The organism is Streptomyces sp. NRRL F-5126, assembly GCF_000721265.1.
GTDB lineage: Bacteria > Actinomycetota > Actinomycetes > Streptomycetales > Streptomycetaceae > Streptomyces.
Genome location: NZ_JOFZ01000002.1, coordinates 339,967 through 454,466, shown reverse-complemented (window position 1 = coordinate 454,466; position 114,500 = coordinate 339,967). Strand labels below are relative to the sequence as shown.

Here is a 114,500-nt window from a genome sequence, read left to right as displayed (position 1 = left end):
CGCGAGCTGGCGCTCGTCCAGCACGCCGAGCACATACGACTGGTCCTTGGCCGGGTCGCTGGCGCGGTGCAGCTCGCGTGCGCCGTCCTCGCGCGTGATGACCGTGGCGTAATGGCCCGTGCACACCGCGTCGAAGCCGAGCGCGAGCGCCTTGTCGAGCAGCGCGGCGAACTTGATCTTCTCGTTGCAGCGCAGGCACGGATTGGGCGTGCGGCCTGCCTCGTACTCCGCGACGAAGTCCTCCACGACGTCCTCGCGGAACCGCTCGGCGAGGTCCCACACGTAGAAGGGGATGCCGATGACGTCGGCCGCGCGGCGGGCGTCGCGGGAGTCCTCCAGCGTGCAGCAGCCGCGCGCCCCGGTGCGGAACGACTGCGGGTTGGCGGAGAGGGCGAGGTGCACACCGGTGACGTCGTGCCCGGCCTCGGCGGCGCGTGCGGCGGCGACGGCGGAGTCCACGCCGCCCGACATGGCGGCGAGTACGCGGAGGGGGCGGCGCTGCGAGTTGTCAGTCATAGCGCTCCCCAGGGTACGTGCCGCCGGGAACAGCGGTCGCGCGGATATGCGTTGACCGGTACATGGGACACGAGCTCCCGCCCGCCTGGGGCGGCAGGGGCGCCACACCGGGCCGCCGCGCGATGCTGATCGGCGGCGGTGCGGCGCTGCTCGGCGGCGCCTTCGCGCTGGCCGAGGGGCTGTCCGGCCGGGGTACTCCGGGGGCCGGCCCGGGCGCGCCCGGCCACCCCGACTACGCGCACGCACGCTGGGTCGCGGCGTCCACGGGGAACTACCGGCCGGCGGACCGCCCGCACGACTTCCGGATAGAGATGGTGGTCGTCCACGTCACCCAGGCCGACTACGCCACGACCCTGCGGCTCTTCGAGGACCCGGGCCACGAGGCGGCGTCACACTACGTGGTCGGACAGGACGGTGGGGTGACGCAGTTGGTCCGCGAGCCGGACGTGGCGTTCCACGCGGGCAACCGCTGGTACAACAACCACAGCGTCGGCATCGAGCACGAGGGGTTCGTCACGCGGCCGCGCGACTTCACGGACGCCATGTACGCGGCGTCCGCGCGGCTGACCGCCGACGTCTGCCGCCGCTACGGCATCCCGGTGGACCGCAGGCACGTGATCGGCCATGCAGAGGTGCCGGGCACGGACCACACGGACCCCGGCAGGTTCTGGGACTGGCCCCGGTACATGCGGCTGGTCGCACGGGCACGGGAAAGGGACGCGTAGGGCGCGGCATGTGCGCAGGGCGCGGAGGCCGCATCCGGCGGACGGCGCACGGGCGGCGCCGCGCCGGTCAGCTCAGGCCCGCGCCCCGCGCGCGCTCCACCGCCGGGCCGATGGCCCGCGCCACGGCGGCCACGTCCTCACGCGTCGAGGTGTGACCGAGGGAGAAGCGCAGCGTGCCGCGCGCCAGGTCGGCGTCGCGGCCCGTGGCGAGTACGACGTGGCTCGGCTGGGCGACACCGGCCGTGCAGGCGGAGCCGGTGGAGCACTCGATGCCCTGGGCGTCGAGGAGCAGGAGCAGCGAGTCGCCCTCGCAGCCGGGGAACGCGAAGTGCGCGTTGGCGGGCAGCCTGCGCTCGGGGTCGCCGCCGAGCACCGCGTCGGGGACCGCCTTGAGCACGGCCTCGACGAGCTCGTCGCGCAGGGCGCCGATCTCCCTGGCGAAGGCCTCGCGCCGTTCGGCGGCGAGACGGGCGGCGACGGCGAAGGACGCGATGGCGGGCACGTCGAGCGTGCCGGAGCGCACCTGGCGCTCCTGGCCGCCGCCGTGCAGGACGGGCACGGGGGCGTGTTCCCTGCCGAGCAGCAGCGCTCCGATGCCGTACGGGCCGCCGATCTTGTGCCCCGAGACGGTCATGGCGGCACAGCCGGACGCGCCGAAGTCCAGCTCGGTCTGGCCGAAGGCCTGGACGGCGTCGGTGTGCAGCGGGATGCCGTGGGCGCGGGCGACCTCGGCGAGCTCCGGCACGGGCAGCAGCGTGCCGATCTCGTTGTTGGCCCACATCACGGTGGCCAGCGCCACATCGGCGGGGTCGCGCTCGACGGCCTCGCGCAGCGCCTCGGGCTCGACCCTGCCGTAGCGGTCGACGGGCAGGTACTCGACGGTGGCGCCCTCGTGCTCCCCGAGCCAGTCGACGGTGTCGAGGACGGCGTGGTGCTCCACCGGGCTGGCCAGGATGCGCGTCCTGTTCGGGTCGGCGGCCCTGCGCGACCAGTACAGGCCCTTGACGGCGAGGTTGTCGGCCTCGGTGCCGCCGGAGGTGAAGACGACCTCGCTCGGCCGGGCGCCGAGCGCGGCGGCCACGCTCTCCCTGGCCTCCTCGACCGTGCGCCTGGCCCTGCGGCCCGCCGCATGGAGCGATGAGGCGTTGCCCGCGAGGCCGAACTCGGCGGTCATCGCCTCGATCGCCTCCGGCAGCATGGGAGTGGTCGCGGCGTGGTCGAGGTATGCCATGGTGCGCCTGATTCTACGAGCCGGAAAACGCTGCCTGCGCATCGGTACCCAGGCAACCGGCGGCACACTCCGGTTTTCGCCGGCCCGTTCGCGGCGGCCGGGAAGCGGCGCTCAGGCGAGGTCCTTCGCGCGCGGCGCGCGGGCGAGCTGGCGCGACTGGGCCACCAGGCGGTCCGCGCTGTCCCAGACCTCGGCGTCCTCCTCCAGGAAGCCGCCCGCGAGGTTGCGGGTGGCGATGGCGACCCTGAGTGGTCCTGGCGCCGGCCTCGCCCGCACGTGCACGGTCAGTTCGACGGTCGGCGTCCAGCCGCTGACGCCCAGGTCGAAGACGGCCGGCGGCAGCGCGTCCACCGCGAGCAGCAGCGAAAGCGGGTCGGGGTCCCGGCCGTCCGACAGGCCGAACCAGCCGCGCAGCTCGCCCGTGCCCGTGGGCTTGCCGACGGCCCAGCCGCTGGTGGCCGGGTCCATCCTGACGTCGAGCCGGCCCAGCAGCGTGGAGTCTCCGAAGACGTCCGTCGGTCCGTCCGAACTGCCGAAGCACTCCTCGAGCGGCGGCATGGCCGGCGGCTTGGCGTTGGTGCGCACCTCGTCGGTGAGGGCGCCGAGGTCGCCGTACGTGGCGAGGACCCTGACCCGCTCGACCTCGCTGCCGTCCACGGCGAACTGGGTCAGGGCCGCCTGCCCGGTGGAGACGGTCCTTCCGGTGCGGACGGTCTCGGTGCGGATCACGGCGGGGCCCGGCGCGGACGGGGTGAGGAAGTGGGCGGAGACGGTGAACGGGTCCGGGTGCGGCAGGGCCCGGCCGAGCGCGCGCCCGACGGTGGCGAGCACGTAGCCGCCGTTGAGCGCCTTGAGGATGGACCAGCCAGGTGACAGGTCCGCCTCGTATACCCCGGGTGCGCGTGAGGTGACGGCCGTGTCGCGGTCGAACTCGCTCTCAGCGGTGGGTGCCTGTGCCATGGCCTCAGACTACCGCCACCTACTGACCAGTCGCTTAGCCCGCTGCCCGCCGGATCGCCGCCGGGCCTGTGACGCTCGCTACACCTCCTCCGTCGCCTCCGACCTGCGGTGCCACGCGCGCGGCGCGCGCCAGTGGTAGCGCATCGCGAACAGCCGCAGGAGGAAGGCGAACAGGGCGGCGAGCGTGCCCGTCAGCGCGGAGAAGGCGCCGAATCGCACGCACAGCGCGGTCGTCGCGGCGCCCGCGATGGCCGGGACGGCGTACAGGTCGCGGTCCCAGCGCAGCAGCGAGGGGACCTCGTTGGCGAGCACGTCGCGCAGCACGCCGCCGCCGACGGCCGTCGCGGTGCCGAGCGCGGCGGACGCGGTGAGCCCGAGCCCGTACTCGTACGCCTTGGTGGTGCCGGTGACACAGAACAGGCCGAGCCCGGCCGCGTCGAACACGTACACCCCCGCCTGGATCCGCTCGACCTGCGGGTGGAGGAAGAAGACCAGCGCCGTGGCGATGAACGGCGTCACGAACGAGGCGAGGTCGGTGAAGGCGGCGGGCGGCACCGCGCCGATCACGAGGTCGCGGAAGAGGCCGCCGCCCAGCGCGGTGACCTCGGCGAGCACGGCCATGCCGAAGACGTCGAAGTTCTTGCGGACGGCGAGCAGGGCGCCGGAGATCGCGAAGACGAAGATCCCGACGAGGTCGAGCACGTGCTGTACGGAAGGCCTGAACAGTTCGACTACCACGCCGCAATTCTGCCGGTGGCCTCTCGCCGTGTCCGGCGAACGGCCTCTGGCCGGCGGCGCCTGGAACGCTTCCCGGTCCCCGGTCCCCGGTCACCTGCCCCCGGTCTCCGGGCAGCCGCGCGCATCGGGGCGGGCGGGCGAGGACGCGCCGGCCGGGGGCAGGCCCGGTCGCCGCCGGTACCCGCCCGCGGCCGGGCTCACTTCGCCGGCTTCGGCTCCTGAGTGCCCTCGCCGCCGTCCTTCTTCTGCGCCGGGACGGCCGGGGCAGACTTCCCGGGGGTCACCAGAACCTTCTCGGTGTCCTGCGGCTGCTGGTCCGGCGCGTTCTCCGGGTGGTGGCACGCCGTGCGGTGGCCGGGCGCGATCTCCAGCAGCGGCGGCTCCTTCGTCGCGCACACGTCGGTCGCCTTCCAGCACCGGGTGTGGAAGCGGCAGCCGCTGGGCGGCGAGATCGGCGACGGCACGTCGCCCTTGAGCAGGATGCGCTCGCTCTTGGCGCCGCGCCGCTTCGGGTCCGGCACGGGCACCGCGGAGAGCAGCGCCTTGGTGTACGGGTGCATCGGCGACGAGTAGAGCGCGTCGCGGTCGGCGAGCTCGACGATCTTGCCGAGGTACATCACGGCGATGCGGTCGGAGACGTGCCGGATGACCGACAGGTCGTGCGCGATGATCACGTAGGTGAGGCCGAGCTCGTCCTGGAGGTCGTCCAGCAGGTTGACCACCTGCGCCTGGATGGACACGTCGAGCGCGGAGACCGGTTCGTCCGCGACGACCAGCTTCGGCTTGAGCGCGAGCGCGCGGGCGATGCCGATGCGCTGGCGCTGGCCGCCGGAGAACTCGTGCGGGTACCGGTTGTAGTGCTCGGGGTTGAGGCCCACCAGCTCCAGCAGGCGCTGGACCTCCTTCTTCACGCCCCCGTCGGGCGTGACGCCCTGGAGCCTGAAGGGGGTGGCCACGATGCCGCCGACCGTGTGGCGCGGGTTCAGCGAGCCGAACGGGTCCTGGAAGATCATCTGGACGTCGCGCCGCATCGGGCGCATCTTGCCCGCTGACAGGTGCGTGATGTCCCGTCCCTCGAACTCGACCTTGCCGCCGGTCGGTTCGAGCAGCCGGGTGACCAGCCTGCCCATGGTGGACTTGCCGCAGCCGGACTCACCGACCACGCCAAGGGTCTCCCCGGGGCGCACGTCGAAGGAGAGGCCGTCGACCGCCTGGACCGCGCCGACCTTTCGCTTCAGCAGCCCCTTGGTGATCGGGAAGTGCTTGGCCAGGTCGGTGACCCTGAGCAGCGGCTCGGGTTGCGTGCCCGCCGCACCGGCGGCCGGCCCGGCGTTCGTTGCCTGCTTCGTCGGTTCACTCACAGCTTCGGCGCAATCTCTTCGGTCCAGATCTTCTCGCGCTGTTCGCGCGTCATGTGGCACGCGGAGAAGTGGCCACCGGTGGTCTCCACCAGCTCGGGCCGCTCGGTACGGGTGACGTTGTCGGGGGGCACGTCGGCGTACGGGCAGCGCGGGTGGAAGGCGCAGCCGGAGGGGACGTTGATCAGGCTGGGCGGCGCCCCCTTGACCGGCACGAGCCGGTCGGTCTGTTCCCGGTCGATGCGCGGCATCGAGCCGAGCAGGCCCCACGTGTAGGGGTGCTGGGGGTGTTCGAAGACCTGCTCCGAGGTGCCGCGCTCGATGCACCGGCCCGCGTACATCACGAGCAGCCGGTCCGCGATCTCGGCGACGACGCCGAGGTCGTGGGTGATCATGATGACCGCGGAGCCGAACTCCTTCTGCAGGTCGCGGATGAGGTCGAGGATCTGCGCCTGGACGGTGACGTCGAGGGCGGTCGTCGGCTCGTCGGCGATCAGGAGCTGCGGGTTGTTGATCAGGGCCATGGCGATCATGGCGCGCTGGCGCATACCGCCGGAGAACTGGTGCGGGTAGTCGTTGAAGCGGCGGGCGGGCTCGGGTATGCCGACGCGGTCGAGCATCTCGACGGCCCGCTTGCGCGCGGTCTTCTTGTCCGCCTTGTTGTGGACGCGATAGGCCTCCACGATCTGGGCGCCGACCGTGTAGTAGGGGTGCAGCGCGGACAGCGGGTCCTGGAAGATCATGGCCATCTTCTGGCCGCGCAGTTCCCGTACGCGCTGCTTGTCGGCGGCGATCAGCTCCTCGCCGTCGAGCCAGATCTCGCCGGAGATCCTGGCGCGGTCGGAGCTGTGCAGGCCCATGATGCCCAGCGACGTCACCGACTTGCCCGAGCCCGACTCGCCGACGATGCCGAGGGTCTGGCCGGCCTTGAGGTCGAAGCTGACGCCGTCGACGGACTTGACGAGGCCGTCGTCGGTGTCGAAGTGGATCCTGAGGTCGCGCACGGAGAGGAACTCCCGCGCGCCCTCCGTCTTTCCGCCCGCGTCCGGCGCCGCGTCCTTCGTCGCCGCGGGTGCGTCCTTGGCCGCCGCGTCCTTCGCTGCGGCGTCCTTCGCTGCGGCGTCCTTGTGCGTGTCGCTCATGAGAGCCTCACCCGGGGGTCGATCGCGGCGTACACGAGGTCCACCAGCAGATTGCAGACAACGATGAAGAAGGCGGTCAGCAGGGTCACACCCATGACGATCGGCAGGTCGTTGTCGGTGACGCCCTGGATCGCGTACGCGCCGAGGCCCTGGAAGGAGAACACCGACTCGGTGATGACCGCGCCGCCGAGCAGCAGCGCGAAGTCCATGCCGAAGATGGTGATCAGCGGGGTGAGCGCGGAGCGCAGGCCGTGCTTGACGACGACCTTCCGCTCCACGAGCCCCTTGGCCCGCGCCGTCCTGATGTAGTCCTCGCCCATGGTCTCCAGCATTCCGGCGCGTGTGAGCCGGGCGTAGAGAGCCGAATAGAGGAAGGCGAGCGACACCCACGGCAGGATCAGGTTCCAGGCCCATTGGGCCGGGTTGGCGGCGAACGACACGTAGTGCACGTTCCACACGTGCAGCCAGTTGAAGCTGAACAGGGCGAGCAGCACCATGCCGGTGAAGAACATCGGGAGCGAGACGCCCATGAGCGATACGCCCATGGCGAGGCGGTCCCAGATCGAGCCGCGCTTGAGCGCGGAGAGGATGCCGGTGGCGATGCCGGTGATCAGCCAGATCACGGCCGCGCCGATGGCGAGGGAGAACGTGATCGGGGCGCGCTGCTGGATCTGCGGCCACACGGCGGTGTGGGTCTTGAACGAGTAGCCGAAGCAGGGCGCCGAGCAGTGGGCCGGGTCGGGGCCGAAGGAGTAGTTGGCGCCGGCGACGAGGCCCTTGATGAAGTGCCAGTACTGCTCGTAGATCGGCTGGTCGAGGCCGAGGTTCTTGATGACGGCCTTGATCACGTCGGGGTCGGGCGCCTTCCCGACATACTGGGCGGCCATCGACTGGATGGACTGCCCGGCAGCGCGGGGAAGGAGATAGAAGATCGCGAAGGTGACTGCGCTGACCACCAGCAGCAGCAATACCGCGGCGAATACGCGTCGGATGATGTACGCAGCCACAGCCGTACGGCACCGGGCCGGCGGGGCCGGGTCAGGTCCCGGCCGGCCCGACGCCTTCACCTGCCTTTCAGGGAAAGCCTCGGAGACCTCCGGGGGCCGCGGCCCCCGGAGGAGGTTCCTACTTGGTCGAGGTCAGGGTCGTGTAGTCGTACATGCCGAGGTAGGCCGCCGCGACCTCCACGTTGGCCGCCGACTTCGGGCGGTACAGCAGGTTCTTCTTGTAGTAGAGCGGGACGATCGAGCCCTGCTTCATGATCATCTGGTCGATCTTGCCCCACTCGGCGTTGCGCGCCGTGTCGTCGACGGTGGCGATGGCCTTGTCGAACTCGTTGTTGATCGCGGGGTCGTTCAGCTCCGACAGGTTCGTGCCACCGGACGGCTTGATGGCCCGGCCGTCGGCGATCTGGTCGAGGAAGCCGTAGCCGGTCGGCCAGTCGGCGCCCCACGCCATCATCATCATGCCCGCGTTGTTCTTGTGGACCCAGTCGGGGACGCCGGCGAAGTCCGTGAAGTACTTGTCGGCCGGGAAGGTCTTGATGTTGGCGGTGATGCCGACCTTCTTCAGCGACTGCTGCAGCTGCGTGGCCGCCGTGATCTCGTCAGGACGGTCGGAGCGCGCCGTCAGCGTCGTGGAGAAGCCCTTCGGCTTGCCGCACTTGGCCAGGTACTCCTTGGCCTTCGCGACGCTGCCCTTGTTGCCGGCCGTCGGGTACAGGTCGAACTTCTTGTACCCGTTGACGGTGGGCGGGATGACCGTGGTGGCGGGCGTGCCCTTCACCGAGCCGCCGACCGCGTCGATCATGCCGGACTTGTCGACCGCGTACTGCACGGCGAGGCGGCAGTTGACGTTGTCGAACGGCTTGACCTTGTTGTCCAGGGCCAGGTACTGGAGGGCGCCGGCGAACGGGTTGTCCGTCTGCGCCTTCTCCTGCGGGTTGCTCAGGACCTTCGGCTGGGTCTTCGAGGCGACGCCCGTGCCGTCGATGGCGACGGTGGTCTCGTCGTTGATCAGGTGCTCGTCGATCGTCGTCTGGTTGACGTTGTACTTGAGGACGAGCTTGTCCGGCAGGGCCTTGCGGATCGGGTCCGTCTTCGGGTCCCACTCGGGGTTGCGCACGAAGGTGGCGCCCGTGGCCTCGTTGAACGACGAGAACTTGTAGGGGCCGGTCGACTGGATGTTCTTCTGGTAGGACGCGCCGGTGTCGAACTTCTTCTCCACCGGGGCGGTCTGCGAGAACGTCGCCAGGTAGTCCATGTCGGCGAACGGCTTGCTGAGGTGGAAGACGATCGTGTTCGCGTCGGGCGTCTCGATCGACTTCAGGCCGTCGGGGGACTTGTCCTTGTAGGGACCCTTGTAGCCCTTGTCGTCCGCGAGGTACGTCTTGAAGTACGTCGGGCCGTTGGACAGCGCCTCGGGAGCGAAGTTGCTGCGCTCGATCGCGTACTTGACGTCCTTCGAGGTCACCTCGGTGCCGTCCTGGAACTTCACGCCCTTGCGGATGTGGTACGTCCAGGTCTTGGCGTCCGGGCTCGACTTGCCGGGACCCGTCGCGAGGTCGGGGACGACCTTCAGGTTGCCGGAGCCGGGCACGGGCTTGAAGGTCAGCAGCGTACGCGCGTAAAGGCGCGAGAAGTTCTGCACCCAGCCGTAGTACGTGTTGCCCGGGTCGAGGGAGTCGGCGCCGCTGGAGTGCTCCGCGGTGACCGTCCCGCCCTTCTTCGTGGTCTTGTTGGCGATGCCGGTGACCGCGGTGTTGGCCTTGGCCGTGGCGCCGTTGCCGCCGTCGCTCGAGCCGCCGCCCCCGCAGGCGCTGGCGGCGAAGCCCAGCGCCAGCACCGCGGAGATCGCCGCGGCCGTCCTTCTGTTCATCATGGTGAGGAAGTCCCCCTCAGTTGTCAGGTGCGGCACGGCCGCTCTTACTTGCCACGGGGGTCGAGCGCGTCACGCAGCCCGTCACCCAGCAGATTGAAGGCCAGGACGGTGACGAAGATCGCAACACCGGGGATGACCATGAACATCGGGTCGACCTGGTAGAGGTCGGTCGCCTGCTTGAGCATGCCGCCCCAGGAGGACTGGGGCGGCTCGATACCGACGCCCAGGTAGCTCAGGGACGCCTCGAACAGGATGTTGGTGGGGATGAGCAGCGTCGCGTAGACGAGGATCGGCGCGACGAGGTTCGGCAGCAGCTCCCTGAACAGGATGAACACGCCCCTGGCACCGAGCGACCTGGACGCCTCGACGAACTCGCGCTCGCGCAGCGACAGCGTCTGCGCACGCACGATGCGGCCCATGTACGGCCAGTTGAAGAACCCGATCACGAAGACCAGCACGGCGATGCGGAGCGTCAGCCCGCTGAGGCCGAACGCCTTGCCCTGCAGCGTCGCGGAGATGGAGATCGCGAACAGCAGGAGCGGAAACGCCAGGAAGGTGTCCATCACGCGGCTGATGGTGCTGTCCACCCAGCCGCCGTAGAACCCCGCGACGACGCCCATGACGACGCCGATGCACACGGAGAGCATCGTCGCGCCGCCCGCGACGAGCAGCGACACCCAGGAGCCGTCGATGACGCGGGCGAAGATGTCACGGCCCGTCTGCGGCTCGACGCCGAACGGATGGTGCCAACTGATGCCGCCGAAGGCGCCCTTGGGGGCCAGCAGCGTCGGGTCGACGAGGCTCTGGTGGAAGCCGTTGGGGTCGAGGCCGAAGACGGCCTGGATCGGCTTGGACAGGATGGCGACGAGAATCAGGAGCACCACGACGACTCCGCCCGTCATCGCGACCTTGTCCCGCTTGAGGCGGGTCCAGGCGATCCGGCCGAGCGAGCGCCCCTCGATCTGCTTGGCCGACGCGCCGGCGAGGACCTCCTCCGGCTGCGCGGTCGCAGCGGACTTGGTGGTCTCTATTGGTGCCGTCATTGCGCTGGAGACCCCTCTTCTCGGCCGACGATGACCGGCCCACGACCGCCGACATGGCGGAACTGCGCCGCTGTGGCGGCCGATTCACTGATCAATTCCGATCAACATGGTGCATGTGTCCCGTCCCCGATACGACACCGGGGCCCGGTCCGTGCCACGTGAAGGCCGCCACCCGCAGGTTCGGGGCGCCCTCGTCACGGAACCACGTGCTGGGGGGAGTCTTCTGCGAGTCCGCGATCACCCGCCAGACCTGACGGGGAATGGTTGCTCAACCGTGATGCATCACATCAGGTTCCGTTATGCGGACGGCGGGTACTTCTGAGCGGATCTTCCGGACATCCCCGGCCGCCCCGGCTCGCCTCGCCGACCGGGCCGCACACCGCGCGCGCGGCGCCCGTGCACGGCTCTGATCAGCGGCCTTCGCGGTCAGTAGCGTTGCACTGTGGGCGGGTATCCGTACCCGGCGGGTGCGGCGGGCCCGTGCGCCTCACGGTCGAAGAACGGACGGGCGTTGGCGCGCAGCCACATCGCGACCGGGTCGTGGTCGTCCGACATCGAGACCGTCGACACCGGCAGCCCTTCGGGCACAGCCGCCACCGACTCGCGCATCATGGCACGTACGGCGTCGACGGCGGCGCCGCTCGTCTCGTAGAGGTCGAGCCCGACGGCGAGGTAGGCCGCGCCGAGCGCCGGCTGCACCCAGGCGCGGCGCAGCGACCTGACGGGGGGCGTGCGGTGCGCGTTCTGGGTGAGGAGCGCGTAGAAGCGCGGGATCCGCAGCGTCGGCTCGGTGATCCGCAGCGGGCCGGCGGGCATGCGGTCGAGGCCCGTGGCGATCCTGCGCAGGTCGGGCCAGGGGATGCCGACGCCGCCGCCGGGAGCGTGCGGGTTGAGCCAGATGCCCCAGCCGTCGGGGTAGAGGGCGCCGGCGATGTCGCGGCCGGTGACCACCTCGTGGGAGCGGTTCCAGCCGCTGGCGGCCAGTTCGCGCGCGGAGGTCACGCAGGGAGCGTAGCCGTGGCCGTCCACCCGCATGTTGCCGTACTGCGCGGAGGGTGATCCCGGGCTGCCCTGCCACAGCAGCATCCACAGGCGGCCGCCCGTCTCGTCGGCCAGGGCGTGCAGCAGTGCCTCGTAGGCGTCGTAGCGGCCCGGCGCCACCTGGCGCAGCGTCTGCTCGACCTGCCCCGCCTCCGCGGTGCCTGGCACACTCACTTAAGGTTCCCCGCCCCTCTGACTGACCCCGCAAGCCCGTGTCCTGCCGACCGGCCTGCTCCCCCGGCCGTGGCCGCCGGCCGTGACCGCCGGCCATCGGCCATCGGCCATCAAACCAGCTTAGGCGGCCGCGCCCCTACAGGTGCTGCGGCGGGGCGCGGCGTCACAGCGGGCGGCGAAGTGCGCGGTCAGGCCTGCGCGCGCTGGTAGAAGGGGCGCACCCGGCCGAGGATCCAGTCGGCGACCGGGTCCTCCTGCGCCACGTCGAGCAGGAGCAGATTGACCTGCCAGGGCACGTTCACCCGGCCGAGCGCCCTGCCCAGCGCGTCGAGGGCCGCGTTCCCGTCGAGGGGCCCCCAGGGCACCAGCTGCACGCCGACGAAGAGCTGGTCGGCGCCGCCCTCGACGGAGGCGAGGGCGCGGCGCGCGGTCGCGACCACCGCGGACGCCTCGAACTCGGCGGACGCGGCGGTGAGGAAGTCGAGCGGCTCGTCCTGCCAGTCCGGCTCGAACAGCCGGACCCGGCCGCCCGTCTCCGGCCCGTCGAGCGGAGTGCGGCCCGAGCGGCACAGCTCGGCGACGGCGGCGGGCGGCAGCGGAACGCCCACCACACCCCCGGGGTTGACGACGATGCCGAGCTGCGGCGGCAGGCCGCGGGCGAAGTCGCGCGCGGGCGCGACGGTGAACGACATGTGGGAGCCGACGCAGTGCAGGAACTGCTCCCGTGAGCTGAATACGGGGACGTAGGCCCCGCCCGCTATCTCCATCGTCGGCAGGTCGAGGTCCGCGCTGCCGGGCCCGCCCCCCTCCGGCAGCGGCACCCAGACCTCGCTGCGGCCGAGTACCTCGACCAGTCGGGCGCCCGCCGATTCGTTGCCGAGCGAGGCGGCGAGCACCTCTTCGAGCTCGTTGCCCGGCCATGCCGTGTCCACTGCGCGTCGTCCTCCGTCCCTGTGGTTTCGAAAGCAGCAGCACCCTAACGGCCCTGCTCGCCACCGCTGCCCGCGGCGGTGAAGGCGATACCCCCGAGCGCCCGGGCCGCCGCCCGGTCGAGGAGCACGGCGGAGTGGCAGCCGGCGGGCAGCCTTGCCGACTCGACGGCGGCCAGCAGCGCACGCACGGCCCTGCGGTGGCGTGCGAACGCGTACCGCGACACACCCCTGCCGCGTGCGCGCTGCCCGGCGCGTGCCACGTCGGGCGCCACGTCGATCAGGACGAGGTGCAGCGCACGGCCGCGGCCGCGTGCCTCCCGGGCGAGCCAGCCGCGCACCCACCGCTGCGTGCCGCAGTCGTGCACGACGGCGCTGCGGCCCGAGCGCAGCACGCGCCAAAGACCGGCGTAGTGGGCGAGGCGCACGAGCGGGCGGTAGAGGACGTAGGGGACGCGGGGCAGCCGGCCCGCCCAGCGCTCGCGGGCGTCCTGGGAGTCGACGCCACCTTGCGCGGCCCGCCTGATCAGCGTGGACTTGCCGCTGCCGGGCAGCCCGGAGACGACGACCAGGTCGCCTGGCGCGAAGACGAGACCGCCTCCGGGCACGGGCGGCCTGCCCCGCAGATCGTGCACGGCGGATGCTCCCCGCTCCGTCGCCGTCCCGTTCCGTAACGCCATGGCCGCCCCCGCAGTTCGGTAAAGAAAGGGTAATGCCAACCGAGGTTTCCGTGGCGGGGCCCGCATGCGATGATGGCGGCGCCAACTGCATACCGGCCGTTTGAATCCGCGCGGGAGAGTTCCGGCCACCTCGGGTGCGCCGGACGCCGAAGGAGCAAGTTCCTCCCTTGAATCTCTCAGGCACCGATACCGCGCGGGCGAGGCAGATCTGAAAAGCGGGCCGCGTCACGCGCCCCCACCCAAGGTGCAAGTCATGAGCCCCCACCGGGCGGTCATGACGAACCTCTCAGGTTCCGATGACAGATGGGGAGGACCGTCCTCGCCATCCACCCCGGGAGCCACCGATGAGCCCTGACACACGCCGCACCGCGCTGGACGCCGTGCACCGCGCGCTGGGCGCGACCATGACCGACTTCGCGGGCTGGGACATGCCGCTGCGGTACGGCAGCGAGCGCGACGAGCACAACGCCGTCCGCTCGGCCGCCGGCCTGTTCGACCTCTCCCACATGGGCGAGATCACCCTGACTGGCCCCGGCGCGGGCGCGGCCCTCGACTACGCGCTGGTCGGCAACATCGGAGCGCTGGCCGTGGGCCGGGCGCGCTACACGATGATCTGCCGCGAGGACGGCGGCATCCTCGACGACCTGATCGTCTACCGCCTCGGCGACGAGGAGTTCATGGTCGTCGCCAACGCGTCGAACGCGCAGGTCGTGCTCGACGAGCTGACGGCGCGCGCCGGCGGCTTCGAGGCGTCGGTGCGCGACGACCGCGACGCGTACGCGCTGCTCGCGGTGCAGGGCCCGAACTCACCGGCGATTCTGAAGTCGCTGACGGACGCCGACCTGGACGGCCTCAGGTACTACGCGGGGCTGCCCGGCACCGTGGCCGGGGTCGACGCGCTGATCGCGCGCACCGGCTACACGGGGGAGGACGGCTTCGAGCTGTTCGTCGCGCCGGCCGACGCGGAGCGGCTGTGGCAGGCGCTGACCGAGGCCGGCGCGGACGCGGGCCTCACGCCGTGCGGCCTGTCCTGCCGCGACACGCTGCGCCTTGAGGCGGGCATGCCGCTGTACGGGAACGAGCTGACCACCGGCCTCACCCCGTACGACGCCGGTCTCGGCCGGGTCGTCAAGTTCGAGAAGGAAGGCGACTTCGTCGGGCGGATGGCGCTGGCCACGGCGGCGGAGCTCGCCGCCGTGAAGGCGCCGCGCAAGCTGGTCGGCCTTGTCGCCGAGGGCCGCAGGGTGCCGCGCTCCGGCTACCACGTGGTCGCGGGCGACGCGGTCGTCGGCGAGGTGACGTCGGGCGCCCCCTCCCCCACCCTGGGCAAGCCGATCGCGATGGCGTACGTGGACGCGGCGCACGCGGAGCCCGGCGCCACGGGGGTCGGCGTCGACATCCGCGGCACGCACGAGCCCTTCGAGGTCGTGGCCCTGCCGTTCTACAAGCGCCGGAAGTGACAGGCGTACCGCTCCGGCGGCCGGACATGTGCCCGGTTTCGGATCCGGCCGCCCGCCGCACCACCACCCGGCCGCTCGCGGCCGCCCACCCGCGTACAGGAGAATGCACCTCATGAGCAACCCGCAGCAGCTGCGTTACAGCAAGGAACACGAGTGGCTGACGACCGCCGAGGACGGCGTGTCGACGGTCGGCATCACGGAGTTCGCGGCGAACGCCCTCGGCGACGTCGTGTACGTGCAGCTCCCCGACGTGGGGGACACGGTGTCCGCGGGTGCGACCTGCGGCGAGCTGGAGTCCACCAAGTCGGTCAGCGACCTCTACTCGCCGGTGAACGGCGAGGTCACGGCGGTGAACCAGGACGTCTCCGACGACCCGTCGCTGGTCAACACGGCCCCCTTCGAGGGCGGCTGGCTCTTCAAGGTCCGCGTCTCCGAGGAGCCGGAGGGCCTGCTCTCGGCCGACGAGTACACCGACTTCGCCGGCAACTGACCCGCCGACCCGCGCCCGGTCACGGACCGGCCGACACCAGGGACTGATCCGCTTTGTCTTCCCTCCTGAACACCCCGCTGCACGAGCTCGACCCCGACGTCGCCGCCGCCGTCGACGCCGAGCTGCACCGCCAGCAGTCCACGCTGGAGATGATCGCCTCGGAGAACTTCGCCCCGGTCGCCGTCATGGAGGCCCAGGGCTCGGTCCTCACCAACAAGTACGCGGAGGGCTACCCGGGCCGCCGCTACTACGGCGGCTGCGAGCACGTCGACGTGGTCGAGCGACTCGCCATCGACCGGGTGAAGGCGCTGTTCGGCGCCGAGCACGCCAACGTGCAGCCGCACTCGGGCGCGCAGGCCAACGCGGCCGCGATGTTCGCGCTGCTGAAGCCCGGCGACACGATCATGGGCCTGAACCTCGCCCACGGCGGGCACCTGACCCACGGCATGAAGATCAACTTCTCCGGCAAGCTGTACAACGTGGTCCCCTACCACGTGGACGGCGAGTCGGGCCAGGTCGACATGGCCGAGGTGGAGCGCCTCGCCAAGGAGTCGCGTCCGAAGCTCATCGTGGCCGGCTGGTCGGCGTACCCGCGGCAGCTGGATTTCGCCGCGTTCCGCCGGATCGCCGACGAGGTCGGCGCGTACCTGATGGTCGACATGGCGCACTTCGCGGGGCTCGTCGCCGCGGGGCTGCACCCGAACCCGGTGCCGCACGCGCACGTGGTGACCACGACGACGCACAAGACGCTGGGCGGCCCGCGCGGCGGTGTGATCCTCTCGACGGCCGAGCTGGCGAAGAAGATCAACTCCGCGGTCTTCCCCGGCCAGCAGGGCGGCCCGCTCGAGCACGTCATCGCGGGCAAGGCGGTCGCCTTCAAGGTCGCCGCGTCCGACGACTTCAAGGAGCGCCAGCAGCGCACGCTCGACGGCGCGCGCATCCTCGCCGAGCGGCTGGTGCGTGCCGACGTCGCCGAGCACGGCGTCTCCGTCCTCTCGGGCGGCACGGACGTCCACCTCGTCCTGGTCGATCTCAGGAACTCGCAGCTCGACGGGCAGCAGGCCGAGGACCGGCTGCACGAGGTCGGCATCACCGTCAACCGCAACGCGGTCCCGAACGACCCGCGGCCGCCCATGGTGACCTCGGGCCTGAGGATCGGCACCCCGGCGCTGGCCACCCGCGGCTTCGGGGAAGCGGACTTCGCCGAGGTGGCGGACGTCATCGCCGAGGCGCTGAAGCCCGAGTTCGACCGCGACGCGCTGGCGGCGAGGGTGGCGGCGCTCGCCGCGCGGCACCCGCTGTACGCCAGCCTGTAGCGGTCTCGTCACCGCACGTCCACGGGGGGCATCGCGCACACTGGAGTGTGGTGTGCGGTGCCCCGCCGTGCGCCTGTGCGTGTCCGCGGCCCGTGCGCCGCGGCGCCCGCACGCATGCCCCACATGGCAGACAACGGCGTCTACCGACCAGCAAGGAGTTACCCCGTGGCCATCTCGGTCTTCGACCTGTTCTCGATCGGCATCGGCCCGTCCAGTTCCCACACGGTCGGCCCGATGCGCGCGGCGCGCATGTTCGCCACCCGCCTCAAGAACGAGGGGCTGCTGGTCCACGTCGCGTCGGTGCATGCCGAGCTGTACGGGTCACTGGGCGCGACCGGCCACGGGCACGGCACGCCGAAGGCGGTGCTGCTCGGGCTTGAGGGCAACGCGCCGCGCACGGTCGACGTGGAGCACGCGGACGAGGAGGCGGAACGTATCTCCACAGGCCGCGCCCTGAACCTGCTCGGCGTGCACGAGGTCCCGTTCGATCCGGACACCGACCTGGTCCTGCACCGCCGCAAGCGGCTGCCGTACCACGCCAACGGCATGACGTGCACGGCGCGCGACGCGGCGGGCGAGGTGCTGCTGGAGAAGACGTACTACTCGGTCGGCGGCGGCTTCGTCGTGGACCAGGACGTCCTCGACGGGGAGAAGGCCGGCGACAACCCGATCAAGCTGGACGACACGGTGCTCAAGCACCCCTTCAGGACCGGCGACGAGCTGCTGCGGCTCTCCCGCGAGACCGGTCTCTCGATCTCCGCGATGATGATGGAGAACGAGCTGGCCTGGCGCACCGAGGACGAGGTCAGGGCGGGCCTGCTGGAGATCTGGCAGGTCATGCAGGCGTGCGTCAACCGGGGCATGACCCGCGAGGGCAACCTCCCCGGCGGCCTGAAGGTGCGCAGGCGCGCCGCGCACTCCGCGCGCCAGCTGCGCGCCGAGGGCGACCCGCACACACACGCCATGGAGTGGATCACCCTCTACGCGATGGCCGTGAACGAGGAGAACGCGGCGGGCGGCCGCGTCGTCACCGCGCCCACCAACGGCGCGGCGGGCATCATCCCGGCCGTCCTGCACTACTACATGAACTTCTGCGCGCACGGCGCGACGCAGCGGGAGCGCGACGACGACGTCGTCCGCTTCCTGCTCGCCGCGGGCGCCATCGGCATGCTGTTCAAGGAGAACGCGTCCATCTCGGGCGCCGAGGTCGGCTGCCAGGGGGAGGTCGGCTCGGCGTGCTCCATGGCGGCGGGCGCGCTCGCCGAGGTGCTCGGTGGCAGCCCCGAGCAGGTGGAGAACGCGGCCGAGATCGGCATGGAGCACAACCTCGGCCTGACGTGCGACCCGGTCGGCGGCCTGGTCCAGATCCCCTGCATCGAGCGCAACGGCATGGCGGCCGTGAAGGCCGTGACGGCCGCGAAGATGGCGCTGCGCGGCGACGGCAGCCACAAGGTCTCCCTCGACAAGGTCATCAAGACGATGAGGGACACGGGCCGTGACATGTCGGTCAAGTACAAGGAGACGGCGCGGGGCGGGCTCGCGGTGAACATCATCGAGTGCTGATGGCCGAGCCGGGGTGACGTTTCACCCGGCCGGCGGGCCCGAGACGAAGTGGCCGCTCTTGTCATAGGGCCAGGCGTTGGCCACGCATCCGTGCAGCCCCTTGATCTGCTGCATCATCACCGGCGCCAGGCGGCCCTTCCCCGGGCAGGTCTGGTGCTGGAAGCCCAGGAAGTGGCCCATCTCGTGGTTGATGATCAGTGCACGGTAGTCGTGGATCGGCCCGTCGAACGTGGGTGAGCCCTCGACCCAGCGTTTGAGGTTCACCACCACGCCGCCCGGCACCTCGCAGTCGTACTCGCCCTCGGTGTCCTGGTGGATCCCCGCCCAGCACAGGGCGTCCGTCGTGCCCGGTGTCGCGATCTTCACCACGAGGTCGAAGGGCGGCGAACTCACCAGCTCGAACGAGGAGGTCCCGTTGGCGGTCCAGCCACGGGGGGCCGCGAGTATGTCGGCTATCTCGTTCGCCGCCTGCGTCGGCGACACGTCGACGCCGTCCTCGACCTCGACCTTGTAGCGCAGCAGCTTCGCCCCGTGGCCGACCTTCGCACCGGACGCCCGGGCCGTTTCGAAGGTGCCCGGGCCGGTCGCCGGGACCTTGATCCGGGTGTCCGTCGGGCTCGGGGACGGGGAGTGCGGTGCCGGTGAGGATGCGGGGGCGTTCGGCCCGGACGCCGCGATGTGTGTCCGGCCCCCGGGGCGCGGCGACCCACTCGACGTGTCGGTGCGTACCCCGTTGACCAGCAACGAGGCTCCGCCGACCAGGACGACGGCCGCCAGCGCGCCGAGCAGGGGCCGCCGGCGCCCGGGGGCGCGCCGATGGGACGATCCCCTTCGGCGCGTCATGCGCTCACGCATTCGCCGAACTCACGGTCCCGTTCAGTTGTCGCTCTCACAGTGGTGCATCCCTCGTCGTCGGCGCAGGTCCCCCGGGCATCTCTTCTACGACGCCGGCGCGCCTGACGTTGCACGGCGAGAGCCCAGGGACTCAGCCGCCCGTGGGCTTCGCGTCGCCGGTGGCGGAGACCCCCTGCGCGAACCGGACGATCTGGGCGTCGGTCAGGCCCAGCTCGACGGGCACCTGGATCAGGACCTTCCGGCCCGCGGTGGACGGGAAGATCAGCCACTTGGCCGTCTTGTCCGCGGTGAGTCCCAGTCGGCCCGTCCTGCCCCGCACGCTCACCTTCTTCAAGGACTCGCCGGCGGAGAACCGGGAAGCGCCCTGCAACGACACGGCGATGCCGTCGGCGAGGTAGACGGCGCCCTGCGGCATCGTTCGCTCGGGCGTCCCCGGCGGCACGGCGACGAAGTCGTACTGGCTCACCGAACGCACCTTCCAGCCCGCCGGCAGCGTGGTGACCCTGAACCCGGCCGGCTGCGCGCCGGTGTAGGCCGCGAGCTGCAGGGAGCCGGACGGCACCGGCGACTGCGGAGCCCCGGACCGCGCGGCCCGCGACACCGGGGCCGGCGAGGTGTGCCGCGCCGCCACGCCGGGCGTCGACCCGCCGAAGGGCCCGCTCACGGCGGCGGTCAGACAGGCGGCCGCGACCGCGGCCGTGAGGCCCGCGCCCGCGATGCGCAGGCTGCGCCGGCGGTTCAGCGCGCGATGTCCGCGGGCGAGGTCCGCGGCGAGCTGTTCCGTGCCCGCGTCGGGCTGAACGCCCGTGGTGCGCAGCGTCGCGAGCGCGTCGATCACGTCCTGCATGGGAGATTCCTCCATGGTGTGGTCCTGTTCCCCTCAGACGTGGGCGGCTTCGAGACGGGTGAGGTTGGCGCGCAGCCGCTCCAGGCCGCGTGCGCTCTGGCTTCTGACGGTGCCCTCCCGGCACCCCAGCGCCTTGGCTGTGTCGGCCACATCGAGCCCTTCGACGTAGCGCAGCACGACCGCGGCCCGCATCCGGGCCGGCAGCGCGTCGAGCAGGGTCACGAGCCTCGCGTGGTCCACGACTTCGAGTTCGGCGGCGGCCACGTCGGGGACGTCCGCGTGGGTCTGCTCACGGCGGCGGAACACGCTGCGGCGATCGTCGATCGTCGCGTTCACCACACAACGGCGTATGTAGGCGTCCCGGGTGATGGGACGGATTCTGGGCCAGGCGACATACAGGCGGGTGAGCGCCACCTGCACCGCGTCCTCCGCCCTGTTCGGGTCGCCCGAGAGCAGAAGGGTCGCCAGGCGCACGAGTTCCGTGCGCCGCCTTCTCACGTACTCGCTGAACTCCCGGTCCTGTTCGCTGGTCGATCTCACAGATGTGCGCCCTCCGGCGTCGGCACGTGCCACATGGACACCTCTTGTACGTCGGCGGCCCCGCCCGCGTTGCACGACGGGCAAAATTTATGCGCCCGGCGGGATCGCGCGTGCGCGATCCCGCCGGGCGCAGGGGACTGCCGGCGCCGGAGCCCGGCGTCAGGCGGGCTTTCTGGCCTGTACGTCGAAGCCCATCTTCTCGAGTACGCGAACGGCACCCGCCTTGCCGCCTTCGAAGTCGCCGGGGTTCAGCCGCTCACCGGTGGCGTATTCGTAGGCGGTGCCCAGGATGGCCTTGTGCGGGTAGCGCCGGCCTTCGCTCACGAGCTCGTAGCTCCTCGAAGGACCGAATCCGTGGGCCGAGAAGAACTGCTCCGCTCCCAGGCGGTCGTACTCTTCGATGGCTCGCTGGACCTCACCGGGTGATACGTGACTCCACGTGACCATTGGGCCCACCTCTCGGGGCGATCGGGCTTCGGCTGTCGTTCGCCGGGTGCGCGAGCGCGCTCACTCCGGCGCAAGGGAAAACGTGAGTGTCACCGTGCCGCGCATGTCCAGATGGGCCGCGCCCGGCGTGCGGACGTAGCGCAGGACGACCTGGCCGCACTCCTGGCAGCGTGCGACAAGGCCGGGCGCGTCCCGGTACACGAGCAGCCGGGCCACCGGCCCCGTGGCGCCGCAATGGGTGCATTCGCTCCGCGCGATGGTGACGTCGGCCGTGAAGACCTCGGCCAGGGGCCCGGCCAGGGCGTTGCCGTCCACGTGGCCGTCGGGCAGGTGCTCTTCTGACGTCATGTCACTCTCCTGTGCCGCCGAATCGCTCCACACGCACACGCTCGGGGGAATGCCCCAGAAGGACGAGATAGGCGGACGCCTTCTCGGCGAAGGCCGTCGGCCCGCACACGTAGCACGTCGGCGCGAACTCCGCCGGCCAGCCGTGTTCGACGAGATCGGACGGGACGATACGGCCCGGCTCCCGCTTCGCGCCCTCCGGCGCCTCGCGGGTGTACAGGTACGTCACGTCCAGTCCCGGCAGGCCCTCTCGCAGTTCCTTCGCGTAGAGGCCGTGCGCAGGTGAACGGAGGGAGTACAGCAGCCGGAAGGGCGTACGCCCGCCGGAGGAGCCGCGGGCACGGATCATGGACATGAGCGGCACAAGGCCGGATCCGCCTGCCACGAGCAGGACGGGTTCCTCCTGTTCCGGGCGCCACACGAACCAGCCGCCGACCGGTCCCCTCAGTTCGAGAAGGTCGCCGACGGCCATGTCGTGGGCCAGATAGGGCGACACCTCGCCGTCGGGCAGTGACTGCACGGTGAGTTCGAGGTGTCCGGGCTCGGGCGTCGACGCCACCGAGTAGCTCCGCTGGGTCGAGTAGCCGTCCTCGGCCGTCAGCCGCACATCGACGTGCTGGCCCGCGAGGTGACCCGGCCAGTCGGGCACCTTCAGCATCAGCGTCGTGGCTTCGGCGTACTCGCTGCGGCGCCCGACGACCTCGGCCGTCCTCCAGCGGAGTCGCTCGCCTAGTCTCCCCTGTACCGTTGCTCGCGCCATGGGTCTCCGTAGTCGTGGTAGCCGGCGGTTTCCCAGAAGCCGGGTTCGTCTTCGTCACGGAGCTCAATGCTCCGCAGCCATTTCGCGGACTTCCACAGGTACAGGTGGGGGACGAGCAGCCTGAGGGGACCACCGTGCTCGGGCGCCAGCGGCTCGCCCTCGTAGGTGTGCACGATCCACGCCTTACCGTCGAGGAGGTCCTCCAGCGGGAGATTCGTGGTGTAGCCGCCGTGGGACGACACGAGCGTGTACTCGGCGTCCGTCTCCACGTCCGCGAGGAGGACGTCCAGGGAAATGCCCTCCCAGCTCGTTTCGAACTTGGACCACTTCGTCACGCAGTGCAGGTCCACCGTGGGGCGCTCCGAGGGCAGGGCCATCAGGTCCGCCCATCGCCACGTGTGGCGCCGGCCGGTTTCGGCCGTGACGCTCAGTTCTGTGTCAGCCGCCGAGAGACGCGGCGTCGGCCCGGCGGAGAGCACCGGGAATCCGGTGGTCTCGTACTGGCCGGGCGGCAGTTTCCTGCCGGCAGGCGGCCGCCTGCCGTGAAATCCGCGCGAAATGACCACTGCACCCACCATCCTCAGGGATCAGCGATATGGGAGCTTTTCCCATTATGTATGGATTCTTAACTCTGGCGGACGTCACCGTGAGCCGTACTGGTCCGGGTCGACGATGTGGACGGCCGACTCCTCCGCCGATGCCGCGCCGCCGTCCGTCCCCACATCCCTGGCCCAGTAGTCGTCACCGTCGTAGGCGACGCCCGTGACGTCCGTGTCCCACGCCACGAGGCGTCCGGAGCGCTCCGCGCCGACCTGGTCGTCGATGATCTCTCCGTCCGTGTCGGTGGTGTCCCCGGGGAAGTCGCCCTCGCCCTCCAGGCGGTCGACGGGCTTCTCCTCCCGGGCGAGGCGCCGCGACAAGGACTCGTGGCCGTGCGACTCCCGCTCGGTGATGCCCCACTCCCGTACGGCCAGGGGACGCTCGGCCGGCGAGTAGCCGGCGTCGAGGTAGTCGCCTATCTCGTCCTCGTCCAGTTCTTCCTGGGATCGCAGAAGTCCGTTCTCCTGCTCGCCGTCTCCCATGACGTCCTCCCGTTCTCGCTGACACCTCCGAGGAGAACGCACTCCTCGCACAGCTCACACCACATTCGTGTCGTGCGGGCAGGAGGTCTTACCGCGTTCCCGCGATCCGCTGCCGCCATGGTTGCCCTCCTGTCCGTGGATGCCGCGCGAGCATGCGGGTACCCAGGTGGGGCGCCGGGCGGGGCAATCGGCTCAGTCCTCGGATGTTCGGGCCCGGCTACCGGGGGGCACGGGCGGTAGCTCGTATCGTCGCCGTGCAGGCCACGCGGCACCGGCCGGCCGGTGCCCGGTGGCAATGGCCCGCGACCGACCTGCGAGGAGGCTGTTGTGCTGTACGTATACGGTCTGACGGCCGCCTGCCTGCTCGGCCTGGCGTTCGTACTCCAGCAGCACGCCGCCGAACGCGCCCCCGCGGCGGACGTCCTGTCCTTCCGCCTCCTCCTCGACCTGGTCAAGGTCCCGCTGTGGCTGGCGGGCATCGGCTGCATGGTCGCCGGGCAACTCGTCAGCGTCCTCGCGCTCGACCACGGAGAACTCAGCGCCGTCGAGCCGCTGCTGAGCACCAATCTGATCTTCGCGATGGCCCTCGCCCGCCGGCTCACCGGGCAGCGCCTCGGCATCACCGGATGGACGGGGGTCGTGCTCCTCAGCGGCGGCGTCGCCGCGTTCATGATCGCCGGCCGCCCCTCGGGGTCGACCCACGACGCGGGCGCGCTGCGCCACTGGCTCGTCGTCGGCAGTGTCCTGGCCGTGGTGCTCCTTCTGGTGGCATTCGCCCGCCGGGCCACGGCTCTGGAGCCGCCCCTGCTCGCCGCCGCCGCGGGCACGCTCTACGGGCTGCAGGACGCGCTCACCCGCGTCTCCACCCAGAACTTCGACGAAAAGGGAGTCAGCGGCCTGCTGCTCACCTGGCAGCCCTACGGCGTCATCGCGGCGGCCGTCACGGGCCTCATGCTCGTGCAGAGCGCCTTCGAGACCGGGCCCCTGCGCATGTCACTGCCGTCCCTCACCGCGAGCGAACCCCTCATCGGCATCGCCTGCGGCATCGGCTTCCTCGGCGACACCGTCCGCACCACCCCGGGCGCCCTCGCCGGGGAGGCCGCCGGGCTCGCCGCCGTCGTCGCGGGTGTCTTCCTGCTGGGACGCCACCCGATGCTGCCCGGGAGCCCGCAGCAGCAGGCCGATCCGCCGGCGCGCACCGGCAGGCCCCCCGCGGAGGACCGCGAATGAGCCCGGGACCGGAGTGGGCCCGGGGCCGACCCGGGCGAGCTCCCGGCCGGGCCCGGCCCGCAGTCAGGGCGCGGGCGCGTCCCAGTGCTCCGACAGGGTGCCCACCGCGAGGCCCGCTTCCCTGACGCCGCGCACCAGGCCTGGCAGGGCGTCCAGGGTGGCGTGCCAGGACCCCTGTGCCGACGTCCGGTCCGTGTCGTGCAGCAGCAGTGTTCCGCCGCCCGCGAGGTCGCGTTCCACCGTCCTCACGACCGATGCGGGTGTGCAGTCGGCCGTCCAGTCCCGCCCCCACGCGCTCCACAGCACGGGCCGCAGCCCGGCGCGCGCGGCGGCGTACCAGCGTCCGCCGGTGAGGATGCCGTAGGGCGGCCGGTACCAGCGAGGGTCCTCGCCGCTCACGTGCCTGACGGTCCGCGCGGCCCGCGCGACCTCGCGGGCATCGCGTGCGGGGGCCGGCATCCAGGGACGCGAGTGGGTCCAGCCGTGCACGGCCAGCTCGTGGCCACGGCGCACCGTCTCCCGGCCGAGCTCCGGGTAGTGGGCCAGACTCTCGCCGAGCACGAAGAAGGTGGCGCGCACCGAGAGGGCGTCAAGGGCGTCGAGGAAGAGCGGTGTGCTGGCGGGGTCGGGCCCGTCGTCGAAGGTGAGTGCCACGTGCCCGGGGTGCCCGATGCCCGCGAGCCCCGGCAGCAGCCTCCTGCGCGGCCCGTGCAGCCAGGTGCCGGCGGGCAGGACGTGGGCCGCGAGGGCGAGCAGCGACGCGGCCGCGGCCGGCCCTGCCAGGTCGCGGACCGTCGTGCGCCGTCGCGCGCGGACCACTGATGCGTGCGGCTCGCGGGCGCGGGCCGCCGTTGTCCTGGTCACTTCCGGCTCGTCTCCTCTCGTGTCGCGGCACCCTCGGCCGCGTCCTCGGTGGTGTCCCAGTTCCCCGCCACCGCGGGCGAGCGCGAGAGGCCGACAGCCCCGAGGACCATCAGGCAGACGCCGAGGACCTCGGGCAGGACGTCGAGGCCTCCCATGACGCGCTCCTGGAACAGGGCCCAGCCCAGGACGACGCTCGACATGGCGTCGCCCAGGGTGAGCGCCGGCTGCGACGCGGCCAGCGACCCCGCCCGCAGGGCGCTCTGCAGCAGCAGGAAACTCAACAGCCCGACCGCGCACCCCACGTAGAGGTAGCCGGTCGTCAGCAACTGGACCCAGCCCTCCCCCAGCCTGCCCGTGACCTCCTTCATGAACGCCGCCGTCGCGGAGAACGAGACGGCCGACGCGCAGCCGAGCAGCGCAGCCCGCGGTGAGCCGCCGAACCGGCTCGCGGCAAGGAGCAGCAGGGCGATGACCGCGGCCACGCAGGCGCCGGTCGGCAGCCACCGCCCGGCGTCGGAGGTGGCGGTCCCCGCCGTGGGCGAGGCCGAGATCAGGAACGTGCCGAGGCCCACGGCGAGCATCAGGAACGACAGCCACGTCCTGCGATCGGGTGTGTGGTGGAAGACGATGCTGCCGATGACCAGGGTGAACAGGAGCTCCGTGGCGAGCAGTGGCTGCACCACCGAGAGCCGTCCGACGGCCAGCGCACCGGCCTGGCACCCTCCGGACACCACGAGCGCGGCGGTGCCGGTCAGCCAGTAGGGGCGGTGCAGCAGGTCGACCAGGCGGGCGAGCCCGGAGCGTACGGGCGACGGCGACCTCCTGCGGTCTCGGCCTCCGTCTCCGCCCTCCTCCGCGACGCTGTCCCCGCCCCCGTCCGCGTCCCCCCTCCGTTGTCCGTCCCGGTTCTCCTGGTCCTTCTGCTCGATGGCGGCGCGGCGCTGCAGCACCGAGGCACCACCGTTGGTCATCGCGGCGATCAGCGCCAGCACGACGCTGAGGGCGTTCATCTTCCGGTCGTCCCCATCCTCATCCGAACCGGGCGGCGAGCCGCCGGTAGACGGTCGGGGCGACGCCTCGGACCCTGCGCGGCCACTGGAGCCAGGCGGGTACGTACACCTCGTCCCGTCCGTGCACCAGCGCGTCCCAGACCGCGTCGGCCACCTGTTCGGCCGGCACGGGGCGCGGGCGTGCGCGCGTGTACGGGCGGCCGCGCCGCTCGAAGAACCGGGTGTCGACCACGCCGGGCACGACGTGCGTCACCCGTACGCCCGTACCCCGCAGCTCGTACCTCAGGGCGTCGGCGAAGACGCAGATCGCGGCCTTGGCCGCGGAGTAGACGGCTTCCTCCCGCACCCCGAGCGTGCCCGCGACGGACCCGACGAGCACGATGTGGCCGCGCTTCTCCGCGAGCATGTGCGGCAGGACGAGCCGCACCAGGTGCAGTACGCACGTGAGGTCGACGGAGACCACCCGGTCGACGGCGGCGGCCGGCATGGCCGCGAAGGGTCCGGCCCAGCCGACGCCGGCCCCGGCCACGAGCAGGTCGATCCGGTCGGTGGTGGCGAACGCGCTCGACACCAGCGCGCGTGCGCCGTCGGGAGAGGACAGATCGGCGGGCAGCGCGACCCCGGATGTGGCGGCGGCGACCTCGTGCAGGCGCTCGGCGTCGCGGCCGGTGACCAGCAGGTCCCAGCCGCCCGCCGCCATGCGCCGTGAGACGGCGGCCCCGATGCCGGAGGAGGCACCGGTCACCAGGGCCACCCCCGTCGACGTGCGGCGGCCGGCAGCGGTCGGAGCGGCATCCCGGTAGTCGGGACCGGGCAGAGCTCGCGTCACGACGCCCTCCTCAGACGGGTTGGCCCGGCCGCGGCGCTCAGCCACCGCACGCCGGGGACACGACGGGACCGCCCGGCCGTCGCGCTGTGGCCACTCGATCCGCGGACGACGTCGAGTTGACCGTTTTCACCGGTCGCAAACCCGCCGGGAGGACGCATCCGCCCACGGGCGGCGACCGCGGGCGTGACGCGGGACGATCGGTTTGAAGCGCCGCCGGCGCGGATACACCGGCAGGACATCGAGGCCGGGGGTGACCATGCCGTTCCTCCTCGGATACGGAGACAGTGCTCCACGCGAAGACTCCCCCGTACCCCGGGCGGGCCAATGGGGATCGGACGGCAATACCGCGTACGAAGCAGCCCGCGACGGCCGACTGGCCGAAGGCGAGGGGGAAGGACGGAGGGAGAGGGCGGATGGGGCGACGCTTCCTGGTGCTGAGCGCGAGCATGGGCTCGGGGCACGACGCGGTGGCCGCGGAACTGTCCGGACGGCTGCGCGCGCGGGGGCACGGATGCGTGCGCGTCGATGTCCTCGACCTGCTCCCCGCGGGGGTCGGCGGCGCCGTACGCACGTTCTACCGCACGGTCATCCACCATGCTCCGGCCGTATACGCGGGCATCTACGCGACGTTCTTCCGGTCGGGGGAAGGGCCGAGACCGGGCAGCAGCCCGCTCGCCACCCTGGCCGACGCGCCCCTGCTCGACATCGTCGGGCAGGGCGCTTTCGACGTCGTCGTGCCCGTCTTCCACCTGGCGGCCCAGCTGACGGGCGGGCTCCGGGCCCGCGGCCGGCTGGGCGCCGGCAGCGCCGTCGTCATCACGGATTTCGCCGCGCACCGGCAGTGGCTCCACCCGGGCAACGACCTGCATCTGTGCCTGACCCCCGGCATCGCCGACGAGGTGCGGCGGGCCGTCGGGCGTCCCGCGGCCGTGTCGGGGCCGCTCGTCGCCCGCCGCTTCCTGCGCCCGGCGGCGCACCCGTGGGCCACCGCGGCGGACGGCCGCCACCGCGTGCTCATCGCGGCGGGCGCCTGGGGCGTCGGCACGCACATCGCGCGGACCGCACGGTGGGTGGCGGGCGCCGGGTACGAGCCGGTCGTCCTGTGCGGCAGGAACGAGGAGCTGCGCCGTGAGGTCGAGCGCGTGCCGGGCGCACGCGCCGTCGGCTGGACGGACGACATGCCGGGCCTACTGGCCGGTGCGCACGCGCTCGTGGACAACGCGGCGGGGCAGACGGCGCTCGAGGCACTCGCGGCGGGCGTGCCGGTCATCGGCTACCGGCCCATCCCCGGGCACGGGCGCGAGGGTGTCAGACGCATGGCGCAGGAGGGGTTCACCGACTACGCGCGTGACTCGTGGGCGCTGGTCCGCTCGCTCGACGCCCTCACGGCGCCGGGGCCCCTGCGTGCGCGGCGCACGGCGGCCGGCCGGTCGCTGTTCGACGCCGACCCGGTGGCCCCGCTGGAGGAACTGGCCGCCCGGCACGGCGCATCACCGCGGGACGAACGGAGCCCCGCATGAACGTTTCCGCGTCGATCCGCCCCGGCACAGGCGTGGCAGTCCGCCGAGCGGGCCCACGGGCTCCCCGCCGACCGCCGCGCGACCTTGAGGACCGCGCTGCGGGTGCTCGTGCCGGCCGCCGCCGCGTTCGCCGCCGGCGGCCACCTGCGGCCTCGCGTGCCTGGCCGTCCTCGGCCCGTGGAGCCATCCCCCGGTGGCCGTCACCCGGCACGGCACGTGGACGCAGGCCGGCGCGCAGGCCCTGAGCGTCGGCGTCACCCTCCTCCTGCCGACGCTGCTCGGCGCGGGTGCCGCGCTCCTGGCGTGGGGAGGACGTCTGGTTTGCGACCGCGCTCAGGGGTTACCCATGGAGCGACGTGCCGGGGCCGCGCCCCCGCCTTTGTTGCCGACGGAGGGTGTCACGATGGCTGAGACGGGTTCGAGCGGCGTGCCGGTCGTCCTCGGGTCGGGCGGTGCCACCCTGTACGGGCCGCAGCCGGACGTCAGCGGTGCCGCCGGATACACGGACCACGCGCCGCGCATGGGGTTCTTCACCGACACCTCGGTGTGCATCGGCTGCAAGGCGTGCGAGGTCGCGTGCAAGGAGTGGAACGCCGTTCCCGAGGACGGCCTGGAACTGACCGGCATGTCCTACGACAACACCCAGGGGCTGGGCGCCGACACCTGGCGCCACGTCGCGTTCATCGAGCAGCGCAAGGCGCTCGGCGGCCAGGAGCCCGGCGTCGACCACAGCGACGTCGACATCTTCGCGGCGGCCGGCAGCCTCGGCGTCTCCCCGGCCTCCCCAGGACCCGGGGCGACCACCCCGCCGCCGGACGCGGCGACCTCGGCCGCGCCGGCCGGCGAGATCTCGCCGATCGCCCCCGACGGGCGGACCGAGCTGCGCTGGCTGATGTCTTCGGACGTGTGCAAGCACTGCACCCACGCGGCCTGCCTCGACGTCTGCCCGACCGGATCCCTGTTCCGCACGGAGTTCGGCACGGTCGTGGTGCAGGAGGACATCTGCAACGGCTGCGGCTACTGCGTGCCCGCCTGCCCCTACGGCGTCATCGACCAGCGCAAGGACGACGGCCGCGTGTGGAAGTGCACGCTGTGCTACGACCGCCTGGGCGTCGGCATGGAGCCCGCCTGCGCGAAGGCGTGCCCCACGGACTCCATCCAGTTCGGGCCCCTCGACGACTTGCGCGAGCGCGCCGCCGCCCGCGTCGGCCGGTTGCACGACGCGGGCGTCGCCGACGCTCGGCTGTACGGCGAGGACCCGGGCGACGGCGTCGGCGGTGACGGCGCCTTCTTCCTCCTGCTCGACCGGCCCGAGGTGTACGGCCTGCCGCCCGACCCCGTCGTGACGACGCGTGACCTGCCTCGGATGTGGCGCTGTGCGGGCGCCGCGGCCCTGACCCTGGCCGCGGGCGCGGCCGCCTGCTTCCTCCGGAGGTCCCGATGAGCCGCTCGGACGTGACGCGCGAGGGCGTGAAGGGCGCGAGCCCGGGCAGGGAGGCGCTGACGGGCAAGGCCGCCGGGCGGCACAGGCGCCGCAGGCGCGGCGGCGAGGAACCCATGGTGCCGAAGGCGAAGTTCTCCTCGTACTACGGCAAGCCCGTGCTCAACAAGCCCACCTGGAAGCCGATGGACATCGCCGGCTACCTGTTCCTCGGCGGCCTGGCGGGCGGTTCGTCGGCGCTGGCGGCCGGCGCCCAGGCCACCGGGCGGCCGGGGCTCGCTCGCGCCGCCAAGGCCGGTGCCTTCGGGGCGATCTCCCTGTCGCTCGCGGCGCTCGTCCACGACCTGGGGCGGCCTGCCCGCTTCCTCAACATGCTCAGGGTGTTCAAGCCGACGTCCCCGATGAGCGTGGGTTCCTGGCTGCTCAGCGGCTATGCGCCGCTGGCCGCCGCCGCCACCGCCTCCGACCTGACGGGCAGGCTGCGGCCCGTGGGCACCGCGGCGACGGCGGGCGCGGCGGCGCTCGGCCCCGCGGTGGCCGCGTACACCGCGGTGCTGCTGGCGGACACGGCCGCGCCGTCGTGGCACGAGGGCTACCGCGAACTGCCGTTCGCCTTCGTCGGCTCGGGCGCGAGCGCCGCCGGCGGCCTCGGCATGCTGGCCGCGCGGGTCGGCGAGGCGGGCCCCGCACGGCGCATGGCCGCCTTCGGCACGGCCCTCGAACTGGCCGCGATTCAGGTGATGAAGCAGCGGATGGGGATCGCCTCCGAGACCTTCGAGCAGGGCAAGGCCGGCCGGCTGATGCACGCTTCGGAGGCGCTGAGCGGCGCCGGGGCCGTGCTGGCGCTGACGGCCGGACGCCGCAGCCGCGTCGCCGCGGCGGCCGCGGGCACGGCGCTGCTCTGCGGCTCGGCCGCGCTGCGCTTCGGCGTCTTCCACGCGGGGGTCGCTTCCACGGAGGACCCCAAGTACGTGGTGGTGCCGCAGCGCGAGCGCCTTGACGAGGCCGAAAGGCAGCGGGCCGAGCGGGCGGGAGGCGCCTGAGATGCCCACGCGCGAACAGGTCATGCGACTGCTGGACTCCCGGCTCGGCTACGAGGAGGCCGCCCGCCGTCTCGGGGTGCCCGCAGGGCAGGCGTACATGATCGCCACCGGGCTGCCCGCCGACGGCGGCGGCAGTCCCAGGCCGGCCGGGAACCCCGCTTCACCGACGGCGGCGGTGGTCGCGCGGTGGCTCAAGCAACGGGCCGCCGACGACAAGCCCATGCGCCGCGCGGCAGCGCGCAGGCAGAACGAGGAGCAGTGACATGGGAATCCGCACCTGGATCGACTCGTGGCCCACTTACCGGCAGCTGAGCGGCGACGACCCGCTGGGGCGCGGCGCGGCGGCCAAGAGCAGGCGCAGCGACACCCTGAAGCCCCGCGTGGCGACGGCCGACAAGGTCGTCAAGTCGATCTGTCCCTACTGCGCCGTGGGCTGCGGCCAGAACGTCTACGTGCAAGGCGGCAAGGTCACGCAGATCGAGGGCGATCCCGACTCGCCGGTCTCACGCGGCCGGCTGTGCCCCAAGGGCTCGGCCAGCCTGCAGCTGACGACCGGTTCCGCCCGCGAGCACCGGGTGCTCTACCGCAGGCCGTACGGGACCGAGTGGGAGAGCCTGCACCTGGACACGGCGATGGAGATGATCGCCGACCGCGTCGTCAAGGCGCGGCGGGAGGGCTGGCAGTGGGAGGCCGACGGGGTGCGCACCCGGCGGACGCTGGGCATCGCGAGCCTGGGCGGCGCCACGCTGGACAACGAGGAGAACTACCTCATCAAGAAGTTGTTCACGGCGATGGGCGCGGTGCAGATCGAGAACCAGGCGCGTGTTTGACACTCCTCCACCGTCCCCAGTCTGGGGACCTCGTTCGGCCGCGGCGGCGCGACCACCTTCCAGCAGGACCTGCAGAACTCCGACTGCATCGTCATCCAGGGCTCGAACATGGCGGAGTGCCATCCGGTCGGGTTCCAGTGGGTGATGGAGGCCAAGGCGCGCGGCGCCAAGGTCATCCACGTCGACCCGCGCTTCACGCGTACGAGCGCCCTGGCCGACGTGCACGTGCCGCTGCGCGCGGGAAGTGACATCGCGTTCCTCGGCGCGATCATCAACTACGTGCTGGAGCGGGACAAGTACTTCCGCGACTACGTCGTCGCGTACACCAACGCGCCGACGATCCTGGGCGAGGACTTCAAGGACACGGAGGACCTGGACGGCCTCTTCTCCGGTTTCGACCCGGACAGCGGCTCGTACGACAACGGCACGTGGCATTACGAGGGCGTGGAGGTGCAGGCGGCCTCCGGCCAGCGGGACCAGGAGTACGAGCGGCGCACGAGGTCGGGCAGCTCCGTGGCCGAGGCGGGCCTCGGGGAGGCCACCGGATCCGGCGGTGCGCCGATCGGCGAGGGCGAGCCGGAGCGCGACGAGACGCTCACCCACCCCCGGTGCGTGTTCCAGGTGCTCAAGCGCCACTTCGCGCGGTACACGCCGGAGATGGTGCGGCAGGTCTGCGGCGTGCCCGAGGAGCAGTTCCGCCAGGTGTGCGAGCTGGTGACGAGCAACTCCGGGCGCGACCGCACGACGGCGTTCGCCTACGCGGTGGGCTGGACGCAGCACACGGTCGGCGTCCAGTACATCCGGACGGCGGCCATCCTGCAGTCCCTGCTGGGCAACATCGGCCGGCCGGGCGGCGGCATCCTCGCCCTGCGCGGGCACGCCTCCATCCAGGGCTCCACCGACATCCCCACCCTGTTCAACCTGCTGCCCGGCTACATCCCGATGCCGCACGCCCACCGGCAGCAGGACCTGGACGCCTTCGTGCGGGCGGAGGCCGCGGAGAAGGGCTACTGGGGCAACATGCGGGCGTACGCGGTGAGCCTGCTCAAGGCCTACTACGGCGCGGCGGCGACGGAGGACAACGACTTCTGCTTCGACTACCTGCCGCGGCTGACGGGCTCGCACAGCACGTACGAGACCGTCATGGCGCAGATCGAGGGCACCTGCAAGGGGTACTTCCTCGTCGGGCAGAACCCGGCGGTCGGCTCGTCCAACGCCAAGATGCAGCGTCTGGGCATGGCGAACCTGGACTGGCTGGTGGTGCGCGACTTCTCGCTCATCGAATCCGCCACCTGGTGGAAGGACGGGCCGGAGATCGGGACGGGCGAGATGCGGACGGAGGACATCGCCACCGAGGTGTTCTTCATGCCCGCCGCCGCCCACACCGAGAAGGACGGCTCGTTCACCAACACCCAGCGCATGCTGCAGTGGCACCACCAGGCCGTCGAACCGCCCGGTGACGCCCGCAGCGACCTGTGGTTCACGTACCACCTCGGCCGCCTGATCAGAGAGAAGCTCGCGGGTTCCACCGACGGGATGGACCGCCCGCTGCTCGACGTGACGTGGGACTACCCGACGAGGGGCGAGATCGACGAGCCCGAGGCCGAGGCCGTGCTGGCCGAGATCAACGGCTACGACGCCGAGGGGAACCCGCTGTCGTCGTACGAGCAGCTGGAGGGCGACGGCTCGACGGCCTGCGGCTGCTGGATCTACTGCGGGGTGTACGCGGACGGCGTCAACCAGGCGTCCCGGCGCAGGCCGGGCAACGAGCAGAACTGGGTGGCGAACGAGTGGGGCTGGGCGTGGCCGGCCAACCGGCGCATCCTGTACAACCGCGCGTCCGCCGACCCGGACGGCAAGCCGTGGAGCGAGCGCAAGGCCCTGGTGTGGTGGGACGCGGAGCAGGAGCAGTGGGTGGGGCACGACGTGCCCGACTTCTCCGCGGGCAAGGCGCCCGACCACCGGCCGCCCGAGGGGGCGACGGGACCCGCGGCACTGTCCGGCACCGACGCGTTCGTCATGCAGGCGGACGGGAAGGCGTGGCTCTACGTGCCGGCCGGCCTGACCGACGGGCCGCTGCCCGCGCACTACGAGCCGCAGGACTCGCCGTTCCCGAACCTGCTGTACGGGCAGCAGCGCAACCCGGCACGCCAGTTGCTCTCGCACCCGGACAACCGCTACCAGCCGAGCGCCAACGAGCCGGGCTCCGAGGTGTTCCCGTACGTGATGACGACGTACCGGCTCACCGAGCACCACACGGCGGGCGGCATGTCACGCTGGCAGCCCTACCTGGCCGAGCTCCAGCCCGAGTTCTTCTGCGAGGTCTCCCCCGAGCTCGCCGCGGAGCGCGGGCTCGAGCACGCGGGATGGGCGACCGTGGTCACCGCCCGGGGTGTCGTGGAGGCGCGGGTCCTGGTCACCGACCGGATGGCGCCGCTCGTGGTGCAGGGCCGCACCATGCACCAGGTGGGCCTGCCGTACCACTGGGGGCCCAACGGCTACACGAAGGGCGACGCCGCCAACGAGCTGACGCACATGTCGCTCGACCCCAACACACACATCCAGGAGTCGAAGGCCCTGACCTGCGACATTCGCCCCGGCAGGCGGCCGCAGGGCGCGGCGGCGGCAGAGTTCGTCCGGGGCTACCGCAGGCGGGCCGGGATCACGGAGGAGACGGGCACGCAGTAGCTTGCTCAGCGGATCACCAGCGGGGCGCCCGACGCGGGCACCAGCTCGCCGATGACGGGCGCCCCCGGCACCTCGCCCGCCACGAGCAGGCCGCCGGATGTCTGCGCGTCGGCGAGCAGCAGCCGCGTCTCCTCGTCCGCCTGCCCGAAGTCGGTGTGCGGCGCGACCCAGGCCAGGTTGCGCCGGGTGCCGCCGCTGACGAAGCCGCCCCGCACCGCTTCCCGCGCGCCGTCGAGGTACGGCACGGCCGACGCGTCGATCACCGCTGTGACGCCCGAGGCGCGCGCCAGCTTGTAGGCGTGCCCCAGCAGCCCGAACCCCGTCACGTCCGTGGCGCACACGGCGCCCGTGCGCAGCGCGGCGGCCGACGCGTCCCCGTTGAGCGCCACCATGGTGGCGACCGCCTCGGGGAAGACCTCGCCCGTGGCCTTGTGACGGTTGTTCAGCACGCCGAGGCCGAGCGGCTTGGTCAAGGAGAGCGGCAGGCCCGGGCGTCCGCGGTCGTTGCGCAGCAGCCGCCCGGGGTCCGCGATGCCGGTGACGGCCATGCCGTACTTCGGTTCGGGGTCGTCGACGCTGTGGCCGCCCCCCACGTGGCAGCCGGCCTCGGCGGCGATGTCGAGCCCGCCGCGCAGCAACTCCCTTGCCAGGTCGAACGGCAGTACGTCGCGCGGCCAGGCGAGCAGGTTCACCGTCACCACCGGCTGCCCGCCCATGGCGTAGACGTCGGAGAAGGCGTTGGCGGCGGCGATCCTGCCCCAGTCGTAGGGATCGTCCACGACGGGTGTGAAGAAGTCCGCGGTGGCGAGGACGGCGGTGCCGCCACGCAGCCGCACGGCGGCGGCGTCGTCGCCGCTTTCGAGGCCGACGAGGAGTTCCGCGGCCGCCCCGGTCGCGGGCGCGCCGACGAGTCCGGCGACCATGTCCTCAAGCTCGCCCGGCGGGATCTTGCAGGCGCAGCCGCCGCCGTGCGCGTACTGCGTCAGGCGGACGGGGCCCGCCGCGGCCCCCGGCCCGGCCCCCGGTGCTGCCTGCCCTGCCTGCTCGACGGTGTCCATGGCGCTCCTCACATGTCGCGGGCGGCTGACTGAACACACCGCCGGGCGTACGTCGACATCGGTGTCCTGCTGCGGTTTGATGGACCGGTCCGCACCCGCCGGGTGATTCGGCGGGCGGGGGCGGGGAGGCGTAGGGGTGCCTGGTGGCCCTCCCGGTCTTCAAAACCGAGGTGTCCGAGGATCTCGGGCAGGCGGGTTCGATTCCCGTCCGTCTCCGCTGAAGCTTCCGCGGCGGTTCCAGCGGGAGGGAAGGCCTTCGCGCGCCCTCTCACCGCGGTTCCTGCCCGTCGGCCCCCGTCCCGGCGCAGCGCCTGCGGGTCTCGTCGACGCGGACGGTGTGCCCTTTCCTGTCGAGGTGTTCGAGCAGCGGGACGGCCACCCTGCGTGTCGTGTCGAGGGCGATGCGCGCCTGACTGAGCGTGAAGGGCTGTTCCAGCCCGGCGAGCAGGCGCGCCGCGCGCGCGTCGGCGCCGGGCAGCAGCACGATGCCGTCGGCGACCTTCAGCAGGACGCCGGCGGCGGCCGCTGCGGCCATCGCCTTCTGCGTCAGGCCCAGTTCGGCGAGGCGTTTGGCCTCGGGCGACCGGTAGGGCCGCTCGGCCAGTTCGGCGTGCACGGCGTCCACGGCCCGCCGCACGGCCTCGGGCAGCTCGGCGCGTGCCGCGCCGATGTGGAGGCGTCCGCCGCGGCGCCGCAGGGCGGGTTCAGCACGGGCGGCGACCAGCGCGTCGACGAGCAGCCGGTCCGGCAGGCCGAGTGCGCGCCTCGCGGCCTCCGCGGGCATCCCCGGTTCGAGGGGGTTTCGCCGTGCGTGGTCCTGTACGGCCGCCGCGAGCCGCCGCCGCAGCCGCGCCCAGTGCCCGGGGTCGGCGAGCCAGTCCCCGGCCACCGGCTCGGCGGCCATCGTTCGTGCGGTCACCGGCGCGCCCATGGCGGCCAGTTCGCCGCGCCGGAGCAGGCCCCGGCGGCGCAGCTCGTCCGCGGGGTCGGGCGTTCCCGTCATCGCGGCCAGCTCGGTGGCTCTGGCCCTGGCCGCCCCGCGCCGCGTGAACCGGGGCGGTCTCACGTCGAGGACGGTGATGCCGGCGGCGACCCGCCGCAGCCCCGGGTCGCGCAGCAGGCCCCGGTCGCCGATCCGCAGCGGCAGTTCGGCGGCGAGCGAAAGCCGTGCCGTGTCGTCGCCGATCGGGCGCACGCCTGCCTCGACGGCGGCCGAGCCGAAGTGGAACGTGAGGCGGCGGGGCAGCTCGGCCTCCGGATCGCCGTGCAGGCGCACGTCGGCCACGTCAGTGGTGAGCCAGCGCTCCGGGGTGAGCAGGGCGCTGCCACGGCCGAGGCCGCCGGTGTCCCCGTGCAGGTTGACGGCGACCCGGGCGACGGCGCCCGCCTCGGTCCTGTCCTCCTTCAGCGATTGCATGCCGCGCACCCGTACCTGGTGGCCGCCTGCGCCCGCGACGCTCAGGCGGTCCCCGACGCGCAGGGTCCCGGCCCCGAGCGTGCCGGTGACGACGGTGCCCCGGCCGCGGACGGTGAAGGCGCGGTCGATCCAGAAGCGGACGTCGGCTTCGGTGTCGGGCGCGGGCAGCGATGCCGTCAGCCGGTCGAGCGCCGACCGCAGTTCCGCCATGCCTCGGCCCGTAACGGCGCTCACCGGGACCGCCTCGACGTCGCCGAGCGAGGTGGCGGCGATGCGGGCCAGCGCGTCGCCCCGCACCGCCGCAGGGTCCGCGAGGTCGCTGCGCGAGACGGCGAGTACGCCGTGGCGCACGCCCAGCGCGTGCAGGACCGACAGGTGCTCCTCCGACTGGGGCTGCCACCCCTGGTCGGCCGCGACGACCAGCAGCACCGCCGGTACGGGGCCGACCCCGGCCAGCATGTTGCCGACAAGACGCTCGTGGCCGGGCACGTCGACGAAGGCGATGCGGTCGCCGTCCGCCGACCGCGTCCAGGCGAAGCCCAGGTCGATCGTCATGCCCCGCCTGCGCTCCTCCGCCCAGCGGTCGGGCTCCATCCCGGTGAGCGCGCGCACCAGCGCCGACTTGCCGTGGTCCACATGGCCGGCGGTGGCGATGACGTACATGGGGTTCACCGCGCCCGCGTGCCGGTGGTCGCGGCGGACGTGAGGGCCGTGCCGGCTGCCCTCACGGCGTCCGCCAGGGCCGTGTCGGCCTCCGGAGGGACGGTGCGCAGGTCCAGCAGGCACCGGCCGCTCTCCACGCGTCCCAGCACGGCGTACCGGCCGCCGCGCAGCGCCGCCGCATACGGTTCCGGCAGTGACACCGCCGCGCTCGGCAGGGTGACCCCCGGCGCGCCGCCACCGCCGACCGCGGCCTCGCAGTCGACCGCACGCGCGTCGATCCCCTCCGCCTTCAGCCCGTCCGCCAGTCGTCCGGCACGCTCCCGCAGGGTGCCTGGGGCGGCGTGCAGGGCCTGATGGGTGGGGGTGTGCGGGCCGCGCAGGGTGGCTTCGAGCGCGGCGAACGTCAGCTTGTCGACGCGCAGCGCACGGGCCAGCGGGTGGCGGGCGAGCGTACGCACCAGGTCGGTGCGGCCGAGTACGAGGCCGCACTGGGGTCCGCCGAGCAGCTTGTCGCCACTGGCGGTGACCACGTCGGCGCCCGCTTCCAGCCGGCCTTGTGCGTGCGGTTCGTCCGGCAGCAGCGGTTCCGCCCGCAGCAGCCCGGATCCGATGTCGGCGACGACGGGCACTCCGAGCCCGCGAAGCTCGCCGACGTCGGCGCCCCTGGTGAAGCCGGTGATGCGGAAGTTGGACGGGTGCACCTTGAGGATGAAGCCGGTCTCGGGACCCACGGCCGCCGCGTAGTCGGCGCGCGTGGTGCGGTTGGTGGTGCCCACCTCGCGAAGCCGGGCGCCCGTGGACACCAGCAGGTCGGGGATGCGGAAGCCGTCGCCGATCTCGACCATCTCCCCCCGGCTGACGATGATCTCCTTGCCCGCGGCGAGAGAGGTCGCGGCCAGCACGAGCGCCGCGGCCCCGTTGTTCACCACGTGCGCCGCCTCCGCTGCCGGTACCGCCGCCGTGAGGGCGGCGAGCGCCGAGCGGCCTCGCCCCGACCGCTGCCCGGTGGCCAGGTCGAGTTCGACGTCGGTGGTGCCCGAGGCAGCCGCCAGCGCCGCCATGGCGGCGCCGGACAGGGGGGCGCGTCCCAGGTTGGTGTGCAGCAGCACGCCGGTGGCGTTGACGACCGGACGCAGCCGCGCGGCCGTGTCCGGCAGGGCGGCGACGGCCGCGTCGGCCAGCGCGCCTGGCGCGATCTCCCCGCTGCGCACCCGCTGCTGGGCGTCGGCGACGACGGACTTCACCAGGTCCCGCCCGAGCCGCAGGGCGGCGCCGGCCAGCCGTGGATCGGCGAGTACCGCGTCGGTGCGTGCCACCAGGCGCCGCGGATCCGTGGCGACCGCGGATGCACGGTGCTCCATGACATGCCCTCCCTGACTCCACCGGCTCCGCGTACCCGTGCGAGTGGGCGGGACCGTGTACGTCCGCCCCGACGGGAAGCCGCCTGCGCGCCCCACACACTAGGCGCGCTGTCGGCGCCGCGGGCGGTGCCGCGTCGGACAGCGCACCGACTGCCCCGGGACGGCGGCGCCAACCCTCCCGCACGCCGGCGCCGCCACGGCCGGACTGCGGCCGTTTCGGTCGCCGGGACATGGGAACCCGGCGGCGCATGATCGGATCCATCCTGCGTGGCTGCGTCGCGGGGGCCGCGGGCACGACCGTGCTGAACGCCGTGACCTACGCCGACATGGCCGTGCGCGGAAGGCCGGCGAGCTCCACCCCCGAGGACACGGTGGAGAGGATCACCGAACGTGCGGGGCACCCCCTGCCGGACACGGACGGCCGGGACAACCGGCTCACGGGCCTCGGCGCCCTTTCGGGGATCGCCATCGGCACGGGGACCGGCGTCGCCGTGTCGCTGCTCCACCGGGCCGGGCTCCGGCCACCCCTCGTGCTCGGGGGCGTGATCACCGGGCTGCTGGCCATGGTGGCCGACGACCTGCCGATGACGCGTCTCGGCATCACCGACCCGCGCACCTGGTCGGGACGGGACTGGGCGTCCGACGTCGTACCGCACATCCTGTACGGCCTGGCCACCTACGGAGCTGTCGCCTCGTCGGCGCGCGCCGCGTGACCCGGGCGGCCCGTGGCACGGCATCCCGGGCCGGCTTTGCCGCTGGGCTCGTGCCGCCTCTCGTTTTCGGGGCGGCGACCGGCGCGGCCTTCGCGGGACGCGGGGGCGGTGGCGCTCGAAGATGTCGCCGCCACGTCCCTGGCGGGCCCGGTCTCGACGGTGACGGGCGCCGGCTCGGCGGGTCCGGGTCGGCGGCCGGGCAGCGGCGGGCACACGGCACCCGCACGGCCTACGCCGCACAGTGTCGCCGTACGGCGCCGCCGCGACGGAAGGAACGTCATGGACTGGCAGAACTACGTGACACGGCCGGCATCCTGGTGGTCCACGGGCAGCACGTCGAGACGCTCGCGCCCACCGACGCGGCGGTCGTCCAGTCGGACGAACTCCAGGAGGCCGACGGCGAGGGCCCGTGTTTCGACGCGGTCCGGCACATGGGGGACGAGCGCGTCCTCCGCATCTGCGACCTCGACGACCACCAGCCACGGCGGCCCCGCTACGTCCCCGACGCGCGGCAACCGGGCATCGGCAGCATGACGGGGCTTCCCCCCCTGCGCGCAGGAGCGTGCCTTCGGCGCGCTGAACATGTACTCGCGCAAGCCGGCTGCCTTCACCGAAGAGAGCGAGACGGCCGGCCGCCACACCATCGGCGCGGCGATGGGCATCATCATGGAGCGCTACGCCAAGATGCGCGACCTGGCCCGGCAGGTCTGCGAGACCGGCGCCCTCGACGTCTGACCCGGCAGGGAAAGCGAGGCGGTCATGGAAGACGGAGAAGACGAATACGACGTTGACGCGGCCCTCCAGGCCGCGCTCGACCGGCTGACGCTGCTCAACCAGGCGGCGGCGGTGCTCTCCAGCACCCTCGACGCGGTCGAGGGGCTGCGCCGCCTGTGCCGGGTGCTGGTCCCGGCGCTGGCCGACTGGTGTGTCGCCGACCTGATGGACGAGGAGGGCCGGCTGGACCGCGTCTGCGTGGCGCACCACGACCCCGCCGCCGTGCTGACCGGCCTGACGGGCGCGCTGCCGGTGGCGGCAGGCACCGCGTCCGGGCCGCTGTCGCGGGTGCTGCGCGGCGCGGGCCCGCTGCTGCTTTCCGCCGATCGGATGCCCGCGCCCGAGACGGTTCCCGACGCTCTGCACGCGATCGACATCGACCTGTTCGAACGGCTGGGCGGCGAGACGCTGATCGTGGCGCCGCTGCGGGCCCGCCGACGGGTGCTCGGGGCGCTGACCGTGGTCCGCGACGCGGGTCGTCCACCGCTCACCGAGAGCGACCTGGCGCTGGTGGACGACCTGACCCACCGGATCGCTCTGGCCGTGGACAACGCGCGGCTGCACACCGAGACGCAGGCGATCGCCGCGCGCATGCAGCGCTCGCTGCTGCCGCCCGTGCTGCCGGTCGTGGGCGGCCTCGGGATCGCGGCGCGCTACGCACCGGCCGCAGCCACCGCGCAGGTCGGCGGGGACTGGTACGACAGCTTCGTCCTCCCGCAGGGGGACACCACGCTGATCATCGGCGACGTGACGGGCCACGACCTGCGGGCGGCCGTGACGATGAGCCAGCTGCGGAACATGCTGCGCGGCATCGCGTGCGACCGGCAGGAGCCGCCGGGCAAGATCCTCGCCCGCCTGGACACCGCCGCCAGCGCCCTCTACCCGAACCAGACGGCGACGTGCGTCTACGGGCTGCTCAAGGGACCGGTGGGCGGCCCGTACGAGCTGGACTGGGCGCGCGCGGGGCACCCGCCGCCGCTCCTGATCACGCCCGACGGCGACACCTCCTACCTGGAGGACGCCCACGGCATGCTCCTCGGCGTCGACCCGCACGTCGAGCGGCAGAGCGCCAACACGCCGCTGCCCCCTGGCGGCACCCTGCTCCTGTACACGGACGGGCTGATCGAGCGCCGGGGCGAATCCCTGGACCAGAGCCTGACCCGGCTGCGCCAGCACGCCGCCGCGCTCGTCCACCACGACCTGGACGTGCTCTGCGACGAGCTGCTCACGGGCCTGGCCGCCGACTCCCACGACGACATCGCGCTGCTGGCCCTGCGCCTGCCTGCCGCTCAGGAGCCGGCATCGTAGGCGGCGAGCGCCTCGGCTCGGCTCGCGTGCACGGCGAACAGCTCGTGGCCACCGCCGCTGAGCGCGAGCAGGCGTTCCACCTGCACCGGCGGCGCGGCGAGCGCCAGCCGCCCGCCCGTCTCCCCCACGCGCCGCCGCACGCGCAGCAGCGCGTTGAAGCCGGAGGAGTCACAGAACCCCACCTCCGCCAGGTCGAGGATCAGGTCCTGGTGGGCGGCCAGCGCCGCGCTGACGCGTGTGTGCAGGTCACCGGCGGTGGCGATGTCGAGTTCCCCGGCCACCGCCGCCACCGCGAGGCGGCCGTGCTCCTCGACGATCTCCACCCGCAGTTCCTCAGTCATCACGCACTCCTCGGCTCGGGCCCGACGTGGGTACGGCGTACCCACAAGCGCGCCGTCCAGCACGCCGCGGGCCTCCTTTGTGCCCGCCCGACCCGGTGCGACGGGGCGGGGCCGGGACCGGACGTTCACCCAGTGGTCGTGTGTGCGGTCTTCCGTTTCCGGGTCTACGCGCGCAGAGTATCCCCGCAGAGCTCATTCCCCCGCCCCACACGGAGGTTGACGGATGCTCCGATCGCGCAGGTCCCGCCTGCTGATGGCCGCGGCGGCGACGTCGCTCGGCCTGCTCGCCGCGGGTTCGCTCACCACCGCCCAGGCCGCCACGGCTCCGGCCGCCCCCGCCCCCGCCGCGGCCGCCACGCACCGCGTGCTCTTCGACAACACCGAGGCCGAGACGGCGGGCAACGCCGACTGGGTCATCAGCACCAGCCAGCCGGACCCGCTCGGCGAGAACGCGTCGCCGTCCCGGGAGACGGACTGGACGGGCGCCCTGTCGTCCTGGGGGGTCGCGCTCCAGCGCGCGGGCGGCTACACGCTCGACACCCTCCCGTCCGGCTCGACCATCACCTACGGCGGCTCTGGCGCGCTCGACCTGAAGAACTTCGACACGTTCGTGCTGCCGGAGCCGAACATCCGCCTCACCAGCGCGGAGAAGTCCGCGATCATGAAGTTCGTGCAGAACGGCGGCGGCCTCTTCCTGATCTCCGACCACACGGGCAGCGACCGCAACAACGACGGGTACGACTCGCCCAAGGTCATCAACGACCTGATGACGGACAACGGCGTCGACGACACCGACCCGTTCGGCTTCTCCGTGGACTCCGTGGACATCGGCTCCGGCACCCCGCGCGCCATCAGCGACAGCTCGGACCCGGTGCTGAACGGCCCCTTCGGCAAGGTCACGGGCTCCACCATCGCCGACGGCACGACGTTCACGCTGAAGCCGGGCGACAACCCGGACGTCAAGGGCCTGGTGTGGAAGGCGGGCGCCGACACCTCGGGCACCACCGGCGCCTTCTTCGTGACCAGCACGTTCGGCAGCGGCCGTGTGGCTGTCTGGGGCGACAGCTCGCCGATCGACGACGGCACGGGCCACCCGGGCGACAACCTCTACGACGGCTGGAACGACACGGGCGGCACCAACGCGGCGCTCGCCCTCAACGCCACCGCCTGGCTCTCGGGCGACGGTTCCTCGGGCGGCACGAATCCGCCTCCCGGCGGCGGGCAGGGGTGCGACGCCGGCCAGCTCCTGGCCAACCCGGGCTTCGAGTCGGGCAGCACCGGCTGGTCCGCCTCCGACAAGGTGATCTCGTCCGATCCGGCCGAGGCGCCGCGCTCCGGCTCCGCCATGGCCTGGCTCGACGGGTACGGGCGGGCGACCACCAACACGCTGTCCCAGACGGTGTCGCTCCCCGCCGGCTGCACGGCGACGCTCGGCTACTGGCTGCACATCGACACGGCGGAGACCGGCACCACCCCCTACGACACCATGAAGGTGCAGGTGCTCGGCTCGTCCGGTGCTGTGCTCGCCACGGTGGGCAGCTGGTCCAACACGGACGCGATGAGCGGGTACCAGCAGCACACCGCCGACCTGAGCGCGTACGCGGGGCAGGACGTCACGCTGCGGTTCACCGCCACGGAGGGGTCGAAGCTGCAGACGTCCTTCGTCGTGGACGACACGTCGCTCACGGTCGGCTGAGGCCCTCCGCACGCTCCGCCGTGCCCACCGCCGCTTCGGACCGCGTTCGCGCGGTCCGAGGCGTTACGGTGAGGTCGGGTACGTAGCGCGGTGTACGAAGGAGGACGCCTCGTGCCGATGACCGACGCGCCCCCGCCGCTGCCCGGTGTGCTCGGCGACATCGCGCCCCTCCTCGACCACTGGGGCTACCTGGCCGTCGGCGGGCTGCTGTTCGTCGAGGACTTCGGGATCCCCGTGCCCGGCGAGACGATCCTCATCGCGGCCTCGGTGTACGCGGGCGCGGGCCGTCTGAGCTGGGCGCTCGTGATCGTGGTCGCGGTCCTCGCCGCGGTGCTCGGGGACAACGTCGGCTACGCGATCGGGCGCTTCGGCGGGCACCGGCTCGTCGACCGCTACGGGACGTACGTGCTGCTGACGCCGGCGCGGGTGCGCAAGGCCGAGGACTTCTTCAAGCGGCACGGCGGCAAGATCGTCACCATCGCGCGCTTCGTGGACGGCCTGCGCCAGGCCAACGGGATCATCGCCGGCATGACGCTGATGCCCTGGCCGCGGTTCCTGGCGTTCAACGTGCTCGGTGCGGCGCTGTGGGTGGGCGCGTGGTCCACGGTGGGCTACTTCGCCGGCCGGCACCTGGACACGCTCTACCCGCAGATCCAGCGCTACGAGCTGGTGCTCGCGGGGGTGGTCGTCGCCGTGATCGCCTTCATGGTCTTCCGCCACCTGCGCCGCCGCGGGCGCGCGCACCAGGAGGACACGGGACAACAGGAGGACACGGGGCAGAAGGACACGGGGACCGACGGCTGAACGGGCCCCCGTCCGCTCCGCCCCGGGCGCGACGCGACGCCGCGCCCGGGGCTGAGGTGACCGGCGGTCAGCCGACGGTCGTCGTGATCTGCCCCGCGCCGCTCTCGCCCAGCCAGTCCGACCACGACAGGTTGTAGTCGGCGTAGCCGTTGTCGCCCTTGGCCTTGCCGCGCGGCGAGCCCGTGACGGTGACCGGGTCGCCGGCCTTGACGTAGTTGTAGAACCACTTCGCGTCGGCCATCGACAGGTGGACGCAGCCGTGCGAACCGTAGCCGTGGCCGGGGTACGGGTCGCCGGTCGAGTAGTGGATGTACGTGCCCGACGTCGTGAGGTGCACATCCCACGGCAGCGTGATGTCGTAGTAGTTCGGCGACCCCTTCGTGCAGCTGATGCCGACGCTGCACGACGTCATGTGGACCTTCTTGGCCTTGTCGATCACGGCCATGGTGCCGTCCCACGTCGGGAACTTCGGGTTGCCCGCGTCGATCGCCAGCGTACGGACCTTCGCGCCGTTCTTCGTGACGGTCATCGTGTGGCCCTTGACCGACACCTTGGCCTCCACGTCGTCGCCGATCGTGAAGGAGTGCTGGTAGCCGTGGACGCCCACGCGGCCGTTGCCGTTCTTCACGCCCGTCATGTCGGCGTCGAGGCTGACCTTCGTGCCGCTCGGCCAGTAGTTCTCGGGCCTGAAGTCGACGCGCGTGTCGCTGAACCAGTGCCACGCCCCGGTGACCGCCGTGGACGTGGTGATCTTGAGGTGCTTCTCCACGTCGGCCCGCGCCGACTTCGCGACGGGGTTGCTGAAGACGACCGAGATCGGCTGCGCCACGCCCACCGTGCCGCCGCGCGGGACGATCGTGTCGAGCAGCATCGGCGGCGCCGCCGGCTTCGACGGGCTCGGCTTCGCGTCGGGCGTCGCCTTCGCGGTGCTCGCGGACCCCGCCTTGTTGTCGGAGGCCGAGGTCTTCGCGTCCGCGTTGCCTCCGCACGCGCTCACCCCGACCAGTACGGCACCGGTCAGCAGCGCCATTCCGATGCTGCTCCTGCGGCGGCCTATGCCCACGCCCATACCTCAGCTCCCGCTCACACCACGTGTGTTGTCACAAGTCCGACATCAGATTGGACGTGGTTGACCGCGCGGCAGTTCCCGCCTGCGGGCAAAGCGACGACAAAGACGGGCGCGAGGGGTGTGACATACGCGACTGTTGTGCTATCAGCGCGCGAGCGCGTGCCATCCGGGGTTGGGGACGACGGTCAGGACTGCGGAGACGAGGACGACGACGGCGAGGACGGTGACCTCCAGATACGCCTCACGGCCGGCCCTGCCGGTGCGCCGCAGCCTGCGGCGCGCGCCGAGCGCGAGGGCGCTCGCGGCGCCCACGAGCGCCAGTTTGACGAGCAGGACTCTCCCGTACGCGCTGGTGAGTGCCACCTCGAAGGGCAGCTTGCGCAGCGCGGACGCGGTGCCTGTCGCGGCAAGCGCGGCCGGCAGCCAGCCGGCACGCCGGGCGTAGCGGGACAGGACGGCCTTCGCGTACGGGCGGTCGCCGCGGGCGGTGAAAAGGACGCGCAGGACGTGGAGCAGGCCGCCCGCCCACAGGGAGGCCGCGGTGAGGTGCACGACGGTGAGGGCCGCGCCGATGAGGGGCGTCGACTGCTCGGGGTGGGCGCGCAGGGCCTCGGCGCCGAGGACGGCGGCGAGCGGGGCGAGCGCCCAGCCGGGTCGGCCGATTGCGGCGCATCCGGCGGCGAGCAGGAAGCCGTTGGCCATGACGAGCAGGAGCCGCCCCTGGACGGTGCTGTACGCGGAGGCCGCGTTCAGGCCGCTGACGCCGCACAGCAGCAGGAGTTGGCCCGCACAGGCGCCGGCGCCCACGAGCGAGGCGACGGCGGACAGGGGGCGCGGCGCCGGGCGCGGCCGGTCCGCGTGTGACGGGGCGCGGGCGAAGCGCGCGCCGGCGAGTTCGCCGAGGTGGACGGCGAGTGCGGCGAAGACGATCGCACGCAGCAGCGTCGTCGTGCCGGCCGCGTGGACGGGCAGTTCGCCCGTGCCGTGGGTGGCGGCCGCGACGCCGAGCAGGGCGATGAGCGCCGCCGCCACGACGGCGGGTGCGGCGAGCCACGCGGTACGGGTGGCGCCCCGGCGCTCGTCGGGCAGGGCCGCGTCTGCTGAGGGTCCCGGAAGGCTCACCGGCCGATCATCTCCGCGCACGGAGCGCGGCGCAGCGCGAGCGCGCCATCCGGCGGACCGGCATCCGGCGCGGTGGCGCGCCGGCGCCGCGCCGGATGCCGGGGAGGTCAGGCGTCCTTGCGGGAGGCGACGAACTCCTCGAAACTGAGCAGCCCGTCGCCGTTGGCGTCGTGGGCGTTGATGACCGTCTGGGCGATGGACTCGGTGACGTGGTGGTCGCCGAGCTGCGCCATGAGGCTCTTGTACTCCGCCGCGGTGATGAATCCGTCGCCGTTCGCGTCGAACCTGTCGAACGCCTTGCGCGTCTCGTCGATGTCCGCCACTGCTTCAGCCCCATTCTGGTCGGGTCGTTGACGCGCCCAGATTATCGGCCCGGACTCACCCGTTCGGCGGGGCGGGTCCGCGCATTCGGGGGTGCGTCCGCGCGTTCAGCGGTCCTGGAGACGCATCTCGAACCAGGTGCTCTTGCCGCGGGGCAGCAGGTCCACACCCCAGCGGTCGGCCAGCTTGTCGACGAGGAACAGGCCGCGGCCGCCCGCGTCCATCGGCTGCACGGGCATCAGGCAGGGCAGGCCGCGTGAGGGATCGCGCACCTCGATCCTGATCCAGCCTCTGCGGCGCAGCATCCGCAGGCCGAAGACCCGGGCGCCCGCGTGCTGCACGGCGTTGCCGACGAGTTCGGAGACGAGCAGCACGGCGTGCTCGGCCAACTGCGGGGACAGCGACCAGTGGCGCCGCACGACCGCGTGGGTGATGCGGCGGGCGACGGCCGCGGACTCGGGCAGGGATGACAGGCACACCTCGTCCTCCGCCGGATTGCCGAACAGTTCGAGCGCCTTGAGCGCGTGTTCGTCCTCGACGGCCGGCGCCGGCCGCACGGCGACCGCGCCGCCGAGTCGTCGTGGCCGCTCCACTTTCTCCAGACTCGCCATGCCCTCCATCATGGCCGTCCGCGGGGCGCCGTGGGGGCGTTCCGCGGGAATCCACCCCCGGAACGCGGGATTCCGTGCAATTGCATCGGCATATGCCAAAGGCAGGCTGTCAGTCATGACATCCCGGCTGACCTGGGCTTAGTAGCCGATTTATGCAATGGAACCACCCGATCAGATGATCGCCTTAAGTTCCGTTTAAGACGGCGAGGCCCCGCCCGGCAGGTGGTGCGAGCCGGAACGGGGCCTCGGGGAACGATGCCGGAAAACGGCCGTCAGATGGCTGTCAGACGGCTGTCAGACGGCCATCAGCGGAACTGCGCCTTGCCGGGCCCTTCCTCGACGAACGAGCGCATGCCGCGCTCTCTGTCCTCCGTCGCGAACAGTCCGGCGAACCAGGTGCGTTCGATCGCGAGCCCGGACTCGATATCCGTTTCGAGGCCCGCGTCCACCGCCTCCTTCGCCGCGCGGAGCGCGAGCGCCGGCCCCTTCGCCAGCCGCTCGGCCCACTTCTGCGCCTCGGTGTAGACGTCGGCCGCGGGGACCACCCGGTCGACGAGCCCGATCGCGAGCGCCTCGTCGGCCTTGACCGAGCGCCCCGTGAAGATCAGGTCCTTCGCCCTGGACGGGCCGACGAGGCGCGCGAGGCGCTGGGTGCCGCCCGCGCCGGGGATGAGCCCGAGCAGGATCTCCGGCTGGCCGAGCTTGGCGTCGTCCGCGGCGATGCGGTAGTCGGCGCAGAGCGTCAACTCGCAGCCGCCGCCGAGCGCATAGCCCGTGACGGCGGCGACGACGGGCTTGGGGATGCGCGCCACGGCGGTGAACGCCTCCTGGAGCGCGCGGGAACGCACGACCATGGCCGCATGGTCCATGTCGCGCATCTCCTTGATGTCGGCGCCCGCCGCGAAGGACTTGCCGCCGCCGTACAGGATGACCGCGCGCACGTCGTCGCGGTCGCCGGCCTCCTGCGCGAGGTCGCGGAGCAGGTCCTGCATGGAGACGTCGAGCGCGTTCATCGGGGGGCGGTCGAGCCGGATCGTACCGACGCCGCCTGACACTTCGAGGGATACGGTTGCCATACGAGGCAGGTTAACGCCCGCTAACGACACCGGGCCCGGTGCGCCGGTTCACAGCGCGCCGGGCCCCAGGTCTCGGTGTCAGTTCTTCCAGTCGGCCCAGGACATGTTCCAGCCGTTGAGGCCGTTGTCCGGCGCGACCGTCTTGTCGTGCGAGTTCTTCACGACCACGATGTCGCCGATCAGGGAGTGGTTGTAGAACCACGCCGCCGGGGTGCCGTTGTTCCCGCCGCCGCGCTGGTCGTGCAGGCCGACGCAGCCGTGGCTGGTGTTGGACGAGCCGAAGATGCCGGTCCCCGACCAGTAGTTGCCGTGGATGAACGTGCCCGACTGGGTCAGCCGCATCGCGTGCGGCACGTCCGGGATGTCGTACTCGCCGCCGAGGCCGACGGTCTGGCTGTTCATGCGGGTCACCGGGTCCTTCTCGCTGATGACCATCTGCCCCTCCCACGTGGTGTGGCCGGGGCCGCCCGCGCTGATCGGGATCTGGCGGATCTGCTTGCCGTCGCGCACGACCTTCATGGTGTGGGCGTCGGCGTCGACGGTGGAGACCTGGCTGCGGCCCACGGTGAACTTCACCGTCTTCGACTGCGTGCCGTACACGCCGGGCCTGCCCTCGACGCCGTCGAGGTTCAGCTTGACGGTCACCTTCGTGCCGGGCGCCCAGTACTTCTCGGGCCGGAAGTCCAGCCGGTCGTTGCCGAACCAGTGGCCCTCGACGGGCACCGCGGGGTCCGCCGTCACCGTGATCGCCTTCTCGACGGCGGCGGGGTCCGTGATGCCGCGCGTGAAGTTGAGCGAGACGGGCATGCCGACGCCGACCGTGGCGCCGTTCTCAGGCTTGTAGTAGCCGATGAAGGTGTTCTTCGGGGTCAGCGTGGCGAACGTGGTGTCCTTCGCGGAGACCCGGCCCTTGGCGTCCTTCGCCGTGACGTGCACCTTGTACTCGGTGGAGGACGCGAGGTGCTGCAGCGGCTGCCAGCCCGTGCCGTCCGCGGAGATCTTGCCGTCGACCGCGGCGCCCTGGTCGTCCTTCACCGTGACGGAGGTCAGCGTGCCCTTGGCGACGCCGACCCGCAGCGCGCCCGTCGTGGCCACCGACTTGGCGCCGTCGTCCGGCGTGACCTTGACGACGGCCTGCGACACGTCGTCCGCGGCCTTCGCCGCCGTGCTGCCCGCCTGCGCCTTGCCGTCGTCGCCCTTGCCCCCGCCCGAGCCGCCGCATGCCGCGACGGCGAACAGCAGCGCGCCCAGGATGAGCGCGAGCACTCCGGTGCCCGCCCTGCCCCGGGGGCGCGCGGTCCCCTTCTGTTCACCCGTCCGCAGTCCCAGCGGTATGAGTGGCTGCCTCACGTCGGTCGTCTCCCCTCGCACGGCCTGGCACCGCCACGGCCCGCAACCCCGCGTGACCAGCGCACGCGCTGTCGTTAGACAATCACACCGAAGGACGCACGACGTTCACACGAGTGTCACCGTTCGGTCCCAACCACGGGTGGCCGGGCCTCACGCCGACGGGGAGGTCTTCCCTCCGCTCACAGGGCCGAACCCTTCCGCCACGCGGCCCAGTCCATGTTCCAGCCGCCGAGCCCGTTGTCGGGCGCGACCGTGCGGTCGTCGGAGTTGACGACCTTCACCACGTCGCCGATGAGGGACCGGTCGAAGAACCACCCCGCGGGGGTGGAGGAGCTGCCGCCCTTGACGTCCCGCAGGCCGATGCAGCCGTGGCTGGTGTTCCGCGATCCGAACGTGTCGGGGGACGTCCAGTAGTTGCCGTGGATGAACGTGCCCGACCGGGTCAGCCGCATCGCGTGCGGCACGTCCTTGATGTCGTACTCGCCGCCGAAGCCGACGGTGGAGCCGTTCATGCGGGTCACGTCGTACATCTGCGAGATGACCATCTCACCGTTGTACGTCGTCCTGTTCGGGGCGCCCGTCGTGACGGGGAGGGTGGCGAGCAGCCTGCCGCCCTCGCCGCGGACCTTCATGGTGTGCGCCGCCGCGTCGACCGTGGAGACCTGGGAGCGGCCGATCGTGAAGGCGACCGTCTTCTGCTGGGTCCCGTACACGCCGGGCGCCGCCTGGACGTCCCGCAGGTGCATGCCGAGCGTGACCTTGGTGCCCGGCTTCCAGTACGAGCGCGGCCTGAAGTCGAGGCGCCGGTCGCCGAACCAGTGTCCCGCGATGTCGACCGCCGGGTCCGAGGTGACGGAGATGGCGCGCTGCACTGCTGCCCGGTCCTTGATCCGCCGGTTGAAGTCGATGGAGACGATCATGCCGGTGCCGACGGTGGCACGGTTCTCCGGCGTGAAGTACCCGATGAAGCGGTGGGCGGGCACGGTGGTGGTGAAGGTGGTGTGCCGGGCGGCTCGCCTGCCGCTGTCGTCGACGGTGACGGCGTCGACGCCGTACTTGGCCGCGAGTGCCGGGTGCGCGCCCGGCAATGGCGTCCAGCTGCGCCCGTCGGCCGAGACCCTGCCGGGCAGGTCGACCGGGTCGGCGGCCTCGATCTGCCGGACGGTGACGCGTTCGAGCCGCCCCTCGGGGACCGTGACGCGGACGCGGTCGAAGCGGCCCACGTCCTTGGCGCCGTCGCGTGGGGTGACACGGATGGAGTCGGCGGAGGCCTCGCCCGGCGCCTGGTCCTTGCCCGCACTGTCGGTGTGCCCGCCGTCGCACCCCGTGAGGCCGGCGAGGAGGGCGGCCGAGGCGAGTACCAGGATGGCGGCGCGGGCTGCGGCCCGCTGCGTTAGCTGTCTCACGCCCCGCCCAACGACGCCGGGGGCCCGGGGAAACGTACCGTGACCCGGAGGGGCGTGAGGGTGGGTCCCGTAGAGGGAAGGAACAGGGGGAAGACCACGCGGGCAGGGGTGCGGCGCGGGGACGCCGCGCGCCGCCGCCCGCGGGGGCCGACGAGCCGCGGGAGGCCGACAGGTGGCGGGCGCAGCCGAGCAGGAGGAGTTGCGGGACCCGGCCGATGGGCCGGTGCGTGGCCTCGTGGCCGGGTGGCCCCCGTACCGGGACGGCGCGACGCCGGCCGGGGACGGTGGGCCGTTCGGTGGTCGCCTTCCGTACCGGCGCGGCCACCCCGGGTCGGTGTGGCCGGGCTCGCCGGCGCCGCTCGGCGCCGAGTTCCGCACCGGCCCGGGCGGCGCGGCGGGCACCAACTTCGCCCTGTGGGCGGGTGGCGCCGAGGCCGTCGAGGTCTGCCTGTTCGAGGGCGAGGGCGACGGCACACGCGAGACCAGGTACGAGCTGGTGGAGCTGACGCACAGCGTGTGGCACGGCTTCCTGCCGGGCGTCGCGCCGGGTACGCGCTACGGCTACCGCGTGCACGGGCGCTGGGACCCGTGGACGGGTGCCCGCTGGAACCCGGCGAAACTGCTGCTCGACCCGTACGCGCGCGCCGTCGACGGCGACTTCCGGCTGCCGCCCGAGGTGTACGGCCATGTGCGCGACTGGCCGCAGCAGCACGTCGCGGACACCGTGCGCGACGAGCGCGACTCGGCGCCCCACGTGCCGAAGGGCGTCGTCGTGGCCGGCCCTGCGCAGGGCGGCGCGCGAGAGGACCACCTGCGCCCGAGGACGCCGTGGGCCGACACGGTGCTGTACGAAGTGCACGTGCGGGGGTTCACCGCACGGCATCCGGGTGTGCCGGCCGAGCTGCGCGGCACGTACGCGGGCCTGGCCCACCCCGCGGCGGTCGAGCACCTGCGGGGGCTCGGCGTGACGGCCGTCGAGCTGCTGCCCGTGCATCAGTTCGCGCACGAGGACCACCTGCTGCGGCGCGGACTCACCAACTACTGGGGCTACAACTCGATCGGCTACTTCGCGCCCCACGCGGCGTACGCGGCGCACGGCACGCGCGGCGAGCAGGTCGCCGAGTTCAGGGACATGGTGCGCGCGCTGCACGCGGCGGGCATCGAGGTCATACTCGACGTCGTCTACAACCACACGGCCGAGGGCGGCGAGCTGGGGCCGACGCTGTCGCTGCGCGGCGTGGGCAACCGCGGCTACTACCGGCTGCAGCAGGACGCGCGCCGCTACGCCGACTTCACGGGGTGCGGCAACACCCTCGACGTGATGCGGCCGCAGGCACTGCGGCTGATCACGGACTCGCTCAGGTACTGGGTCACCGAGATGGGCGTGGACGGCTTCCGCTTCGACCTGGCGTCCGCGCTCGCCCGCGGCCGGGACGACGTGGACATGGCCTCGCCGTTCCTCACGGTGCTCGCGCAGGACCCCGTGCTCAGCGGCGTGAAGCTGATCGCGGAGCCGTGGGACGTGGGCGCGGGCGGCTACCAGGTCGGCGCGTTCCCGCCGCCGTGGGCGGAGTGGAACGACCGCTACCGTGACGCGGTGCGTGACTTCTGGCGCGGCGCCGCTTCGGACGTGCGCGACCTGGGCACCCGGATCTCGGGCTCCAGCGACCTGTACGAGTGGGGCGGGCGGCAGCCGTACGCGTCGATCAACTTCGTCACGGCGCACGACGGGTTCACGCTGCGCGACCTCGTCTCGTACGAGCGCAAGCACAACGAGGCGAACGGCGAGGGCAACAGGGACGGGACGGACGACAACCGTGCCTGGAACTGCGGCGTGGAGGGCGAGAGCGCAGACGCGGACGTGACGGCGCTGCGCCGCCGCCAGCTTCGCAACATGGTCACGACGCTGCTGCTTTCCGCCGGCGTCCCGATGCTGGTGGCGGGCGACGAGATGGGCCGCACCCAGGGCGGCAACAACAACGCCTACTGCCAGGACAACGAGACCGGCTGGGTCGACTGGTCGCTGCTCGGCGACCCCGGCTGGGCGGCGCTGCACACCCTGACGTCGCGGCTGGCGGGGTTGCGTGCCGCCCATCCCGTGCTGCGGCGGCGCACGTTCTTCACCGGCCGGCCGCGCACGCCGGACGGGCTGCGCGACCTGGCGTGGTTCACGGTGCGCGGCGAGGAGATGGCGGAGGACGACTGGTACGCGCCGGCGTGCACGCTGATGCTGTTCCTGTCCGGCCGCGACATCACCCGCCGGGACGAGCGGGGCCGCGAGTTCGTCGACGACAGCTTCCTTGCGGTCCTGCACGCGGGCGCCGGGCCCCAGGACGTGGCGCTGCCTGGACCGCCGTGGGCGGGCATGTACGAGGCGGTCGTCGACACGTCCCTTGAGGACCAGGCCGCGGAGCCGGGCACCCGGCATGCGGGCGGCAGCACCCTTACGGTCCCGGCGCGCTCGGTGCTCCTGCTGCGCGCGCGGCCTGCGCCGGACGACGGCGGGTGAGCCGGGCACCCCGTCCGGGCTCCGCCCGTCAGGCGCCGAGGATGTGCCGGTCGTAGCCGACGGCCACCGCCGCCGCGCGGTCCTTCACGCCGAGCTTGGCGTAGAGGTGGGTCAGGTGGGTCTTGACCGTGGCCTCGCTGATGAAGAGGTCCTTCGCGATCTCGCGGTTCGAGGTGCCCTTCGCGACGAGTTCGAGCACCTCGCGCTCGCGCGCCGAGAGCGGCTCGACCCCGGGCGCGCTCAGCGGCGCGCGCACGCGGGAGACCAGGCGGGATGCGACGGCGGGCGACAGGACCGCACGGCCCTGGGCCGCTGCCCGCACCGCCGTGAACAGCTCCTCGCGCGGGGCGTCCTTGAGCAGGTAGCCGGTCGCGCCCGCCTCGATCGCGGGCAGCGTGTCGGAGTCGGTGTCGTACGTGGTGAGCACGAGGACCTTGGCGCGGGCGCCCCTGCGGACGAGCTCGGCGATCGCGGCGACCCCGTCGCCGCCCGGCATCCGCAGATCCATCAGGACCACGTCCGGGTCGAGCCGCAGCGCGAGCTCGACGCCGTCGACGCCGTTCGGCGCCTCGCCGAGCACCCGGAAACCCGGCGACGACTCGAACATCCCGCGCAACCCGTCGCGCACGACGGGATGGTCGTCGACGAGCAGCAGCGTCACGGTCCTGCCGGCCTGTTCACCCATGGTGGACCAACGGTACGCGAGCGGAGACCGCCGTACCCCCTCCCTTCTCCGACTCGACCGTGAGGGAGCCCGCGATCCGCTCGACCCGGGCGCGCATGCCCGCGAGGCCGAACCCTCCCGTCCCGGTACGCTCCGGCACGTGGAGGACGTCGAAGCCGGCGCCGTCGTCGCGCACGTCGAGCGTCACCTCGTCGCCCATGTAGGAGAGCGTGACCCCGACACGGCCGGCGGCCGCGTGCCGGTCCGCGTTGGCGAGCGCCTCCTGCGCGACCCGCAGCAGCGTCGCCGCGACCTCGTCGTGCAGCTGCTCCTCGGTGCCGGTGACGGTGAACCGCGCGGTGACCCCCGTACGGTCCGACCAGGCGTCCACGGTCTTCTTCAGCGCCTCGGGCAGCGCGCCGTCCTCCAGGTCGAGCGGGCTGAGGTTCTGCACGGAGCGGCGTGCCTCCCCCAGGCTGTGCCGGGCGAGCGTGGCCGCCCGCGACAGGTGCGCGCGTGCGAGGTCCCCGTCGTTCGCGGCGCTGACGGCCTGGAGCTGCGCGATGATCCCGGTGAGCCCCTGGGCGATCGTGTCGTGGATCTCCGCGGCCAGCCTGCGGCGTTCGTCCGCGACCCCCGCCTCGCGCGCCTGGACGAGCAGTTGCGCATGCAGTTGCGCGTTCTCCTGCATGGCCAGTTCGAGGCGCCTGTTGGCGGTCTCCAGCTGGCGGATCGTGTCCGTCCGCTGCTTGGCCTTCGCCACCTCGCGTTCCCCGAGGGCGGAGAAGATCGCCGCCATGCCGCTGTTCAGCACGATCAGCGCACCGAACAGGATCCACACGGTGGTGGTCCGTGGCGGCAGCCCGGACGACTGCGACCCGGCGATCGTGACCGCGTTGACGAAGAGGCCCACCCTGGTGATCCGGCGGGGCAGCATGCGGCTGACGGCGAGGTAGCCGCTGTACGCGTAGATCGCGTACAGCGGGTTGAACCAGGTCAGGGCGAACGCGAGGGTCGTACGGATCCAGTAGTGGGCCTGCTCGGCGGCCGACTCGGGCACGGCCACCCGCCCGGGCCGCGCCCACCACAGCTCGAAGGCGAGCGCCACCGGCGCCGCGCAGGCCGCACCGTACAGATCCGTACGGCTCATGAGCGCGGTCGCCACCGCCGCGGAGACGGCCGTGCCGACCCCGAAGAGGGTGAGCGGACCCCAGCGGAAGACCTGCTCCCAGCGCTCCTCGTGGAGAGCGGCGTGGCCTCTCATCCGGCCAGTCTCCCCCAGACAGGGGAGGGCTGACCAGGACGCGCCCCGGGCCAGGAGCACCGCCGCGGCGGGCCGGGCGCGCTCCCTTCGGTCCTGGCGGGTCACTGCCATCGGAACCAGCGGGCCGCGCCCGCCGTCAGCAGAACCGTCCACAGCGCGGTCACCCCCAAGTGGGCGAGGCCCGGGAACGCGCCGCGCGCGGCCTGGTCGAGTGCCTGTGACGCGGCGCCGAGCGGCGTGTACTCGACGATCGTGCGCAGCAGGTGCGGCATGGTCTGGACGGGCAGCCAGACGCCCGCGGTGAACATCGAGGGGAACAGGGTGACGGCCCCCAGCGCCTGGGCGGCCTTCTCGTGGCGGGCGACCGCAGAGATCAGCAGGCCGAGCGATATGGCGCTCGCGGCGGCGAGGACGAGCGCGAGGAGGTACCCGCCGGGCCGGCCGGGCAGGGCCACGCCGAACGCGATGCGGCCGACCGCGACCGCCAGCAGGGCCGAGAACAGGGCGCCACCGCCCAGCAGCACCAGCTGCGAGACGAGCATCGCGGACGGCCGGACCGGCGTGGTCGACATGCGGCGCAGGATCCCGCGCTCCCGGTAGCCGGTGAGGATCGGCGGCATGGCCTGCATCCCCGCCATGGTCAGCGCGAGCAGCACGGCGACCGGCACGTACAGGTCGATGACGCGGCGCCCGCCGAGGCCGGCGTCCGCCTCCCGGAAGCCGGGGATGAGGCCGAGGATCACCAGGAGGACGGTGGGCAGCAGCAGGACCGACAGGGCGACGGACGGCTCTCGAAGGTAGAGGAGGCGGGCCTCGGTCCGCAGGACGGCGGCAGCCGGGGACGGCCTGCGCCCGGCGGGCGCGGGAGTGGCGGTGGCGGACATGGTCACACTCTCTCTTCCGGTGTGTGCAGGGCATTCGGCTGCCGGGCCGCGCCCTGGCCGGCCGTGATGTCGAGGAACGCGTCGTCGAGGGACGCCTCGGTGACCCGCAGCTGACGGGCCGTTATGCGGTGGCGGGCGAGCAGCGTGATGACGGCGTTGACCGTCTCGTCGCTGCCGTGGATCACGACCCGGCCGCCCGGCGCGTTGACGGACATGACGTCGGGCAGCGCGTACAGCTCAGGCTCCGCCAGCGGCCGCGACGGGGTGAAGGAGATGACGGTGGACGCGCTGGACCTGGCGATCAGGCCCGATGGCGTGTCGAGCGCGGCGAGGCGGCCCTCGTCGATGACGGCGACGCGGTCGCACAGCCGCTGGGCCTCCTCCATGAAGTGCGTGACCAGCAGCACCGTGACACCGGAGTCCCGTATCTCCTCCATCAGCTGCCAGGTGTCGCGGCGGGCCCTCGGGTCGAGGCCGGTGGTCAGTTCGTCGAGGACGACCACGCGCGGGCCGCCTATCAGGGCGAGCGCGATGAACAGGCGCTGTTTCTGGCCGCCGGACAGCTTCGCGAAACGTGTGGTCAGCTTGGCGTCGAGGCCGAGGCGGGACGCGAGCGGCCGCCAGTCGACGGGGTGCGGGTACAGCGCGGCGTACAGCTCGAGAGCCTCCCGCACGGTGAGCTTGGGCTGCAGCTCGCTCTCCTGGAGCTGCGCGCCCAGCAGGTGGGTCACCCGCTCGTGGTCGGTGACCGGGTCCAGGCCCGCGACCCTTATCGCACCGCTGTCCGGTACGCGCAGCCCCTCCACGCATTCGACGGTGGTCGTCTTTCCCGCGCCGTTCGGGCCGAGGATGCCGAAGACCTCCCCCTCCTCCACGGTGAAGGACACCCCGTCCACCACGGGCCTGCCCCCGTACGCCTTGCGCAGGTCTCGCACTTCGATGATCGCCATACCTGAAACCATGCCGCCCGCGGCCCGCGCCGGGTATCCGCCAACGCGCTCGAACCGCCATCATCCGATCGGTTGATGCCGTATCCACCGGTCCGCTCCGGGCACCCGGGCAGCGGCCGGAAAGCCGGTGAACGATGTCAGTGGCTCCCCGTAGGCTCACGTGGATGTCCGAGAACCGAGAAGCAACGGGAAGACCGCCGGCCGTGCGGACACTGCTGCGGCTGTGGCCGTACGTGCGGCCCGTGCGGCTGCGCATGTCCGTCGCCGCCGTGATCGCCATCGTGGCGTCCTGCCTCGGACTGGTCTTCCCGCTGGTGCTGAAGTGGATGGTGGACGGGCCGATCGCGCACCGCGACACCGGCGGCGTCTGGCGTGGCGCGCTCATCCTGCTGCTCCTCGGTGCCGCCGAGGCCGGCCTGTTCGGCCTGCGCAGGTGGCTGGTGGCCCGTCCGCTCGCCGGGATCGAGGCGGCGATGCGCGCGGACCTCTACCGCCACCTGCAGCGCCTGCCGGTCGCCTTCCACGACCGTTGGCCGTCGGGCCAGTTGCTCTCGCGCGGCACGACGGACCTGATGCTGCTGCGCCAGTTCCTCTCCTTCCCGCTGATGTTCCTGCTGGTCAACGGCGTGACGATCGTGACCGGTTGCGTGATCCTGCTGCTGCAGGACTGGGCGCTCGGGCTCCTGCTGCTCGCGCCGGCGGTGCCGCTTGTGATCCTCTGCTCGATCTTCGAGTCGCGGTACGCGCTGGTGGCGCGGCGCGCGCAGGACCAGGTCGGCGATCTGACGACGGTGGTCGAGGAGGGTGTGCTCGGCATCCGCATCGTCAAGGGCTTCGGGCGCCACCGCAGCCAGACGCAGGCCTTCCGCGCACTCGCGGCGAAGCTGCGGGGCACCGAGTTGGAGAAGGGCCGCCTGCTGGCGGGCATCTGGTCTCTCATCACGACCATCCCCGAGCTGGCGATCGGCGCGGCGCTCGTGTTCGGCACGTTGCGGGTCGCGGACGGCGGCCTGTCGGCGGGCACGCTCGTCGCGTTCCTTTCCACGGCGCTGGCGCTGCGCTGGCCGGTCGAGTCGATCGGCTTCATGCTCGCCATGAGCCAGGAGGCGGCGACCGCGGCCGAGCGGTTCTTCGAGCCGATGGACGCGCGGGAGGAGACGGACCTCCCGCGGGAGACGGGCACGGAGCCGGCCGGGGCGCTGCCCGAAGCGGCGCTGCCCGCCGACTCTCCGGCCGAGGCCGGCCTGCGCTTCGAGGGCGTGTCCTTCCGCTACCCGGACGCGGGGCCCGACGCGCCCGCCGTGCTGTCGCGGATCGACCTGCATGTGGCCCCGGGCGAGACGATGGCGCTGGTCGGCGCGACGGGTTCGGGCAAGACCACGCTGACGGCACTGGTGCCGCGCCTGCACGAGGCGACGTCGGGCCGCATCACGCTGGACGGCGAGGACATCACGCGGATGCCGCGCGCACGCCTGCGTGAACTGGTCTCGGTCGCCTTCGAGGAACCGACGCTGTTCTCGGCGAGCGCCGGGGAGAACGTGCTGATGGGCGCCGGCGGCGAGGCAGGCGGAGCCGACGGGGCCGACGGGGCCGACGGCGGCGATCTGGACCGCGCGCTCGACATCGCGCAGGCGGGATTCGTACGGGAGCTTCCCCGTTCCACGGACACCCAGGTCGGCGAGCAGGGGCTGAGCCTGTCGGGCGGACAGCGCCAGCGGCTCGCGCTGGCAAGGGCGGTGGTGGGCAGGCCGCGCTTCCTGGTGCTCGACGATCCGCTCTCCGCGCTCGACGTGCATACCGAGGCGCTGGTGGAGGCGGCTTTGCGCCGCGTCCTGCGGGAGACGACGGCGCTGGTGGTGGCCCACCGGCCGTCGACCGTCCTGCTGGCCGACCGGGTCGCGCTGATCTCGCACGGCCGGGTGGCCGCGGTCGGCACGCACCAGCAATTGCTGCGTGAGAGCGCGGAGTACGCCTGGCTGATGTCGGGCGAGGAACGCGGCGGGCAAGCCGCCACCGTTGAGCCGCTTGCCGCCGCTCAGCCGGGGGCCACCGCGGAGCCGGCCCGCGCCGGAGTGGGCGGCGGCCGGCCGGACGGCGAAGAGGAGGACGCCCGATGAGCACGCCGACGACCACGGGGCCCACCGCAGGCGGCGGGTCAGAGGCGGCGGCCGAGGACGCGGCGGTCCTGGCCGCCGCGGCAGCCCCCGCCGATGACCCGTTCGACCGGGACGCGCTGCCCGCTCCGCCCCGGGCGACGCGCACGCTGCTGCGCTCCCTCCTCGGCCCCGAGCGCCGGGGCGTCGCGCTGACGGTCGTCATGCTGCTGCTTCAGCAGGCAGCGGCGCAGACCGGTCCGCTGCTCGTCGCGTACGCCATCGACCACGCGGTGCCCGCCCTCCGCCACGGCGAGCACGGCGCGCTCATCGCGGTCGGTGCCGGGTACGGACTGTGCGCGCTGCTGTCCGGCTGGTTCCAGCAGTCCTTCATCAAGTCGTCGACGCGCGTGAGCCAGGCCGTCCTGTTCGACCTGCGGAGCAGGATCTTCCGCCACGCGCAGGCCCTGAGCGTCGACTTCCACGAGCGGTACACGTCGGGCCGGCTGATCTCCCGGTCCACCACGGACGTGGAGTCGCTGCGCGAGCTGCTCGACGAGGGCCTGCAGGAGCTGGTCAGCGTCGTCGTGTCATTCGTCTACATCTCCTGCATGCTGCTCTACCTGGACTTCTCCATCGGCGGCGTCGCGGTGGTGTCGTTCGTCCCGCTGTACCTGCTGGTGCGGCTCTACCAGCGCCGTGCCGGAATGGTTTTCGGCCGACGCTCGACCGCGATCGCCGCGGTCATCGTGAAGTTCGCGGAGACCCTGAACGGCATCAGGCCGGTCAGGGCGTTCCGCCGCGAGTCCGTCAACGACTCCGAGCTCGGCGTGCTGAACCGGCGCCACGAGCGCAGCAACGGTGACGCGCTGATCGAGATGGCCCGCTATGTGGTCGGTTCGCGCCTCGTCGCGAACACCGCGGTCGCCGGCATGGTGCTGTGGGGCGCGTACCGCGTCGCGGACGGCACCCTTGAGCTGGGCGTGCTGGCGGCCGCCGTGCTGTACCTGCGGCGGCTTTACGACCCGATCGACCGCCTCGGCATGTTCCTCAACTCCTACCAGTCGGCGTCCGCCTCGCTGGAGAAGATCGCGGGGCTCCTGGCGCAGGTGGCCAGTGTCCCCGAGGCGGCACAGCCGCGCGCGCTGCCCGTACGCGACGGCGGCCTGCCCGGCCGCGAGGTCGCCTTCGAGGAGGTCGGCTTCGGGTACCGGACGGGCGGCGAGGTGCTGCCCAGGTTCACGCTGACCCTGCCCGCGGGCGAGACGGTCGCGGTCGTCGGCTCCACGGGGGCGGGCAAGTCCACGCTGGCGAAGCTGCTCGCGCGGTTCTACGACCCGACGGCGGGCCGCGTCCTGCTGGACGGTGTCGACCTCCGCGATCTGGACACGGCCGAGTTGCGGCGCGGCGTGGTGATGGTGACACAGGAGGCGTTCCTGTTCTCGGGGACGGTCGCGGAGAACATCGCGATCGGCCGCCCTGACGCGACACGCGAGCAGATCGAGCGGGCGGCCAAGGAGATCGGGGCGCACGACTTCATCGAGGGGCTGCCCGACGGGTACGACACCGACGTCCGCAAGCGCGGCGGGCGGATCTCCGCGGGCCAGCGCCAGCTGGTCGCGTTCGCGCGTGCCCTGCTCGCCGATCCTTCGGTGCTGATCCTCGACGAGGCGACGAGTTCGCTCGACGTGCCGGGCGAGCGGGCGGTGCAGCGCGCGATGGACACGGTGCTGCGTGGGCGGACGGCCGTGGTGATCGCGCACCGGCTGTCGACGGTGGAGATCGCCGACCGTGTCCTGGTGATGGAGCACGGCCGCATCGTGGAGGACGGCGCGCCCGCCGAACTGATCGCCGGCACGGGCCGCTTCGCGGACCTGCACCGCGCCTGGCGCGACAGCCTCGCGTAGGGCCTGGGCGACCTGGCCGCGCCCGCCGTGTCGTGTCGTGTCGTCGAAAAGCGCCACCCGATCCCGCACCGAGTGATGGATTTCCGCTCTATCAAGGCGGGGCACGTCGACTTCCTCCGCCAGGGCCATCCTGGCTGTGGCATCCGGCGGCGCCCCGGCACAGTGGTGCGCGTCGAGAACGCTGTATCACGAAGGGGAACGACGGTGGAGATACGCCGTGGCCCGCACATCACGTTGCGCGGCAGAACCGTCCGCGGGGGATCCGATCGGTCCCACGCCCACGACGCGGGCACGTCCCGCGGCACACGCCCGGGGGTGCGCGATGCGTAAGTGGTGGCCGCTCGTCGCGGTGAGTCTCGGTGCGTTCATGCTCCTGATCGACGTCACCATCGTGAACGTCGCCCTGCCTGCCATGGCGAAGGACCTCGGGACGTCGTTCAGCGGCCTGCAGTGGGTCGTCGACATCTATGCCCTGACGCTGGCCGCGCTGCTGCTCGGTGCCGGCACCATTGCCGACCGTCTCGGCCACCGCCGTGTCTGCGTCGCGGGCCTGACGATCTTCGCGCTGGCCTCGCTGTCCTGCGCGCTCGCTCCGTCGACGGCGGTCCTGATCGCGGGCAGGGCCGTGCAGGGCGTCGGCGCGGCGGCGATGTTCGCCACCACCATCGCCCTGCTCAGCACCACCTACCGCGGCAGGGACCGCGGTATCGCGTTCGGAGTGTGGGGTGCGGTCAACGGGGCGGCGGCCGCCGCGGGTCCGATAATCGGCGGGCTGCTGACGCAGCACCTGGGCTGGCAGTGGATCTTCGCGGTCAACGTGCCCGTGGCCGTCGTGGCCGTGGCGATCACCTGGCGCTCCGTCGCCCCCGATCACGGCGGCCGCTCCCGCCCGCTGGACCTGCCCGGCATGGCCGCCTTCACCCTGATGGCCGCGGCCGTCACGTTCGGGCTGATCCGCAGCGCCGAGAGGCCCTGGGGCGACTGGGAGGTCTGGGGCCCCCTGGCGCTGGCCGCACTGTCGCTGGCGGCGTTCCTCGTCGTCGAGCGCCGCACCGCCGCGCCGATGCTCGACCTCTCGCTGTTCCGGAACCGCGCGTTCGTGGGATTCGTGAGCGGGGCGGCGCTGCTGTCGATCGGGGCGTGGGCGATGTTCCCGTACGCGTCGCTGTGGATGCAGGGCAAGCTCGGCCTCGGCCCGGTGTCCACAGGGCTCGTGATCATGCCGATGAGCGCGGTGTCCTTCGTGGTGCCGCTGGTGATGGGGCGGCTGGGGCACGGGGTGCGGCCGCGCTACTCGGTGACGCTGGGTCTGCTGTGCATCGCCGCGGGCTCCTTCCTCGAGACCGGGCTCGACGCCTCGGCCACGGCGGGCGTACTGATACCCGGCATGCTGTGCATCGGCCTCGGCGCGGGGCTCGCGCTGCCGCCGCTGTCGTCGGCGGTGATGGGCGCGGTGCCGCCGGAGCGCGCCGGGATGGCCGGTGGCGCGCTGAACATGGCGCGGCAGCTCGGCCTGGCGATCGGGGTCGCGGTGCTCGGCACCGTCTTCTCGTCCGTGGCCGGGGAGGGTATCGGGGGTCCGCGGGCGTCCGTCGCCTCGGGGCTGGACGCCGGTTACGCGGTGGCCGGTGGCTGCGCGGTGGTGGGTGCGGCGCTCGTGTTGGCTCTCACGCGCCCCGGCCGCCGAAGCGGCACCGCACACGAGGAGCCGGCCGCCGCCGCGAGCCGGGAACCGGCCAGGAGCGCCTGACGCCCGGCGCACGACGAGCGCGTGACCACCGGCGCCGTAGCCACGACGCCACGCGGGGGACCCGGCAAGGACCGGGTCCCCCGCGTGGCTACGCTGGTGCCGGCACGTGTCCCACCGTGTCCTGTCCTCCACTGCCCAGGGAGCCTGTTCGTGCGTTCGTGGCGACGTTGTCTGGATCTCGCCGGGGTGCGGCCCGCCGGCCTGCGCGCCGACTACACCACCGCCGCACGCTACCTGCGCCGCCGGGAGCCCGTGCTCTACGGCGTCGTGCGCCTCCAGTCTCCCGGCGGCTTCCTGCCGCACGCGCTGACGGGCGCCTCGATGCTCGGTTTCACGGACGACGTCTGCGACACGGGCACCCCGGGCGAGCGGCTGCGGCAGCTCGACGCCTGGACCGGGCACGTCACGCGGGCGCTCGACACGGGCGACTCGCACCATCCGCTGCTGCGCGCCTTCGTGCACTCGGCCGAGGCCGCGGCCCTGCCGAGGAAGTGGTTCGACAGCTACCTCGCGGGCACGCGGATCGACCTGGAGTTCCCCGGCTTCGCCGACGAGGCGGACTACCAGCGCTACATCGACACCCTGACCTGGCCGGGCATCATGCTCAGCACCGGCCTCACCCCGCACCTCGTGCCCGACGACGCGTTCGCCGCCTCCTGCCGGCTGGTCGCCGACGCCTGCCAGCGCACCGACCTGCTCACCGACCTGGCCGAGGACCTCGCGGAGGGCCGGCTCGCGCTGCCGCTCACCGACCTGGAGCGCCACGGCGTGAGCCCCTCCGACCTGGAGCGCGGCCGCCCCACCCGCGGTGTGCGGGCGCTGGTGCTCGCCACCGCGGACAGGGCAAGGGCGACGCTGCTCGAGGCGGGCCGGGTCGTCGGCGAGGTCCCGGTCGAGTTCCGGCCGCTCGTGCGGGTCCTGCTCGGCCTCTACCACCACCGCCTCGACACGATCGGCGCCATGGGCGCGGAGATCGTCAGGCGCCCGGTGCGTGACGACCCGGTGGAGTGCCTGCGCCTGGTGGCGGACTCGCGCCGCGAGCCCCTGGCGCTCGGGCTGTCGGCCTGACGCGCCGCTGCCCGCCCCGCCGCCTAGTTGGGGTTCTCCGCGTTGGTGAGCGTCTCCCAGGCGACGAACAGGCTGTTCGTCCCCGCGGGCCGCTGACGCTCGGTCAGCGCCTGGGTGCTGGTCATCGCGATGCCCTTGCGCGTGTGCAGCGCGTTGAAGCCGACCTCGGTGATCGGCCCGAGGCCGAGCTTGAGCGACTTGCCCGGACACAGCGTGGACGGCTGGGACATGGCCCCCGTCTCCAGGCGCGACTGGAAGCCGAGCGCCTGCCGCAGCCGCTCGCCGACCTGCGGGTAGAGGTCCTGGCCCTGGATGCGTGCCGTCTCGTAGACGTGCCCGATGTTGGAGATGCCGTAGCCGGTGTGGGTGAAGTCGCGGCAGGTCTCCTGCGTGACGCCGGTCATGGACGCGTTGAAGGTCGACTGCCCCTGCCAGTAGGCCACGATCTTCGCGCGGGTGTCGAGGTGCTGGCTCGGCACCGTCTTGGGCAGGCTGCCGTCCGAGGGCAGGTAGACGTAGGCGGCGGTGCGCGTCAGGTACTTGGAGATCGCCGTGTCGTAGTCCGCCTTGTCGTCGAGGTAGACGGAGATGGACACCGCCGCCTCCATCATCGTCAGCTCCCAGTTGCCGTTGGAGTTGGAGCCCTTGATGACGGTCGGCAGGTAGACGTCGCGCAGCATCGTGTCGAACCGGCCCTCGTCGGGCCAGTTCCCGTACACGTGCTTGATGATCTCGGCGGCCTTCGGCCAGGAGGCGCCGGCCCATCCCGTCTGGAGGGGCGCGTTGGAATCGGTGTGCTCCTGGATGGTGGCTGACCAGGCGTCCATGAGCTCGATGGACTTCTGGGCGTACCGGTCGTCGCGGTTGATGTACCAGGCGAGGGCGTCGGTGTACGCGGCTATCGCGTCCTGCCGTTCGTCGGTGCAGCCGTTGTTCGGGTGCGAGTACGAGCCGCACTCGACGTTGGCGCGCGGCTTCGGCGTGCGGTTCAGGTCGGCGTACTTGCTCGCCATCATCTGGTCGTACGCGGACTTCCAGGGCTCGGCGCCCGCCTGGACCTTGGCCCGTATGAAGTCGAGTTGGGCGGTGTCGAGGTTGACACCCGGGTGGGTGAAGGCGGCGGGGGACGCGGCCACCGCGGGGGTGGCGGCCGCACGGTGCGCGGCGTGGCCGGCCGAGGTGGCCGAGGCGGGCGCCATGCAGAGGGCTGCGGTGACGCCCGCGAGGGCTGTGGCGAGCGTGACGAGCCGTGAGGTCTTTCCGGGGCGCATGTGGGGGGTCCCTTCCGGTGGAGGGTGTCCCAACGCCGCCGGACACGATGCCAGTTGTTCATCGACATGAATGCCAGGCGGAGTTGTGAACGTGATGGCAGGAAGGTAGAGCGCCGCACGACGGCCGTCAAGGTCTGTACCTTTACTGGCTCCGGACGCGGCGGCGCCCCGCGGTCCGCCGGGGACCACGGGGCGCCGTACGAGCCGGGCGCGGCGGCCTACCGCATCAGCAACCCCGCGTGCTCGCCCGCCGCCTCCGTGGGCAGCGCGACGAGGCCGAGGTCCACGCCGCCCGCCAGCAGCACGTGCGAGGGCAGCACGCGCACCGTGTACCCGTACGGTCCCGTGCGGTCCAGGGACAGCGGCCCCTCGTAGACCCAGCGCCCCTCGGCGTCAGGACCGCCCGACGGCTTGAGCGGGAACGTCTGCGCGTCGGCGATGGCATCGTCCGAGTCGACCCGCCCCGCCACGGCCTGCACCTCCACGTCCTCGGGACGCAGATCGCCGAGGGCGACGCCGACCCGCAGCGCGAGCGCGGAGCCCAGCTGGGCGGTGCCGCAGGTAGCACCCTCCCCGGCCGAGACGGTCTCGACGTGGTCGACCGACACGTGCGGCCACAGGGTGCGCACCCGGTACTTCCAGGCCGCGAGTTCCGCTGCCGCCTTCGTGCCGAGCGCGCGGTGCGCGTGCGCGGCGGGCGCGTACAGCCGCTCCACGTACTCGCGCACCATCCGGCCCGCCAGCACCTTCGGTCCCAGCGTGACCAGCGTGCGGCGCACCATCTCGATCCAGCGGCCCGGCAGCCCGTCGCCACTCTCCTCTGCCGCGGCCCGTCCGCCCCGGCCGCCCGAGCCGCCCCGGCCGCCCCGGTCGTAGAAGCGCGGTGCCACGCGGTTCTCGATCAGCTCGTACAGCGCGTTCGCCTCAAGGTCGTCGCGGCGGTTCTCGTCCGCGGCGGCCGACCCGTCCGCGGTCGGGATGGCCCAGCCGAAGTCCGGCTCGTACCACTCGTCCCACCAGCCGTCCAGGACCGACAGGTTGAGGCACCCGTTGAGGGCGGCCTTCATCCCGCTGGTGCCGCACGCCTCCAGCGGCCTGAGCGGGTTGTTCAGCCACACGTCGCAGCCCGGGTAGAGCTTCTGCGCCATGCCCATGCCGTAGTCGGGCAGGAACACGATCCGGTGCCGTACCCGGGGGTCGTCCGCGAAGTGCACCAGCTCCTGGATGAGCCGCTTGCCACCGTCGTCCGCCGGGTGCGCCTTGCCCGCGACGACGATCTGCACCGGCCGCTCCTCGTCGAGCAGCAGCCTGGTCAGCCGCGCCGGGTCGCGCAGCATCAGCGTCAGCCGCTTGTACGACGGGACGCGGCGGGCGAAGCCGATGGTGAGGACGTCGGGATCGAGGACCCCGTCGATCCAGCCGAGTTCCGCGGCCGCCGCGCCGCGCTGCCGCCAGGAGGCCCGCAGCCGCTCGCGCACCTCGGCCACGAGCCGCGCGCGCAGGGTGCGCCTGACCTGCCAGACGTCCGCGTCGGGGATGTCGGCGACCGACTCCCAGCGGCCGGGCCCGCCGACGGTGAGCGCCTGCTCGGCCCGGGCCTCGCCGATCTGCCGGGCGCCGAGCGCCACGACCTCGGGAGCCACCCAGGTCAGCGCGTGCACGCCGTTCGTGACGGACGTGATCGGCACCTCCTCGGCGTCGAACCCGGGCCACAGGCCGGAGAACATCTCCCGGCTGACCCGGCCGTGCAGGGTGGAGACCCCGTTGGCCCGCCCGGCGAGGCGCAGCCCCATCACGGCCATGTTGAACACCTGCGGGTCGCCGCCCTGGTAGGTCTCCGTGCCGAGGCCGAGCACCCGTTCCGCCTCGACGCCAGGCAGTTCCCCGTCGGCGCCGAAGTGGTGGGCGACGAGCGCACGGTCGAACCGGTCGATGCCGGCGGGCACGGGGGTGTGCGTGGTGAACACGGTGCCCGCGCGCACGGCCTCAAGCGCGGCCTCGAAGCCGGTGCCGTCGGCCGCCAGCTCACTGATCCGCTCCAGGCCGAGGAAGCCCGCGTGGCCCTCGTTGGTGTGGAACACCTCGGGAGCCGGGTGGCCGGTGAGCCGGCAGTACGTGCGCACGGCACGCACGCCGCCGATGCCGAGCAGCATCTCCTGCAACAGCCGGTGCTCGCTGCCGCCGCCGTAGAGCCGGTCGGTGACCTCGCGTTCCGTGTGGCCGTTCTCCTCGACGTCCGAGTCGAGCATCAGCAGCGGCACCCTGCCCACCTGCGCCTGCCAGATCCTGGCGCGCAGCGCGCGGCCGCCGGGCAGCGCGAGCTCCACGTGGGCGGGGGTGCCGTCGGGCTCACGCAGCTGGGTGAGGGGGAGCTCGTGCGGGTCGAGCACCGGGTACTGCTCCTGCTGCCAGCCGTCCCTGGAGAGCGACTGGCGGAAGTAGCCGTGCCGGTAGAGCAGGCCGACGCCGATCAGCGGCACCCCGAGGTCGCTCGCCGCCTTGAGGTGGTCGCCGGCGAGGATGCCGAGGCCGCCGGAGTACTGCGGCAGGGCCGCGGTGATGCCGAACTCGGGCGAGAAGTAGGCGATGGCGGCGGGCAGCTCGCCGGCGCCCCCCGTGCCCTGCTCGCCGCCGGCCTGCCCGGCGTCCCGCTGCTGGTACCAGCGCTCGCCGTGCAGGTAGGCGTCCAGGTCCGCGGTGACGGCCGCCAGCCTGTCCAGGAACGCCCGGTCCCCGGCGAGCTCGGCGAGGCGTGCCGCCGACACGGTGCCGAGCAGTCTGACCGGGTCGGCTCCCACGGCCCGCCAGCCCTCCGGATCGACCGCCTCGAACAGCTCGCGGGTCGCGGTGTGCCAGGACCAGCGCAGGTTGCGGGCCAGATCGCTGAGGGGGCCGAGGGGCTCGGGAAGTACCGGGCGGACGGTGAACCGACGGATTGCCTTCACGTGCTCCACCTTCGCAAGGGACGTACGTATCGGAGGGGACGCACCGCGCAGGGCGTCCCGCCGTGGTGAGACGTTAGCCGTCCGCTGCCCCCGCAACCACGGCGCATACGCGCGCGTCGCGGCGGTTTGCGCGCGGTTCGTGCGACGCTCCCGCCCCCGCCCGCCGCGTTGCGCCGGTGCATATGCCGTACGGCGGCGCCCGCCTCGCGGGTACGAGGCGGACTCGCGCACGGCGGCGCGGCGGTACAGGATTGGGTAACCATTCCGGTGCGGTGAGTCAACGCGGCGCCGGATTGGCGGCCCCGTTCGCATGGAAGGCTCCCCCGTACGCACGCTCGCGAGTGCTGTTCGGGTGAACGCGGGCGCAAACGGACCTGCCCACACCGTGCCTCCGGTCGATCAAGCAGCTAAAAAGAACAGCAAAACCAGTACAAAATCTGATTCGCGGCTACTTACCCCTTCCGCACCCCGCCTGTCCTGCTCGACTCGCACCACTTGTCCTGCTCGTCACGCCAGCCCAGCCCCCAGGTGATTCGGTGAAACTGATCGGTCGCATCCCCGTCCTGGACGTCACCCCCCTCGTCGACTGCGGAAGACGCCCGGCGAAGGCGGTGAGCGGTGAGACCTTCCAGGTCGCCGCGACCGTCTTCCGCGAGGGACACGACGCGGTCGCCGCCAACGTCGTGCTCACCGACCCGGCCGGGCGCCCGGGGCCCTTCACCCCGATGCGCGAACTGGCGCCCGGCACCGACCGGTGGGGCGCCGACGTCACCCCCACGGAGGAGGGCGACTGGACGTACACGGTCGAGGCGTGGAGCGACCCCGTCACCACCTGGCGGCACACCGCGGGCATCAAGATCCCGGCCGGCATCGACACCGACCTGGTGCTCGCCGAGGGCGCGGCGCTGCACGAGCGGGCCGCCGAGGGCGTGCCGAAGCGCGAGGGCCGCGAGTTCGTGCTCGCGGCGGTGGACGCGCTGCGCGACACGTCGCGTCCGCCGGCGGCCCGTCTCGCGGCGGCGCTGACACCCGAGGTGGACGAGGCGCTCGCCGCCCATCCGCTGCGCGATCTGGTCTCCGCCTCGCGTCCCGTGCCGCTCAAGGTGGAGCGCAGGCGCGCGCTGTACGGGTCCTGGTACGAGATGTTCCCGCGCTCGGAGGGCGCGGTGGTCAGGCCGGGCGAGCCGGCCGTGAGCGGGACGTTCGCGACGGCCGCCGAGCGGCTGCCGGCGATCGCCGCGATGGGGTTCGACGTGGTGTACCTGCCGCCGATCCACCCGATCGGCAGCACGTTCCGCAAGGGCCCGAACAACTCCCTGTCGGCGGGGCCCGGTGACGTGGGCGTGCCGTGGGCGATCGGTTCCGAGGCCGGCGGCCACGACGCGGTGCACCCGGACCTCGGCACGATCGACGACTTCGACCGCTTCGTGGGCACCGCGCGCGACCTGCGGATGGAGGTCGCGCTCGACTTCGCACTGCAGTGCTCGCCCGACCACCCGTGGGTCGGCAGGAAGCCCGACTGGTTCCACCACAGGCCCGACGGGACGATCGCGTATGCGGAGAACCCGCCGAAGAAGTACCAGGACATCTACCCGATCGCGTTCGACAAGGACATGCGCGGCCTCGTCAGGGAGACCGTACGGATCCTGCGGTACTGGATGTCCCACGGGGTACGCGTCTTCCGTGTCGACAATCCGCACACCAAGCCGGTGGTCTTCTGGGAGAAGGTCATCGCCACCGTCAACCGGACCGACCCCGACGTCATCTTCCTCGCCGAGGCGTTCACGCGCCCCGCGATGATGCGGGCGCTGGCCGCGATCGGCTTCCAGCAGTCGTACACCTACTTCACCTGGCGCAATTCGAAACAGGAACTGACGGAGTACCTGACCGAGCTCTCGGGCGAGTCCGCCTCCGTCATGCGCCCGAACTTCTTCGTCAACACGCCTGACATCCTGCACGCCTACCTCCAGGAGGGCGGCAGGCCCGCGTTCGAGGCGCGGGCGGTCCTCGCGGCGACGATGTCACCGTCCTGGGGCGTCTACGCGGGGTTCGAGCTGTGCGAGAACGCGTCGGTGCGCCCGGGCAGCGAGGAGTACCTGGATTCCGAGAAGTACCAGCTCAGGCCCAGGGACTGGGAGGCGGCCGAGCGTGAGGGCCGCACGATCGCACCACTGATCACCACGCTCAACCGGCTGCGGCGCAGGCATCCCGCGCTCCAGCAGCTGCGGGACATCCACTTCCACCACGCCGACAACGACTCCGTGCTCGCGTACAGCAAGCGGTCGGGTTCGAACATCGTTCTGGTGGTCGTGAACCTCGACCCGCACCACACCCAGGAAGCCACGGTCTCGTTGGACATGCCGCGGCTCGGCCTTGAGTGGCACGAGACCGTCCCGGTGCGCGACGAGCTCACCGGCGACACCTATCACTGGGGCAGGGCCAACTATGTGCGCCTGGAGCCGGGCGTCACGCCCGCGCACATCGTCGTCCTGCGACCGTCCCCGCCTACCGGAGGGTCACCCACATCATGATCGTCAATGAGCCCGTCCACGACCTCTTCGAGGACACGCCGGCGAAGGACCGCAACCCCGACTGGTTCAAACGGGCCGTCTTCTACGAGGTCCTGGTGCGTTCGTTCCAGGACAGCAACGGCGACGGCGTCGGCGACCTCAAGGGCCTCACCGCCAAACTCGACTACCTGCAGTGGCTCGGCGTGGACTGCCTCTGGCTGCCGCCGTTCTTCAAGTCCCCGCTGCGGGACGGCGGGTACGACGTGGCGGACTACACGGCGGTCCTCCCGGAGTTCGGCGATCTCGCCGACTTCGTGGAGTTCGTCGACGCCGCGCACCAGCGCGGCATGCGTGTGATCATCGACGTGGTCATGAACCACACCAGCGACCAGCACCCGTGGTTCCAGGAGTCGCGCACCAACCCCGAAGGCCCGTACGGCGATTACTACGTGTGGGACGACGAGGACAAGCGGTACGCGGACGCGCGCATCATCTTCGTCGACACCGAGGCGTCCAACTGGACGTTCGACCCCGTGCGGGGGCAGTACTACTGGCACCGCTTCTTCTCCCACCAGCCGGACCTCAACTACGAGAACCCGGCCGTGCAGGAGGAGATGATCTCGGTCCTGCGATTCTGGCTCGACCTCGGCATCGACGGCTTCCGCCTGGACGCGGTGCCCTACCTGTACGCGGAGGAGGGCACGAACTGCGAGAACCTGCCGCAGTCGCACGCCTTCCTCAAGCGCGTACGGGCCGAGATCGACGCCCACTACCCGGACACCGTGCTGCTCGCCGAGGCCAACCAGTGGCCGGAGGACGTGGTCGACTACTTCGGCTCCTTCGAGCGCGGCGGCGACGAGTGCCACATGGCGTTCCACTTCCCCGTGATGCCGCGCATCTTCATGGCGGTGCGGCGCGAGTCGCGCTACCCGGTCTCCGAGATCCTGGCGAAGACGCCGGCCATCCCGAGCGGCTGCCAGTGGGGCATCTTCCTGCGCAACCACGACGAGCTGACGCTCGAGATGGTGACGGACGAAGAGCGCGACTACATGTACGCCGAGTACGCCAAGGACCCGCGGATGCGCGCCAACATCGGCATCCGCCGCAGGCTGGCGCCGCTGCTGGACAACGACCGCAACCAGATCGAGCTGTTCACGGCCCTGCTGCTGTCGCTGCCCGGCTCGCCGATCCTCTACTACGGCGACGAGATCGGCATGGGGGACAACATCTGGCTGGGCGACCGCGACGCGGTCAGGACGCCCATGCAGTGGACGCCCGACCGCAACGCGGGGTTCTCCTCCAGCGACCCGGGCAGGCTCTACCTGCCGACGATCATGGACCCGGTCTACGGGTACCAGGTCACCAACGTCGAGGCGGCCATGGCGTCGCCGTCGTCGCTGCTGCACTGGACGCGCCGGATGATCGAGATCCGCAAGCAGAACCCGGCCTTCGGCATCGGCTCGTACACGGAGCTGCCGTCCTCCAACCCGGCGGTGCTGGCGTTCCTGCGCGAGGCGCCGTCGCCCGAGGGCAACGGCGACGACCTGGTGCTGTGCGTGCACAACTTCTCCCGGTTCGCCCAGCCCACCGAGCTCGACCTGCGGCAGTACAGCGGCCGCCATCCGGTGGAGCTGATCGGCGGTGTGCGCTTCCCCGCCATCGGCGAGTGGCCCTACCTGCTCACGCTCGCGGGCCACGGCTTCTACTGGTTCAGGCTGCGCCAGGACTCCGCGCCGGCGCCGGCCGCCTCGGGGCCCTCACTCGGCGTGGGCGTGGGCGCGGCACCGGGCGAGAAGCCGGCGCCCGGTAAGGGTGGTGCCGCGGCGGGCCCCGGTGCGGCGGCAGGTCCCGGCGCGGCGACGGGCCCCGGCGCGGCGCCCGCGACCGAGTACCGGCGGGGCTGAGACGCGGGGCGGTTTCCGCCGCCCCGCACGGGGCACTCTCACCGACGGCCGGTTCGCGGGAATCGGGCCGCGCGGGGATCCTCCGTTACGTCCGTCGACTCCGTACGGACCATCCTCACCCGACACATTCCGAACAGCCGGACAGCTACCGCCGCAATCCGGGACACTCGGCGCATCCTGTGTGTACCCGGGGAAAGGACGCGCTGCCATGCCGAAGGCTGCATCCGCCCGGAGCACCGGGCGACAGGCCGCCGTCCGGGCCGGGGCGCCGTCCGCCGCGGCCGAAGCGGTGGTCGACTCGCTCGCCCCGCTGCTGCGGGAGTGGCTGCCGCGGCAGCGCTGGTTCGCGGGCAAGGGGCGCACGCTCACGGGCCTCGTGCCGGTCGCGGTCACCGAACTGCTGCCGCCCGTGCCGTCCGGCGGCGAGGGCCCAGGACTGCTGCACCTGCTGCTGCGGGTGGAGCAGCACGACGGGCAGCCGCCCGTGAGCGCCACGGCCCCGGGCGACTGCTACCAGTTGCTGCTCGGCGTGCGTACGTCGCTGCCGCCGCACCTCGCGCCTTCGCTCATCGGCGACGCCACCGAGGGGCCGCTCGCCGGACGCACGGTCTACGACGCCCTGCACGACCCGTACCTCGCAGGTGTCGTCATGGACCGGCTGCGCAGCGTGGACGCGGTCGGGCCCCTGCGGTTCGGGCGCGCGGGGCCGATCCCGGCCGGTCTCGCCCCGAGGCTGCTCGGCGCCGAGCAGTCCAACTCGTCGCTGGTGTACGGCGACGCGTACATCCTCAAGATCCTCCGCCGGGTGGTGCCGGGGCCCCACCCCGACCTGGAGCTCCCGCTCGCGCTCGCGGCCGAGGGGTGCGCCCGGGTGCCCGCGCCGGTGGCCTGGTTCGAGGCGGCGGACCCCGCGGGCAGCGGGGAGTCCCTGACGCTCGGCGTCGTCCAGCCGTACCTGCGGGGCTCGACGGACGGCTGGCAGCTGGCGCTCGCCGCACTCGACGGCGGGCACGCGTTCGCCGCGGAGGCGGGCGAGCTCGGCAGGGCGACCGCCGAGGTGCACCTCGCGCTGGCGTCCGCGCTGCCGACGGTGACGCTCGACGGCGGCAGGACGGCGCAGCTCGCCGAGGCCATGAGCCGCAGGCTGGACACGGCGGCGCAGGCCGTGCCCGCGCTCCGGCCGTACGCCCCTGGGCTGCGCGCCGCCTTCGAGGCGCTCGGCGGCCTCGACGCGGCGGAGCGCGTCCGTCCGGCCCAGCGGGTCCACGGCGACCTGCACCTGGGGCAGACGCTGCGCAGCCCGGACGGCAGCTGGTCCGTCATCGACTTCGAGGGCGAGCCCGCGAGACCGCTCGCCGAGCGGCGCAGGCCGCAGCCCCCGGTGCGCGACGTCGCGGGGATGCTGCGCTCCTTCGACTACGCGGCGCGCTCCCGCGAGCCGTGGCGTGCCGACTGGTCGGCGCGGTGCAGGGACGCCTACTGCGAGGGCTACGCGCGGGCGGCCGGCACGGACCCGCGCTCGGAGCCGGAGCTGCTGCGGGCCTACGAGACGGACAAGGCCGTCTACGAGGTCCTGTACGAGGCGCGGCACAGGCCCGACTGGCTGCCGGTGCCGATGGCGGCGATCGAGCGCCTGGCGGCGCAGCGGTGAGGGCGCGCTCCGTACCCGTCCGTCCGCGCTCCGTACCCGTCCGCACGCGCTCCCTGCCCGTCCGCCCGCGGCCCGCTCGCGCCGCGGCCGCCCGTCCAGCAGACTCGTAGCCACGCCGTTCACCACGCCGTCCGCGCAGTTCTCCGACAGCCCACGCTCGTCCGACGCTCGCCGAGGAGGCAGCACCGTGACCGCCCGTCCGTCGTCCGACACCCCGTCGGAGCCAGAAGTGTCCGCCCGTTTCCGTCCCGCCAAGGCGTCCGGTTCCGTGCCGATGGGCGATCCCCCGGCGCAGCCCCCGGGCAGGCCCGTGCCTTCGCGCCGCACGCCGCCGCTCGACACCGGTCCGGCCGTGAGCGCCGCGGGCTCGTCCGGGTCATCGGGCGGGACCGGCAGCACGCCGCGAGGCGCCACGGCCACGCCGCCCGCTCCCCCGCTCGACGACGGCGACCGCGGCAGGCTGCTGCGCGGCGAGCACCACGACCCGCACGGCCTGCTCGGCGCGCACCCGGTGGACGGCGGCGTGCTGGTGCGCGCGCTGCGCCCGTACGCGCGCGGCGTGAGCGTCGTCGCGGACGGCACGGTCACGGCGCTGAACGACGAGGGCGACGGGCTGTTCTCCGGCGTGCTGCCGCTCGCGGGGGTGCCGGCGTACACGCTGCGCGTGCGCTACGGCGAGGCGCAGGGCGACGACGTCGTGGAGGTGCGCGACCCGTACAGCTTCCTGCCCGCGCTGGGCGAGCTCGACCTGCACCTCATCTCGGAGGGCCGCCACGAGCAGCTGTGGAAGGCGCTCGGCTCGACGGTGATGGAGCACGGGGGCGTGACGGGGACGCGGTTCACGGTGTGGGCGCCCAACGCGCGCGGTGTGCGCGTCGCCGGCGCGTTCAACTACTGGGACGGCACGGCGCTTCCGATGCGCTCGCTCGGTTCGAGCGGCGTGTGGGAGCTGTTCGTCCCTGAGATCGGCGAGGGCGACGTCTACAAGTACGACGTCTGCACGCCCGAGGGCCACCACTCGCTGCGTGCGGACCCGCTGGCGCGTGCCACCGAGGTGCCGCCCGCCACGGCGTCGGTGGTGGCGGTCTCGCGCCACGCGTGGCGGGACGAGGAGTGGCTTGCGCACCGTGCGGACCGGCCCGTGCACACGGCGCCGTTCTCGGTCTACGAGGTGCACCTGCCCTCCTGGCGGCCAGGACTGACCTACCGGCAACTGGCGGAGCAACTGCCCGCGTACGTGAGGGAGCTGGGCTTCACGCACGTGGAGCTGATGCCGGTCGCCGAGCACCCGTTCGGCGGCTCGTGGGGCTACCAGGTCACCGGTTTCTACGCGCCGACGTCGCGCATGGGCTCGCCCGACGACTTCCGGTTCCTGGTGGACGCGCTGCACGGGGCGGGCGTCGGGGTGCTCATCGACTGGGTGCCGGCGCACTTCCCGAAGGACGACTGGGCGCTCGCGCGCTTCGACGGCCGCCCCCTGTACGAGCCGGGTGACTCGCGCAGGGCCGAGCACCCGGACTGGGGCACGCTGACCTTCGACTACGGCCGCACGGAGGTGCGCAACTTCCTCGTCGCGAACGCCGTGTACTGGTGCGAGGAGTTCCACATCGACGGACTGCGGGTGGACGCCGTCGCGTCGATGCTCTACCTCGACTACTCGCGCGAGGACGGCCAGTGGGCGCCCAACGAGTACGGCGGCCGGGAGAACCTGGACGCGGTGCGCTTCTTGCAGGAGATGAACGCGACGGTCTACCGGCGCTGCCCCGGCGTCGTCACGATCGCGGAGGAGTCCACCGCGTGGGACGGCGTCACACGCGCCACGCACCACACGGGCCCCGGCGGTTTCGGCGGGCTCGGCTTCGGGCTGAAGTGGAACATGGGCTGGATGCACGACTCCCTGGAGTACATGGCCAAGGAGCCGGTGCACCGCAAGTACCACCACAACGAGATGACGTTCTCGATGGTGTACGCCTACAGCGAGAACTACGTCCTGCCGATCTCGCACGACGAGGTGGTGCACGGCAAGGGCGCGCTGGTGTCCAAGATGCCGGGCGACTGGTGGCAGCAGCGCGCCAACCACCGGGCGTACCTGGGCTTCATGTGGGCCCATCCGGGCAAGCAACTGCTTTTCATGGGGCAGGAGTTCGCTCAGGGAGCCGAGTGGTCGGAGGGGCACGGCCCCGACTGGTGGCTGGTGGACCCGTCGTACACGGCGGCGGCGGACCACAAGGGCGTGCGCGACCTGGTCGCGACGCTGAACGCGGTCTACCGCGAGACGCCGGCGCTGTGGGAGCGCGACACCGAGCCCGAGGGGTTCTCGTGGGTCGAGGGCGGCGCCGCCGACGACAACGTGTTCGCGTTCCTGCGCCACGGCCGCTCGGGCGCCCCGCTGCTCGCGGTGTCGAACTTCTCGCCGGTCGTACGCGACGGTTACCGGCTCGGCGTGCCGGACGGGTACGCGGGGTGGGCGGAGGTGCTCAACACGGACGAGGAGCGCTTCGGCGGCAGCGGCGTGCGCGGCGCACGGGCGCTGAAGCCCGAGCCGGTGCCCGCGCAGGGCCGCGAGACGAGCCTGTCGCTGACGCTGCCGCCGCTGTCGACGGTCTGGTTCAGGCCGGAGTGACGCGAGCGCGCCCGCCGACGGCGGCGGGCGCGGCGCGGTCAGCGCGCGGGCGGTGAGGGCGGTGCGGTCAGCACGGGTGCGGTCGGCACGGGGCGGTCAGCGCAGTGCGGCCGCCAGGGTGTCCGCGACCTCGGCGGGTGCGGGCATCGCGCTGATCTGGTCCGCCGCCTTGCGGGCGTTGTCGGCGTACTGCGCGTCCGCCAGCACCTCGGCCGCCGCGCGGGCCACTGCCTCCGGTGTGGCGGCACCGGGCTCAACGGCGATCCCGGTGCGGGACGCCGCGACGCCCGCCGCCTGCAGGAACTGGTCGGCGCCCTGCGGCACGACGACGAGCGGCAGGCCACGTGCGAGCGCCCCGAGCGTGGTGCCCGCGCCGCCGTGGGTGACCACGAGGTCGATCCCGTGCAGCAGTTCGGCCAGAGGCGTGAAGGGGGCGAAGGTGACGCGCTCGCGGTCGACGTCGTAGTCGTCGGCCGACGCCGTGAGGCCGAGCGTGACGCGGAGGTCGGCGCCTGACGCGGACAGCGCCGTGAGGATCGGGCCCAGTACCCGCGGCTCGGCGAAGTGCGTGCCGAACGTGACGAGTACGCGGGCACGACCGCCGGGGGCGGGGGCCGTGTCCGTGACGGCCGGTGCGCCGGCCGGGCCCTGGTGCGGCTCGGGACGCAGCGCCAGCCTGCCGTGCGGCGGCCGCCGGCCGGGCGCCTGGATCGCGTCGGGGCACGGGTCGAGGTACCAGCGCGCCTGGCCCTGCGTCAGGCCGCGGTCGGCGTAGCGGCTCGCGGCCACGGCGGTCAGGCCGTCGGTGAAGGGCGCGGGGATCGCGGGCCCGAAGGCGAGGGTGGCGTACGGCACGCCGAGGGCGGCGGCCGCGAGCGGGCCCACGGCGTCGCAGGCCTCGGCGACGACGAGGTCGGGGCGGAAGGCGCGGGCGGCGGCGAGGGCCTCGTCGGCGGTGAGGTCGACGCGCGTGCCGGCGAAGAACTCGGCGACGGTCTCGGGGGTCGGGTCCGTGGCCGCGTCGGCGCCGGTCCTGCGCGCCGTCTCGGCGAAGAGCACGTCGGCGGTGGGGCCCACGCCGAGCAGTTCGATCCCCTCGGGCGCGAGGACGGGCGCGAAGGCCCCCGCCGTCATCACCGCGACGTCGTCACCCCGGTCGCGGAACGCGCGGGCGAGCGGGAGTTGGGGCAGCAGGTGGCCGTGTGCGGGCGTACTGGAAAAGAGTATGCGCATATTGATTAGGGTACGACTTCATCGAATTTGGTCCAGCAGGGCGTGCGCCACCTGGTCGGTGAGCCACTCCCCCGCGCGTTTCCCGCTGAAGCCGAGCCGGCGCAGCCGGTGCCAGGACCCGGGCGAGACGAAGTACTCGAGGACGCGGGTGGCATCGCGCACGCCGAGCCCCTCGCGCAGCGCCCCGAGTTCCGCGAGGCGCGCGGCGATCCCGGCGAAGCGTTCCCGCTGCAGCGCCTCGGCCCGGCGCACGGCCCCGGCGATCACCGGGTCCGCCGACTCGTTGCCGTACAGCACGTCCATCGTGCGCGCGTGCCGCCGCACGATGGTGCCCGTTCCCTCGACGGTGAGGGCGACGATCTCGCCGCCGCTCGTGGCGGCCGCCACCGCGCTGACGGCCGCCTCGACGGAGGGGTCCGAGGCGGCGCGCTCCATCAGGGCGACGACGAGGGCCGGCTTGTTGCCGAAGGCCGCGTACACCGTGCCCTGCGCGACACCGGCCGACTCTGCGACGCTGCTGATGGCCACGCGCGGGTACCCGTGCTCCGCGAACAGCGCCTCCGCGGCGTCCAGGATCGCGGTCCTGGTGCTCGCGGCGGCCTGCTCACGCACGGTGGAACGGTAGGAACGACGGGGCATGCGCCCACTGTATGAGCCCCGCCCGCTGTATGAGCCCGGCCCGTGTGCCCGTACGGACACACGCCCCGCCGCCTCCCCGGCGGCGGCGTCAACGGCCCTCGGCCCGTCACCCGCTCGCTCCCCGGTCCAGCTGCCCGCGCCTCCGGTACGGCGTCGCGGTCGGCGCAGCGGCAGCCCTGGCTCAGGCCGCCGCGGTGCGCACGACGGCGAGCCGCTGCGTCGGCCGCGTCAGCGCCACGTACAGGTCGTTCGTCCCGCGCGGCGATGCCGTGCGCACGGTGTCCGGGTCGACCACGACGACTGTGTCGAACTCAAGGCCCTTCGCCTGGCGCGGCGTGAGCAGCACCGTCGGCCGCGTCAGGTCGGGCATCTCGCCGTGGGACGCCCCCGGCAGTTCGGCGGCGAGCCGCGGCAGCAGCGTCGCGGGCGCGATCACCGCGAGCCTGCCCAGGGACGCCGCCCCGGCCGCGTCCACGGTCCCGGCCGCCTGCCCCTGCGTGCCCGAGAGTTTGAGGGCGAGTTCGGCAGCCGCGGTGGCCAGCTCATCCGGCGCCACGGTCACGACGAACGGCTCCTCGCCCGTCGAGCGCACCGAGCGCGGCGGCGTGAAGTCCGGCTCCTCGGCGCGCCGCACGTCCGCCGCGGCCTCCATGATCTCCGCCGGCGTGCGGTAGTTGACGCCCAGCCGCTCCAGCGTCCAGCGGTCGCCCACGTACGGCCGGAGGATCTGCCGCCACGAGTCGCAGCCCGCCGCGTCGCCGGTCTGCGCCGGATCGCCGACCAGTGTCATCGACCGGCTGGGGCAGCGGCGCATCAGCAGCCGCCACGCCATCGCGGAGAGCTCCTGCGCCTCGTCGACGACGATGTGGCCGAACGCCCAGGTGCGGTCCGCCGCGGCGCGCTCGGCGGCGCTGCGCGTGTCGGCCTCCTCCTGGCGCTCCGCGAACCGCTCGGCGTCGATGACGTCGTGCGCGGCGAGCACCTCTGACTCCTCGTCCTCGAACTCGTACGTCTTCGATCCGGCCGACACGTCGAGCACGCCCTGCGCGTACGCGACCTGCTCCTGGCGCGCGGCCTCCGCCGCCGCGCGCGCCGCGCTGTCGTCCTCGCCCAGCAGCTCGGCGGCCTCGTCGAGGAGGGGCACGTCGGCCGGTGTCCAGGGTCCTTCGCTGCGGCGCACGAGTGCCTGCTCGTGCTCGGGCAGCTGCAGCGGGTCGGCGAGGAAACCGGCGAGCAGCCGCTGCGGGGTGAGGTGGGGCCACAGCTCGTCGATCGCGGCGTGCACGGCAGGGCTGGTGGCGATCTCCTTGCCGAGCTGGGCGATGTCGTCGGCGCCGAGGAGGTTGGGGCCGCCGTAGGGGTCGGCGCCGAGCCGCTCGGCGAGCTGGGCCGTCAGCGCGTCGATCACGCGGAAGGCGAAGTGCGGGCGCGCGAGGTTGTGCGGGAGTCCGGTGGCACGGGCGGCGGCGCGCGCGTCCTCGGCACTCTCGCGGTCGAGCGGGAGCGTGCCGTGCTCCTCGTGCTCGATCCCGGTGACGCGCTCGGGCACCGTCTGGCGGTCCCGCACCGCGCGCGCGAGTACGTCCGCCATCGCGGCGCCGCCCTTGACCGCCGCGGCCGCCGGGGTGTCGGTGCCGGTGGCGGTGACGCCGGGGAACAGCTCGCCGACGGTCGCGAGCAGCACGCCCGTCTCGCCGAGCGACGGCAGCACCTCGCCGATGTAGCCGAGGAAGGCGGGGTTGGGGCCGACGATGAGGACGGCACGGCGCGCCAGCCGCTCGCGGTGCGCGTACAGCAGGTAGGCGGCCCGGTGCAGGGCGACCGCGGTCTTGCCGGTGCCGGGCCCGCCCTCGACCACGAGGACGCCGCGGTGGGGTGCGCGGATGATGCGGTCCTGCTCGGCCTGGATCGTCTGCACGATGTCGGCCATGCGGCCGGTGCGTGCCGCGTTCAGCGCCGCGAGCAGTACCTCGTCCGCGTCGCGGCTCTCGTAGCCGGTGCGCGTGGCGTCGCCGAGGTCCATGATCTCGTCGTACAGATCGGTGACCTCGCGGCCCCGCGTGGTGAGGTGCCTGCGACGGCTCAGGCCCATCGGCGAATAGCCGGTCGCGAGATAAAAGGGGCGGGCGACGGGCGCACGCCAGTCGATCAGCAGAGGGGTGCGTTCCGCGTCGTCGTCGCGCATTCCGATACGGCCGATGTGGTGTTCCGCGCCGTCACGGAAATCTATCCGGCCGAAACACAGTCCCGACTCCACCGCATTCAGCTGCGACAGCCGCGCGGCCTGCTCCTGAGCGCGCACGTCGCGCTCCACCTTGGCCTGCCTGCCGGTCCCCACCTGGGCCACGGAGCGGCTCATCGCGCCCTCGGCGCCGTCCCTGAGGCCGTCGAGGCGCGCATACAGACGGGAGATGAATTCCTGCTCGTCCCGCAACGCGTCGTTTGACAATTCGACCCCTGCCCTAGTAACCTGTGAACGTCGAACTCCACGTGCACGCCTCGCTTTTGAGCATGGCTTGAGCGCGTTGAGCACGAAACCCCCAATATACGCAGAGAAAGACCCTGTCCGTCAATTCGCGGACAGGGTCTTTCTCTTTTCGCGGCGGCGTTCAGGAGATCGGGGATCACGGGCCCCGGTGTCAGAGCACGTCGGCGAGGTCCTCCATGAGCCTGCGCCTGGGGCGCGCCCCCACGATGGTCTTCACCGGCTCGCCCCCGCGGAAGACCATGAGCGTCGGCATGGACAGGACGCCGTACCTGATCGCGGTGGCGGGGTTGGCGTCCACGTCGATCCGCACGATGCGCAGCCGGCCGGCCTCCTCCTTCGCGACGGCGTCGAGCACGGGCGCGATCTGCCGGCACGGGCCGCACCAGTCGGCCGTGAAGTCCACGAGCACGGGCAGGCCGGCGCCGAGCACGGTGGCGTCGAAGTCCGCGTCGGAGACGGTGGCGACGTCCTCGGCATGGGTGGTCTCGATCATGAGCGGTCCTCTCGGTCGGCGGCCGCGGGGCGGCCTCGGTCGTGCCGGGCAAGCGCGTCGGTGAGCTCGCAGCGCGGTTCCGGCGCGGCGACGTCCGCCGGGGCGGCGTGCGCGTGCTCGGCCTTCGCCAGCTGGGCCGCCACCTCGACACGCACGGAACCGAGCTGTGCGATCAGCGCGTCGAGCTCGGCCAGCTTGCGCCGGTAGACGGCGAGCGATCCGGCGCACGCGTCGCCGGAGGGGTGCCCCGCACGCAGGCACTCCACGAAGGGACGGGTTTCCTCCAGCTCGAACCCGAAGTCCTGCAGCGCCCTGATCTGCCGGAGCAGCCGCAGGTCGGACTCGTCGTAGGTGCGGTGCCCGTTGAGCGTGCGCCGCGCGGGCAGCAGCCCGCGCGACTCGTAGTACCGCAGGGCCCGGGTGGTCGTCCCGGCCCGCTCCGCCAGTTCGCCGATGCGCATGTCCTCGACGGTATGTGTTGACGCCGACGTCAAGGCAAGGAGAGATTCGTGAACGTTGTTCGCATCGTACGAGTCTCGTTCGCCTCACGTCGTACGGGGTTCGTCGGTTGAGTAGACTCAGGCCATGTCCCCGACTCCCCGGCAACGGCGCGCCGCCCGTCACCACCAGCCGGATCCCGGCGCGGGCGCTGCGCCCGCACGAGGCCGGCGGGCGCAGCCGATCACGGTCGCCGCCGTCGTCGACGCGGCGCTCGGCATCGTGGAGCGCGACGGCTACGAGGCCCTTACCATGCGCCGGGTGGCGGCCGCCCTGGAGACGGGGCCCGCGTCGCTGTACGCGCACGTCGTCAACAAGGACGACCTGGGCGAGCTGCTCATCGGCCGCCTGTGCACCGAGATCGACCTGCCCGAGCCGGACCCGGCCGCCTGGCGGGAGCAGATCACCGGCGTCTGCGTCCGGATGCGCGACCAGTACCTGCGCTATCCGGGCATCTCGCGTGCCGCGCTGGCCGCCGCCCCCACCAACGAGGACACGCTGCGCATCGGCGAGGGCATGCTCGCCATCCTGCTCGCGGGAGGCATCGCGCCGCAGGCCGCCGCCTGGGGCATCGACTCGCTGATGCTGTACGTCAACGCCTACACGCTCGAGGTGTCGCTGCTCACCGACCCGGGCAACGAGTGGGTCGTCAGCCGGGACGAACTGCTCCGCCGGCTCTCCGGCCTGCCCGACGCCTTCCCGCAGACCAAGCGCTACGCCGCCGAGCTCACGTCCGGGACGGACCACGAACGCTTCGACTTCACCCTCGGCCTCGTGCTGGACGGCATCGCCCGCCAAGGCCCCGGGTAGATTGCCCGCATGCCCTCCGCACTCGTTGTCGGTTATGACCCGCAGGCAATCCCCGGCGTTGACGCACAAGCTCTCCGCGCAGGTCTCGACGCGGAATTGGCCCGGTTCGGCGAGCACGGGATCGACGCGGCCATGACGCTGATCGAGTTCGACGATTCCGCGGGACCGGCCCTCGTCGCGGCGCTCACCGAGCGTCCGTGGGACGTGGTGGTCGTCGGCGGCGGGGTACGCAAGGCCGAGCCGCTGCTTCCGCTGTTCGAGCAGGTCGTGAACCTGATCCGCCGCCATGCCCCGCAGGCGGCCATCGCGTTCAACACGAGCGGGGGCGACAGCGTCGAGGCGGCACAGCGCTTTCTGTGACCAGGGTGCCGAGATGACTTCCACCGCCGACGCACACGCCCAAGAGGCGTTCCTGCGGTCCTTCCACGCCGAGCGGCCCGCCGTGACATCGGAAACCTTCGGCGAGGGCACGTCCGGCGACGGCCGCTCCAGCTACCGGATCGTCGCCGACCTCGCCGCAGGCGCGCGGCGGGTGGTCGAGCTCGGTTGCGGGGACGGGCTGCTGCTCGAACTCCTGGCTCGGACGCGGGATGCGGCCGACCTGGCCGGTGTCGACCTCTCGCCCGAGGCGCTGGCGCTCGCGCGGCGGCGGCCGGCTCTCGCCGGGGCGGCGCTGCTCGAAGGGCGTACGCAGCGGCTGCCGTTCGAGGACGGCTCGTTCGACGCGTGCGTCTCCCACATGGCGTTGACGCTGATGGCTGACGTCGAGCAGGTCGCGGCGGAGGCAGCGCGCGTCCTCGTGCCCGGTGGCCTGCTGGTGTGCGCGCTGGGCGGTGGCGCGGCCGGCGGCGAGGCGTACGAGCTGTTCGCCTCCCTCCTGCGCCGGGCCTCGGCCGATCTGCCGGGCGAGCGCCGCGTGCCGCGCCTCGGCGACGCGCGCACCCGCACCGCCGAGGGGATGGCGGAGATCCTCGGCCCGGCGGGCTTCGACCGGTTGACGTGGTCGACGGCCCGCATCGACTTCGGCGGGCCGGTGGAGCGGGTGTGGGAGTCGATGGCGGGGGTGTACAACATGGGCCCGCTGCCCGCTACCGCCGTCGACGGGCTGCGGCAGGCGTTCCTGGCGGGGGCCGCGGAGCTGGCCCCGCCGGGTGGCACCGTCCCGTGCGCCATGACGATGAAGTTCGCGACGGCGCGCCTGCGCGGGTGACCGGCCGGGCAGCGCTGGTGGGCGCGCTACCCGGCCCGCACCGTCCTGGGTGACGGGCGTCAGACGCCGGCCCCGGTCCGCGGCGCGGTGTCGCCGCCGCGCTGCTCCTGCACGTCCGCCCCGGCCGCCGGGGCATCTCCCGTCGCGCCTCCGCCACCGCTCTCGTCCATGAGCGTGCTTTCGTCGAACGGGACCCGGCCCGCGAGTACTTCGCCGAGTCGGCCCCGGTCGAGTTCCTTCGTCCAGGAGCCGATCAGTACGGTCGCCACCGCGTTGCCCGCGAAGTTGGTCAAGGCGCGGGCCTCGCTCATGAAGCGGTCGACGCCGACGATCAGCCCGACGCCGTCGACCAGTTCCGGGCGGTGCGACTGGAGGCCGCCCGCGAGGGTGGCGAGGCCGGCACCGGTGACGCCCGCCGCGCCCTTCGAGGCGATGACCATGAAGGCGAGCAGGGAGATCTGCTGGCCGATGGAGAGCGGCTTGTCCATGGCCTCCGCGATGAAGATGGACGCCATCGTCAGGTAGATCGCGGTGCCGTCGAGGTTGAACGAGTAGCCGGTCGGCACGGTGATGCCGGCGACGGACTTGCTCACGCCGAGGTGCTCCATCTTGGCGATGAGGCGCGGCAGCGCGGACTCCGACGACGATGTGGACAGGATCAGCAGGAACTCGCGTGCCAGGTACTTCAGCAGCAGGAAGATGTTGACGCGTGCGGCGAACCGCAGCACCAGGCCGAGCACGACGAAGACGAAGATCGCGCAGGTCAGGTAGAAGCCGACCATGATGATGGCGAGGGACTTGAGCGCGTCGACGCCCGTCTGCCCCACCACCGCGGCCATCGCGCCGAACGCGCCGACCGGCGCGGCCCACATGATCATGGCCAGGATGCGGAACACCAGCCGCTGCATGTGCTCGATGCCGCGCAGTACCGGCTCGCCCGCCTTGCCCATGGCCTGGAGCGCGAAGCCGGCCAGGAGCGCGATCAGCAGTGCCTGGAGCGTGGAGCCCTCGGTGAACGCGGAGACGAGCGTCGTCGGGATGATGCTCAGCAGGAAGTCGGGCAGCGAGTCGCTGGTGCCCTTGGCCTGCGCGAGGCCCGACTGCCGTACGGACTCGGTGAGGTGCAGGCCCTGGCCCGGCTCCAGGATGTTGCCGACGATCAGGCCGATGGCCAGGGCGACGGTCGACATCACCAGGAAGTAGCCGATGGCCATGCCGCCGACGGCGCCGACCTTGGCGGCCTTGCGCACCGAGCCGATGCCCAGCACGATCGTGCAGAAGATGACCGGCGCGATCATCATGGTGATGAGGCTGACGAAGCCGGTGCCGATCGGTTTGAGCTGTACTGCGGTACCGGGGGCCGCGAAGCCCACCAGAATGCCGAGCAGCACGGCTACCACCACGGCGATGTACAGATAGTGGGTGCGGTCCCGTTTCGCGGCCACCTGTGTCCTCCTTGACTCGGGGTCCCGGTGACTATCCACCGCCCTGTGACCCCGGTCACCCTTATGTTCATTTCGTTCATACGATTTCCGGCCAGTGCCTGTGGACAACGCGGACGCCTCCGGCGGGGAAACGTGGAGACTTGCCCCATGTCCTCCTTCCACGCGGCGCGCAAGCCGCGCAGTCTGGCCGGCCAGCTCTTCGCGGTACAGGCCGTGCTCATCGCGGTGATCGTCGCGTGGTGCGCCGTGTTCGCGTTCGTCAACGACCGGTCGCAGGCGCGGGAGACGGCGCGGCGCGAGGTGCTGATCGCGGCGCGCTCGGTGGCCGATTCGCCGTCGGTGCGCGCCGCTATCCGCACGAAGGACCCGACGGCGGAGCTCCAGCCGTACGCGGAGCGCGTGCGGCACGACACGAAGGTGGACTTCATCACGGTCATGGATCCGCACGGCATCCGCTGGACGCACCCGGACCCCGCGCAGATAGGCAGGCACTTCATCGGCACCACGGCGCCGGCCCTGCGCGGGAGGACGTTCACCGAGACGTACACGGGCACGCTCGGCCCGTCCACGCGCGCGGTCACACCGATCAGGGACGGGGGCAGGATCGTCGGCCTGGTCAGTGTGGGGATCACCGTGGAGCGGATATCCACGCAGGTGATGGGGCAGCTCAAGGTGCTGTCGGTGGCGGCGGGCGCTGCGCTGCTGCTCGGTGCGCTCGGCACGTACGTGATCAACAGACGGCTGCGCCGGCACACCCACGGCATGGACGCGACGGGCCTGAGCCGGATGTACGACTACCACCAGGCCGCGCTGCACGCGGTGCGTGAGGGGCTGCTGATGCTGGAGGGCGGGCGGAGGATCGCCCTGGTCAACGACGCGGGGAGGGAGCTGCTCGGGCTCGACGAGTCCGCGGTGGGCAGGCCGGTGGCCGAGCTTGGGCTGCCTCCCGCGCTGACGGGGGCGCTGCTGGCCTCCGAACCCCGGGTGGACGAGGTGCACCTGACGGACGAGCGGGTCGTCGTCGTCAACACCCGCCCGGTGGTGGGAGGCGAGCGCCGCGGTACGGTCGTGACGCTGCGCGACCGCACCGAGTTGCAGGCGCTCTCCGGTGAGCTCGACTCCGAGCGCCGTTTCACGGAGGCCCTGCGCTCGCAGGCCCACGAGGCGGCCAACCGGCTGCATACGGTGGTGTCGCTGATCGAGCTGGGCCGGGTCGACCAGGCCGTCGAGTTCGCCACGTCGGAGCTGGAGCTGGCGCAGGAGCTGACGGACCAGGTGGTCGGTGCCGTGGGTGAGCCGGTGCTTGCGGCGCTGCTGCTCGGCAAGGCGGCGCAGGCGAACGAGCGCGGGGTGGAGCTGGTGCTCGCGCCGGACAGCCGGATGGACGACGGGGTGCTGCCCGCCGCCCTCTCGACCCGCGATCTGGTGACGATCCTCGGCAATCTCGTGGACAACGCCGTGGAGGCGGCGTCGGTCGACGGGGAGGCGGCCGCCGGGCCTGCGCGGGTGACGGTGACGGCTCTGGCCGACGAGGAGGTGGGCGAGTTGCTGCTGCGGGTGCGCGACACCGGTCCCGGGGTGGCGCCCGGCGTGGTGGAGGAGGTCTTCCGGCGCGGCTGGTCGACCAACGGGCCCGGCAGGGGCCTCGGGCTCGCGCTGGTGCGGCAGGCGGTGCACCGGGCGCGCGGCAGTGTCGCCGTCGCGGCGGGCAGCGACGGGGGCGCGGAGTTCACGGTGCGGCTGCCGCTGGCCGCCGGCGTCGCGCCGGAAAGCGGCGAGGCGGCGGCGGTGACACGATGAGCGGCGCGGAGGCGGGCCCCGCCGCCGGGCCGGTACGGGTGCTCGTCGTGGAGGACGACCCGGTGGCGGCGGACGCGCACCAGCTGTACGTGGAGCGCGTGCCCGGGTTCACGGTGGTGGGCGTCGCGCACACGCGGGCCCGGGCGGCGCGGCTGCTGGAGCAGCGGCCGGTCGACCTGATCCTGCTCGACCTCTACCTGCCGGACGGGCACGGGCTGCAACTGCTGCGCGCGCTGCGCGCGAGCGGTCACCATGCGGACGTCGTCGCGGTCACATCGGCGCGCGATCTCGCGCTCGTCAGGGAGGGCGTGTCGCTGGGGGTCGTGCAGTACGTGCTGAAGCCGTTCGCGTTCGGGACGCTGCGCGACAGGCTCGTGCGCTACGCGCGGTTCCGGACGGCTGCCGGGGAGGCGGGCGGGCAGGACGAGGTGGATGCGGCGCTCGGCGCGCTGCGCGCACCGGAGCCGGCCACCCTGCCCAAGGGGCTCAGCGCGCCGACGCTGCGCGCGGTCACGGCAGCGCTGCGTTCGTCGCCGTCCGGCCTGACGGCGGCGGAACTGGCCGAGCGGGTGGGCATCTCGCGGATCACCGCACGGCGCTACCTGGAGCACCTGGTCACGGACCGCCGCGCGCAGCGCAGCCCACGCTACGGCCAGGTCGGGCGTCCGGAGCTGCAGTACCGCTGGACATCGGCCGGCACCTGAGGCCCGTGGATGCCAGGCCGGTCAGAAGACGGACTCGGCCTCGACCATGCGGGACTCCGGGACCGTCTTGAGCTGTGTGACGGCCTCGGCGAGCGGGACCATTTCGACGGCGTTGCCGCGCAGTGCGGTCATCCTGCCGAATTCGCCGCGGTGCGCCGCCTGCACGGCGTGCCAGCCGAAACGGGTGGCGAGGACGCGGTCGTACGCGGTGGGCGTGCCGCCGCGCTGGACGTGGCCGAGGATGACGGGCTTCGCCTCGGTGCCGAGGCGGCGCTCGAGTTCCGCGGCCAGGCGGTTGCCGATGCCGAGGAAGCGCTCGTGGCCGAACTGGTCGATCTCGCCGCGCCGGTAGTCCATGCTGCCCGCCGCGGGGTGCGCGCCCTCGGCCACGCAGATCACCGCGAACTTCTTGCCCCGCTCGAACCGCTCCCTGACCATCTTGACGAGCTTGTCGACCTCGAAGGGCCGTTCGGGCAGGCAGATGCCGTGCGCGCCGCCTGCCATGCCGGACTCCAGCGCGATCCAGCCGGCGTGCCGGCCCATCACCTCGACGACCATCACCCGCTGGTGCGACTCGGCGGTGGTCTTCAGGCGGTCTATGGCCTCGGTGGCGACGCCGACCGCGGTGTCGAAGCCGAAGGTGCGGTCCGTGGAGTGGATGTCGTTGTCGATGGTCTTCGGCACGCCGACGACGGGCATGCCCGCGTCCGACAGCAGCCTGGCCGCCGTGAGCGTGCCCTCGCCGCCGATCGGGATGAGGACGTCGATGCCGTAGCGGGTGGCGAGCTCCCGGCAGTTCTCGGCGGCCTCGCGCAGGCGCCCGCGCTCCAGCCTTGCGGAGCCGAGGATGGTGCCGCCGCGGGCGAGGATGCCGCTGACCGCGTTGAGGTCGAGCGGCCGGTAGTGGCCGTCGAGCAGCCCCTTGAAGCCGTCCTCGAAGCCGATGACCTCGTCCCCGTACTCGGCCATGGCGCGGTGCACGACCGACCGGATCACGGCGTTCAGACCCGGGCAGTCGCCGCCCGCTGTGAGAATTCCGATGCGCATCGTCGCTGTCGTCTCCTGCTCCTGCTCGCGGCGGCCGGGGCGGTGGCCGTGTCGGCCAGGACGGTGGCCGCCTGCCTCGATCCTGCCACGGCGGGGCGGGCGCACGCGCACCCGACCGCACGGGCGCCCCTTCGCGTACGGCACCCGTCCCACCCGCTCTAAGCATCTGATCGGGTTACTGTCAAGGGGGCATGCCCGAGGCCAACCGGGCGAGTGGACGGGACGAGGGGAGCAGGCGTGGCGCGCGGCGTGTACGTGACCGGGATCGACCGCGGGGACGGCAGGCAGGTCGTCGAGCTGGGGGTCATGGAGTTGCTGACCCGGCAGGTGGATCGGGTGGGGGTGTTCAGGCCGCTCGTCCACGACCGCCCTGACCGGATGTTCGAGCTGCTCAGGGCGCGTTACCGGCTCACCCAGGAACCCGACACGGTCTACGGCCTCGACTACGGCACGGCCTCGGCGCTACAGGCCGAGCGCGGCACGGACGAGCTGATCTCCCGACTGGTCGAGTCGTTCCACCGGGTGGCGCGCGACTACGACGTGGTCCTCGTGCTCGGCACGGACTTCGCGGCCACGCAGCTGCCGGACGAGCTGGCGCTCAACGCCCGCCTGGCCAACGAGTGCGGCGCGTCGGTCATCGCGGTGGTGGGCGGCAAGGACCAGGGCCCCGAGTCGGTGCGTGCCGAGGCGCGCAACGCGTTCCGTGCCTACGAGGCGCTCGGCTGCGACGTGATGGGCCTGGTGGTCAACCGCGTCGCGGCCGGCGACCGCGACGCGATCGCCGAGGGCCTGCGCGTGCAGGTGCCCGCGCCGTGCTACGTGCTGCCCGACCACCCGGCGCTCGCGGCGCCGACCGTCGCCCAGGTCACCAGGGCACTGGGCGGGACGGTCCTGCTCGGCGACGACTCCGGCCTCGCGCGTGACGCGCTCGGGTTCGTCTTCGGCGGCGCGATGCTGCCGAATCTGCTGAGCGCGCTGACCCCCGGCTGCATGGTGATCACCCCGGGCGACCGGGCCGACCTCGTGGTCGGCGCGCTTGCCGCGCACTCGGCGTCCACGCCGTCGATCGCGGGTCTCGTCCTCACGATGGACGAGCGGCCCGCGGCATCGATCCTGAGGCTGGCCGAGCGGCTCGCGCCCGGCACGCCGGTGATCTCGGTGGCGGAGGGGTCCTTCCCGACGGCGGCGCGGCTGTTCGCCCTGGAGGGCAAGCTCAACGCGGCGACGCCGCGCAAGGCGGAGACCGCGCTCGGCCTGTTCGAGCGGCACGTGGACACGGCCGGCCTCGTCGAGCGGCTGTCGGTGGCGCGCGGCGGGCGCGTCACGCCCATGATGTTCGAGCACGACCTGCTGGAGCAGGCACGCGCGCTGCGCCGCCGGGTCGTGCTGCCCGAGGGCACGGAGGAGCGGGTGCTGCGCGCCGCGGACGTGCTGCTGCGCAGGGACGTGTGCGACCTGACGCTGCTCGGCGACCCGGACACCATCCGCAAGAAGGCCGCCGACCTCGGAGCCGACCTCGGCGGAGCGCAGCTGATCGACCCCGCGGCCTCCGAGCTGCGGCAGGGCTTCGCCGAGCGGTACGCGCAGCTGCGTGCGCACCGCGGGGCGACGGTGGAGCTGGCGTACGACGTGGTGGCGGACGTCAACTACTTCGGCACGCTGATGGTGGACGCGGGCCTCGCGGACGGCATGGTCTCGGGCTCGGTGCACTCCACGGCCGCGACGATCCGCCCCGCGTTCGAGATCATCAAGAGCACCGGCGCCACGCGCGGCGCGGGAGAGGCCGGCGCGCGGGGCGGCGCGGGAGAGGCCTGCGCCGCCGCGCGCCCACCGGCCGCCATCGTGTCGTCGGTGTTCTTCATGTGCTTGGCCGACAAGGTGCTCGTGTACGGGGACTGCGCGGTCAACCCGGATCCGGACGCGGAGCAGCTCGCGGACATCGCCGTGCAGGCGTCGGCGACGGCGGCGCGCTTCGGCGTCGAGCCGCGCGTCGCGATGCTGTCGTACTCGACGGGCACGTCCGGCTCCGGGGCGGACGTCGACAAGGTCAGGGAGGCGACGCGCCTGGTCAGGGCCTCCCACCCGGAACTGCTCATCGAGGGCCCCATCCAGTACGACGCGGCCGTCGAGCCGTCCGTCGCCGCGACGAAGCTGCCGGAGTCCGAGGTGGCTGGCCGCGCGACGGTGCTGATCTTCCCCGACCTGAACACCGGCAACAACACCTACAAGGCCGTGCAGCGCTCGGCGGGCGCGGTCGCCGTCGGCCCCGTGCTGCAGGGCCTGCGCAAGCCGGTGAACGACCTGTCGCGAGGGGCACTCGTCCAGGACATCGTCAACACCGTCGCGATCACCGCGATCCAGGCACAGGCAGCACAGGCAGTCCCGGCAGCACAGGAGGAAACGTCAGCATGAGCACCCCCGCCCGCGTCCTGGTCCTCAACTCCGGCTCGTCGTCGGTGAAGTACCAGCTGCTCGACATGAACGGGGGCGAGCGCCTGGCCACGGGTCTTGTCGAGCGGATCGGCGAGTCCGCCTCCCGCGTCGCACACTCCCCGTCCCACGGCCCCCGCAGGGAGCACACGGCGCGGATCGACGACCACGGCGCGGCGCTCCGGGCCGCCGCGGGTGAGCTGGCGCGGGACGGCCTCGGGCTCGACTCCCCCGAGCTGGTGGCGATCGGGCACCGGGTGGTCCACGGCGGCCTGCGGTTCACCGAGCCGACGCTGATCGACGACAACGTGATCGCCGAGATCGAACGGCTCGTGCCGGTGGCACCGCTGCACAACCCGGCGAACCTGCTGGGCATCCGCCAGGCACGCGAGTTGCGCCCCGACCTGCCGCAGGTGGCCGTCTTCGACACCGCGTTCCACACGACCATGCCCGAGTACGCGGCCCGGTACGCGATCGACAGGGCCACGGCCGACAAGCACAGGGTCAGGCGCTACGGCTTCCACGGCACGTCGCACGCGTACGTGTCGCGCAAGGCGGCCGAGCTGCTCGGCCGGGCGTACGAGGACACCAACGTGATCGTGCTGCACCTGGGCAACGGAGCGTCGGCCTCGGCCGTCGCGGGCGGCCGGTGCGTGGACACCTCGATGGGCCTCACACCCCTGGAAGGGCTCGTGATGGGTACGCGGTCGGGGGACATCGACCCGGCCGTGGTGTTCCACCTGGCGCGGGTGGCCGGGATGGAGGTCGACGCGATCGATGAACTCCTGAACAAGAAAAGCGGGCTCGTCGGCCTCTGCGGGGACAACGACATGCGCGAGATCCGGCGCAGGATCGACGAGGGCGACGACGAGGCGCGCCTCGCGTTCGACATCTACACGCACCGGCTGCGCAAGTACATCGGCGCCTATCTGGCGGTGCTCGGCCGGGTGGACGCGGTGGTGTTCACGGCGGGGGTCGGTGAGAACGCGGCGGAGGTGCGGGAGGCTGCCGTGGCGGGCCTCGACGGCCTGGGGCTCGCGGTGGACGCGTCACGCAACGCCGTGCGCGGCGGCGGGCCCCGGCTCGTCTCGCCGGACGGGGCGCGGGTCGCGGTGGCCGTGATTCCGACCGACGAGGAGCTGGAGATCGCACAGCAGACCTTCGCGCTCGCCGGCGCCCACGGAAGTGGCCGCGAACGCGCCACAGAAGGGCACGCCTGAGCGGGGCGCCGCCCATTTGTACTTTCCGCCAGTCGGAATATTCCGCGTAGAAACAAACCGATAGGATCAGCCTCATGCGCCGTTCCAAAATCGTCTGCACACTGGGCCCCGCCGTTGATTCCTACGAGCAGCTGAAGGCTCTCATCGAGGCGGGCATGAATGTGGCCCGCCTCAACATGAGCCACGGAAGCCACGAGGAGCACCAGGGCCGTTACGACCGCGTCCGCCAGGCAGCGGCCGACACCGGCCGCGCTGTGGGCGTGATGGTCGACCTCCAGGGGCCGAAGATCCGCCTGGAGACCTTCGCCGAGGGCCCCGTCGAGCTGGTGCGCGGTGACGAGTTCACCATCACCGCCGAGGACGTCGCGGGCGACAAGTCCATCTGCGGCACCACCTACAAGGGGCTGCCGGGCGACGTCGCCAAGGGCGACCCGATCCTGATCAACGACGGCAACGTCGAGCTGCGGGTCGTCGAGGTCTCGGGCCCGCGGGTGCGGACCATGGTCATCGAGGGCGGCGTCATCTCGGACCACAAGGGCATCAACCTGCCCGGCGCGGCGGTCAACGTGCCCGCGCTGTCCGAGAAGGACATCGAGGACCTGCGGTTCGGCCTGCGGATGGGCTGCGACATGGTCGCGCTCTCCTTCGTGCGGGACGCGCAGGACATCGTGGACGTCCACAAGGTCATGGACGAGGTCGGCCGCCGGGTCCCGGTCATCGCGAAGGTCGAGAAGCCGCAGGCCGTCGCCAACATGGAGGCCGTCGTCGCGGCGTTCGACAGCGTCATGGTCGCGCGCGGCGACCTGGCCGTCGAGTATCCGCTCGAAAAGGTCCCGATGGTGCAGAAGCGGCTCATCGAGCTGTGCCGCCGCAACGCCAAGCCGGTGATCGTGGCGACCCAGATGATGGAGTCGATGATCACCAACTCCCGCCCGACGCGCGCCGAGGCGTCGGACGTGGCCAACGCGATCCTGGACGGCGCGGACGCGGTCATGCTGTCCGCCGAGTCGTCGGTGGGCGCCTACCCCGTCGAGACCGTCAAGACGATGTCGAAGATCGTCACCGCCGCCGACACGGAGCTGCTCTCCAAGGGCCTCGAACCCCTGGTCGAGGGGCGCAAGCCGCGCACTCAGGGCGGTTCCGTCGCCCGCGCGGCCTCCGAGATCGCCGACTTCCTCGACGGCAAGGCGCTGGTCGCCTTCACGCAGTCGGGCGACACCGCGCGCCGGCTGTCCCGCTACCGCGCCTGCCAGCCGATCCTGGCGTTCACGACCGACGAGTCCACGCGCAACCAGCTGGCCCTGAGCTGGGGCGTCGAGTCGTTCGTCGTGCCGTGGGTGGGCACCACGGACGAGATGGTCGACCTGGTGGACGTGGAGCTGTCGAAGCTCCAGCGCTTCGGCGAGGGCGACACCATGGTCATCACGGCGGGCTCGCCCCCCGGCGTCCCCGGCACCACCAACATGGTCAGGGTGCACCACCTCGGCGGCGCACAGAGCTGAGCCGCGGCGGAAACGGCCGCACCGCGGGCCGCGTCCGGCCCGTACCCCGGAGGGTACGGGCACGGCGCGGCCCGCGGCCGTGTGCGCGGCGCGCGGCCCTGAGGACGGGTCACAGGTCGGCCAGGAGCGGGACGATGTTCTCCGCCGCGGCGATCTCCGCCGTCAACGGGTGGTCCTCGCGCACCAGCGGCAGCGCCTGGGCGCCGCGGCGCAGCGCCTCGGCCACGGGCGTGTCCGGCAGCGGCACCGGCCTGAGGGAGAGCGCCCTGACCACGCCGACCAACTCGCAGGCGAGCACGGTGCGGTAGGCGCTGACCGCCTCGGCCGTGCTGTGCGCGGCCTGCGAGGCGAAACTCGCGTGGTCCTCAAGGCCGCGGGAGATGATCGCCGTGCCGAGCGTCACGGGGGACGCCGCGTGCCGCAGCCTGCTGAGTGCGTCGTGCGAGACGTACTCGAGGATCATGATCCCCGAGCTGCCGGCCGGGCCGTCCGCGAGGAACGGCGGAAGGCCGGTCAAATCCGGCTCCACCAGGTCGCTCAGGCGGGCGCTGGAGAGCTCGGCGACGTGGTGCAGCGCCGCCCGCAGCCGGTCGAGGCCCAGCGCGAGGTGCGAGGTCGCGAAGTGGCCGTGGTGGTAGACCCGGCCGCTCTCCACGTCGATGAACGGGTTCTCGGCCGCGGCGTTGACGTCGATCTCCAGGATCTTCCTGAGCGCGTCGGCCGCCTCCAGGGCGGGGCCCTGCACCTGCGGGAAGGCACGCAGCCCGAAGGGGTCCTGGAGCCTCGCGCCCCCGGCCGGCTCGTCCTCGCCCCACAGCAGCCGCCGCATCTCGGCGGCGCAGTGCACGGACCCCGGGTGGGGGCGCTGCGCGTGCACGCGCGTGGCGAAGGCCTCGGGCGAGCCGTTCAGCGCGACGTAGGAGAGGGCGGCCACCACATGGCTGGCGCGCAGCAGGCGGTTCAGGTCGGACCAGGCGAGCACGGACGTGGCGAGCGTCGCGGCGTTGCTGGAGATGAAGGCCAGCGCGTCGCCCGGGCTGATCGGCACGGGGTCGAGGTGCCCGCTCCCCCACGGCCGCTCGCCCGCGAGGGTCAGCGCGATCTCGGCGAGCGCGCCCAGGTCGCCCGTGCCGATGGAGCCGCGCGCGTGCGGCGCGGGCACGGCGCCCTCGCGCAGCGCGGCGGCGAGCGCTTCGAGCAGCCTGGGGTGGACGCCGCTGCCCGCGGCGGCGAGCTGGTTGAGGCGGATGAGCAGGGTGGCCTTTACGGCGGCCTCCGGGGTGCGGGGGCCCGAAGTGCCGGCGTGGCTGCGCAACAGGCGCAGCCCGTGCTGGTCGGCGGCCTCGGGATCGACGACCTCGTGGCGGTTGGCGCCGACGCCGGTGGTGCGTCCGTAGACGGCACGCTTGGTCTCGCTGTCCCGCGCCACACGGTAGGCCGCCAGCGCGCGGTCGAGCGCCTTCCCGTCGAGGCCGACCGACGCGCCGCGCCTGGCGACCGCGACGATGTCCTCGCACCGCAGGCCGCGACCGTCGACCCGGACATGGTCAGGATCCATGCCGTTCACCTCCTTGACAGCTATTCATTCATGAATGAGGCTCCATGAAACTTGTTATTCAGTACCTTGGCAAGAGGGCGGGCCCCGCGGGCTCCCCCGCGGATGGGACCAAGTGGAACGATGCCTGATCACGACCTGACGACGCAGGCCACGAGGGACGGAAGGGTCTCCTTCGACGACGCGCCGCTGAACAGATTCCACGTCAAGATCACCGCGCTGACGTTCGGGGCGAACTTCTCCGACGGGTACCAACTCGGCGTCATCGGGATCGCGCTGACCCTGATCACCCCGCAGATGCACCTCGGCTCCGTCTGGGAGGGGCTGCTCGGCGCCTCGGCCCTCATCGGCATCTTCATCGGCAGCATCTCGCTCGGCGCGCTCGCCGACCGCATCGGCCGCCAGCAGCTGTACATGCTCAACTTCCTGCTGATCACCCTCGCCTCGGTCGCCCAGTTCTGGGTCGAGGGCGCCGGCCTGCTGTTCGTGCTGCGCATCCTGATCGGCGTCGGCATCGGCGCCGACTACGCCATCGGCCCGACGCTCGTCGCCGAGTTCTGCCCGCGCCGCCAGCGCGGGTTCCTGCTCGCGTCGCTCACTGCCATGTGGACGGTCGGCTACATCTGCTCGTACTTCTTCGGCAACTGGCTGATCGGGTACGGCGGCGACAGCTGGCGCTGGCTGCTGGCGAGCGGCGCCGTGCCGGCGGCCGTCGTCCTGCTGCTGCGGATCGGCACGCCCGAGTCGCCGCGCTGGCTGGTGAGCAAGGGCCGCCTCGACGAGGCGCGCGCCGTCGTGGCGCGCTACATCGGCGAGCACGTCGACTTCGAGTCGATCGCGGCCGGGGTGCGCGCGGGCGCCGCGCAGGAGGCGGGGGCGCGGCCCGCGGGATCGTACCGGCGGCTGTTCGACGCGGAGCAGTGGCGCAAGACCGCGTTCGGTGTCCTGTACTACAACTGCCAGGTCATCCCGTACTTCGCGATCTACACGTTCCTGCCGGTCGTCATGGCGAAGTTCCACCTCAAGGAGGGGTTCCTCGGGGACGGGCTGCTCAACGTCTTCCTGCTGCTGGGCAGCATCGCGGGACTCTGGTTCACGGCGCGCTTCTCCCGCCGCGGCTTCGTGATCGCCTCGTTCGTGGTGATGGCGCTGGCGCTCGGCCCGCTCGGCCTGTGGCCGGGTGGCCCCTCCGTGGTGCTGTTCGTGCTGTTCCTCGTGTTCACGTTCACGATGTCGGCCGCGTCCAATCTCGACCAGGTGTATCCGCCGGAGCTCTTCTCGACGGCGCTGCGCAGCTCGGGCGTGGGGCTGCTGAACGGCGTGAGCCGGGTCGGGTCGGCCGCGGGCACGTTCCTGCTGCCGATGAGCATCGACCACCTGGGCTTCTCCGCCTCGATGACGGCGCTCACCGTGTTCCTCGTGCTGGGCGCGGTGGTCTCCGTCGTCTGGGCGCCGGAGACCTCGGACGTGGTCCTGGAGTGACGCGGCGCGTGGCCGGGCCTCGCGGGCCCGGCCACGCGTACGTGAGAGCGGCCCGCCGCCCCTGGGAAGGGACGGCGGGCCGCTCACGTGCGCATGCGGGGCTGGTCGATGGCTAGTCGATGAAGTTGTGCAGGCCCTGCATCTTCAGCGTGCCGCCGAACTGGCCCGCCTGGTCGAGGCTCACGTTGGTGAAGAACACCGACGGGATCTGGATCGGCGGCGGGAAGTCCGGGCTGAACGTGATCGGCAGCAGGCCGAGCAGGTTGCCCGACAGCTTCTCCGTGTACATGGTCACGGGGCCGTCGATGGTCGAGGTGGAGCCGGGCTTCGTCTCGATCTCCGTGTGCCGCACGATGTTGCCGTGGCTGTCACGGTTGTCGACCGTCTGGTGCAGGTCCTTGATGCCGATCGAGTCCGCCGTGAACTTCATGACCCGCTTCGTCTTTCCCGAAGCGGTCTTGATGTCCACGAGCCCCCGGAAGCACAGGCCCTTGAGGCTGAGTTTGCTGCTCTTGAGGTGCCAGGGGTCGGTCGCCATGGTGGGCGCGTTGGCGTCCTGCGTGGGCGGCTTGAGGATCGGGAGCAGATCGCAGGGCCCGTCGTCGCAGGAACCGCTGCCGGCCTTGGTGTCCGCGCTCTTCGTGTCGGCCGTGGCGTCGCTGAACTTGACGCCCTTGTGCGTCAGCAGGTCCCTCATCGCCTGTTCCTTCGACTGGGTTGCGCTCGCGGACGAGCCGTCGCCCTTGCCGTCCTTCTTGCCGTCCGACGAGCCGGACGCGGACGGCGACTTCGACGACGACGCGGACTTGCCCGCGTCCTTGCCGGCCTTGGAAAGGCCGCCGAGTGTGCCCTTCACCGTCTTGCCGAGCGCGTCGCCGGCCTTGCCCGAGGTGTCCTTGGACGAGTCGTCGCTCTTGCTGTCCGTGGCGGACGGCTTCGGCGTGCTGTCCGTCGCACTCGGCGACGGGGACGACGAGTCGCCGTGCGCCCCCAGCAGCCCGCCGAGCGCGGAGCCGAGCCCGCCGAGCAGGCCGCCACCCCCGCTGCCACTGCCGCTCTGTGACGACGACTCGGTGGGGTCGGGTGTGGGGGACGCCGAGGACGACGCCGACGGCTGCGGATCCGACGAGCCGCCGTTGGAACCCTTGCCGCTGCCGCTCTTGCCGCTGTCCTTGCCGCTCTTGGACGACTTGCCGTCGCTGGACGACGGGCTCGCCGACGCGGACGGGGAGCCGGACGGCGAGGCGGAGGGCGACGGCGAGTCCGAGGCGCTGGGCTCGTCCGACCGGGTCACACAGGGACCGGAGGTGGACGGGGCCGCCTTGCTGTCGTCCGCCATGGCGAGCTTCGGTGTGAGGCTCATGCCGACGAACACGGCTGTCGGCATCGCCGCGAGGGCCATCGCCTTGCCGGCGGGTATGTGGATCTTGGTCAGCAGCGACTTCCTCGGCGCCGCGTGCCGGGCTCTCGCTCGCGTGAGGTCGACATCCGCGGCGGAACCGGCCGCCGGCCGCGTGTCGTCGTCAGCCCGCACTGTGCCTCCCGCCCTTGAACCAGTCCGTGTGTGTCCGAGTCGCATCCTCGTCGGCTCCCGGGCGCGGGCCCGGCAGCAGCGGGCCGTCGCCCAGGACCACGGTGTCCCCGGACTCGGCCTTTCCGGCGAACTCCGGTGCGGCCTCGTCCTCCGCGACCCGGTTCTTCGCCTTCTCGGGCGCCCAGGACACGGAGAGCGCGCCACCGATGAGGGCGAGGAGGAAACCGACGAAGAAGCCGCCCAGGTTGGACACCGGGATCGAGACCAGGGCGAGGAGGATCGCGGCGACACCGGCGAACACCCGGACGATGGAGTGGAACCACATCGTCAGGCCGAGCGTGACCAGCAGGACGCCGATGATGAGCGACCCGGCGCCGGCCGTCGTCGCCATCGCGAGGGTGAGGTTGCCGATGTGCAGATGTGCGTACGGGAAGTATCCGATCGGCAGCCCGCTGACGAGCGTGAACAGCCCGGCCCAGAAGGGCCGGTGTCCGCGCCAGGCGCGGAACCTCAGCCGCCAGTACCTGAACCCGCCGTCACGCTCCGGGGTCACGAGGGTGTCCGCGGTCTCGGCGCTCATGGAAAACAGCTCCCTGGAACCGGCATTACCGTGCGGAATGCCATGAGTTTGAGGTGGTGGCGGGCGAGGCGCCCGGCCGCGGACGGATGTTCCGCGGCCCGTTGTCCCCGCCCGCCGGCGAGTGCCTAGTGGTAACAGGGGTTGTTGCCCCTCTTCAGCGACAGGCCCAGGTTGGCGAGCTTGAAAGTGCCCGCCGTGGTGGCCCATGCCTGCTGCTTCACACCCGTCAGCACGGCCTGGTCCGCGTCCTGGGCGAACGAGTCGCCCGCGACCTTGCCCTTGTCGCCCGGCGCGATACCAGCGTGCTTGCCATCGTTCGTCGACCCGGCAGCCGCGCCGATGTTGATGTTCTTGAACGTGGCATTTGTCGTGCTCAGGTCATCAAGGTCGATGTAAAGGTTCTTGGCCTTGACATCCGTGCCCTTGTTGCCCGCACTCAGGCGCAGGGTGATGGTGCCGATACCCGGCACGTTCGGCGTGACCACCGACTGGCAGAGGTTGGTGATCTTTGCCGACGTGAAGCCGTTGACGGCGACGGGGTGCGCCGCCTTCTTCCCGTTACCGGTGTCGGTGCCGTAGTCGACCCCGCCGTACTGGGTGAAGCCCTGCCCGACGAGCTTGTCGGCGCTCACCTTGAAGTTCTGCCCCGACACGCTGAAGGACGCGGCAAGCGCCCCCTGCGACAGGGCGACGCCTATCGCGGCCGTCGCGGCCACGCTCGGCACCATGACCACCGCGAAGCGCTTCCATCTGGTCCCACCACGTACTGGGGACTCCATGCGATTTCCTCCTTCTCGGACGTACATCGCCACGCGGACGTGGGCCCGCCATGGGATGGGGAGAAGTGCTACGTCCTCGGAAGGAGAGCGCCCGCTTCGCCGTGCGCGAGCCGCGCCCGAACCACCGGTCGATCACCCCCGAGCGACAACCACTGATCGCGCCGTGGCGCAACCTTCGGACAGGCCCCGCCTGTTGGGCGAGAACCCCCCTGTCCGAGCCGGCAGTTCACTTGACCCGCCGACCCGCCCGGTGGGGACCCAGGACCGACGTGACGCGACTGGTTGCCGTGCTGGTGCGGTATTGGACCGAGCGTCGACGATGGTGGTCCATTCGCGGCCGGGACACAAGGGGCTTCGTTACTAGTCAGTAACGGCTGGGCGGCACGTCGGCAACCGAGGGGCGCCGGACCGGCACACAGGGTGTTACCAGTGGTTGGAACAAGTGGGATGATCGATGAGGAAAACCGGGCAGAAGGGAGAGGGCGATTTACTGCGAGTAACAAAGACGGCATAGGTCAAGTCTTGGTAAAGCAATGAATCCGTCATCGCCTTGTCGCCAAATCCGCACCAGGCCACGGACGCCCGCTCCCCCGGCCACACCGGATCGTCACATCCGTCCCACAGCTCCATCAAATCACCGGTCACAGCATTACCGTGAGTCCCACACGGAACTTCAGCATGCGAAAAGCGCGACGGGCCCGGACGCCGTGCGGTGCGTTCCGCGCGGTATCCGGGCCCGCCAATTCCCGACGACCCGTCAGGTCCTTGTCGAATCCGTCAGAACAGGACGCGCGCGAGCGCCGCGCGCGAGGCCGCCACCCTCGGGTCGTCGCCGCCGATGACCTCGAACAGTTCGAGCAGACGCAGCCTGGCCTTCTCCCGGTCGTCCCCCGCAGTGCCCCGCACGGTCTCGATCAGGCGGGAGAACGCGTCCTCGACATGTCCGCCCGCGAGGTCCAGGTCGGCCACGGCCAGTTGCGCGTCGATGTCCGCGGGGTTGTCGGCCGCGTCCTTGCGCGCCCGCTGGGGGTCGAGCTCGCCGACCCGCCCCAGCAACTCGGCCTGCGCGAGGCCCAGTTTCGCCTCGGTGTTGACCGGGTCGTCCGACAGCACGTTGCGGTACGCCTGGACGGCGCCCGCGAAGTCGCCCGCGTCGAGCGCCTGAACGGCGGCTTCGAGCAGCGCGTCGTACGGTCCTGGCGGCGGCGCGGGCGCCTCCTGCGGCTCCGCGCCCTCGCCGTCGGCCTGCACCGCGATGCCCGTGAGCCCGAAGCGCTCCTCGCCGACCTGGACGAGCTGGTCGAGCGTCTGGCGGATCTGCGCCTCCGGGGCCGCCCCCTGGAACAGCGGCAGCGCCTGCCCCGCGACCACCGCGAAGACGGCCGGGATGCCCTGGATGCCGAACTGCTGCATCAGCGCCTGGTTGGCGTCCACATCGATCTTGGCCAGCACGATGCGCCCGTTGTACTCGAGCGCCAGTCGTTCGAGTACGGGGCTGAGCTGCTTGCACGGCTCGCACCACTCCGCCCAGAAGTCGATGACGACGGGCACCTCGGTGGAGCGCTGCAGGACATCGCGCTCGAAGCCCGCCTCGTCGACGTCGATCACCAGGCCGGCCGCGGGCACGGCACCCGTACCGCCCTGGCGGGCGGCCTCGGCACGTGCCTGCTCCGCCTTTGTCTTGGCCTCGCCGGCCGCCTTCACCGCGGCGAGGTCGACGACGCCGCTCATGGACATGTTCCTAGGCTGCATGAGTACATCCTCCCCCTTCCGCGCGCGGTTTCGGAAACGTGCCGGTTCGCCGTGGTGGGCGGCGCACGGGACGCCCCCGTGGCGCCCCGTGCGCCCTGCTGGTGGCGCCTGGTCCCCACCAGGCGCCTGTGGCTGTCGCTCCGACCTCGTCCAGAGGTCTTTCGCTACGACTCGTAGCGTAACTGTACCGGCCGGGATCCGGGGCCGATCGCCGCATGACCTGTCTCACAGCGCCCGGCCGGTAGGGTCGCCGCCATGTCTACCCGTACCGGCCCCGAAGGTATGCACCAGGGACGCACCGGCCGCCCCCGCAGCCCCGAGGCCGACGCGGCCATCCTGGCGGCCACCCGGCAGGCGCTCGTCGAACTCGGCTGGTCGAAGCTGACGATGGGGGACGTGGCGGCGCGCGCGGGCGTGGCCAAGACGACGCTCTACCGACGGTGGCCGAGCCGCAACGAGCTCGTGGTGGACGCGGTCGCGATCCTCTTCGACGAGCTGCGGCTGCCGGACCTCGGCAGCCTGGCGGCGGACGTCGAGTCGGTGGTGCGCCAGTTCGGCGCGCTGCTCGAACGGCCCGAGGCGAAGACGGCGCTGATGGCGGTGATCGCCGAGGCCACCCGCGACGACGCGCTGCGGCGGCGCATCCGCACCGCGATCGTGGACCGGCAGAAGCACCTGGTGGTGGCGGGCCGCGAGCGCGCCCAGGAGCGCGGCGAGATCCCGCCGCCGCCCGACCCGGCCGCCGCCGCCCGCGACACCGACCTGATCTTCGACGTGGTCGCCGGCGCGGTGGTGCACAGGACGCTGGTGAGCGCGGAGCCGGTGGACGGCGACTGGGCCCGCCGCCTCACGCAGCTCGTACTGACGGGCCTGACGGCCCAGCGCACCCCGGCCGCCGGGGCCACGGGCGGGCCCGCGGCCCCGGTTTCGCCCACGGCCGAGGCCCAGGCCCCCACCCAGGGCCCGCAGGAGCCGACGGCGGCCGACGCCGGCTCCTAGAGCGGCCGCCGTGGCCCGGGCGGCCGCCGAGGGCCCGCGCCCTCAGAAGCCGGGCGGCTCCGTGTACGTGCCCCATTCGTCGCGCAGCGCGCCACAGATCTCGCCGAGGGTGGCCTCCGCGCGTACCGCGTCCAGCATCGGCGGGATCATGCTGGACCCGTCGCGCGCGGCGGCCAGCATCGCGCCGAGCGCGGCGGTGACCTTCGCGTCGTCGCGCGCCTCCTTGCGCTCGGCGAGCGTCGCCACCTGGTCGCGCTCCACCTCGTGGCTGACGCGCAGGATCTCCAGGTCGCCCGTGACGGACCCGGTGTTGACGTTGACGCCGACGACCTTCTTGTCGCCCTTCTCCAGGGCGCTCTGGTAGCGGAACGCCGACTCGGCGATCTCGCCGGTGAACCAGCCGTCCTCGATACCGCGCAGGATGCCGGAGGTGATCGGGCCGACCGGGTGGTTGCCGTCGGGGTGCGCGCGCCTGCCGCGCTCCGTGATCTGCTCGAAGATCTTCTCGGCGTCCGCTTCGATCCGGTCGGTGAGCTGCTCGATGTACCAGGAGCCGCCCAGCGGGTCGGCGACGTTGCCCACCCCCGTCTCCTCCATCAGCACCTGCTGCGTGCGCAGCGCGATCTCGGCTGCCTGCTCGCTCGGCAGCGCGAGCGTCTCGTCGAGCGCGTTGGTGTGCAGCGAGTTGGTGCCGCCGAGCACCGCGGCGAGCGCCTCGACGGCGGTGCGCACGACGTTGTTGTACGGCTGCTGCGCGGTGAGCGAGACGCCCGCTGTCTGGGTGTGGAACCGCAGCCACTGGGCCTTGTCCGTGGTGGCGCCGTAGACGTCCCGCATCCAGCGGGCCCAGATCCTGCGGGCCGCGCGGAACTTGGCGATCTCCTCGAAGAAGTCCACGTGCGCGTCGAAGAAGAAGGAGAGGCCCGGCGCGAAGACGTCGACGTCGAGGCCGCGCGCGACGCCGAGCTCCACGTAGCCGAACCCGTCGGCCAGCGTGTACGCGAGCTCCTGCGCGGCCGTCGCGCCGGCCTCGCGGATGTGGTAGCCGGATACGGACAGCGGCTTGTACGCGGGGATCGCGGTCGCGCAGTGCTCCATCAGGTCGCCGATGAGGCGCAGGTGCGGCTCGGGCTGGAAGAGCCACTCCTTCTGCGCGATGTACTCCTTGAAGATGTCGGTCTGGAGGGTGCCGTTGAGCACGCCGGGGTCGACGCCCTGGCGTTCCGCGGCGACGAGGTACATGCAGAAGACGGGCACGGCGGGACCGCTGATCGTCATGGACGTCGTCACGTCGCCGAGCGTGATGCCGTCGAAGAGGACCTCCATGTCGGCGGCCGAGTCGATGGCGACGCCGCAGTGCCCGACCTCACCGAGCGAACGCGGGTCGTCGGAGTCACGGCCCATCAGCGTCGGCATGTCGAAGGCGACGGACAGGCCGCCGCCGCCGTTGGCGAGGATCGTCTTGTAGCGCTCGTTGGTCTGGCGTGCGTTGCCGAACCCGGCGAACTGGCGGATGGTCCAGGTGCGGCCCCGGTACCCGGTCGGGTACAGGCCCCGGGTGAACGGGTACTCCCCCGGCCAGCCGATCCGCTCGAACCCCTCGTACGTGTCCCCGGGCCGCGGTCCGTACACGGGGGCGACCTCGTCGCCCGAGAGGGTCGAGAAGTCCGCGTCGCGCTTGCGGGCCTTGTCGTACCGGGCCTGCCAGCGGTTGCGGCCCTCGTCGATCGCGTCAGCGTCCATGCACTCGAATTTACTAGGACGTCAAAGTAAATGTCGATGGCAAACCGCCGCGGACATCGTCACGCGGCGGTACCGTGCGCGGTCAGGCCTTGGCGGCGGCGGGCGCCGGGTCGACGACCTTGGCCTCGAGTTCGCGGGAGACCCGGCGCTCGACGAAGAAGGCCGCCGTGGGCAGCGTCCCGGCGAGCAGGACCCACAGCTGCCGCAGCACGGGGAACCTGGCCTTGGAGCCGAGGTCGAAGGCGAAGATCAGGTACACGATGTAGAGCCAGCCGTGCGCGATGCCCACGACCTCGACGAAGCCCGCCGCTCCGTTGATGTCGAGCACGTACTTGGCGATGACCCCCAGTGTCAGCACGATGAGGAGCACGCCTGTGACGTACGCCATCACCCGATAACGGGTCAGCACACTTCGTTTCATACGCAAGAGCGTAGTGCCACGATACGGGCGATCTTCGCGCGGGTCACCACTCGCCACCGCGCCGCTCGGGCGGCCGGCGCTCCTCGAAGTCCTGGGCGGACAGGCGCAGTGGGCGCAGCATCGCGAAGATCTCGCCGCACTCCTCGGCGTCGTAGGCGCCGAGGCCGAAGTCCATGGCCATCAGGTCGCGGGTGGCGGCCTCCACCACCTTGCGGCCCTCCTCGGTGATCGAGGCGAGGGTGCCGCGGCCGTCGTTCGGATTGGGGCGCTTGTCGACGAAGCCGGCCCTGACGAGGCGGTCGACGGTGTTGGTGACGGACGTGGGGTGGACCATCAGCCGCTCGCCGATCTTGGACATGGGCAGCTCGCCGGCCTTGGAGAAGGTCAGCAGGACCAGCGCCTCGTAGCGCGCGAACGTGAGCCCGTACGGCTTGACGACGGAGTCGACCTCGGCGAGGAGGATCTGCTGCGCGCGCATGATGGACGTGATGGCGACCATCGAGGGGACGGGGCCCCAGCGCTGTTTCCAGAGGTCGTCGGCGCGGGCGATGGGGTCGAAGGGCAGGCTCAACGGCTTCGGCACGCCCCCGACCCTACCGAGGGATGATATGCCCGCGCTCCCGGCGTCTTCCCCGGTCACCGCACAGCCCTCAGCCGGCGTTCCGCGCGTGGCGCACACACGTGCGTAATGCGGCACATGTCACGATATGCACCATGCCCGGCCGCCCTCACCCCCGCCTCGCAGCCCTCCCCGTCTCCCTCGCACTGGCCCTGTGCCCCGCCGCCGCTGCCTGCTCGGCCGGCGGCGGTGACGGCCACGCGTCCGTCGTGGGCGGCGAGTCCGCCCCGTACTCCGCGTCCCCCTACTGGGTCGACCCCGACAGCGACGCCGCGCGGCAGGTGAAGAAGTGGCAGGCCGACGGCAGGACCGCCGACGCGAAGCTGCTCCAGCGCATCTCCCGGCGCCCGGTGGCCGACTGGCCCGCGGGCGACGACCCGGGCCCGGAGATCCGGCACGCCGTGCGGTCCGCCGCCCCGGCCGGGCGGACCGTACTGCTCGTCGCGTACAACATCCCGCACCGCGACTGCGGCAAGTACTCGGCGGGCGGCGCCACCAGCGCCCAGGCGTACCAGAGCTGGATCAACGCCTTCGCGGGAGCCATCGGCGACGCGCCCGCCCTCGTCGTCCTCGAGCCCGACGCCCTGCCGCACCTGGCCGACGGCTGCACCCCGCCCGAGTTCCAGCAGGAGCGCTACACGCTGCTGTCCGCCGCGGTGACACGCCTCAAGCAGCAGCCGCACACCAAGGTCTACCTCGACGCGGGCAACCCCGCCTGGGTCGCCGACACGGGGCGGATGGCGGACGCGCTCAAGCGCGCGGGCGTCGCGCGGGCCGACGGCTTCTCCCTCAACGTGTCGAACTTCCAGCGCGACGACGCCGTCAAGCGCTACGGCGCCAGGATCTCCGGCGCGCTCGGCGGCGCGCACTTCGTGATGGACACCAGCCGCAACGGCGCGGGACCCCTGCCCGGCGGCCGCGGTGACGAGGCGTGGTGCAACCCGCCGGGCCGCGCGCTCGGCAAGGCGCCGAGCACGCACACCGGCGACCCGCTGCTCGACGCCTACCTGTGGATCAAGCGCCCGGGCGACTCCGACGGCACGTGCCGCGGCGGGCCCGCGGCGGGCAGTTGGTGGCCCCAGTACGCTCTCGGGCTCGCCCGCCGCGCGAAGAGCTGACGCGGCGCCCCGCCGGACGGGGCGCCTGCGGCGGCCGCGGCCGCTCAGCTTCCCCCGGTGGGCGTCGGCGCCGTGGCCCCGGCCGGGGCCTGCGCAGCGGCCGGGGCCGCGACCGTCGTCCGCGTCGGCGCCGCCGCGCACGCCGCGGCTTCCTGGGAGCCCGGCGCCGTGGCCGCCGGGCGCGCCTCCCTCAGCTCGCGCAGTTCGCGCAGCGCCTCGCGGGGCGAGCGCGGCGGCGCCTTGGGTGACGCGGCCGTGCGTGCGGACGCCCCGGCGGTTCGCCGGCCGGCGAACCGCGCGGCGATCGCCCCGCGGCGGTCGGTCCACAGCCAGATCGCGACCGGCGCGAGCGAGACGGCGAGCGCGAGCGCGGCCCAGGTCCGCATCGCCGCGTGCGTGTGGCCGAGGACGGCGGACGCGACGAGCGAGGAGGCCAGCACGCCCGCCCACAGCAGGTGCACCCGGAAGGTGGCGGCCCGGTCGGGGCTCGCCTCGCCGCCCTTGGGGGTGACGACGAACCGGCCGCGGGTGCGCAGCACGGCGGACACGAGCGAGCGCAGGTATATCGGCGCGGACAGCGCGGACATGGCCATCCCCGCCAGGCCGCCGGAACCCTCGGGCTCGTGCGGGGAGACGTTGTGGCGCCTGTTCCACAGGTACAGGCCGACCTGGAGGGCGGCGGCGTCGCTGTAGAGCATGAGCCAGATCTCGGAGGAGACCTGGGTGCCGGACGCCCCGAGCCACAGGAACAGCACCGAGCTGAGGATGCCGAGGAACCAGTTGACCGCGGTCATCGGGTAGTAGACGAGCATGAGCGAGTAGTTGAGCACCCGCCCGGGCGGCATCCGGAAAGGTGCCTTCCAGTACTGCTTGAAGAGCGTCTCGTACGTCCCCCTCGACCAGCGCAGCTGCTGGGTGAAGAAGTCGGTCCACGACGCCGGGCCCTCGCCGACGGCGAGCACGTCAGGGGTGTAGACGGACCGCCAGAACCTGCCGGTCAGCGGGTTCCTCCTGCGGTGGATCTCGAAGCCGGTGGCCATGTCCTCGGTGATGGAGTCGTACAGGCCGCCCGCCTGCTTCAGGGCGCTGACCCGCACGACGTTGTTGGTGCCGACGAACATGGGCGCCTGGTAGCGGTTGCCGGCCCGCTGGATGAGCGCGTGGAAGAGGAACTGCTGCGACTCCGCCGCCTTGGTGACGGGCGAGGTGTAGTTCCCGTACACCTGCGGGCCCACCACGAAGGCCACGTCCGGGTCGCGGAAGTAGCCGAGCATGCGCTCGAGGAAGCCGGGCACCGGGACGTGGTCGGTGTCGACGCCGGCGAAGAAGTCGTACGCGTCGCCGTGCATGGCGAGCCAGGCGTTGTAGTTGCCGTGCTTGGTGCGGGCCTTGTGCACGCCCTTGGGCCGGTTCCACTCGGGCACGCCCTTGCGCGTGAAGTGGTGCACGCCGAGTTCCGCGCAGAGCGCCCTCGCCTCGTCGTCGTCGCCCTCGTCGAGCAGCCAGACGTCGAAGGGGCCCTCGTGCCTGATCCGTACGGCGCCCCGCAGGGTCGCGCGCACCATGGCGAGCGGTTCCTTGCCCGGCACGTACGTGGTGAGGAACGCGACCCTGGTGCCGGCCTCGGGCACCACCGGGACCGGGTCGCGGGCGACCAACGTGGCGTGGGCGACCGACGCGACGTTGACCAGCATGAACAGGGCGATGCAGCCGATCGACACGAGCATCACGTGGTCGAAGGCGACCAGCCACTGCTCGCCGCCGTGGCGCTCGGTGCGGTGGCTGGGCCAGACCAGGTAGCCGAGCAGCACGGCCGACAGCACGGGCGCGGACGTCATCAGCAGGACTGCTCTTATTCGGTGCGGCTCCTGCGCCAGCAGGCTCCGGTACTCCACCCGGTAGGCGCCGGAGGGATCCGGTTCCTGGAGGGGACCTGCCAGACAGCTGTGGATGTCGTAGTCGTAGCCCTGCGGCCGCACGATGGTGCCTCCAGCCGACGAATGACGTTGATAACCCCACAAAAGGGGACATCACACGGCGTGTCGACTGGAGTCGTCCGAGTGAGGCGGTTCCTCATCCCGTTTCCTTCGTACGGATGACGGCGTACGCGTCAGGCGTCCGCGGCGCGTCCCTGCGACAGGTGGCGCTCCACGGTCTCGACCTTGGCGGTCAGGCCGTCCGTGACGCCCTGCCGGATGTCGGCCTTGAGCACGAGCGAGACGCGGTTGGAGCGGGCCTCGACGGCGGCGACCGCGCGCTTGACGACGTCCATCACCTCGTCCCACTCGCCCTCGATGGAGGTGAACATGGCGTCCGTCCGGTTCGGCAGCCCGGACTCGCGCACGACGCGCACGGCGTCGGCGACGTACTCGCCGACGTCCTCGCCGGCCCCGAGCGGCGAGACGGAGAAGGCGACGATCATGCGTTCACCGTGCCCTCGCGGCGCGCCCTGGCGGCGATGACCATGTCCTCGGAGGCCCGCTTGAGCTTGCGCTCGGCGAAGAACCCGCCGGTGGGCAGCACGGAGAGGATGAAGTAGAAGGCGGCCGTGGGCAGCTTCCAGCGGGTGCAGCGCCAGGCGTCCAGCCAGAACAGGACGTAGAGGATGAACAGGATCCCGTGGATCATGCCCATCGCGGGGACCGCGTTGAAGTCCGTGGTGCGCTTGAGCACCGAGCAGACCAGCAGCAGGAGGAAGGACACCGCCTCGGGCGCGGAGACCAGGCGGAGTCGGTGGAGTGCGGAAGCGGTCTTGATGTCCACGGAGGCTTTCGCTTTCGGTCGGGGCTTGTGGTCTGTGCACGCGAGCGGTTTGTGAACGCGCGCACAAACTGCTCGCCATTGTGGCAGCCGCGGCGCCGGCTCAGGCCGCCAGGGTCGCCGGCCCACCGCGAGGCGCTACCTTCTTCAGCGTGGCTCAGTTCCGACTCCAGGGAAGCAAGATGCTCGCCGTCGACATGGCGGGTGACGCGGTGAAGGCGAAGAACGGCTCGATGGTCGCCTACGACGGCCAGATGTCGTTCAAGAAGATGACCGGCGGCGGTGAGGGGTTGCGCGGGATGGTCACGCGCAGGATCACCGGCGAGTCCATGACGGTGATGGAGGTGCGCGGCCAGGGCACCTGCTTCTTCGCCGACCGGGCGAGCGAGATCAACCTGGTCGCGCTGCGCGGCGACAAGCTCTACGTCGAGGCGTCCAACCTGCTGTGCACGGACGCGGGCCTGCGCACCGGCACCACGTTCACCGGCATGCGCGGCGCGGCGGGCGGCAACGGCCTGTTCACGACGACCGTGGAGGGCTCGGGACAGGCCGCGATCATGTCGGACGGCCCCGCCGTCGTGCTGCGCGTCACCCCCCAGTACCCGCTGTCGGTGGACCCGGGCGCGTACATCGCGCACCAGGGCGGTCTGCGGCAGTCCTTCCAGTCGGGGGTGTCGTTCCGCACCTTCATGGGCGAGGGATCCGGCGAGTCCTTCCAGATCAGGTTCGAGGGCGACGGCGTCGTCTACGTGCAACCCAGTGAGCGCAACACGATCGGGGGTGACGTCTAGGCCATGCCGTTCCGTGAGCTCAACGACAAACTGGTCGAGGCATCCATCACGCCGGGGCAGCGGATGTTCAGCCAGCGCGGCGCGATGGTCGCCTACCGCGGCGACGTCTCGTTCACGCCGAACATCCAGGGCGGCCAGGGTGGCGTGATGTCCATGATCGGCCGCCGGGTCGCGAACGAGGCGACCCCGCTGATGTCGGTCGAGGGCAGCGGCACCGTGCTGTTCGGCCACGGCGGCCACCACATCCAGGTCGTCAACCTCAGCGGCGACACGCTGTACGTGGAGGCGGACCGGCTGCTCGCCTTCGACGGCTCGCTCGAGCAGGGCACGATGTTCATGGGCTCGCAGGGCGGGGTCATGGGCATGGTGCGCGGCCAGGTGACCGGGCAGGGCCTGTTCACCACCACGCTCAGGGGGCACGGCGCGGTCGCGGTGATGGCGCACGGCGGGGTGATCGAGCTGCCGATCCAGCCGGGGCGCGCGGTGCACGTCGACCCGCAGGCGTACGTGGCGCACTACGGCGACGTGCGCAACAAGCTGTCCACCGCGCTGGGCTGGCGCGAGATGGTGGGCCGCGGCTCGGGCGAGGCGTTCCAGCTGGAGCTCAGCGGCAGCGGCGCGGTGTTCGTCCAGGCATCGGAGGAGAAGCTGTGAGCGGGCCCGTGGTCCTCGACCCGATGACGCTGCCGAGCGACGACAACGTCAACAAGTACACGTACTGCGTGGAGCTGCGCGACGACCGGTGGTTCCTGCAGAAGGGCAAGATGATCGCCTACTACGGGCAGATCTCCTTCGACGGCGTCGGCCACGGCCGGTTCGAGAACCTGCTGCGCACGAGCTTCCACTCGCCCCTGCACGTGGCGGACTGGGTGGTCGCGCAGGGCAGCGGCAAGATGCTGCTCGCGGACCGCGCCTTCGATGTGAACTCCTACGATCTGGAGGACGGCAATCTGACGATCAGGTCGGGCAACCTGCTGGCGTTCCAGCCGTCGCTCGCGCTGAAGCAGTCGATCGTGCCGGGGTTCTTGACGCTGATCGGCACCGGGAAGTTCGTCGCCGTGTCGAACGGGCCGGTGGTGTTCATGGAGCCGCCGCTGCGGGTGGATCCGCAGGCGCTGGTCGGCTGGGCCGACTGCCCCTCCCCCTGCCACCACTACGACTTCGGCTACATGCGGGGGATCCTCGGCGGGGTGCGGGCCATGACGGGCATCGGGGGCGCCTCGGGCGAGGAGCACCAGTTCGAGTTCGTCGGGGCGGGTACGGTATTGGTCCAGTCCACCGAGGTGCTGATGCCGGAGCAGCCGACGGGCGCGGTGCCGGGCGAGGCCGGCGTGCCGGGCGGCGGGTACCAGGGCGGCCAGCAGGGCGGGGGGTCGGGGATGCCCAGGCTCGGCGGGCAACTCGGCGACCTCCAACGCCGCTTCGGCCTCTGAGCGGACAGCACTCTCGTAGAACGTTCAACATCTTAGGTAGAATGTCGTCATGGACACCGAGACGCAGAGAGCCGACGGGGACGGCGGCACCCGCTGGCTGACCGAAGCCGAGCAGTGCGCCTGGCGCACGCACCTGGACGTCAACCGGTTGCTGACCTACCAGCTGGAGAGGGACCTCCAGCCTTTCGGGCTCACGAACAACGACTACGAGATCCTCGTGAACCTGTCCGAGGCGGAGAACCGCAGGCTGCGCATGACGGACCTCGCGGCCGCCACCCTGCAGTCCAAGAGCAGGCTGTCCCACCAGATCACCCGCATGGAGACGGCCGGGCTCGTGGTGAGGGAGCACTGCGAGTCGGACCGGCGCGGGCTGTTCGCGGTCCTCACCGACCAGGGCATGGAGACCATGCGCGAGGTGGCCCCGCACCACGTCGCCTCCGTGCGCAAGCACTTCATCGGGCTGATGGCGCCCGAGCAGCTCGACGGGCTGCGGGCGTCGCTCGCCCCCGTCGCCGAGCACCTGCGCGGCAGCCGCGGCAAGGCCTGACCGCCACGTGCAGGACGGCCCGCGGCCGGGTCCGCGGCGGATCCTCGTCGTCGGCAGCACCGGCGCGGGCAAAACGACCATGGCCCGCGCCCTGTCACGGCGGCTGGGGGTCCCGTACCACGAGATGGACGCGCTGTACTTCTCCGGCCCCGGATGGCGGCTGAACGAGACCTTCGCCGCTGAGGTCGCGCGGATCGCCGCCGGCCCGCGCTGGGTCATCGACTCGCTCGGCTACCCGGCGGTCAGGGACGTGCTGTGGGAGAGCGCCGACACGATCGTCTGGCTCGACTACTCGCGCCGCGTGATCATGCCCCGGGTGCTGCGCCGCTCCCTGCGCAGGTCGCTGCTGCGGGAACGCATCTTCGGCGGGAACCGCGAGGCCTGGGCGGACTGGCTGACGCGGGACCACCCCGCATGGTCGGCGTGGACGGGCCATGCCGGGCGCCGTGCGGAGATCGACCGCCGCACCCGGGCCGAGCGCTTCGCGCCGCTGCGCGTGGTGCGCCTGCCCACCCCGGCGCACGCCGCGACCTGGCTGGCGGGCCACGCCGACGAGCGACCGCGCCGGCGGGCCCGCCGAGCGGCTGAGCCGCGGCGAGGGGCTACGCGCCCGTGACGCCCGCCACCAGTTCGTCCGCCGCCGCGTAAGGGTCGAGCTCGCCCGCGGCGACCCTGGCGGCGAGTGCCTCAAGGCGCGTGTCGCCGCGCAGGTCGGCGATGCGCTCACGCAGCGACGTGACGGCGATCGTCTCGACCTCGCGCCCCGCGCGGTGCGCACGCCGCGCCGCCAGGGCGCCGTGCTCGTCCATCCACGCGCGGTGCTTCTCCAGCGCCTCGACGACCTCGTCGGTGCCCTCGCCGCGCGCCGCGACCGTCTTGACGATGGGCGGCCGCCAGTCCCCCGGGGCGCGGGACTCGCCGAGGCCCAGCATGTGGTTCAGCTCGCGGGCCGTCGCGTCCGCGCCGTCCCTGTCGGCCTTGTTGACCACGTAGACGTCGCCGATCTCCAGGATCCCGGCCTTGGCCGCCTGGATGCCGTCCCCCATGCCCGGCGCGAGCAGCACCACGGACGTGTCGGCCTGGGAGGCGATCTCGACCTCCGACTGGCCGACCCCGACGGTCTCCACCAGGATCACGTCGCACCCCGCCGCGTCCAGCACGCGGATCGCCTGGGGCGCGGCCCAGGCGAGCCCGCCGAGGTGGCCGCG

100 protein-coding genes, 1 tRNA gene, 1 pseudogene and 1 riboswitch (2 of these 103 only partly in view) are annotated in these 114,500 nt (G+C 72.3%); of the genes and pseudogenes, 42 read left to right on the top strand and 60 right to left on the bottom strand.

Features of this window, described 5'->3' with window-relative positions; all coding sequences use genetic code 11:
* On the bottom strand, positions 1-516 hold the 5' portion of the coding sequence (gene mnmA, locus IH48_RS0106270) for a tRNA 2-thiouridine(34) synthase MnmA (RefSeq protein WP_030900207.1). Its footprint begins 618 nt before the window's first position; only the first 516 of its 1,134 coding nucleotides appear in the window; it begins with the start codon at positions 514-516; its stop codon lies off the left edge, out of view.
* A 62-nt stretch (positions 517-578) separates the two neighbouring features.
* On the opposite strand from mnmA, the gene IH48_RS0106265 reads away from it, so the two are divergent.
* Positions 579-1,241 carry an N-acetylmuramoyl-L-alanine amidase gene (locus IH48_RS0106265; RefSeq protein ID WP_030900204.1) on the top strand — a complete coding sequence of 221 codons (663 nt, stop codon included), beginning with the start codon at positions 579-581 and terminating at the stop codon, positions 1,239-1,241.
* A gap of 67 nt (positions 1,242-1,308) precedes the next feature.
* Here IH48_RS0106265 and IH48_RS0106260 read toward each other — a convergent pair whose 3' ends face one another.
* From IH48_RS0106260 to IH48_RS0106210, 11 genes are all read right to left on the bottom strand, one after another.
* Positions 1,309-2,472 (bottom strand): cysteine desulfurase family protein, encoded by a 1,164-nt coding sequence (locus IH48_RS0106260; RefSeq protein WP_030900201.1) that lies wholly within the window; start codon positions 2,470-2,472, stop codon positions 1,309-1,311.
* Positions 2,473-2,583: 111 nt separating this feature from the next.
* Positions 2,584-3,432, bottom strand: a complete 849-nt coding sequence (locus tag IH48_RS0106255; protein WP_030900198.1) for a thioesterase family protein — start codon at positions 3,430-3,432, stop codon at positions 2,584-2,586.
* 78 nt (positions 3,433-3,510) lie between these two features.
* Positions 3,511-4,170, bottom strand: coding sequence for a trimeric intracellular cation channel family protein (locus IH48_RS0106250; RefSeq protein WP_030900195.1), 660 nt, complete (start codon positions 4,168-4,170; stop codon positions 3,511-3,513).
* Between the two features lie 197 nt (positions 4,171-4,367).
* Positions 4,368-5,531 (bottom strand): ABC transporter ATP-binding protein, encoded by a 1,164-nt coding sequence (locus tag IH48_RS0106245; RefSeq protein WP_030900193.1) that lies wholly within the window; start codon positions 5,529-5,531, stop codon positions 4,368-4,370.
* Positions 5,528-6,670 carry an ABC transporter ATP-binding protein gene (locus IH48_RS0106240; RefSeq protein WP_030900189.1) on the bottom strand — a complete coding sequence of 381 codons (1,143 nt, stop codon included), beginning with the start codon at positions 6,668-6,670 and terminating at the stop codon, positions 5,528-5,530. Before IH48_RS0106240 ends, IH48_RS0106245 begins: the two co-directional genes overlap by 4 nt.
* Positions 6,667-7,677, bottom strand: a complete 1,011-nt coding sequence (locus IH48_RS0106235) for an ABC transporter permease (RefSeq protein WP_030900185.1) — start codon at positions 7,675-7,677, stop codon at positions 6,667-6,669. Before IH48_RS0106235 ends, IH48_RS0106240 begins: the two co-directional genes overlap by 4 nt.
* A gap of 118 nt (positions 7,678-7,795) precedes the next feature.
* A complete protein-coding gene (locus tag IH48_RS0106230; RefSeq protein WP_030900182.1) occupies positions 7,796-9,550 on the bottom strand; it encodes an ABC transporter substrate-binding protein in 1,755 nt (584 codons plus the stop codon).
* Between the two features lie 44 nt (positions 9,551-9,594).
* Positions 9,595-10,593, bottom strand: coding sequence for an ABC transporter permease (locus IH48_RS0106225; protein ID WP_030900178.1), 999 nt, complete (start codon positions 10,591-10,593; stop codon positions 9,595-9,597).
* Between the two features lie 426 nt (positions 10,594-11,019).
* Positions 11,020-11,808 carry an enhanced serine sensitivity protein SseB C-terminal domain-containing protein gene (locus tag IH48_RS0106220; protein ID WP_030900175.1) on the bottom strand — a complete coding sequence of 263 codons (789 nt, stop codon included), beginning with the start codon at positions 11,806-11,808 and terminating at the stop codon, positions 11,020-11,022.
* A 188-nt stretch (positions 11,809-11,996) separates the two neighbouring features.
* Entirely contained in the window at positions 11,997-12,740 is a 744-nt protein-coding gene (locus IH48_RS0106215) for an enhanced serine sensitivity protein SseB C-terminal domain-containing protein (protein ID WP_030900172.1), read from the bottom strand.
* 44 nt (positions 12,741-12,784) lie between these two features.
* Positions 12,785-13,417, bottom strand: a complete 633-nt coding sequence (locus IH48_RS0106210; RefSeq protein WP_051839257.1) for an AAA family ATPase — start codon at positions 13,415-13,417, stop codon at positions 12,785-12,787.
* 101 nt (positions 13,418-13,518) lie between these two features.
* Positions 13,519-13,619, top strand: a riboswitch (glycine riboswitch).
* Positions 13,620-13,761: 142 nt separating this feature from the next.
* Between IH48_RS0106210 and gcvT the strand changes: the two genes are divergently transcribed.
* From gcvT to IH48_RS0106190, 4 genes are all read left to right on the top strand, one after another.
* On the top strand, positions 13,762-14,877 hold the full coding sequence (gene gcvT / locus IH48_RS0106205) for a glycine cleavage system aminomethyltransferase GcvT (RefSeq protein WP_030900166.1): 1,116 nt from the start codon (positions 13,762-13,764) through the stop codon (positions 14,875-14,877).
* A gap of 112 nt (positions 14,878-14,989) precedes the next feature.
* Positions 14,990-15,367: a glycine cleavage system protein GcvH gene (gcvH, locus tag IH48_RS0106200; RefSeq protein WP_030900164.1), complete on the top strand. Its 378-nt coding sequence runs from the start codon at positions 14,990-14,992 to the stop codon at positions 15,365-15,367.
* Positions 15,368-15,420: 53 nt separating this feature from the next.
* Positions 15,421-16,683: a serine hydroxymethyltransferase gene (gene glyA, locus IH48_RS0106195; RefSeq protein WP_030900162.1), complete on the top strand. Its 1,263-nt coding sequence runs from the start codon at positions 15,421-15,423 to the stop codon at positions 16,681-16,683.
* A gap of 165 nt (positions 16,684-16,848) precedes the next feature.
* Positions 16,849-18,246, top strand: a complete 1,398-nt coding sequence (locus IH48_RS0106190) for an L-serine ammonia-lyase (protein ID WP_030900159.1) — start codon at positions 16,849-16,851, stop codon at positions 18,244-18,246.
* 21 nt (positions 18,247-18,267) lie between these two features.
* Here IH48_RS0106190 and IH48_RS0106185 read toward each other — a convergent pair whose 3' ends face one another.
* The 8 genes from IH48_RS0106185 to IH48_RS0106150 all read right to left on the bottom strand — a co-directional run bounded on the left by IH48_RS0106185 (position 18,268) and on the right by IH48_RS0106150 (position 23,122).
* On the bottom strand, positions 18,268-19,089 hold the full coding sequence (locus IH48_RS0106185; RefSeq protein WP_030900158.1) for a DUF3152 domain-containing protein: 822 nt from the start codon (positions 19,087-19,089) through the stop codon (positions 18,268-18,270).
* A gap of 142 nt (positions 19,090-19,231) precedes the next feature.
* Complete coding sequence (locus IH48_RS0106180) at positions 19,232-19,963, bottom strand: hypothetical protein (RefSeq protein WP_158710256.1); 732 nt, start codon at positions 19,961-19,963, stop codon at positions 19,232-19,234.
* 18 nt (positions 19,964-19,981) lie between these two features.
* Positions 19,982-20,488, bottom strand: a complete 507-nt coding sequence (locus IH48_RS0106175) for a sigma-70 family RNA polymerase sigma factor (RefSeq protein ID WP_030900153.1) — start codon at positions 20,486-20,488, stop codon at positions 19,982-19,984.
* A 159-nt stretch (positions 20,489-20,647) separates the two neighbouring features.
* Complete coding sequence (locus tag IH48_RS0106170; RefSeq protein ID WP_030900150.1) at positions 20,648-20,935, bottom strand: hypothetical protein; 288 nt, start codon at positions 20,933-20,935, stop codon at positions 20,648-20,650.
* A 60-nt stretch (positions 20,936-20,995) separates the two neighbouring features.
* A complete protein-coding gene (locus IH48_RS0106165; protein WP_030900148.1) occupies positions 20,996-21,283 on the bottom strand; it encodes a DUF6510 family protein in 288 nt (95 codons plus the stop codon).
* 1 nt (position 21,284) lies between these two features.
* Complete coding sequence (locus tag IH48_RS0106160; protein WP_030900145.1) at positions 21,285-22,040, bottom strand: ferredoxin reductase; 756 nt, start codon at positions 22,038-22,040, stop codon at positions 21,285-21,287.
* Entirely contained in the window at positions 22,010-22,618 is a 609-nt protein-coding gene (locus IH48_RS0106155; RefSeq protein WP_030900141.1) for a sulfite oxidase-like oxidoreductase, read from the bottom strand. The genes IH48_RS0106160 and IH48_RS0106155 overlap by 31 nt, the downstream gene beginning before the upstream one ends.
* A 63-nt stretch (positions 22,619-22,681) precedes the next feature.
* A complete protein-coding gene (locus tag IH48_RS0106150; protein ID WP_030900139.1) occupies positions 22,682-23,122 on the bottom strand; it encodes a DUF5709 domain-containing protein in 441 nt (146 codons plus the stop codon).
* Between the two features lie 327 nt (positions 23,123-23,449).
* Here IH48_RS0106150 and IH48_RS0106145 point away from each other — a divergent pair, with 327 nt between their 5' ends.
* Entirely contained in the window at positions 23,450-24,352 is a 903-nt protein-coding gene (locus tag IH48_RS0106145; protein ID WP_051839255.1) for a DMT family transporter, read from the top strand.
* A 63-nt stretch (positions 24,353-24,415) separates the two neighbouring features.
* Here the strand turns inward: IH48_RS0106145 and IH48_RS0106140 are convergent, their stop codons facing one another.
* The 3 genes from IH48_RS0106140 to IH48_RS0106130 all read right to left on the bottom strand — a co-directional run bounded on the left by IH48_RS0106140 (position 24,416) and on the right by IH48_RS0106130 (position 27,055).
* Complete coding sequence (locus IH48_RS0106140) at positions 24,416-25,135, bottom strand: polysaccharide deacetylase family protein (RefSeq protein WP_037841143.1); 720 nt, start codon at positions 25,133-25,135, stop codon at positions 24,416-24,418.
* A 77-nt stretch (positions 25,136-25,212) separates the two neighbouring features.
* Positions 25,213-26,226, bottom strand: a complete 1,014-nt coding sequence (locus IH48_RS0106135; protein ID WP_030900131.1) for a DMT family transporter — start codon at positions 26,224-26,226, stop codon at positions 25,213-25,215.
* 19 nt (positions 26,227-26,245) lie between these two features.
* Positions 26,246-27,055, bottom strand: a complete 810-nt coding sequence (locus IH48_RS0106130) for an SDR family NAD(P)-dependent oxidoreductase (RefSeq protein WP_030900128.1) — start codon at positions 27,053-27,055, stop codon at positions 26,246-26,248.
* A gap of 413 nt (positions 27,056-27,468) precedes the next feature.
* Between IH48_RS0106130 and IH48_RS0106125 the strand changes: the two genes are divergently transcribed.
* From IH48_RS0106125 to fdh, 5 genes are all read left to right on the top strand, one after another.
* Positions 27,469-28,575 carry an MGDG synthase family glycosyltransferase gene (locus tag IH48_RS0106125; protein WP_030900126.1) on the top strand — a complete coding sequence of 369 codons (1,107 nt, stop codon included), beginning with the start codon at positions 27,469-27,471 and terminating at the stop codon, positions 28,573-28,575.
* 403 nt (positions 28,576-28,978) lie between these two features.
* On the top strand, positions 28,979-30,019 hold the full coding sequence (locus IH48_RS0106120; RefSeq protein ID WP_051839253.1) for a 4Fe-4S dicluster domain-containing protein: 1,041 nt from the start codon (positions 28,979-28,981) through the stop codon (positions 30,017-30,019).
* Positions 30,016-31,059: an NrfD/PsrC family molybdoenzyme membrane anchor subunit gene (gene nrfD / locus IH48_RS0106115; protein WP_107059246.1), complete on the top strand. Its 1,044-nt coding sequence runs from the start codon at positions 30,016-30,018 to the stop codon at positions 31,057-31,059. The genes IH48_RS0106120 and nrfD overlap by 4 nt, the downstream gene beginning before the upstream one ends.
* A gap of 1 nt (position 31,060) precedes the next feature.
* Positions 31,061-31,321 carry a hypothetical protein gene (locus tag IH48_RS0106110; RefSeq protein ID WP_051839251.1) on the top strand — a complete coding sequence of 87 codons (261 nt, stop codon included), beginning with the start codon at positions 31,061-31,063 and terminating at the stop codon, positions 31,319-31,321.
* Between the two features lies 1 nt (position 31,322).
* Positions 31,323-34,577 carry a formate dehydrogenase gene (fdh, locus tag IH48_RS0106100; RefSeq protein ID WP_158710255.1) on the top strand — a complete coding sequence of 1,085 codons (3,255 nt, stop codon included), beginning with the start codon at positions 31,323-31,325 and terminating at the stop codon, positions 34,575-34,577.
* Between the two features lie 5 nt (positions 34,578-34,582).
* On the opposite strand, the gene selD is transcribed toward fdh, so the two are convergent.
* The gene (gene selD / locus IH48_RS0106095; protein ID WP_037841066.1) at positions 34,583-35,635 is read right to left on the bottom strand and encodes a selenide, water dikinase SelD; all 1,053 of its coding nucleotides are present in this window, start codon (positions 35,633-35,635) and stop codon (positions 34,583-34,585) included.
* A 124-nt stretch (positions 35,636-35,759) separates the two neighbouring features.
* Here selD and IH48_RS36160 point away from each other — a divergent pair.
* Positions 35,760-35,853: transfer RNA gene (locus tag IH48_RS36160), tRNA-Sec, on the top strand.
* 50 nt (positions 35,854-35,903) lie between these two features.
* On the opposite strand, the gene selB is transcribed toward IH48_RS36160, so the two are convergent.
* Both selB and selA read right to left on the bottom strand, forming a co-directional pair.
* Complete coding sequence (selB, locus tag IH48_RS0106090; RefSeq protein ID WP_030900110.1) at positions 35,904-37,715, bottom strand: selenocysteine-specific translation elongation factor; 1,812 nt, start codon at positions 37,713-37,715, stop codon at positions 35,904-35,906.
* Between the two features lie 5 nt (positions 37,716-37,720).
* Positions 37,721-39,076, bottom strand: coding sequence for an L-seryl-tRNA(Sec) selenium transferase (gene selA, locus IH48_RS0106085; RefSeq protein ID WP_030900107.1), 1,356 nt, complete (start codon positions 39,074-39,076; stop codon positions 37,721-37,723).
* A gap of 248 nt (positions 39,077-39,324) precedes the next feature.
* Here selA and IH48_RS0106080 point away from each other — a divergent pair, with 248 nt between their 5' ends.
* Positions 39,325-39,789: a hypothetical protein gene (locus IH48_RS0106080; protein ID WP_030900106.1), complete on the top strand. Its 465-nt coding sequence runs from the start codon at positions 39,325-39,327 to the stop codon at positions 39,787-39,789.
* A gap of 293 nt (positions 39,790-40,082) precedes the next feature.
* Here IH48_RS0106080 and IH48_RS34285 read toward each other — a convergent pair whose 3' ends face one another.
* Complete coding sequence (locus tag IH48_RS34285; RefSeq protein WP_158710254.1) at positions 40,083-40,304, bottom strand: hypothetical protein; 222 nt, start codon at positions 40,302-40,304, stop codon at positions 40,083-40,085.
* 67 nt (positions 40,305-40,371) lie between these two features.
* On the opposite strand from IH48_RS34285, the gene IH48_RS36155 reads away from it, so the two are divergent.
* Both IH48_RS36155 and IH48_RS0106070 read left to right on the top strand, forming a co-directional pair.
* Positions 40,372-40,524, top strand: coding sequence for a hypothetical protein (locus IH48_RS36155; RefSeq protein WP_158710253.1), 153 nt, complete (start codon positions 40,372-40,374; stop codon positions 40,522-40,524).
* A 24-nt stretch (positions 40,525-40,548) separates the two neighbouring features.
* Positions 40,549-41,871, top strand: coding sequence for a PP2C family protein-serine/threonine phosphatase (locus IH48_RS0106070; protein ID WP_037841065.1), 1,323 nt, complete (start codon positions 40,549-40,551; stop codon positions 41,869-41,871).
* On the opposite strand, the gene IH48_RS0106065 is transcribed toward IH48_RS0106070, so the two are convergent.
* Positions 41,853-42,212 (bottom strand): STAS domain-containing protein, encoded by a 360-nt coding sequence (locus IH48_RS0106065; protein ID WP_030900099.1) that lies wholly within the window; start codon positions 42,210-42,212, stop codon positions 41,853-41,855. The two genes, IH48_RS0106070 and IH48_RS0106065, sit on opposite strands and share 19 nt — an antisense overlap.
* Positions 42,213-42,435: 223 nt before the next feature.
* On the opposite strand from IH48_RS0106065, the gene IH48_RS0106060 reads away from it, so the two are divergent.
* Positions 42,436-43,908, top strand: a complete 1,473-nt coding sequence (locus IH48_RS0106060) for a hypothetical protein (protein WP_030900097.1) — start codon at positions 42,436-42,438, stop codon at positions 43,906-43,908.
* 117 nt (positions 43,909-44,025) lie between these two features.
* Positions 44,026-44,712: a DedA family protein gene (locus tag IH48_RS0106055; protein ID WP_051839247.1), complete on the top strand. Its 687-nt coding sequence runs from the start codon at positions 44,026-44,028 to the stop codon at positions 44,710-44,712.
* 67 nt (positions 44,713-44,779) lie between these two features.
* Here IH48_RS0106055 and IH48_RS0106050 read toward each other — a convergent pair whose 3' ends face one another.
* From IH48_RS0106050 to IH48_RS0106020, 7 genes are all read right to left on the bottom strand, one after another.
* Complete coding sequence (locus IH48_RS0106050) at positions 44,780-45,781, bottom strand: L,D-transpeptidase (RefSeq protein WP_030900094.1); 1,002 nt, start codon at positions 45,779-45,781, stop codon at positions 44,780-44,782.
* A gap of 144 nt (positions 45,782-45,925) precedes the next feature.
* Entirely contained in the window at positions 45,926-46,903 is a 978-nt protein-coding gene (locus IH48_RS0106045) for a CopD family protein (protein ID WP_234434144.1), read from the bottom strand.
* Between the two features lie 107 nt (positions 46,904-47,010).
* Positions 47,011-47,226 carry an EF-hand domain-containing protein gene (locus IH48_RS0106040; RefSeq protein ID WP_030900089.1) on the bottom strand — a complete coding sequence of 72 codons (216 nt, stop codon included), beginning with the start codon at positions 47,224-47,226 and terminating at the stop codon, positions 47,011-47,013.
* Between the two features lie 105 nt (positions 47,227-47,331).
* Positions 47,332-47,835 carry an ATP-binding protein gene (locus IH48_RS0106035; RefSeq protein ID WP_107059253.1) on the bottom strand — a complete coding sequence of 168 codons (504 nt, stop codon included), beginning with the start codon at positions 47,833-47,835 and terminating at the stop codon, positions 47,332-47,334.
* Between the two features lie 305 nt (positions 47,836-48,140).
* Positions 48,141-48,911, bottom strand: a complete 771-nt coding sequence (locus IH48_RS0106030; protein ID WP_030900084.1) for an enoyl-CoA hydratase/isomerase family protein — start codon at positions 48,909-48,911, stop codon at positions 48,141-48,143.
* 78 nt (positions 48,912-48,989) lie between these two features.
* A complete protein-coding gene (locus IH48_RS0106025) occupies positions 48,990-50,240 on the bottom strand; it encodes a L,D-transpeptidase family protein (protein ID WP_199809897.1) in 1,251 nt (416 codons plus the stop codon).
* 200 nt (positions 50,241-50,440) lie between these two features.
* Complete coding sequence (locus tag IH48_RS0106020; RefSeq protein WP_030900081.1) at positions 50,441-51,667, bottom strand: L,D-transpeptidase; 1,227 nt, start codon at positions 51,665-51,667, stop codon at positions 50,441-50,443.
* Between the two features lie 172 nt (positions 51,668-51,839).
* Between IH48_RS0106020 and glgX the strand changes: the two genes are divergently transcribed.
* Positions 51,840-54,176: a glycogen debranching protein GlgX gene (gene glgX / locus IH48_RS0106015; RefSeq protein WP_078849509.1), complete on the top strand. Its 2,337-nt coding sequence runs from the start codon at positions 51,840-51,842 to the stop codon at positions 54,174-54,176.
* A gap of 28 nt (positions 54,177-54,204) precedes the next feature.
* Here the strand turns inward: glgX and IH48_RS0106010 are convergent, their stop codons facing one another.
* From IH48_RS0106010 to IH48_RS0105995, 4 genes are all read right to left on the bottom strand, one after another.
* The gene (locus IH48_RS0106010) at positions 54,205-54,861 is read right to left on the bottom strand and encodes a response regulator (protein ID WP_030900077.1); all 657 of its coding nucleotides are present in this window, start codon (positions 54,859-54,861) and stop codon (positions 54,205-54,207) included.
* On the bottom strand, positions 54,854-56,104 hold the full coding sequence (locus IH48_RS0106005; protein WP_030900075.1) for a sensor histidine kinase: 1,251 nt from the start codon (positions 56,102-56,104) through the stop codon (positions 54,854-54,856). The genes IH48_RS0106010 and IH48_RS0106005 overlap by 8 nt, the downstream gene beginning before the upstream one ends.
* A gap of 101 nt (positions 56,105-56,205) precedes the next feature.
* The gene (locus tag IH48_RS0106000) at positions 56,206-56,988 is read right to left on the bottom strand and encodes an ABC transporter permease (protein WP_030900073.1); all 783 of its coding nucleotides are present in this window, start codon (positions 56,986-56,988) and stop codon (positions 56,206-56,208) included.
* 2 nt (positions 56,989-56,990) lie between these two features.
* Entirely contained in the window at positions 56,991-57,938 is a 948-nt protein-coding gene (locus IH48_RS0105995; protein ID WP_051839245.1) for an ABC transporter ATP-binding protein, read from the bottom strand.
* A gap of 164 nt (positions 57,939-58,102) precedes the next feature.
* On the opposite strand from IH48_RS0105995, the gene IH48_RS0105990 reads away from it, so the two are divergent.
* The 4 genes from IH48_RS0105990 (at position 58,103) to IH48_RS34280 (ending at position 64,756) form a co-directional block, all read left to right on the top strand.
* Positions 58,103-60,055, top strand: a complete 1,953-nt coding sequence (locus IH48_RS0105990) for an ABC transporter ATP-binding protein (RefSeq protein WP_078849508.1) — start codon at positions 58,103-58,105, stop codon at positions 60,053-60,055.
* Positions 60,052-61,938: an ABC transporter ATP-binding protein gene (locus IH48_RS0105985; RefSeq protein ID WP_078849507.1), complete on the top strand. Its 1,887-nt coding sequence runs from the start codon at positions 60,052-60,054 to the stop codon at positions 61,936-61,938. The genes IH48_RS0105990 and IH48_RS0105985 overlap by 4 nt, the downstream gene beginning before the upstream one ends.
* Positions 61,939-62,260: 322 nt before the next feature.
* Positions 62,261-63,688 (top strand): MFS transporter, encoded by a 1,428-nt coding sequence (locus IH48_RS0105980; RefSeq protein ID WP_030900065.1) that lies wholly within the window; start codon positions 62,261-62,263, stop codon positions 63,686-63,688.
* Between the two features lie 150 nt (positions 63,689-63,838).
* Positions 63,839-64,756, top strand: a complete 918-nt coding sequence (locus IH48_RS34280) for a squalene/phytoene synthase family protein (RefSeq protein ID WP_158710252.1) — start codon at positions 63,839-63,841, stop codon at positions 64,754-64,756.
* Positions 64,757-64,779: 23 nt separating this feature from the next.
* Here IH48_RS34280 and IH48_RS0105970 read toward each other — a convergent pair whose 3' ends face one another.
* Both IH48_RS0105970 and glgP read right to left on the bottom strand, forming a co-directional pair.
* Entirely contained in the window at positions 64,780-66,027 is a 1,248-nt protein-coding gene (locus tag IH48_RS0105970; protein ID WP_030900062.1) for an alginate lyase family protein, read from the bottom strand.
* A 218-nt stretch (positions 66,028-66,245) separates the two neighbouring features.
* Entirely contained in the window at positions 66,246-68,972 is a 2,727-nt protein-coding gene (gene glgP, locus IH48_RS0105965) for an alpha-glucan family phosphorylase (RefSeq protein ID WP_030900059.1), read from the bottom strand.
* A gap of 542 nt (positions 68,973-69,514) precedes the next feature.
* On the opposite strand from glgP, the gene IH48_RS0105960 reads away from it, so the two are divergent.
* The 4 genes and pseudogenes from IH48_RS0105960 to glgB all read left to right on the top strand — a co-directional run bounded on the left by IH48_RS0105960 (position 69,515) and on the right by glgB (position 77,660).
* Positions 69,515-71,503: an alpha-1,4-glucan--maltose-1-phosphate maltosyltransferase gene (locus IH48_RS0105960; protein WP_030900058.1), complete on the top strand. Its 1,989-nt coding sequence runs from the start codon at positions 69,515-69,517 to the stop codon at positions 71,501-71,503.
* Positions 71,500-73,215 (top strand): annotated as a pseudogene (gene treS / locus IH48_RS0105955) (maltose alpha-D-glucosyltransferase); the annotation flags it as partial. The gene IH48_RS0105960 and the pseudogene treS, both read left to right, overlap by 4 nt.
* 379 nt (positions 73,216-73,594) lie before the next feature.
* A complete protein-coding gene (locus IH48_RS0105950) occupies positions 73,595-75,037 on the top strand; it encodes a maltokinase N-terminal cap-like domain-containing protein (RefSeq protein WP_030900054.1) in 1,443 nt (480 codons plus the stop codon).
* Between the two features lie 187 nt (positions 75,038-75,224).
* A complete protein-coding gene (gene glgB / locus IH48_RS0105945) occupies positions 75,225-77,660 on the top strand; it encodes a 1,4-alpha-glucan branching enzyme (protein ID WP_234434143.1) in 2,436 nt (811 codons plus the stop codon).
* A gap of 96 nt (positions 77,661-77,756) precedes the next feature.
* Here the strand turns inward: glgB and IH48_RS0105940 are convergent, their stop codons facing one another.
* The 5 genes from IH48_RS0105940 to IH48_RS0105920 all read right to left on the bottom strand — a co-directional run bounded on the left by IH48_RS0105940 (position 77,757) and on the right by IH48_RS0105920 (position 82,974).
* Complete coding sequence (locus IH48_RS0105940) at positions 77,757-78,893, bottom strand: glycosyltransferase (protein WP_030900050.1); 1,137 nt, start codon at positions 78,891-78,893, stop codon at positions 77,757-77,759.
* Between the two features lie 18 nt (positions 78,894-78,911).
* Positions 78,912-79,532 (bottom strand): TetR/AcrR family transcriptional regulator, encoded by a 621-nt coding sequence (locus IH48_RS0105935; RefSeq protein ID WP_030900046.1) that lies wholly within the window; start codon positions 79,530-79,532, stop codon positions 78,912-78,914.
* Between the two features lie 181 nt (positions 79,533-79,713).
* Positions 79,714-81,981 carry a HelD family protein gene (locus IH48_RS0105930; RefSeq protein WP_030900043.1) on the bottom strand — a complete coding sequence of 756 codons (2,268 nt, stop codon included), beginning with the start codon at positions 81,979-81,981 and terminating at the stop codon, positions 79,714-79,716.
* Positions 81,982-82,171: 190 nt separating this feature from the next.
* On the bottom strand, positions 82,172-82,513 hold the full coding sequence (gene trxA, locus IH48_RS0105925) for a thioredoxin (RefSeq protein WP_030900041.1): 342 nt from the start codon (positions 82,511-82,513) through the stop codon (positions 82,172-82,174).
* On the bottom strand, positions 82,510-82,974 hold the full coding sequence (locus tag IH48_RS0105920; RefSeq protein WP_030900039.1) for a MerR family transcriptional regulator: 465 nt from the start codon (positions 82,972-82,974) through the stop codon (positions 82,510-82,512). Before IH48_RS0105920 ends, trxA begins: the two co-directional genes overlap by 4 nt.
* A 124-nt stretch (positions 82,975-83,098) precedes the next feature.
* Between IH48_RS0105920 and IH48_RS0105915 the strand changes: the two genes are divergently transcribed.
* The 3 genes from IH48_RS0105915 to IH48_RS0105905 are packed head-to-tail and all read left to right on the top strand — an operon-like array spanning position 83,099 to position 85,031.
* Positions 83,099-83,821: a TetR/AcrR family transcriptional regulator gene (locus IH48_RS0105915; RefSeq protein ID WP_030900035.1), complete on the top strand. Its 723-nt coding sequence runs from the start codon at positions 83,099-83,101 to the stop codon at positions 83,819-83,821.
* A 9-nt stretch (positions 83,822-83,830) separates the two neighbouring features.
* Positions 83,831-84,181, top strand: a complete 351-nt coding sequence (locus IH48_RS0105910; RefSeq protein WP_030900033.1) for a hypothetical protein — start codon at positions 83,831-83,833, stop codon at positions 84,179-84,181.
* Between the two features lie 13 nt (positions 84,182-84,194).
* Positions 84,195-85,031, top strand: a complete 837-nt coding sequence (locus tag IH48_RS0105905; RefSeq protein WP_030900031.1) for a class I SAM-dependent methyltransferase — start codon at positions 84,195-84,197, stop codon at positions 85,029-85,031.
* A 59-nt stretch (positions 85,032-85,090) separates the two neighbouring features.
* Here IH48_RS0105905 and IH48_RS0105900 read toward each other — a convergent pair whose 3' ends face one another.
* Positions 85,091-86,476, bottom strand: coding sequence for a cation:dicarboxylate symporter family transporter (locus IH48_RS0105900; RefSeq protein ID WP_030900028.1), 1,386 nt, complete (start codon positions 86,474-86,476; stop codon positions 85,091-85,093).
* Positions 86,477-86,623: 147 nt separating this feature from the next.
* Between IH48_RS0105900 and IH48_RS0105895 the strand changes: the two genes are divergently transcribed.
* A complete protein-coding gene (locus IH48_RS0105895) occupies positions 86,624-88,276 on the top strand; it encodes a sensor histidine kinase (protein WP_030900027.1) in 1,653 nt (550 codons plus the stop codon).
* Entirely contained in the window at positions 88,273-88,980 is a 708-nt protein-coding gene (locus tag IH48_RS0105890) for a response regulator (RefSeq protein WP_051839236.1), read from the top strand. Before IH48_RS0105895 ends, IH48_RS0105890 begins: the two co-directional genes overlap by 4 nt.
* A 21-nt stretch (positions 88,981-89,001) precedes the next feature.
* Here IH48_RS0105890 and IH48_RS0105885 read toward each other — a convergent pair whose 3' ends face one another.
* Positions 89,002-90,027 (bottom strand): ATP-dependent 6-phosphofructokinase, encoded by a 1,026-nt coding sequence (locus IH48_RS0105885; protein WP_030900021.1) that lies wholly within the window; start codon positions 90,025-90,027, stop codon positions 89,002-89,004.
* A gap of 237 nt (positions 90,028-90,264) precedes the next feature.
* Between IH48_RS0105885 and pta the strand changes: the two genes are divergently transcribed.
* The 3 genes from pta (at position 90,265) to pyk (ending at position 95,179) form a co-directional block, all read left to right on the top strand.
* Positions 90,265-92,439 carry a phosphate acetyltransferase gene (gene pta, locus IH48_RS0105880; protein WP_030900019.1) on the top strand — a complete coding sequence of 725 codons (2,175 nt, stop codon included), beginning with the start codon at positions 90,265-90,267 and terminating at the stop codon, positions 92,437-92,439.
* Entirely contained in the window at positions 92,436-93,677 is a 1,242-nt protein-coding gene (locus tag IH48_RS0105875; protein ID WP_051839235.1) for an acetate kinase, read from the top strand. The genes pta and IH48_RS0105875 overlap by 4 nt, the downstream gene beginning before the upstream one ends.
* A gap of 74 nt (positions 93,678-93,751) precedes the next feature.
* Complete coding sequence (gene pyk / locus IH48_RS0105870) at positions 93,752-95,179, top strand: pyruvate kinase (protein WP_030900014.1); 1,428 nt, start codon at positions 93,752-93,754, stop codon at positions 95,177-95,179.
* A gap of 109 nt (positions 95,180-95,288) precedes the next feature.
* Here pyk and IH48_RS0105865 read toward each other — a convergent pair whose 3' ends face one another.
* Positions 95,289-96,737, bottom strand: coding sequence for an aromatic amino acid ammonia-lyase (locus tag IH48_RS0105865; protein ID WP_030900012.1), 1,449 nt, complete (start codon positions 96,735-96,737; stop codon positions 95,289-95,291).
* 120 nt (positions 96,738-96,857) lie between these two features.
* Here IH48_RS0105865 and IH48_RS0105860 point away from each other — a divergent pair, with 120 nt between their 5' ends.
* Positions 96,858-98,216 (top strand): MFS transporter, encoded by a 1,359-nt coding sequence (locus IH48_RS0105860; RefSeq protein ID WP_030900010.1) that lies wholly within the window; start codon positions 96,858-96,860, stop codon positions 98,214-98,216.
* A gap of 112 nt (positions 98,217-98,328) precedes the next feature.
* Here the strand turns inward: IH48_RS0105860 and IH48_RS0105855 are convergent, their stop codons facing one another.
* The 4 genes from IH48_RS0105855 to IH48_RS0105840 all read right to left on the bottom strand — a co-directional run bounded on the left by IH48_RS0105855 (position 98,329) and on the right by IH48_RS0105840 (position 102,861).
* Positions 98,329-99,750: a hypothetical protein gene (locus IH48_RS0105855; RefSeq protein ID WP_030900007.1), complete on the bottom strand. Its 1,422-nt coding sequence runs from the start codon at positions 99,748-99,750 to the stop codon at positions 98,329-98,331.
* Positions 99,740-100,330, bottom strand: a complete 591-nt coding sequence (locus IH48_RS36860) for a DUF6114 domain-containing protein (protein WP_030900006.1) — start codon at positions 100,328-100,330, stop codon at positions 99,740-99,742. The genes IH48_RS0105855 and IH48_RS36860 overlap by 11 nt, the downstream gene beginning before the upstream one ends.
* A 125-nt stretch (positions 100,331-100,455) precedes the next feature.
* On the bottom strand, positions 100,456-101,109 hold the full coding sequence (locus IH48_RS0105845; protein WP_030900003.1) for a DUF6230 family protein: 654 nt from the start codon (positions 101,107-101,109) through the stop codon (positions 100,456-100,458).
* Positions 101,110-101,886: 777 nt separating this feature from the next.
* Positions 101,887-102,861, bottom strand: a complete 975-nt coding sequence (locus tag IH48_RS0105840) for a tetratricopeptide repeat protein (protein ID WP_030900001.1) — start codon at positions 102,859-102,861, stop codon at positions 101,887-101,889.
* A gap of 255 nt (positions 102,862-103,116) precedes the next feature.
* On the opposite strand from IH48_RS0105840, the gene IH48_RS0105835 reads away from it, so the two are divergent.
* The gene (locus IH48_RS0105835; protein WP_078849505.1) at positions 103,117-103,860 is read left to right on the top strand and encodes a TetR/AcrR family transcriptional regulator; all 744 of its coding nucleotides are present in this window, start codon (positions 103,117-103,119) and stop codon (positions 103,858-103,860) included.
* A 42-nt stretch (positions 103,861-103,902) separates the two neighbouring features.
* Here the strand turns inward: IH48_RS0105835 and IH48_RS0105830 are convergent, their stop codons facing one another.
* The 3 genes from IH48_RS0105830 to IH48_RS0105820 form a co-directional block, all read right to left on the bottom strand.
* The gene (locus IH48_RS0105830; protein WP_030899994.1) at positions 103,903-105,603 is read right to left on the bottom strand and encodes an acyl-CoA mutase large subunit family protein; all 1,701 of its coding nucleotides are present in this window, start codon (positions 105,601-105,603) and stop codon (positions 103,903-103,905) included.
* 82 nt (positions 105,604-105,685) lie between these two features.
* Positions 105,686-106,024, bottom strand: a complete 339-nt coding sequence (locus IH48_RS0105825; protein ID WP_030899991.1) for a DUF3817 domain-containing protein — start codon at positions 106,022-106,024, stop codon at positions 105,686-105,688.
* A gap of 43 nt (positions 106,025-106,067) precedes the next feature.
* Positions 106,068-106,607 carry a MarR family winged helix-turn-helix transcriptional regulator gene (locus tag IH48_RS0105820; protein WP_030899989.1) on the bottom strand — a complete coding sequence of 180 codons (540 nt, stop codon included), beginning with the start codon at positions 106,605-106,607 and terminating at the stop codon, positions 106,068-106,070.
* A 131-nt stretch (positions 106,608-106,738) separates the two neighbouring features.
* On the opposite strand from IH48_RS0105820, the gene IH48_RS0105815 reads away from it, so the two are divergent.
* Positions 106,739-107,761, top strand: coding sequence for a glycoside hydrolase family 6 protein (locus tag IH48_RS0105815; protein WP_030899986.1), 1,023 nt, complete (start codon positions 106,739-106,741; stop codon positions 107,759-107,761).
* A gap of 44 nt (positions 107,762-107,805) precedes the next feature.
* On the opposite strand, the gene IH48_RS0105810 is transcribed toward IH48_RS0105815, so the two are convergent.
* The 3 genes from IH48_RS0105810 to IH48_RS0105800 form a co-directional block, all read right to left on the bottom strand.
* Positions 107,806-109,740: a glycosyltransferase family 2 protein gene (locus IH48_RS0105810; RefSeq protein WP_037841060.1), complete on the bottom strand. Its 1,935-nt coding sequence runs from the start codon at positions 109,738-109,740 to the stop codon at positions 107,806-107,808.
* Between the two features lie 131 nt (positions 109,741-109,871).
* Positions 109,872-110,183, bottom strand: a complete 312-nt coding sequence (locus IH48_RS0105805; RefSeq protein WP_030899981.1) for an MTH1187 family thiamine-binding protein — start codon at positions 110,181-110,183, stop codon at positions 109,872-109,874.
* Complete coding sequence (locus IH48_RS0105800) at positions 110,180-110,524, bottom strand: DUF3817 domain-containing protein (RefSeq protein WP_030899977.1); 345 nt, start codon at positions 110,522-110,524, stop codon at positions 110,180-110,182. Before IH48_RS0105800 ends, IH48_RS0105805 begins: the two co-directional genes overlap by 4 nt.
* Before the next feature lie 149 nt (positions 110,525-110,673).
* Between IH48_RS0105800 and IH48_RS0105795 the strand changes: the two genes are divergently transcribed.
* Genes IH48_RS0105795 through IH48_RS0105775 form a run of 5 tightly spaced genes read left to right on the top strand, consistent with a single transcriptional unit; the run spans position 110,674 to position 113,908 of the window.
* Positions 110,674-111,312: an AIM24 family protein gene (locus IH48_RS0105795; protein WP_078849504.1), complete on the top strand. Its 639-nt coding sequence runs from the start codon at positions 110,674-110,676 to the stop codon at positions 111,310-111,312.
* Between the two features lie 3 nt (positions 111,313-111,315).
* Entirely contained in the window at positions 111,316-111,966 is a 651-nt protein-coding gene (locus IH48_RS0105790) for an AIM24 family protein (RefSeq protein WP_030899973.1), read from the top strand.
* Positions 111,963-112,745: an AIM24 family protein gene (locus IH48_RS0105785; protein ID WP_030899972.1), complete on the top strand. Its 783-nt coding sequence runs from the start codon at positions 111,963-111,965 to the stop codon at positions 112,743-112,745. Before IH48_RS0105790 ends, IH48_RS0105785 begins: the two co-directional genes overlap by 4 nt.
* Positions 112,746-112,794: 49 nt before the next feature.
* Positions 112,795-113,292, top strand: a complete 498-nt coding sequence (locus tag IH48_RS0105780) for a MarR family winged helix-turn-helix transcriptional regulator (RefSeq protein ID WP_030899971.1) — start codon at positions 112,795-112,797, stop codon at positions 113,290-113,292.
* A 7-nt stretch (positions 113,293-113,299) separates the two neighbouring features.
* Entirely contained in the window at positions 113,300-113,908 is a 609-nt protein-coding gene (locus tag IH48_RS0105775; protein ID WP_324604288.1) for an AAA family ATPase, read from the top strand.
* Here the strand turns inward: IH48_RS0105775 and meaB are convergent.
* Positions 113,895-114,500, bottom strand: the 3' portion of a protein-coding gene (meaB, locus tag IH48_RS0105770; protein ID WP_030899969.1) for a methylmalonyl Co-A mutase-associated GTPase MeaB. The gene runs 351 nt beyond the window's last position; the window shows 606 of its 957 coding nt (coding positions 352-957); the start codon falls outside the window, past its right edge; the stop codon is at positions 113,895-113,897. The two genes, IH48_RS0105775 and meaB, sit on opposite strands and share 14 nt — an antisense overlap.

Coding starts and splice junctions, on each gene's coding strand:
- IH48_RS0106265 (WP_030900204.1), top strand. CDS start 579: ATGGGACACGAGCTCCCGCCCGCCTGGGGCGGCAGGGGCGCCACACCG.
- IH48_RS0106260 (WP_030900201.1), bottom strand. CDS start 2,472: ATGGCATACCTCGACCACGCCGCGACCACTCCCATGCTGCCGGAGGCG.
- IH48_RS0106255 (WP_030900198.1), bottom strand. CDS start 3,432: ATGGCACAGGCACCCACCGCTGAGAGCGAGTTCGACCGCGACACGGCC.
- IH48_RS0106240 (WP_030900189.1), bottom strand. CDS start 6,670: ATGAGCGACACGCACAAGGACGCCGCAGCGAAGGACGCCGCAGCGAAG.
- IH48_RS0106230 (WP_030900182.1), bottom strand. CDS start 9,550: ATGATGAACAGAAGGACGGCCGCGGCGATCTCCGCGGTGCTGGCGCTG.
- IH48_RS0106225 (WP_030900178.1), bottom strand. CDS start 10,593: ATGACGGCACCAATAGAGACCACCAAGTCCGCTGCGACCGCGCAGCCG.
- IH48_RS0106210 (WP_051839257.1), bottom strand. CDS start 13,417: ATGGCGTTACGGAACGGGACGGCGACGGAGCGGGGAGCATCCGCCGTG.
- gcvT (WP_030900166.1), top strand. CDS start 13,762: ATGAGCCCTGACACACGCCGCACCGCGCTGGACGCCGTGCACCGCGCG.
- gcvH (WP_030900164.1), top strand. CDS start 14,990: ATGAGCAACCCGCAGCAGCTGCGTTACAGCAAGGAACACGAGTGGCTG.
- IH48_RS0106185 (WP_030900158.1), bottom strand. CDS start 19,089: ATGACGCGCCGAAGGGGATCGTCCCATCGGCGCGCCCCCGGGCGCCGG.
- IH48_RS0106180 (WP_158710256.1), bottom strand. CDS start 19,963: ATGGAGGAATCTCCCATGCAGGACGTGATCGACGCGCTCGCGACGCTG.
- IH48_RS0106170 (WP_030900150.1), bottom strand. CDS start 20,935: ATGGTCACGTGGAGTCACGTATCACCCGGTGAGGTCCAGCGAGCCATC.
- IH48_RS0106165 (WP_030900148.1), bottom strand. CDS start 21,283: ATGACGTCAGAAGAGCACCTGCCCGACGGCCACGTGGACGGCAACGCC.
- IH48_RS0106160 (WP_030900145.1), bottom strand. CDS start 22,040: ATGGCGCGAGCAACGGTACAGGGGAGACTAGGCGAGCGACTCCGCTGG.
- IH48_RS0106155 (WP_030900141.1), bottom strand. CDS start 22,618: ATGGTGGGTGCAGTGGTCATTTCGCGCGGATTTCACGGCAGGCGGCCG.
- IH48_RS0106150 (WP_030900139.1), bottom strand. CDS start 23,122: ATGGGAGACGGCGAGCAGGAGAACGGACTTCTGCGATCCCAGGAAGAA.
- IH48_RS0106135 (WP_030900131.1), bottom strand. CDS start 26,226: ATGAACGCCCTCAGCGTCGTGCTGGCGCTGATCGCCGCGATGACCAAC.
- IH48_RS0106125 (WP_030900126.1), top strand. CDS start 27,469: ATGGGGCGACGCTTCCTGGTGCTGAGCGCGAGCATGGGCTCGGGGCAC.
- IH48_RS0106120 (WP_051839253.1), top strand. CDS start 28,979: ATGGCTGAGACGGGTTCGAGCGGCGTGCCGGTCGTCCTCGGGTCGGGC.
- nrfD (WP_107059246.1), top strand. CDS start 30,016: ATGAGCCGCTCGGACGTGACGCGCGAGGGCGTGAAGGGCGCGAGCCCG.
- IH48_RS0106110 (WP_051839251.1), top strand. CDS start 31,061: ATGCCCACGCGCGAACAGGTCATGCGACTGCTGGACTCCCGGCTCGGC.
- selD (WP_037841066.1), bottom strand. CDS start 35,635: ATGGACACCGTCGAGCAGGCAGGGCAGGCAGCACCGGGGGCCGGGCCG.
- selB (WP_030900110.1), bottom strand. CDS start 37,715: ATGTACGTCATCGCCACCGCCGGCCATGTGGACCACGGCAAGTCGGCG.
- selA (WP_030900107.1), bottom strand. CDS start 39,076: ATGGAGCACCGTGCATCCGCGGTCGCCACGGATCCGCGGCGCCTGGTG.
- IH48_RS0106080 (WP_030900106.1), top strand. CDS start 39,325: ATGATCGGATCCATCCTGCGTGGCTGCGTCGCGGGGGCCGCGGGCACG.
- IH48_RS36155 (WP_158710253.1), top strand. CDS start 40,372: ATGTACTCGCGCAAGCCGGCTGCCTTCACCGAAGAGAGCGAGACGGCC.
- IH48_RS0106070 (WP_037841065.1), top strand. CDS start 40,549: ATGGAAGACGGAGAAGACGAATACGACGTTGACGCGGCCCTCCAGGCC.
- IH48_RS0106065 (WP_030900099.1), bottom strand. CDS start 42,212: ATGACTGAGGAACTGCGGGTGGAGATCGTCGAGGAGCACGGCCGCCTC.
- IH48_RS0106060 (WP_030900097.1), top strand. CDS start 42,436: ATGCTCCGATCGCGCAGGTCCCGCCTGCTGATGGCCGCGGCGGCGACG.
- IH48_RS0106055 (WP_051839247.1), top strand. CDS start 44,026: ATGACCGACGCGCCCCCGCCGCTGCCCGGTGTGCTCGGCGACATCGCG.
- IH48_RS0106050 (WP_030900094.1), bottom strand. CDS start 45,781: ATGGGCGTGGGCATAGGCCGCCGCAGGAGCAGCATCGGAATGGCGCTG.
- IH48_RS0106035 (WP_107059253.1), bottom strand. CDS start 47,835: ATGGCGAGTCTGGAGAAAGTGGAGCGGCCACGACGACTCGGCGGCGCG.
- IH48_RS0106030 (WP_030900084.1), bottom strand. CDS start 48,911: ATGGCAACCGTATCCCTCGAAGTGTCAGGCGGCGTCGGTACGATCCGG.
- IH48_RS0106010 (WP_030900077.1), bottom strand. CDS start 54,861: ATGGGTGAACAGGCCGGCAGGACCGTGACGCTGCTGCTCGTCGACGAC.
- IH48_RS0106005 (WP_030900075.1), bottom strand. CDS start 56,104: ATGAGAGGCCACGCCGCTCTCCACGAGGAGCGCTGGGAGCAGGTCTTC.
- IH48_RS0106000 (WP_030900073.1), bottom strand. CDS start 56,988: ATGTCCGCCACCGCCACTCCCGCGCCCGCCGGGCGCAGGCCGTCCCCG.
- IH48_RS0105995 (WP_051839245.1), bottom strand. CDS start 57,938: ATGGCGATCATCGAAGTGCGAGACCTGCGCAAGGCGTACGGGGGCAGG.
- IH48_RS0105990 (WP_078849508.1), top strand. CDS start 58,103: ATGTCCGAGAACCGAGAAGCAACGGGAAGACCGCCGGCCGTGCGGACA.
- IH48_RS0105985 (WP_078849507.1), top strand. CDS start 60,052: ATGAGCACGCCGACGACCACGGGGCCCACCGCAGGCGGCGGGTCAGAG.
- IH48_RS0105980 (WP_030900065.1), top strand. CDS start 62,261: ATGCGTAAGTGGTGGCCGCTCGTCGCGGTGAGTCTCGGTGCGTTCATG.
- IH48_RS0105970 (WP_030900062.1), bottom strand. CDS start 66,027: ATGCGCCCCGGAAAGACCTCACGGCTCGTCACGCTCGCCACAGCCCTC.
- IH48_RS0105950 (WP_030900054.1), top strand. CDS start 73,595: ATGCCGAAGGCTGCATCCGCCCGGAGCACCGGGCGACAGGCCGCCGTC.
- IH48_RS0105940 (WP_030900050.1), bottom strand. CDS start 78,893: ATGCGCATACTCTTTTCCAGTACGCCCGCACACGGCCACCTGCTGCCC.
- IH48_RS0105935 (WP_030900046.1), bottom strand. CDS start 79,532: ATGCCCCGTCGTTCCTACCGTTCCACCGTGCGTGAGCAGGCCGCCGCG.
- trxA (WP_030900041.1), bottom strand. CDS start 82,513: ATGATCGAGACCACCCATGCCGAGGACGTCGCCACCGTCTCCGACGCG.
- IH48_RS0105920 (WP_030900039.1), bottom strand. CDS start 82,974: ATGCGCATCGGCGAACTGGCGGAGCGGGCCGGGACGACCACCCGGGCC.
- IH48_RS0105915 (WP_030900035.1), top strand. CDS start 83,099: ATGTCCCCGACTCCCCGGCAACGGCGCGCCGCCCGTCACCACCAGCCG.
- IH48_RS0105910 (WP_030900033.1), top strand. CDS start 83,831: ATGCCCTCCGCACTCGTTGTCGGTTATGACCCGCAGGCAATCCCCGGC.
- IH48_RS0105905 (WP_030900031.1), top strand. CDS start 84,195: ATGACTTCCACCGCCGACGCACACGCCCAAGAGGCGTTCCTGCGGTCC.
- IH48_RS0105895 (WP_030900027.1), top strand. CDS start 86,624: ATGTCCTCCTTCCACGCGGCGCGCAAGCCGCGCAGTCTGGCCGGCCAG.
- IH48_RS0105890 (WP_051839236.1), top strand. CDS start 88,273: ATGAGCGGCGCGGAGGCGGGCCCCGCCGCCGGGCCGGTACGGGTGCTC.
- IH48_RS0105885 (WP_030900021.1), bottom strand. CDS start 90,027: ATGCGCATCGGAATTCTCACAGCGGGCGGCGACTGCCCGGGTCTGAAC.
- IH48_RS0105875 (WP_051839235.1), top strand. CDS start 92,436: ATGAGCACCCCCGCCCGCGTCCTGGTCCTCAACTCCGGCTCGTCGTCG.
- pyk (WP_030900014.1), top strand. CDS start 93,752: ATGCGCCGTTCCAAAATCGTCTGCACACTGGGCCCCGCCGTTGATTCC.
- IH48_RS0105865 (WP_030900012.1), bottom strand. CDS start 96,737: ATGGATCCTGACCATGTCCGGGTCGACGGTCGCGGCCTGCGGTGCGAG.
- IH48_RS0105860 (WP_030900010.1), top strand. CDS start 96,858: ATGCCTGATCACGACCTGACGACGCAGGCCACGAGGGACGGAAGGGTC.
- IH48_RS36860 (WP_030900006.1), bottom strand. CDS start 100,330: ATGAGCGCCGAGACCGCGGACACCCTCGTGACCCCGGAGCGTGACGGC.
- IH48_RS0105845 (WP_030900003.1), bottom strand. CDS start 101,109: ATGGAGTCCCCAGTACGTGGTGGGACCAGATGGAAGCGCTTCGCGGTG.
- IH48_RS0105840 (WP_030900001.1), bottom strand. CDS start 102,861: ATGCAGCCTAGGAACATGTCCATGAGCGGCGTCGTCGACCTCGCCGCG.
- IH48_RS0105835 (WP_078849505.1), top strand. CDS start 103,117: ATGTCTACCCGTACCGGCCCCGAAGGTATGCACCAGGGACGCACCGGC.
- IH48_RS0105830 (WP_030899994.1), bottom strand. CDS start 105,603: ATGGACGCTGACGCGATCGACGAGGGCCGCAACCGCTGGCAGGCCCGG.
- IH48_RS0105825 (WP_030899991.1), bottom strand. CDS start 106,024: ATGAAACGAAGTGTGCTGACCCGTTATCGGGTGATGGCGTACGTCACA.
- IH48_RS0105815 (WP_030899986.1), top strand. CDS start 106,739: ATGCCCGGCCGCCCTCACCCCCGCCTCGCAGCCCTCCCCGTCTCCCTC.
- IH48_RS0105805 (WP_030899981.1), bottom strand. CDS start 110,183: ATGATCGTCGCCTTCTCCGTCTCGCCGCTCGGGGCCGGCGAGGACGTC.
- IH48_RS0105790 (WP_030899973.1), top strand. CDS start 111,316: ATGCCGTTCCGTGAGCTCAACGACAAACTGGTCGAGGCATCCATCACG.
- IH48_RS0105780 (WP_030899971.1), top strand. CDS start 112,795: ATGGACACCGAGACGCAGAGAGCCGACGGGGACGGCGGCACCCGCTGG.